The sequence below is a fragment of the Micromonospora reichwaldensis genome (genome assembly GCF_031845925.1).
Lineage (GTDB): Bacteria > Actinomycetota > Actinomycetes > Mycobacteriales > Micromonosporaceae > Micromonospora > Micromonospora reichwaldensis.
The window spans coordinates 1-100,855 of sequence record NZ_JAVRFL010000025.1 but is presented as its reverse complement, the minus strand read 5'-3'; the positions used below and the strand labels follow the sequence as shown (position 1 = coordinate 100,855).

Sequence of the window (100,855 nt, the reverse complement as noted above, 5' to 3'; positions counted from 1 at the left end):
GGCCCCGAGCGGCGCCCCACCCCGGACGGGTCGGGCGCCGCTCGTTGTCAGGCCGGGTCGGGTAGCCACCCGTCGAAGGGCGCCGGGGTCACCGGCTCGCCGTTGAGCAGCAGCCGGGCCGGCAGGTCCGCGCCGGCGACGCTGACGTGCGTCACCCGCAGCGGACCGTCGGTGTCCACGCGCAGGGTGTCGCCGTCGCGGGCCGCCTCGACGACCGTGTCGCCGTCGACGTCGTGCAGCACCGTACGGGCGTCGACCCCGCCCCAGCTCACCAGGGTCACGTCGCGGAACGGCCCGTCACCCACCGTGTCGCCCGGCGCGACCACCGGCACGAGCGCGCCGTGGCGGACGTAGAGCGGCAGCCGGTGCGGCGGCACGTGCACCCGCAGGTGCCGCCCGCCGGGGTGCCGCTCGCCGGTGGCGGCGTCGATCCAGTCGTCGCCCACCGGCAGGTAGACGTCGCGCCGCCCGGACGGGTCCGTGACGGGGGCGACGAGCAGGTCGGTGCCGAGGCGGTACTGCAGGTCCGTGGTCCAGGCGGTCGGGTCGTCGGGAGTGTCCACCAGCAGCGCGCGCATCATCGGCGTCCCGTCGGCGGCCGAGCGCACCGCCACCGACCACAGGTACGGCATCAACCGGTAGCGCAGCCGCAGGGCGGCCACCGCGTCGCGTTCGGTGTCGGCGGGGAAGTCCCACGGCAGCCGGCTGGTGGTGCCGTGCAGGCGGACCAGCGGCGACAACGCGCCGAACTGGGTCCAGCGCACGTACAGCTCGGGCGTCGGGGTGCCGTGGAAGCCGCCGGTGTCGTGGCTCCAGAACGGCACACCGGACAGCCCGTGCGACAGCCCGCCGCGCAGGGTGCTGGCCAGCCCCGGCCAGGTGGCGTTGACGTCGCCGCTCCACTGGACGCTGTGCCGCTGCCCGCCCAGGTACGACGAGCGGGCCCACACCGTGCGGTGCCCGGTCACCTCCTCGGTCACCTGCGCGACCACGTCGTTGAACAGCAGCGCGTACACGTTGTGCAGCTCGACGCCGGTCATCCCGTTGTGGGCGACGGCGTCGACGGGCACCCCCTCGGCGAAGTCGGTCTTGAACACCGCCACCCCCTGCTCCAGCAGGGGCCGCAGCAGCCCGGTGAACCACTCGACAGCCGCCGGGTTGGTGAGGTCCACGATGGCGCTCGCCGGGTGGCTGCCGTGCCAGACGTCGGCGACGTACGGGCTGCCGTCGGCGCGGCGCAGGAAGTAGCCGGCCCCGGCCGCCGCGGCGTAGAGCGGGCTGTCGGTCATCAGGTACGGGTTCATCCAGAGGCAGACCCGGAAGCCCTGCCCCGCGAGGGTCCGCAGCATCTGCGTCGGCTCGGGGAACGCCTCGGCGTCCCATTGCAGGTCCGACCAGCGGCCGGCGACCTGCCAGTAGCAGTCCAGGTGCAGCACGTCGCAGGGGATGCCCCGCTCGCGCAGCAGGCGGGCACGCTCGAGCACCCGCTCCTGGGAGTCGGGGAAGAAGCCGGAGGAGACCCAGGCGCCGAACGCCCACTTCGGCGGCAGGTAAGGCCGGCCGGTGAGCCGGTCGAAGCGGTCGAGCACCTCGGCCGGGGTCGGGCCGGCCAGCACGTAGTAGTCGAGCAGGTCGTCGGGGACGAGGAGCTGCACGCTGCTGTGGGTGGACTGGCAGACGTCGAACTGCACGGGCAGCCCGCTGTCGACCAGCACCCCGTAGCCCCGGTCGGAGAGGTAGAACGGCACGTTCTTGTGGGAGCGGTCCGACTCGCCGCCGAAGGCGTCGAAGTTCCACATCAGCGGCCGCTGGCCCCGCTTGTCCAGCGGGGTGAACTTCTCGCCGAAGCCGACGAAGCGTTCGTCGCCGGGCGCCACGAAGCTCTCGTGCCAGGCGACGGGCGCGCCGTCGACGGTGGAGCGGCCGAACGGCAGGGTGCGCCGCCGGCCGCTGATGTCGCGGGTGCCCGGGTCCTGCTCCAGCAGCAGCCGCCCGTCCGGGCCGAGGAAGCGCAGGTGCCACGGGTCCAGCCGGATCTCGGCGACCACGGCACCGGCGTCGACCCGGACGCGGGTGTCGTCGACGGTGACGGTGGCCGGGTGGGTGCCGGGGTGCACCAGCGACAGCGCCGGCGCGGAGCGGCTGCGGGCCTGCGGGTCGTCGGACAGGCGTACCCGGATCACCCCCTCGCCGGCGGCGTCGACGCGCACCACCATGCTCGCGCCGTCGGAGAGGGCGGCCTTGAACGTCACCCCGTGCGCGTCGGTCGCGACGACCTCGGCCCGACCGACGACGGCGGCCGCGTCCTCGCCGGGGCCGCGCACCGGCAGGTCGGGTGGGTCGGCCACGAAGGTCTCGTACGGGACCAACGGCGGTCGGTAGGGCATCGGCGTCTCCTCCAGGATGGTTCCGGCGGTTCCGTCAGTTTCTTTGCCTTCCCAACTAACTGTCAACGACAACCTGCGTCCGATCGGCGAAGCATCGGCGTTGACGGGCGCAAATCCCGTCAATATTTTGGATGCTCCCTCAACAAACTGGCGGTGGACGATGTGGGGTGACGGCTCGGGGCTGCGCTACGGCGGCGACTACAACCCCGAACAGTGGCCGGCCGAGGTGTGGCGCGAGGACGTCGCCCTCATGCGCCGCGCCCGGGTCAACCTGGTCACCGTCGGCGTGTTCGCCTGGTCGCGACTCGAACCGGAGCCCGGCCGGTACACCTTCGGCTGGCTGGACCAGGTGCTGGACCTGCTGCACGACAACGGCATCTCCGTCGCCCTGGCCACCCCGACCGCGTCGCCCCCGCCCTGGTTCTCGCTGGCCCACCCCGACGCCCTGCCGGTGACCGCCGACGGCGTACGACTGCACCACGGCAGCCGGGACACCTACTGCGCCGCCGCGCCCGCCTACCGGGCCGCCGCCCGGCGCATCGCCGCCGCCCTCGCCGACCGCTACGCCCACCACCCGGCCCTCGCGCTGTGGCACGTGCACAACGAGTACGGCACCACCTGCCACTGCCCGCACACCGCCCGGGCGTTCCGGCGCTGGCTGGCCGACCGGCACGGCGACCTCGACGCGCTCAACGCCGCCTGGGCCACCAGCTTCTGGAGTCAGCACTACACCGACTGGGCGCAGGTCGACACCCCGCGCGCCACGCAGTACCTGGCCAACCCGGGGCACCTGCTGGACTTCCGCCGCTTCTGGTCCGACACCCTGCTCGCCGCGTACGCCGAACAGCGCGACCTGCTGCGCGCGGCCAACCCGGCGGTCCCGGTCACCACCAACTTCGTCCTCGGCGACTGGGTGCCCGTCGACCACGCCCGCTGGGCCGCCGAGGTGGACCTGGTGGCGATCGACCACTACCCGGACGCCACCGACGGCGGCGCCGAGGAGCAGACCGCCCTCGCCGCCGACCTGGCCCGGGGCTGGGCACGGCACGGCGCCGGGCGGCGCACCGGCGACATCGGCCGCCCGGCACGGTGGCTACTGATGGAGAGCGCCCCCAACCAGATCCACAGCGGCGGGCGGATGCACGCCAAGGAACCCGGCCGGATGGCCCGGCACAGCCTCTCCCACGTCGCGCGCGGCTCACGGGGGGTGATGTTCTTCCAGTGGCGGGCCCCGGCCGGCGGGGCGGAACGCTTCCACTCCGCGCTGGTGCCGCACGCCGGCCCCGACGCCCGCGTGTTCCGGGAGGCCGTCGACCTCGGCGCGACGCTGGAGCGGATCTCGGAGGTCGACGACGGCACCGTCGACGCCGACGTCGCCATCGCCTGGGACGCCGCCAGCGGCTGGGCCCTGGGCCACCCGGGGATGCCGTCGCCGCTACTCAATCACCGCGACGAGGTGTCGGCGGCGCACCGGGCGCTGTGGCGCGCCGGCTTCGGCACCGACATCGTGCTGCCCGGCGACCGGCTCGACGGGTACCGGTTGCTGGTGCTGCCCGCCCTCTACCTGGCCTCCGACGCCACCGCCGACTGGGTGTGCGGGTACGTCCGCGGCGGCGGACACCTGCTGGTGACGTGGCTCAGCGGGGTCGCCGACGAGCACGCCCGCGTCCGGCTCGGCGGTCACCCCGGGGCGTTCCGCGACGTGCTGGGCGTACGGGTCGAGGAGTTCCATCCCCTCGCCGACGGCGAGACGGTGCCCCTGTCCGACGGCGGGACCGGTCGCCTCTGGGCCGAGACGGTACGCCTCGCCGGCGCGGAGCCGGTGGCCTCGTACGCGGGTGGCCCGCTCGCGGGGCTGCCGGCGGTCACCCGCCACCGCAACGACGCCGGCACGGCCTGGTACCTGTCCACCCGACCCGACGACGCCACCTACCGCCGACTGGTGACGCAGGCGGCGCGGGCAGCCGGCGCGACACCCGTCTGCCCGGCGGCGCCGGCCGGGGTCGAGGCGGTCCGCCGACGCGCCGCCGGGGCGAACTGGCTGTTCCTGCTCAACCACACCGACCGGCCGCAGCGGGTCCCGGCGGCCGGGGTCGACCTGCTCACCGGCGCGACGGCCGCCACGGAGGTGCACCTGCCCGCCGGGGGCACGGCCGTGCTCCGGGCGACCGGCACCGTCGTCCGCCCGGCGTAGCGCTCTGCCGGGGTGGGCTCGCTGGTCAGGGGTGGGTCTCGCGGTCAGGGCATGGCGACGGCGGCGCGGGACCGGTCGGCGGCGATCCGCACCGCCAGCCCCGCCAGCACCGTGCCCATCACGAGCCGCTGCACCCGCAGCCACAGCGGCCGGCGGGCGAAGAACCCGGCGAGCGCGCCGGCGCTGAGCACGATCAGCGCGTTCACCGTCAGCGCCACCGCGATCTGGGTCAGCCCCAGCAGCAGGCTCTGCGCCGCCACGTGGCCACGGGCCGGGTCGATGAACTGCGGCAGCAGCGACACGTAGAGGATCGCGATCTTGGGGTTCAGCAGGTTGGTGACCAGGCCCATGGTGAACAGCCGCCGGGCCGGGTCCGGCGGCAGCGGCGCCGGCGCGAACGGCGACTGCCCGCCCGGTCGCAGCGCCTGCCAGGCCAGCCACAGCAGGTACGCCGCGCCGGCCAGCTTGACCGCCGTGTACAGGGCGGGCACCAGCACGAACACCGTGGCGATGCCGGCGACCGCAGCGGCCAGGTAGATGCCGAACCCGGCGGCGACGCCCAGCAGCGACACCAGGCCCGCCCGTCGGCCCTGCGTCACCGACCGGGACACCAGATAGACCATGTTCGGCCCGGGGGTCAACACCATCCCCAGCGCCACCAGCGCGATGCCCACCAGTGCACCCGTACCGACCATGGTTCCCCCCGTTGCCGATGCTCGCGCTGACCCTACGCCGTACGCCGCCGCGCCACCGACCCGTGCCGCCGTGCCGCGCGCCCCCACGCTCGACACGGCGACCGGCACACTGGGCCGATGCTGCACGCCCCCGCCACCGCGACCCTGCCGGAGCTCCTGCTGCGTCCCTGGCGCGACGACGACGCCGACGCCCTGATCGCCGCGTACCGCGACCCGGTGCTGCTGCGCTGGACCCGGGCGCCGGTGACCACGACCGCCGAGGCGCGCCGGTTCCTGGCCGCGGCACGCCGGGACTGGGACGACGGCCACCGGTTCTGCTTCGCCGTGCTGGAGCCGCACCCGGTCGGCGAGAACCTGGTGGCGCAGGTGGTCCTCAAGAACGTCACCGAAGGCGGCGAGGACGCCGAGGTGGGCTACTGGACCGCCGCGCCCGCGCGGGGCAGGGGCGTCGCCCCGCACGCCCTGAGCGCGGTCACCGACTGGGCGTTCGCCCGGTTCGCCGGCCTGCGGCGGCTGGACCTGCTGCACCAGATCGACAACCCCGCGTCCTGCCGCGTCGCGGAGAAGGCCGGCTACTCCTTCCAGGAGGTGCTGCCGGCCCGCCCGCCGTTCCCCCGCGACGGCCACCGGCACGCCCGCTGGGCCCGGTCGGACCGGGAATGCCCGGCCGGGGCGGGGCGCTGACGTCTTCCGTCGGCCCCGACGCGGTGGCCGCGTTACCGTGGGGTCCGGGGGAGGTGGCGGCAGGTGGACAGCTGGGAAGCGACGGTCGAGGCGCGCATCCGCGCGGCGCAGGAGCAGGGGGAGTTCGACGACCTGCCGGGCATGGGCAAGCCGATCCCCGGTCGCGGCCAGCCGTACGACGAGTCGTGGTGGATCAAGAGCTTCCTGGAGCGGGAGAAGCTCCCCACCGACCTGCTGCTGCCGACGCCGCTGCAACTGCGCCGCCGCATCGAACAAGTGCCGGACGAGGTGCGGGACCTGCCGACCGAGGAGTCCGTGCGCGCGTTCGTCGCCGACCTCAACGCCCAGATCCTCTCCTGGCTGCGTACGCCCACCGGGCCCCGGGTCGCGGTGCGCCCGGTCAACGCCGACGAGGTGGTCCGCCGCTGGCGGGCCGAGCGGAAGACCATCACCGCCGCCGCGATCCCGGTCCCGCCCCCGGCGGCTGCGCCGCGCCGGCGGGGCTGGCGACCGCCCTGGCGCCGCCGGGTGGCGTAGCCCCGCTCAGTCCACCGCCGCCCGCCACGACCAGGACGTGCGCCGGGGGCGCCCGGGCAGTTCACCACGGCCGGTCAGCCACCGCAGCACCTGCGGCGCGGGCCCGGCGGGCGCGTCCGGAAAGAGCCGCCGCACCACGGCGGCGCTCAGTGCCTGCGGCGGCTGCCAGGACACCCCGAGGCCGCGGGCGATGTCGTCGGTGTGCAGCAGCGTCTCCGCCACCCCCATCGCCGCGAAGCCCGCCGGGTCGCAGGGCCCGTAGTGCCAGGCCCGCGCCCGCGGCGGGGCGGCGTCGACGGCCGCCCGCAGCAGGCCGCCGCAGGCGACGACGACCCGTAGCACCTCGGCCGGGCCGGCAGCGGGGGAGACGGCCAGGTCGAACGGCAGGTAGCCGTCGTCGGGTCGCCCGCTCACCTGGCCGGCGTACGCCAGCAGGTCGTGCGCGACGTGCGCGGCGGTGGTCCAGCAACTCCACTCCAGCCCGCCGGCCGGCACCGTCCAGTCCCGGCCGGTGTGCGGGCCGAAGACGGCGGTCATCTCGGTCACGGCGCGGTCCACGTCGACGCCGGTCAGCTCGGGCATGTCCCGACCGTGCCAGCGCACCACCGCTGCCGCAACCGGATGACGCTTGCCAGCCGTCGCCACCCGCACTACGGTCGGATCCGTGACTGCCGGGTCGGCCATGGGCCACGAGCGGACAGGGCACCCGGCCGTCAGGTGAGCCGGGGGCGGGCCCGTGGCCCGCCGTCCCCGCGATTGCCGGTGTCGACGCCACGTCCACCGCAGCGCGCTTCCCACCGTCCACGCCGGGTCGTCCGCCGGCGTATCCGCATCCTCGCCGCCACCGGTCGCCGGGCGGGCGATCCATCGTGGCCGCACATTCCTGCCCGAGCAGAGAGCAGAGCATTGCCCAACGACTTCAACCAGCAGATCATCGACGAGTTCCGCGCCAACCACGGCCGGGTCGGGGGTCCCTTCGAGGGGGCCCGGCTGATCCTGCTCACCACCACCGGGGCCCGTTCCGGCGCCCCGCACACCACCCCGGTCGGCTACCTGCCCGACACCGAACGCATCCTCGTCATCGCCTCGGCCGGTGGCGGCCCGAGACACCCGGACTGGTACCGCAACCTCCTCGCCGACCCGCTCGTCACCGTCGAGGACGGGGTCTTCACCTACCAGGCTCGCGCGGTCGTGCTGGCCGGCGCCGAACGCGACGAGATCTTCGCCCGGGCCGTGGAGGCCGACCCCGGTTGGGCCGCGTACCAGGCGAAGACGGCACGGGTGATCCCCGTGGTGGCGTTGCACCAGGTGGCGGGCGGGCCGCCGGAGGCGGCCTCCTGGGGCGCGGCGCTCAAACTCGTCCACGACGCGTTCCGCCGGGAACTGGCGCTGATCCGCGACGAGGTGGCCCGCTCGGGCCCGGGACTGGGCGCGCAGCTGCGGGTGAACTGCCTGACCTTCTGCCACGGCCTGCACCACCATCACCGCAACGAGGACGACGGCATGTTCGCCGGCCTGGAGGGGCAACGGCCGGACCTCGCCCCGGCGCTGGCCCGGCTGCGCGAGGAGCACGACCGCATCGCGGCCCTCGTCGCACGCCTCCAGCAGGTCGTCGGCGATCCCGACGCCGACCCCGATGAGGCCCGCCGGGAGGTCGAGCGTCTCAGCACCGAGCTGGAGGCCCATCTGACGTACGAGGAGGAGCAGCTCATCCCCGTTCTCGACGGCACCGGCTGACGGCAGGCGACTCCGCCCCGCGACCGGAGCCGGTCGCGGGGCGGAGTCCCCTCCGATCGTCGTGGGCCGCAAGCGTGCGACCAGAGTTGTGCCCGGATTTGAGGGTTCGCCGCCTACCGGCGGCCGGAAACCGGCGTAAGCCTCAAGAAGCACTTCAATGAAAAACTTGAGGCATGGACGTTGGGGACATGAAGCGGTACATCCGCGAGACCTTCGACGGGGTGAACGCACTGGAGGCGAACGGGGACACCTTCTACATCTACGACCCCGGCCGCGACCTGCCCGCCGAGCGACAGCTGCCGTTCGCGACGATCGTGACCGGCGACCACTACGACGACGCCTCCGACCTGGGCAGGCCGGGTGCGTGGCGGCTCAACGTCGGGCTGACCCGCTCGGCGTACGGGGCGCTGTTTGCGCAGGGACACGGGCCGGACGTCGACCACACGGTGCCGGACACCGTGCTGCCGCATCCGATCTACGCCCGGCAACACTGGGTGTGCGTCGTGAACCCCGGCGCGGCGAGCGTGGACGCGGTGCGGCAACTGCTGGCCGAGGCGTACGACTTCGCCGCCCGCAAGCACGCCAACCACCGGTCCCGGCGGGGCTCGTCCTGAGATTCGTGGCGGCCGGCGCGTCCCCCGCACCGGCCGTCACACCCCGGGGTTAGTTTCGGCAGGTCTGCCGTCGGGCAGGCTCGCCGAGACGAGGGGACACCGCGCGATGTCGCGTAACACGCAGACCGTCGAGACCTACCTGGACGGCTTCCGGAAGAACGACCACGCGCAGATTCTGTCCTGCCTCACCGACGACATCGAGTGGACGGTGTTCGGCGCCTTCCACCTCAGGGGCAAGGAGGCGTACGACGCCGCGATCGAGGGGCCGGGCTTCGTGCCGCCGCCCCGGCTGGAGATCGTACGCATGGTGGAGCAGGGCGACACCGTGATGGCGGAACTCGTCGGCTCGGTGCGGCGCGACACCGGCGAGGAGATGCGCATGTCGATGGCCGAGGTGTTCGTCATGCGCGACGGCAAGATCGCCGAGCGCCGCGCGTGGGTCATCGAGCTGAAGGAGAACGACCACCGCTGACGGGCGACGGGGTCAGCCGGGCTTGATCTGGCCGAGCACGCCAAGGATGGCCGCGTTCACCTCGGCCGCCATCAGCCTGCGGCAGCGCTCGTAGTCGTAGCCACCCGGATTCGTCTCCGTCGGGTGGACGATCCCGGAGATGCCCTCCATGTCTGCCGAGATCAGCACCGTGGGTTCCGTCGTCATCACCTCACCGTACCGACGCCGATCGGGCCGCAGGGGGCACCGCGAGCGCGCTGCGGTCAGCTCTGCTGGTAGTTCACCGCCGCGACGCCGCAGGGCGCGTGCAGGTGCAGGTAGTAGGCGCCCTCACCGAAGTCCACGTCGGCTCCGCCGACCAGGCCGAGATAGTCCATCGGCTGCTGGCAGGCGGGGCAGTCGACGTGTTCGGCGTCCTGGATCCAGTCGGGACGGCCGCCCAGGGTGGAGCCGCCCTCGTTCCACGCGCTGGCCTCGAACGGCGTGTCCCGGCGGGGGCCGACGGCCGGAAGCACGGCCGGCGGGTCCTCCGGCTCGGTGGTGACCGGCGCGTAGTCCGGGCGGCTGTTGCCCGCCCACCAGACGGCGTCGCCGTCGGGCGTGACCTGGCAGTACAGCGTCGTGTAGCAGGCGCAGAGGTGGCAGGTCACGATCCTCAGCCGGCCGGCCCAGCCGGTGTGGGCCAGAACCTCACCCACCTCGGCGGTGCCGGTGTCGAGGTCGGCGATGGTCCACAGCGGGGAGGCACACCACGGGCAGGTGGGGTCGCCGGCGGGCCGCGACACCTCGTTCATGACCAACCGGTACGCCGAAGGTGCGCACAGCTCCCGGCGGCTGCCGTCGGGGGCGACCGTCCAACCAGCGTCGCGGGCATAGGCCAGCGGTCCTACGTGCAGTTTGTCCGCGCCGGCCGGCGGCTGCTCCTGCCACCGCCGCAGGGCCTGCTCGGCGCGGGGGTCGGCGGTGTGCGCGAGGATCCGCAACAGATGGTTGAGCCGGAGAGGGGACTGGCCGGCGTCGACGTCGTCGATGATCCGGCGGACCACGTCTCCGGTCGCGCCGCGGTACAAGGTCGGCGGCCACAGTACGCCCGCGTCGAGCAGCTGACTCAGATGTCCGGTGAGGCGTGCCGGCTCGGCGGCGGCGATCTCGCTCAGTTCCTCGAGCGCGGCGTCGTCGCCGGCTCCGGCCGCCCGGACCAGTTCCTCGATCATGGGGAGCATGGTAGCCAGGGGGTACGTCAACTCACGGTTCAGCGGTTGTCGCCGCTGCCACCCAGCACGCCACGACCCTGGCGGCTGGCCAGCTTGGCCAGGTTGGCGGTCGCGATGTCGTCCAACGACAGATCGAGGTAGTCGGCGAGCACCGCCACGTACCAGAGGACGTCACCGAGTTCCTTGGCGATGTCGGCCCGGTCGATGCGCTCCTCGTCGCTGTCGAGGTCCCGGACCCACTTCTTGAACTTCTCGGCGATCTCACCGGACTCGCCGACCAGTCCGAGCACGAGGTGGAGCAGTTCGTTCCTCTTGTCACGCGGGGCGGCCGTACGGAGGGCCCCGCGCTGGTACTCGTCCAGGTTCATGGCGGACCAGTATGGACGATCCCCTCCCACCCACCCAGCCGGCTCTCCCGACGACCGCGCGAAGGCTGACCCGGCCCACCCGAGACGAGACGGGCACCCTCCTGACCGATTATTGGATTACCGGTAATGATAAACCCGTAAAGAGTCGTCGCGAAACGGGCAAACCGGTCGCACATCATAATGACTGTTATTGTGTAACGACGCTATGGAGTGTTGTTGTTACATGTCCAAGGTGCGCGGTGGATTCCCCTGACGCGGGTGGGCGCCCTGGACCGGTCCGTCGTCATCGACGTCGGGCTCGCGTTGCACCGTCGCGCGCCGCTCACCGGGCACGTGGAGCCGATCGAGGTCACGGGACCGCTGCGGCACTGACCGCGGCCGTGCCGAGGAAGCCGCCGGACTGCCGCGACCACAGCTCCGCGTAGAGCCCGCCGCGTGCCAGCAGCTCGGCGTGGGTGCCCTGCTCGGCGATGCGGCCGGCGTCGAGGACCACGATCCGGTCCATCCGGGCGATGGTGGAGAGCCGGTGGGCGATCGCGATCACCGTACGGCCGGTCATCACCTCGTTGAGCGTGTCGTGGATGGCGGCCTCCGCCTCGGAGTCGAGCGCGGACGTGGCCTCGTCCAGGACCAGGATCGGCGCGTTGCGGTAGAACGCGCGGGCCAGCGCGATCCGCTGCCGCTGGCCACCGGACAGGCGTACGCCCCGTTCGCCGACATGCGCGTCCAGGCCGGTGCGACCGTCCGCGTCGGTCAGCGCGGCGACGAACCGGTCGGCGGACGCCCGGCGTAGCGCTGCCTCGACCCGTGCGTCGTCGGCGTCGGGGCCGGCGATGTTCTCCCGGATCGAGCGGTGCAGCAGGGTGGCCTCCTGGGCGACCATGGCGATCTGGCCGCGCAGGCTCTCCTGCGTCACGTCCGTGATGTCGGTGCCGTCGATCATGATCGTGCCGGACTCCGCGTCGTGGAACCGCAGCAGCAGCCCGACCAGCGTGGACTTGCCCGCACCCGACCTGCCGACGATGCCGACGCGCTCACCGGCGGCGACGTCGAGGCTGAGCCGGTCGAGCCCGCCCCCGCCGCGGCCGTAGTGGTGGCTGACCTGCGCGAAGGTGATGGCCCCACCCCGTACCCGCAGCTGGGTCGCCCGGGGTTTGTCCGCGACCGCGAGCGGTTGCGCGACGGTCCGCAGGGCCCGCCGGAGCGCGCCGACGGACCCGAACAGCGACGACACGGCGTCCAGGAGCCACTCCGCCATCGCGGTGATCCGGAAGCTGAGCGCCAGCGCGGCTGCGACGAGACCCAGGGGCGCGGCATCGGTACGCCAGAGCACGATCCCGTATCCGACCAGTCCGACGAGCAGCGCGCTGCTGAGCGCCATCATGGCGCCGTTGATCGTCACCTCGACCCGCTGCAGGTCCAGGTGTGCGCGCCTGGACAGCGCGAACACCCGGCGGTCGTGCGCGATGCGGGTCTCCTGGCCGCCGAGCAACGCGAGCGTGTCGACGTTGCCGTACGAGTCGACGAGCAGGCCGGTCAGCGCGGACTCCGCGTCCTGCAGGCGTTCCGACGCGCGCCGGTAGCGCGGCACGATCCACCGCATGAGCAGCGCGTACGCCAGTATCCAGGCCCCCAGCGGGAGCAGCAGGCGCACGTCGATCGTGGACATCAGCCACACCGAGCCGGCGATGTAGACGATCACGAACACCAGCGTGTGCACGACCGAGTACGCGGCAGTGCTGGCGGCATCGCCGCCGTCGCGTACCAGGGTGGCGATGCGTCCGGCGAGGTCGTCGCGGAACCAGCCGACGGACTGCCGGGACACGTGCCGGTGTGCGCGCCAGCGGGCGAGGGGGCGGGCGTTGGCGCGGAACGCGATGTCGTCCAGCGCCTCGCCGACGAGGTGGATCAGCGGCCTGACCAGCAGCACGAACAGGGCGACGGTGAGCAACCCGGTGCCGTGGTCGGCCCAGAGCCGGTCCGGGTTCGCGGCGGCGAGCGTGTCGACGAGGCGTCCGGCGTACCCGATGAGCCACACCTCGATCGCGGCGGCCAGGACGGTGGTGGCGACGGCCGCCGTCACGACCGGTCGTAGCGGTCGCAACTCCTCCAGGAGGAACCGCCGGGCGCCGGCGGCCGGGATGCGGTCGTCGCCGGCCGGGAAGGGATCAACAGGGTTTTCGAACAGACCGAACACGAAGTGCCTTTCCGGCGGCGGAGACGGACAGGGAACCGGGGAAACCGCCGGACGTCCTCATGATCGATCTCCGCTTCGTGTCGGGTGGGTGTCCTCGCGAGGCTAGGCGACATCGCGGCGCGTCGCCTTCCATTTAGCGGCGGGGGCCGCCGAAGGGCCGCCCGGGTCAGGGCGCCTCGGTGCGGGTGCGGCGGGCGTAGGCGCGGGCCGCGCGGGCGCGATCGCCGCAGCGGACCGAGCACCAGTGCCGGCGGGCGTGGGTGCGCAGCAGGTAGCGGGTGCAGGGGGCGGAGCCGCAGGCGGCGAGGCGGTCGGCGTGGGGGCCGCTGAGCAGGTCGGCCGCGTCGGCCGCCAGGACCGCCATGGCGTGGTCGACGATCTGCGTGACGGGGTGCGCCGGCGCGCGGTACAGGCCGCGCGCCTCATCCCAGTGCAGCAGGTCGGCGGCGGGAGCCGTGGTCAGTGCGTCGTTCACCGCGCGCAGGGCGCCGACGGGGGCGGGTCGCGCGTCGATCCGGGAGGCGATCAGGGCTCGGATCTGTGCGCGCAGCGCACGCAACCGCTGCGCGCACACCTCCCGCAGCTCCGCCTCGGGCGGGGCGAGGTGGCGTTCGGCCAGCCACCGCGCTGCGGCCCCGGGGGTGCCGACGAGGTCGAGGGACTGGCCGCCGGGCAGCGTCGGGGCGCTGTTGGCAAAGTCCAGCGCGACGTGCCGCTCGGCTCCCGGCGCCGGGAGCAGAACGGCGGGGCCGGTGGCCTCGGTGGTCGCGGACTCCGTCACGGTTCTCATGGTACATCTTGCCTTTCTCCGTGAGAATCGATTACCGTTCCTCACGGCAAAGCCAATCCCCAACCGTGAGGAACAGTGGTGACCGACACCAGCACGACGACCGTCCCCGTCCGCGTCTTCGGCGGCCCGACCGCCCTCATCGAGTACGGCGGCCTCAGGTTCCTGACCGACCCGACCTTCGACGCCCCCGGCGACTACCCGCTGGGTCCCGGCATGGTCCTCACCAAGACGGCCCCCGCCACCGCCGGCGCGGCCGACCTCGGCCCCGTCGACGCGGTGTTGCTCTCCCACGACCAGCACCCCGACAACCTCGACCACGCCGGTCGGGCCCTGCTGGCCGACGTCGCCCTGACCGTCACGACCCCCAGCGGCGCGGATCGCCTCGGCGGCACCGCCCGGGGCCTGGCGCCGTGGGAGTCCGTCGAGCTGGAGCGCCCCGGCGGTGGCACCGTGACCGTGACGGGCGTGCCCGCCCGGCACGGCCCGGAGGGCTGCGAGCCGCTCACCGGCGAGGTCGTCGGGTTCGTCCTGACCGCCGCCGACCTGCCCACGGTCTACGTCAGCGGCGACAACGCCTCGCTGGACCTGGTGCGGCAGATCGCCGAGCGCTTCGGGCCGGTCGACACCGCCGTGCTGTTCGCCGGGGCCGTGCGTACCCCCATGTTCGACGGCGCGCTGCTGACCCTCGACGGCGCCCAGGCCGCCGAGGCCGCCCGCATCCTGGGCGCGCGGCGGGTCGTGCCGGTGCACGTGGACAGCTGGGCCCACTTCACCGAGGGGCGCGACGACGTGGTCGCCGCGTTCACCCGGGCCGACCTGGCCGACCGACTCCAGCTGAGCTGAGCGGGCCGCCCCCGGGGCAGGTCAGGTCCGCGCGCCGCCGAGTCCGAGCAGGACGGCGAGGCCCAGGGCGCTGCGCGGGGCGTACGGCACCCGCCACAGTCCACCGTGCGCGGCACCGTACGCCTCGTCCTGCCACGGATGCGGCAGCGCCGGAGCGCCCGTACGCAGGTGGTGCACCAGGAGCGCGGCCATCAGCGTGTTGCTGGTCGCCGGGTCGAACACCTCGATGCCGAAGCGGTGCGCACCGGCGTACGCGGCGGCCAGCGCCCGGTTGCGCAGCACCGAGCGGGTGCGGGTGGGCGGGGCGACGGTGAACGACACCGTCGCCCCGCCGTCGCGGGCCACCGTCGCCCGCCACCGTTGCAGGCGCTTCGCCAGCGCGTAGTTGGGGCCCTGCTGGGGGACGAGGCTGTCGTTGACGCCCGGGTCGACGCCCGGCGGGTAGTTGCGGTGCAGGAGCCTGCCGCCGGAGGCGACCCGCAACGACCGGCGGACGACGCCGCGCGCCGCGTAGCCGCGTTCGGCGTGGCGCACCGCGTCGCCGGGGACGGCGAAGACGTCGGTGGGGGTGGCCAGGAACGCGAGCGCCACGTCGTCGCGGCGGTCCTGCAACCGGAGGGTGAGCGCGTCGACCGCCGTGGCCACCCGGACGTTGGTCGCGCCGTCGGCGTAGACGTAGTTGCCCAGCACGAGCCGGCCGTCGACGCCGAGCAGCCAGTCGGCCACCTGCGGAAGGTTGTGCAGCAGGTCGGCGCCGGCCCGGGCGGCCAACGCGCCGTCGTCGGGGTCGGTGCCGGCGGGGACGGGCAGGTGCAGCCGGCCGCCACCACGGCGCGTCGTGTCCAGCAGGCGCCGCCAGATCTCCGGGCGCGGCAGGTCGACCGCGACGACGTCGCCGCCCCAGCGCAGCACGGACGGCAGCGGGCCCATCTCCGCGCCCGCGCCGAGTACCACGATGCGCTGGTCGCGCAGGTCGAGCCAGTCCGGGTTGGCCATGACGGCGCGTACGGCCTCGGCGCAGGAGGGCTCGACGACGCCGGCGGTCACCCACGCGTCGAGCCGGCGGCGCAGCTCGTCGCCGCGCAGCCGCCGGCCCCGGTACGGCAGGGAGAACTTGCGCTCGACCTCGCCGGTGCCGGCGACGGTGGCCGTGTGCAGCGGCTCGGCCCCGGTGGGCGCGTCGAACACCTCGCCGAGGCTGGTCTCGGTGCCGTCGGCGTGGACCACGGCCATCCGGCGGTGCAGCGAGGCGAGCCCGTCGCGGGCGATCGTCACCGCGGCCTCGCGGGAGAGCAGTCCGGCCTCGACGAGCCGCCGGAAGTGCCCGAGGTAACCGTGGCGCCAGTTGGTCTCGTGTTCCGCGGAGCGCGCGCCGACCGGATCGACGGCGCGCAGGGCGTCGGCGACGACCGCCCGCCCGAGCGTGGACGTACTGCGTCCCGCCCCGGTCTTCGGGAACACCACACCGGTCGGACCCTCCACGCGCAACCGCCCTTCCTCGCTCGCCGGCCAACGGTGTCACTCTGCCGCACCGGGGGCCGCCGCGCAGCGCCGGACCTGCGGAGCGGGCGCTCAGGCCGGGGTCGGCAGGTGCAGCCGGCCGTCGATCATCTCGGCGACCGCGTCGACACGGTGCAGGTGCTCCCGGTCGTGGGTGACCAGGACGGTGGCGGTGCCGCGCTGGCGGGTGAGGTCGGTGACCAGCTCGACGATCGCCGCGCCGCGCTCGTGGTCCAGCGCGCTGGTGGGTTCGTCGACCAGCAGCACCGCGGGATCGTTCATGAGGGCGCGGGCGATGTTGACCCGCTGGCGCTGCCCGCCGGAGAGCTGGTGCGGGCGACGGGCGGCCTGGCCGGTGAGCCCCACCGCCGCCAGCAGTTCGGCGGCGCGGGCGCGGCCGGCGCGGCGGGAACCGCCGGCGAGGTGGGCGATCACCTGCAACTGTTCGGCGGCGGTCAGCGAGGCGATGAGGTTGGGCTGCTGGAAGACGATTCCGATCTTCTCCCGCCGCAGCGCGGCCGTGCCCGCGCGGCCGAGCCCCGCGGTGTCGGTGCCGGCGACGAGCACCGTTCCCGAGTCGGGGGTGATCAGGGTGGCGGCCACCGCCAGCAGGCTCGACTTGCCGGAGCCGGAGGGGCCGATGACGGCGGTGGTGCTGCCCGCCGGCACGCACAGGCTGACCCGGTCGAGCGCGGTCAGCCGGGCGTCGCCGTCGGGGTAGGTCAGCGTGACGTCGGCGAGTGCGAGGCTCATCGGGCGCTCCCCAGGGCGATCAGCGGGTCGACGGAGGTGATGCGGCGGATGGACAGGGCACCGCCGGCCGCACCGAGCGCGATCGTCACGGCGGCCGGGAACAGCACCGATCCGGCGGTGAGCGCGAACGGCACCGTGCCGGCCGCCGCGGCGCCGAGCGCGACCGCGAGCGCGGTGCCGGCGGCGGTGCCGGCGAGCAGCAGCACCAGGGCCTGCCCGAGAGCGTCGCGCAGCAGGTGGCCGGTGGTGGCGCCGAGCGCCTTCAGCACGGCGACGTCGGGGGCGCGCTGGATGGTCCACACGGTGAAGAACGCGCCGACGACCAGGGCGGAGATCCCGAACAGCATCCCGCGCATCAGTTGCAGCGACCCGTTCTCGGCGGTGTAGGAGCCGATCGCGGACAGCGCCTGCGTGCGGGTGACCGTACGGGTGTGCAGGTGTCGGTCGGCGGCGGCCAGGTCGGCGTCGCGGGTGGTGCGCAGCGCCACGACCGTCGCGGTGTCGCCGTCGGCGCCGGGGGCCAGGGCCTGCCAGTCGTGCAGGTCGGTCCAGATCACCGGGGTGTGGCTGTGGGAGGCGTCGCCGGCCACCGCGTCGACGGTGAGGCGGTGTGTGCCGACGGACACGGTCTGTCCGGGCCGGGCGTGCAGCACGTCGGCCGCGCCCCGCGACAGCACGGCCCGTCCGGTGGCGGGGGTGGCGGGTGCCAGGCCCGAGCCGGGCGGGACGCCGAACACGGACAGCGCGGCGCTGCGCTCGCCCGCGTCGACGCGGGCGGTGGCGATTCCCAGCGGCGCGGCGGCGCTCACCCCCGGGATGTCCTGCCAGCGCAGCCACTGCTCGCGGCTGACGGTGGATTCGGTGAACGAGAGCTTCTGCCCGTCGGCCGGGGCGGAGAACACGAGGTGGTCGGCGGGCAGGTCGCTGATCGCCGAGGTGCTGCCGCGTCCCAGTCCGGCGGTCAGCCCGGACAGCAGGACCACCAGCAGCGTCATCAGCGTCACGACCGTTCCCATCAGGGCGAAGCGGCCCTTGGCGAACCGTAGATCTCTCCACGCGACGAACACGATCGCATCAGCCTTCCGGTAGGTGCCTGAAGCCGCGGTGGCGGCCCGGCACCAACCGTCGTCCGGATGGCGGCCGGTGCCATCGCGCCGCCGATCGGTTTCGGGGCGTCGCACTGCGTACGTCGGGATCAACCTTTTGGTTGATGGCGGCGGCCGTCGGCGTCCTAGCCTGGAGGCATCGTGAACGCGGAATCGCTCGCTCGTCCGCTGCGGGTGCTGCGCGTCTGCCTGCACCTGCTGGTCGGGCTCCTCCTCGCGGTGGCCGCCATGCGTGCCGTCACCGGGCCGGGCCCGCGGCGTGCCGCCGTGCTCGCCGCGGCCGTGGTGCTGGCCGTCGTCTACGCCGTCGGGGCGGCGCTGCCGCTGGTGCGCCGGCATCGACCTGCCGCGCTGGCCTGGCTGGCGGTGCTGACCGGCGGGTGGCTGGTGCTGCTGGCCCTGACCCCGGACGGGGTGTGGTTCGCGTTTCCGCTGTTCCTGCTGCATCTGCACCTGCTGCCCGTGCGCTGGGGGATCGTGGCGGTGGCGGCCACGACCGTGGCGGCGGTCGCCGGTGTGGCCGGCCACCAGGGGGCGCTCACGCCGGGCGCGGTGATCGGTCCCGCCATCGGCGCCGCGGTGTCGGTGGGCACGGTCCTCGGCTACCAGGCGCTGTACCGGGAGAGCGAGCGCCGCCGGCGGTTGATCGAGCAGCTGACCGCCACCCGCGCCGAACTGGCCGCCGCCGAGCACGCCGCCGGGGTCCTCGCCGAGCGGGAACGCCTGGCCCGCGAGATCCACGACACCCTCGCCCAGGGGTTGTCGAGCATCCAACTGCTGCTGCGTGCCGCCCAGCGTGGGTTCCCCGACCGGCTCGACGTGGCGGCGGGCCACGTCGAGCAGGCCCGCCGCACCGCGCAGGACAACCTCGTCGAGGCGCGCCGGTTCGTACGCGCCCTGACACCGCCGGGCCTCGACGGCGCTTCGCTGCCGGCGGCGCTGCGGCGGCTGTGCGACGCGACCGCCGCCGCGTCCGGGCTGACCGTACGCCTGCGGGTAGACGGGACGGCGGTGCGCCTGCCGACCCGCCACGAGGTGGCGCTGCTGCGGATCGCGCAGTCCGCGTTGGCCAACACCGTGCGCCATGCCGGGGCGAGGCGCGTCGACGTGACGCTGCGGTACGGCGCGCGCGACGTCGTCCTCGACGTGGTCGACGACGGGTGTGGCTTCGACGTGGGCGCGGCCGGCGACCGGCCGGACGGCGACGGCGGGTTCGGGCTGGCCGCCATGCGGGCCCGGGCCGAGGAGTTGGGCGGCAACCTGATCGTGGAGTCGGCGCCCGGGTGCGGCGCCCGGCTGGCCGTCGGCTTCGCGCGCCCGGGCACCGAGGAGGCGGGCGCGTGAGCGGTCCGATCCGCCTGTTGCTGGCCGACGACCATCCGGTCGTACGGGCCGGGCTGCGCGCCGTCCTGGCCACCGAGCCGGACTTCGAGGTGGTCGCCGAGGCCGCGACCGCGCAGCGGGCCGTCGCGCTCGCCGAGGGGGAGCGGGTCGACGTGGTGCTCATGGATCTGCGCTTCGGCGCGGGGATGGACGGCGCCGAGGCGACCGCCGCCATCACCGCCCGCCCCGGCGGTCCCGCCGTGCTGGTGCTGACCACCTACGACACCGATGCCGACATCCTCGCCGCCGTGGAGGCCGGTGCGATCGGTTACCTGCTCAAGGACGCCCCGCCCGAGGAACTCGCGGCGGCCGTGCGCGCCGCCGCCGCCGGCCGTTCCGCCCTCGCCCCGGCCGTCGCCCGTCGCCTCATGGGTCGGGTGCGTGCCCCGGGCACCGCGTTGAGCCGCCGCGAGACAGAGGTCCTGCAGCTCGTCGCCGACGGCCTGTCCAACCAGCAGATCAGCCGGCGGCTGCACCTGAGCCAGGCCACGGTCAAGACGCACCTGGTGCACGTCTACGGCAAGCTCGACGTCGACTCGCGTACCGCCGCCGTCGCCGTCGCCCGGGCCCGGGGGCTGATCCGTCGGTGACCGGGCCGCGCGGGCGGAATTGACGTGCGGTGCGCGTACGCCTGCTGGCAGGGTGGCCGGCATGACAGCGCAGGCTCTGGCGGGGGCACTCGCCGACGACGTACGGCGGCAGGTCTTCGCGGCGATCGTGCTGGGCGGCGCCGACGCCCCGGCAGTGGCCGACCGGACGGGCCTGTCGGCGCGGCAGGTGCTCACCGCGATCCGCCGGCTCGTCGACGCGGGCCTGGTGGCCGGCGGAGACGGTGACCTGCGGGTCGACGCCGAGCGGCTGCGGGAGGCGGCCCGTACGCCGGTGGCGCCCCGGCCGGCCGGCGACGCCACGGACCGCGTGCTGCGCACCTTCGTGCGCGACGACAGGCTGACCGGCCTGCCGGCGCAGCGCGGCCGGCGGCGGGTGGTGCTGGTGCACGTGGCGAAGTCCTTCGAGCCGGGGGTGCGCTATCCGGAGCGGGCGGTCGACGAGGTGTTGCGGCGCTGGTGCGAGGGCGGCGGCTCCGACCACGTGGCGCTGCGCCGGTACCTGGTCGACGAGCAGTTGCTGGCCCGGGAGCAGGGCGTCTACTGGCGCGTCGGCGACTGACCGCGGCGTCGGGCCCACCCTCGTCGCGGCCGGCGGATATCCCGTTGACCCGAGGGCGAGGATCGACGGGTGAGCGCGACAGACTGGACGACGGTGCCGGCCCGTCCCGACCGGCCCGAGGCGACGACCCTGCTCGAGGAGTACTTCGCGGAGATGATCCGCCGCTACCACGCTCGCCCGGTCCGGCCGGGTGAGGTCGCGGCGGCGATGGCCGAGGACCCGAGCGACGACCTGGCCGCACCCACCGGGATCCTCCTGCTCGCGTACCGCGACGCTCGTCCGGCCGGCTGCGCCGGGTTGCGGTACCGGCCGGGCTGGGCGGAGCTGACCCGGGTGTACGTACGCCCCGCGCACCGCGGCCACGGCGGCGGAGCGGCCCTGCTCGCCGCCGTGGCGCAGCGGGCCCGGGCAGCCGGCGCCGACCGGATCCGGCTGGACACCCGCAGCGACCTGGTGGAGGCCCGCGCCCTGTACGCCCGGCACGGCTACCGGGAGATCCCGGCGTACAACGACGGCCCCTACGCCCAGCACTGGTTCGAGAAGGTCCTGAGTTGACGACGCGGCCGGAACGCGCTAAATAAAGAACAGGAAGTTGAGTCCCATCGACTCAACTCAAGGACCTTCGGCCAGGAGAACCGAGGAGGCAGGCCATGTTGATGCGCACCGACCCGTTCCGTGAGATCGACCGGATCACCGAGCAGTTCTTCGGCACCGCCGCGCGCCCCGCGGTCATGCCCCTGGACGCCTACCGCGACGGCGACTGGTTCTACGCGGCGTTCGACCTGCCGGGCGTCGACCCGGACAGCATCGACTGCACCGTCGAGCGCAACGTGCTGACCGTGCGCGCCGAGCGCCGCCGGCCCGCCGGCGAGAACGTCGAGCTCGTCGCCGCCGAACGCCCGATGGGCACCTTCACCCGGCGGCTCTTCCTCGGCGACACCCTCGACACCGACAAGCTCGAGGCCGGCTACGACAACGGCGTGCTGACCCTGCGGATCCCCGTCGCGGAGCGGGCCAAGCCCCGCCGGGTCACCGTCACGGCCACCGCCAACGGCCGCAAGGAGATCAACGCCTGATCCCGGCGGGTGGGGGCGGGACGGCCGGTGCGCCGCCCGCCCCTCGCTCCTTCTCGCCACCGGCCGCCCCCGCCATCGCCACCGGGCGGCCCGGCACGATCGCGTAGGGCGCGCCTCCTCCCGTTCTCGACCCGAAGCTGAGAACCTTTTTCACATGCTCTCCCCGAACGCTCCGGCGCGGCCAAGCCGGCCCACCCCGCTGGCCCTGCCCGGGGGGCCCGTCGACTTCACCGAGGCGTGGCTGCGCAACCGGCGGCTGTCCGAGCACACCCGCGACGCGTACCGGCGGGACGTCGCCGGCTGGCTCGCGTGGTGCGTTGCCCGCGAACTGGACCCGTTGCAGGCGAACTTCCTGCACGTCAACGAGTACGGCCGGACCCTGGAGGCCACACTCGGCGCGCGCACCGGCAAGCCGCTGACCCCCGCCACCGTCGCCCGCCGGCTCTCCGCCCTGTCCAGCTGGTACGACTTCCTGGTCAAGCTGCGCGCGGTCGAGGCCAACCCGGTCGCCGGCGCCGACCGACCCCGCATCGACCGGGACCACTCCGCGACCGTCGGGCTCACCCCCGAGGAGGTCGACGCGCTGCTCGCCGCCGCCGAGGCCGACACCGGGCCGACCGCCGCCCGCAACCGGGCCGCGATCGCGTTGCTGGCCGACCTCGGCCTGCGCGTGGGGGAGCTGGTCTCACTCGACCTGGCCGACCTCGGCGCCGAACGGGGCCACCGCAGCGTGCGGTTCGTCGGCAAGGGCGGCAGGTCCCGCCGCCGCGCCCTGACCCCCGGCACCGCGTATGCCGTCGACGCGTACCTGGCCCAGCGGGCCGCCGCCCAGGGCGTGGCGGTGCACGAGCTGACCGGCCCGCTGCTGGTCACCGCCAGCGGGGCCAGGCTGGACCGGCACGCGATGTTCCGGCTGGTGCGCCGGCTGGCCCGCACGGCCGGCATCCCGGCCTGGGCGAGGCTGTCGCCGCACTCGTTGCGGCACGCGTTCGCCACGACCGCCCGCGCCGAGGGCGTGCCCCTGGAGGACGTGCAGGACGCGATGGGCCACGCCGATCCGCGCACCACCCGCCGCTACGACCGGGACCGGCACAACCTCGACCGCGATCCCGCGTACGCCATCTGGGCGGCCCGGGCCCGCCGCCGCGGCTGAGGTGCCGGTGGCCGGTGGATGCCGCGCGTGGGTGGCATCCACCGCCCGGTGCTCGCGGCCCGCAGGTCCGTGTGGAGCGGCCTACGGGTCCGTGTGGATCAGCGCCCGGCTCAGCGCCTCGATGCTCTGCTGGCCGCCGGCGACGATCAGGACGTCGCCGTGGGCGAGGACGTGCCCCAGCCCCGGTGCGGTGACCGTCCGCCCGTCGCGGACGACGGCGACGACGCTCACCCCGTGGATGCGCGCGACGGCCTCGGCCAGGGTCCGGCCGTCGTAGGGCGACGCGGCCGTCACCGGCAGTTCGACGACGCTGATCGCCTCCCGGTGGCGTTCCAGGTGCGTGACGTGGTCGATGGTGGCGATGGGGTGCAGCAGCTCGGCCACCTCCTGCGCCTCGGTCGGGCTCAGGGCCACGGACCGTTCCACCGTGTCCGGGTCGCCGGGGGCGTAGACGACGACGTCCCGCCGGCCGCCGCGATGGCAGACGACCCCGATCACCTGCCCTTCCCCGGTGTGCAGGGTGTAGCCGACCCCGATGCCGGGCAGCGGCATGCGTTCTATCTGCATCATTGCCTCCTGTCGTGTTGCACAGCGGACTGGTCTACGCCGCGAAGTAGCGCAGCCACACGTACACCCAGGCGATCACCGTGGTCATGATCGTGGTGACGATGCCGTACCGGGTGAACTGCCAGAAGCTGATCGGCTCCTTGGCGCGGGCGGCGATGCCCAGCACGACGATGTTGGCGCTGGCCGCCACGGCCGTGCCGTTCCCGCTCAGGTCGGCGCCCAGGGCGAAGGACCACCACAACGCCTGCCCGGTACCCGGGTCCGGGGCCCCCGCGACGAGGCCCTCCACGATCGGCGCCATGGTCGCCGCGTAGGGGATGTTGTCGAAGAACGCGCCGAGCACCGCCGAGCCGAAGACCAGGCCCGTCGCCGCCGCGAAGTAGTTGTCGCCGACGGCGTCGCTGGCCCGTTCGCCGATCCAGCTGATCACTCCGGTCTCGGTCAGGCCGGCGACCATCACGAACAGACCGGTGAAGAACACCAGCGTCGGCCATTCGACCTCGCCCAGATAGGCCGACTTGTCCGTCCCGGACACCAGGACCATCAGCCCGGCGCCGAGCAGCGCGACGACGGCCACGTCGATGTGGATCACCGTGTGGAGCGTGAACGCGAGGATCACCAGGCCGAGCACGACCAGGCAGCGGATCAGCAACCGCGGGTCGGTGATGGCGGCGCGGGCGTCCATGTCGCGTACCGCCTCGAACTGCTCGGGGCGGTGCACGAACGCCCGGCGGAACATGACCCGCGCCAGCACCAGGAACGCGAGGAACATCAGCACCGTGACCGGGGCCATGTGCCAGAGGAAGTCGTTGAAGCTCAGCCCCGCCCGGCTGCCGATGATGATGTTGGGTGGGTCGCCGATCAGGGTGGCCGCGCCGCCGATGTTGGCGGCGAGCACCTCGGCGATCAGGAACGGCGCGGCGGGCATGCCCAGCCGGCGGCAGACGGAGATGGTGATCGGGGCGACCAGCATGACCGTGGTGACGTTGTCCAGGACCGGCGAGGCGATACCGGTGATCGCGACGAGCAGCACCATCAGCCGGTACGGCCGCCCCTGCGAGCGCTGGGCGGCCCAGATCGCCATGAACTCGAACACGCCGGTCTGCTTGATCACCCCGACGATGATCATCATGCCGAGGAGCAGGAAGATGACGTCCCAGTCGATGCCAGCGTGGTGCGCGTAGAACACGTCCGAGCCGGGCACCAGCCCGAGCGCGGCCATCAGGCCCGCGGCGCCCAGCACCACCGCGACCCGGTTGATCTTCTCGGTGGCGATGAAGACGAAGGCGACCGTGAAGATGACGATCGCGGCGAGGGCGGGCCACGCGCTCACGGGCACCCGCCCGGCGGACCGTGCTCCACCCCGACGCGCCGCTGCGCGCAGGTGACCGTCTCAACTTCCGGTGGCGCGGGTGCGGTCACCATCGGATGACGGTTCACAGGGTCCTCCCGGGTTCGGCGCGGCGCGGCGGGGAACGCCCGCACGGGCGGCGACAGAGGGAGCCGCGCACGAGGGATCGGAGCCCGGAGCGGCTCCCGGCCCCGGGCTCGCGTTCATGGTCATCGGTCCGCTGCGGGTCGACATCGGGGCTGACACCCATTTGCCGCCGGCCCGGTGCCCGGCCCGTCGGCGGCCCGGCCGACCTGCGGCGATAATGGGTGCCGGCACGCATTTACAGCACGCGCCCCGGCCGACAGGCTGGCCATGACGAGAGTGATCACCGCCGCGGCGCGTGCCGGCCCGTCGCGTCACGAAGCGCGGACGAGCGCCGGAGTCGCAGGACGTCGGAACCGGAGCGGGAGGGGAGGTGCCGTCGTGTCGCTGTTCTGGCGGATCTTCCTGCTCAACGCCGCCGTGCTCGTCGCCGCCACGCTGCTGCTGCTCGGCCCGGTCACGGTGTCCACCCCCGTGCTGCTCACCGAGGCCCTCGTGCTGACCGTGGGCCTCGCCGCGATGCTGGTCGCCAACGCCGCGCTGCTGCGCGTCGGCCTCGCGCCGCTGCACCGGCTGACCCGGGCCATGACCACCATCGACCTGCTGCAGCCCGAGCCCCGCCCGGTCCCAGCCGGGCAGGCCGGCATCGCGGACCTGATCCGCGCCTTCAACGCCATGATCGACCGGCTGGAGGCGGAGCGGGCCACCAGCGCGGCCAGCGCCCTGTCCGCCCAGGAGGCCGAGCGCCGGCGCGTCGCCCAGGAACTGCACGACGAGGTCGGCCAGACCCTGACCGCGGTCCTGCTCGAACTCAAGCAGGTCGCCCGGCACGCGCCCGAGCCGGTCCGCGCCCAACTCGCCCAGGTGCAGGAGACCACCCGCGACAGCCTCGACGAGATCCGCCGCATCGCGCGCCGGCTGCGCCCCGGCGTACTGGAGGAGCTCGGCCTGACCAGCGCCCTCAAGGCGCTCGTCACGGAGGTCACCGGGCACACGGACCTGTCCGTGCGCCAGCACCTCGACGCCGACCTGCCCGCCCTCGACGGCGAGGCCGAGCTGGTGATCTACCGGGTGGCGCAGGAGGCCCTCACCAACACCGTCCGGCACGCGCGGGCCGCCACCGTCGAGCTGTCGCTGACCCGTCGACCGGGCCACGTGCAGCTGCGGATCCGCGACGACGGCCGGGGCATCGGCGACGCTGCCGAGGGCGCCGGCGTACGCGGCATGCGGGAGCGGGCCCTGCTCATCGGCGCCCAGCTCAGCGTGGGGCCCGGCCCGGGCGGCGGCACCGAGGTGCGGCTGCGGGTGCCCGTCGGCGACCGGGAGGGCCGGCCGTGACCACCCGCATCCTGCTCGCCGACGACCACGCCCTCGTCCGCCGTGGCGTGCGCCTCATCCTCGACAGCGAACCGGACCTGACCGTCGTGGCGGAGGCCGGCGACGGCGCGGAGGCCATCGCCCTGGCCCAGACCGAGCGCCCCGACCTGGCCATCCTCGACATCGCCATGCCGCGGCTGACCGGCCTCCAGGCGGCCCGGGAGCTGTCCCGGCAGCAGCCGGGCCTGCGCATCCTCATCCTGACCATGTACGACAACGAGCAGTACTTCTTCGAGGCCCTCAAGGTCGGCGCCAACGGCTACGTGCTCAAGTCCGTCGCCGACCGCGACCTGGTGGAGGCCTGCCGCGCCGCCGTACGTGACGAACCGTTCCTCTATCCCGGTGCCATCAACGCCCTCATCCGCACCTACCTGGAACGCAGCGCGCGGGGCGAGAGCGTGCCGGCCAGGGCCATCACCGAACGCGAGGAGGAGATCCTCAAGCTCGTCGCCGAGGGCCACTCCTCCAAGGAGATCGCCCGCCTGCTGTTCATCAGCGTCAAGACCGTCGAGCGGCACCGGGCCAACCTGCTGCAGAAGCTCGGCCTCCGCGACCGGCTGGAACTGACCCGCTACGCCATCCGGGCCGGGCTCATCGAGCCGTGACCGCGCGCGGCCCGGCCGGGCTCGGCGCCGGCGGCGACCGTGATCCGGCCGGCCGGTACGGGGGGCGACAGGGCCGACTTTCCTGCGGGCGGGCCCACCGGTTCTCTACGGTCGACGGGTGGGCGCTGAGCAGCCGTGGAGCCGGCCGGCCCGTCGGAGCCGCCCGGTGCGTACCGGGTTGGTGTTCGCGGGCGTGACCGTGCTGCTGTGCTGCATCGGGGTCGCCGGGCTGGGCGCCTGGAACGTGCAGGTGGTCACGCAGGCCAGCGGCCCGGTGCGGGAGACCGCGGACGGGTTCCTGCGGTCGGTGGCGGCGGGCGACACCGACGGCGCGTACGACCGGCTCTGCGCCGACGCGCGCAGCCGGTGGAGCCCGATCGGGTTCACGAGCTGGCTGCGCACCCCGCCGCTGGTCAACGGCTACGAGATCGTCGACGTGTCGGTGGCGACCCGGGGCGGCAGCCCACGCGGCACGGTGGCGGTGCGGCTGACCCGCGACAGCGGCCTCACCGAGGAGCGGAAGCTGTCGGTGGTGCGCGAGGACGGCGACTGGCGGGTGTGCGGCGACCCGTACTGACGCCTCAGCGGCGGGGGCCGAGCTCGCCCGCGCGGTAGTGCCGGCGGCAGAGCACCTGGTAGCGCACCTCGGCGCTGTCCACGGTGTCCCCGATGACCACCTGCAGGCCCTCGCGGACCACCCGGCCGTCGACGACCCGGGCGTTGAGCAGCCCTTCCCGGCCGCACCAGCAGAGCACCTCGACCTGGATGCGGGCCACCTCGTCGGCCAGTTCGAACAGCCGCTGCGCGGCCGGGAACAGGCACGAGCGGAAGTCGGTGGCCAGCCCGAACGCGTACACGTCGACGTCGTAGCTGTCGACCAGCTCCGCCATCTGCTCGATGTGCTCCAGGTTGTAGAACGACGCCTCGTCGCAGATCAGGTAGTCGACGCGGACGCCCTCGGCCCACGTGTCGCGTACCAGGGTCCGCAGGTCCAGCTCGTCGGTGACCTCGACGGCCTCGTGCGCCAGGCCGATGCGCGTGGTGACCTGCGGGCCGAGCGAGCGGTCGATGCGGGTGGTGACGAGGCCGCGGCGGCCCTGCCGGGAGTGGTTGTAGTTCATCTGCAACGCCATCGTGGACTTGCCGCAGTCCATCGGCCCCCAGAAGAACTTCAACGCCGCCGCGTGCAGCGGACGCCCGTCCACGCCCCGCGCCGCGGCGCACCCGGCGGGGGAGTCGTCGGGGCCCAGCGGTGGGCGCGCCAGGCAGGTCGGGGCGGTGGCGTGGACGGTCACGGTCGGGCAGCCTAGCCGATCGACGCCCGCTGATCCGGCCGGTGCGGACGGGCCCGCGTTCCTCAGAGCACCCGGGGCGGGGTGTTGCCGGCGGCGACGATCGCCCGGCGGATCGGCACGGCCAGCAGCAGCAGGAACCCGACGACGAAGAAGATCAGCAGGGAGACCAGGCCCACCCGGTAGGAGTTGGTGAGCTGGAACACGATGCCGAAGGCCAGCGGGCCGAGCCAGCTGGTGCCCTTGTCGCTGATCTCGTAGAAGCCGTAGTACTCGCCCTCCTTGCCGGCGGGGATGAGCTGGCTGAACAGCGACCGGCTCAGGGCCTGGCTGCCGCCGAGCACCAGGCCGATGGCGGCGCCGAGGATCATGAACGGCACCGGCGCCTCGGCGGGCAGCCGGAACGCGCCGAGGATCACCCCGGTCCACAGCACCAGGCTGATCAGCACGGTCTTCCAGGCGCCGATGCGCTTGGCGAGGGCGCCGAGCAGCAGCGCGCCGCCGAAGGCGAGGAACTGCACCAGCAGGATGGTGACGATCAGGGTGCTCTGCCCGAGCTTCAGCTCCTCGGTGCCGTACTGGCTGGCCAGGGCTATGACGGTCTGGATGCCGTCGTTGTAGACCAGGAAAGCCAGCAGGAAGAACAGCGTCAGCGGGTACGCCTTGATCTCGCGCAGGGTGCGGCCGAGCTGCCGGAACCCGTCGGTGACCGGGTTGCCGCCGGCCCGCGCGGCGGCCGTGGGGTGCTCGCGCAGCCAGCGCAGCGGGATCAGGGTGAACACCGCCCACCACACGCCGGCGGACACGATCGACCAGCGGGCCAGGTCGAGGGTGCGCTGGTGGTTGCCCTCCTCGCCGAGCAGGCTGACCGCGACGAGGTTGAGCGCCAGCAGCAGGCCGCCGCCCAGGTAGCCCAGCGCCCAGCCGCGGCTGGAGATGCCGTCGCGGTCGTCGGGGCCGCCGAGCTGCGGCAGGAACGAGTTGTAGACCACGACACCGGCGCCGAAGGCGATGTTGGCGACCATGAACAGCGCCCCGCCGAGCAGGTACCGGTCGCCGGTGACGAAGAGCATGCCGACGGTCGCGCCGGCGCCGATGAAGGCGGCGGCGGCGAGCAGCCGCTTCTTGTGCGCCGAGCGGTCGGCGATCGCCCCGACGATCGGCAGCGCGAACACGGTGAGGAACACCGACAACGACACCAGGTACGGGAAGTACGAGCCGGCGGCGACCTTGATGCCCAGCGGGTACACGTAGCCGCCGCAGGTGTCGGCGCCGAGTTCGCAGCCGGCGGCGAGTTTGGTGACGGTGGTCAGGAACGGGCCGAGGAAGACGGTGATGACGGTGGTGGAGAAGGCGGACATCGCCCAGTCGTAGAAGTACCAGCCGCTGCGTTCGCGGCGGGTGCTCGCCGGGGCGGGGGTGTCGTCCACGGCGGGGGTGACGGTCTCGGCCATCGGGGTCCTTCGAACGGTTCAGGCGGCCCAGTGGCCGCGGCTGTGATACACGTCGCGCAGCACGCCGACGTGATCGGTCATGATGCCATCCACTCCGAGGTCGAGTAACTCGTGCATCTCGGCAGGTTCGTCGATCGTCCAGACATGCACGTGCAGTCCGAGTCGGTGGGCGTGTCGCAGGAACCGGCGGTCCACCACGGGCACCCGCCCGTAGCGCACCGGCACCTGCGCGGCGACCACCGACGGGGGCAGCCGCAGCGCCCGCCCGGTCAGCGACGCCATCCGCAGCCGGGCCACCCCGCGCATGCCGAGGCTGCTGGCGACGCGTCCCTGCGTGAGGGCGCGCAGCCGGGCCAGTCGGGCGTCGCTGAACGAGGCCAGTAGCACCCGGTCGCCGGCCCCGACGCGCGCGACGGTGGCCACGGTCGGCTCGACGCCGCCGTCGGCCTTGACGTCGATGTTGAACCGCACCTGCGGCCAGGCGTCGAGGACCTCGTCGAGGCGGGGGACCACGGCGGCGCCGCCGACGCGTACCGAGGCCAGGTCGGTCCAGCGCAGGTCGGCGATGCGCCCCGGCTCGCCCGTGACCCGGGCCAGCGTGGCGTCGTGGAAGACCACCGCGACGCCGTCGGCGGTGCCGTGCACGTCGGTCTCGACGTACCGGTAGCCGAGCCCGATCGCCCGGGCGAACGCCGCGGCGGTGTTCTCGTCGCCCTCGGCGGCGCCGCCCCGGTGGGCGAAGGCCAGCGGTGCGGGGCCGTCGAGGTAGGCGTGGGTCACGCGGGGAGTATGCCCGGCCCCGTCGGCCGCCGGGTGGCCGCCCGGTTGCCACCGCGTCGACGCGCGGCTGGCGGATGTCGGACAGTGACGACGGTGTCGCGCTGCGGTGCGGTGAAGATGTCCGGGTGATGCCATGGACGCCTGCGCCCCGGTCGGGAGTGGCCGGGGAGCCGCCGGCGCCCGCGCCCGCGGTGGCGGCCCGGGCGTTGGACCCGCTGCCGGCCCGCATCGTGCTGCCGCCGCCGGAGCGCCCGCACCGGCGCGTCCCGCCGGAGGTCCGGCCGCTGCTCTGGCTGGTCCTGCTGGTCGGTAACCCGTGGGCCGCCCGGCTGATCATCGAGTGGCGCTACCGACTGCCGCGGGGCGACGGACCGGCGGGGCTGGTGGGGGCGCTGGGCGAGGCGATCCTGGCGGGGCTGGGCTGGCCGAGGTGGGACGTGCGGCCGCTGCGGGCCGACCATGTCGCCTGGTGGCTGGCGGAGAACGCCCGCACCGTGCTGTTCGTCGTGATCGCGGTGGCGTTGCTGCGTCGGCTGGCCACCCCGGCGCTCGCGCCGCGGCGTACGCACCGGGTGCTCGGGGTGATCGGCGCGAGCGTGACGGCGGCGGTGCTCGCGGCGGCGGGCGGCGTGACGATGCACGTCCTCACCGACAGCGGCATGCTGCGCGGCGCGGATCTGACCTCGACGGTGCGCGGCGCGATCTCCGGGGCGCTGTACTGCGGCTTCGTCGTGGGTGTCCTGCTGGCCTGGGCGGCGGTGCGCGGACCGGGGCCGCGCCGTGAGGGATTCCCGGCGACCCGGCACGGAGGTGGCTGACATGGTGGTACGGCAGCACAGCGGCCCGCGCGACGAGGCGCCGTCGGCACGCTCGCACCCGGACGCCGGCAGCGAGGCCACCCGCTACCTGTGCGCGGCCGCCCACACCGACGACGCGTTCACCGAGCGGGTGCTGGCCGAGGTGTTCGACGACGACCTGCGCGCGGTCGCCCCGTCGGTGGGCTTCGACCTGGGCACGGTGCTGCGGCACTGCCTGTCCGCCCGCCGGCGGCGTCGTCTGCGTGACGTCGGGCTGCTGGTCGCCGGTGGCCTGGCGGTACTGCTCGCCCCGCTGGCGACGGTGCTGGTCGGGGTCACGATGGCGGTGGGCAGCTCACTGGCCCCGCTGCGGCCCGGCCGCAACGGCCCGGTGGGCCCGTTGCTGTCGATGATCGCGATCGCGACGGTCTCGCTCGTGCTGGTCTTCCAGCTCGGCGCGGCCACGCCGGGCGACGACCCGGCGGGCCTGCCCGGTTGGTTCGTCGGCCGGCCGTGGCTGGCGTTGCCGGCCGGCCTGGTCGCCTACCTGGTGCTCGTGGGGCACCTGCTGGGCACCCGGCGGCTGCTGGTTACCCGGTTGCGCCGGGCCCGGTTCCGGCCCGGGCCGCCCGACGTGGCGTCGCTGCCGGCGCGTGACGCCGAGCGGCTGGCCGCCGTCGACCGCGCCCAGGGCGGCAACGTGACGGTCTACGGCGGCTACACCCCGTTCGTCGGGCACGGCACGCCGGTGGCGGGGTGGTCGTTCGCCCTGCCGATCCTGGCGGACGCCCACGGGCCGGCCGGGACCGCCCTCACGGGCGACGTGTCCGCCCCCGCGCCGTTCACCGTCGTGGAGCTCATCGACCACGTGCGGGCCCGGCTGGCGGCGATCCGGCTGGACCAGGCCGGCGATCCCAGCCCGGAGCGGCTCGCGGGGCTGCTGCTCGAGGACCGGGTGTTCGTCTGCGGCGACCGGCTCACCGGCGACGCGCGGCTGCTGCCGCACCGGGAGCGGATGCCGCGCCAGCGGTGGTCCGACGACGAGGTACGCGAGGTCGCCGGCCGCCCGCAGGGCGCGGCGCGGCACTACCTGTGCGCCCTGGTGCCGTCCTGGGGCGGGGAGGTCGTCGCCTCCACGTTCCTGCACTTCTCGACCGACGGCCAGGTGCTCTATCTGGAGTGCGCCCGCACCGTGCTGGAGCCGCCGCGGCAGGGGTACCACGACGTGGACCGGCTGACCGAGTGGCTGCCGGTGAGTCAGCTCGCGCAGGTGCTGGCCGCCGGCACCGAGCGGTTGCTGCCCACCGCGCTGGGTGCACCGCTGCGGCTGCTGCGGGACCTGGTGCGCGGCGCCGCGCGTGGGCGGCGTCAGGCGCGGCTGCGGCAACTGGCCCGCGAGGACCTGGGCTACGACTACGGTGCCCGGGTCGGCGTGCGGGAGGTCGCCTCCGGCGCCGAATACCACAACTACTTCCAGGTGCTCGACGCCGCCAAGCACCTGAAGGTCGTCGAGCGGCACGTGCTGGCCGCCATCATGGACTTCCTGGACGCCCGTGGGGTGGACACGGCCGAGTTCCGTAACCGGCAGACGACGATCCTCAACCAGGGTGTCATCCAGACCGGCGGCCTGAGTGTGGTCGGCAACCAGGCGGTGGGCCAGGGCGCCCGGGCCGAGCAGCAGGCCGAGGGGGCGCCGCCGCGCGGCCGTCGGCCGCGTGACGACTGAATAGAAGGGGAGGACGGGCATGCCCGAGGCGACCAACTACGGCATCCAGCAGTCCGGCGGGGTGAGCCAGGTGGGCAACCAGGCGGTGGGTTCGGGCGCGTACGCCAGCGGCGGCAGCCTGTGGGCGGCCGCGCCCCCCGGTGTCGACGCCACGGCGCTGGTCCGGCAGCTGCTCGAGGTGCTCGACCGGCACCGGGGCGAGCTGTCGGAGCCGGCCCGGGTGACGGCCGCGCAGTTGCGCGCGGAGCTGACCCGCCCGGACGCCGAACCGGGCCGGGTCACCGGGTTGTTGCAGCGGCTGGCGGTGGTGGCGGCTCCGGTGACGCCGGTCGCGACGGCGGTCGGCGAGCTGCTGCGGCTGGCGCAGGCGCTCTGACGGCGCGCACGGGCGGCGGCGGCCCGGCGGGTCAGCCGGGCGAGCGGTGCCGGCGGTGCGCGCGGCTGGTGTCGGTCGGGCGACCGGGGTCGACGTGGCGGGGGCGCTCCGGTTCGTCGGGGCGCAGCGGCACGAGGGCGTCGGTGATGGCGTCGATGATCCGGTCGGTGGCCTGCCGGGCGGCGCCGGGCGCGCCGTGGGCGAGGTCGGTCAGGTCGACGGGCTCGCCGAAGTGCACGCGCAGCACCGGGCGGCGCCACACCGCGCGGGCGACCCCGCGCAGCAGCCCCTTCGGGGCGCGGTAGGGCACCAACTCGTGGGAGCCCCACTGGGCGACCGGGATGACCGGCGCCCCGCAGGCCAGGGCGAGGCGGGCGGTGCCGGTCTTGCCGCGTTCGGGCCACAAGCCGGGGTCGAGGCCGATGCGGCCCTCGGGGTAGACCAGGATCACCGAGCCGCCGGAGACCGCCGCGGCGGCGTCGTCGAGGGCGCGGCCGACGGCGGCGGTGCCCCGGTCGACCCGCAGGTGCCCGGCGCGGCGCATCGCGGCGCCGATGACGGGGGTGCGGAACAGCCCGCCGGTGGCCATGATCCGGGGGGCGACGCCCCGGGTGCGGCAGGCGGCGGCGAGCACGACGGGGTCGCACGGGCTGATGTGGTTGGCGGCCAGGATCAGCGGGCCCCGGCGCAGCGCCTCGGGCACGTCGCCGCTGACCTCCAGGCGGGCCAGGAGCGCGACGACGACGCGGGCGAGCAGCTGCGCGGCACGCCAGATCAGCGGTGGCTGCCAGGTCGGGCGGGTGGTGTCCATCAGCGCGCATGGTCGCACGCGCGGGCCACCCCGCGTGGCGCGGGGCGCGGACAGTCGGGGCCGTCCGGCAGAGGGTGATCAGGGTCATTGGTCCCGGGTCGCTTCGGGACCCCCGCCCCTGCCGATTCTTCTACGACGAGCAGTAGTATTTACTACGTCTCGTAGTATGCACAGCCTGGGGGGTTACTGGTGGACGCGTTGGACGTCGCCCGCTGGCAGTTCGGTGTCACCACCGTCTACCACTTTCTCTTCGTGCCGCTGACCATCGGCCTGTCCGTGCTGGTGGCGATCCTCCAGACGATGTGGCACCGCACCGGCGACGAGAAGTACCTGAAGCTCACCAAGTTCTACGGCAAGCTCTTCCTGATCAACTTCGCGATGGGCGTGGTGACCGGCATCGTGCAGGAGTTCCAGTTCGGCATGAACTGGAGCGACTACTCCCGCTTCGTCGGCGACATCTTCGGCGCCCCCCTGGCGATCGAGGCCCTGGTCGCGTTCTTCCTGGAGTCGACCTTCATCGGCTTGTGGATCTTCGGCTGGGACCGCCTGCCCAAGCGGCTGCACCTGGCCGCCATCTGGGCCGCCGCGATCGGCAGCAACCTCAGCGCGTACTTCATCCTCGCGGCGAACTCGTTCATGCAGAACCCGGTCGGCTACCGGATCAACCCCGACACCGGCCGCGCCGAACTCACCGACTTCGTGGCCGTGCTGACCAACAAGGTCGCCATGATCACCTTCCCGCACACCATCGCCGGCGCGTTCCTGGTGGCCGGCTCCCTGCTGGTCGCCGTCGCCATGTGGCACCTCGTACGCAACCGCGACTCCGCCGACACCCCCGCCTACCGCTTCGCCGCGAAGTTCGGCTCCTGGGTCACCCTGGTCTCCGCCGCCGCCGTCGCCATCACCGGCGACATCCAAGGCAAGATCATGACCCAGGTGCAGCCGATGAAGATGGCCGCCGCCGAGGGCCTCTACACCACCGAGAGCCCCGCCTCGTTCTCCGTACTCACCGTCGGCAGCCTCGACGGCAGCCGCGAACTGTTCGCCCTCAAGATCCCGCACCTGCTGTCCTGGCTGGGCACCGGCGACCCCAACGGCACCGTGCAGGGCATCAACGACCTGCAGGCCCAGTACGCCGCCCAGTACGGCGCCGGCAGCTACACCCCGATCATCCCGGTCACCTACTGGAGCTTCCGCTTCATGATCGGCTTCGGGATGGCCGCCGCCGCCATCGCCCTGCTGGTGCTCTGGAGCCAACGCAAGGGCCGCACCCCCACCAGCAAGTGGCTGCTGCGCGCCGGCCTGGTCATGCCCCTGCTGCCCCTCGCCGCGAACTCCTTCGGCTGGATCTTCACCGAGATGGGCCGCCAGCCGTGGATCGTCTTCGGCGAGATGCTCACCCGCGACGGCGTCTCCCGCAGCGTCTCGCTCACCGAGGTGCTCACCTCCTTCACCGCCTTCACCCTCATCTACGCCACCCTCGCCGTCGTCGAGGTCAAGCTGCTGCTGCGCTACGCCAAGGCCGGCGTACCCGACCTGACCCCCGATCCCGAGATCGACGACACCCACGACGACGCCGAGCGCCCGCTCGCGTTCGCCTACTGATCACCGGAGACACACCGTGGAACTCACCACCATCTGGTTCCTGCTCGTCGCGGTCCTGTTCACCGGGTACTTCATCCTCGAGGGCTTCGACTTCGGCGTCGGCATGCTGCTGCCCGTACTCGGCCGCGACGACCGGGAACGCCGCGTTCTGATCAACACCATCGGCCCCGTCTGGGACGGCAACGAGGTCTGGCTCATCACCGCCGGCGGCGCCATGTTCGCCGCGTTCCCCGAGTGGTACGCCACCCTGTTCTCCGGCTTCTACCTGCCGCTGCTGCTGATCCTGCTCGCCCTGATCATCCGCGGCGTCGCCTTCGAGTACCGCCACAAGCGCCCCGAGGCGTCCTGGAAACGCCGCTGGGACACCGCCATCTTCGTCGGCTCGGTGGTGCCGGCGATCCTGTGGGGCGTGGCGTTCGCCAACATCCTGCGCGGCGTGCCGCTCGACGCCGACCACGAGTACGTCGGCGGCCTGCTCGACCTGCTCAACCCGTACGCCCTGCTCGGCGGCGCGACCACCGCGGCGCTGTTCCTCACCCACGGCGCCGTGTTCATCGCCCTGAAGACCGTCGGCGAGGTCCGCGAGCGCGCCGCCGCCCTCGCGGTACGCGTGGGCCTGGCCGCCGCCGTGCTCGCGGTGGCGTTCCTGACCTGGACGCTGAACATCCGCTCCAGCACCGCCGCCGTCGTCTTCGCCGTCGGCGCGGCCCTCGCCCTGCTCGGTGGTCTCGCCGCCGCCCGCGCCCGCCGGGAGGGCTGGGCGTTCACCGGCACCGCCGTGGCCATCGCGTTGGCCGTGGCGACGCTCTTCGCGGCGCTCTTCCCGAACGTGCTGCCCTCCACGCTCGACGCGGCGGGAACGCTGACCGCCACCAACGCCGCCTCCACCCCCTACACCCTGAAGATCATGACCTGGGTGGCGGTGGTGTTCACCCCCATCGTGCTGGCCTACCAGGGCTGGACGTACTGGGTGTTCCGCAAGCGCATCGGGGTGGCCCACATCCCGCGGCACTGACCCCCACGGCGGGTGGCGGTGAGGTCCCGCCGCCACCCGCGCCGGCCGCGGGGTCGACGCGATTCTCCTTCCGCGTCGTCACTCCTGCCGGAGCGTGATGTCGCCGAAGGCCGCCGCGAACGCCTTCGCGATCAGGTCGGGCAGATCGGTACGCCCGTCGTCCTCCGCCCACCGCACCAGCGCGGTGTGCATGGCGGCCAGGCAGGCGCTGGCCGCCGCCGTGGCGTGGAAGGCCGTCTCCGGATCGGCGGCCTCGTCCCCGAGGCCGTCGACGATGGCTTGTTGAAGCACGTAGTGGTTGTCCAGGTGTCGGGCGCGCAGGGCGGGCGTCGAGATCATCAGCCGCAGGCGGGCCAGCAGGAGCCGGTCGTCGCCGGCGGTCAGCGTCCGCGCCGAGTCGACGAGCGCGCCGCCGATGCGGCGCACCAGGGGCTGCCCGGCCGGCGTCGCGGCGATCCGTTCGGCGACCAGCGGACCGTTCTGGTCGACCAGCACGAGGTCCTCCTTCGTCGGGAAGTGCCGGTACACCGTCATCGCAGACACGCCCGCGGCCGCTGCGACGTCGTTCACGGTCGTGCCGTCGTACCCGCGCTCGACGAACAACCGCACCGCGTGCGCCTGGATCACGCGCTGCGTCTCGGCCCGTCGTTGCTCCCGCAGTGTCGAGTGTCGCTCCCTCATGTGGTAGACACTATCGCACTGGTAGTCACTAACAAGTTGGGAGTACCTAACATCATGGGTGATCTGGTCGGCAGGACAGCCCTGGTGACCGGCGCGTCGCGCGGCATAGGCCAGGCGATCGCGATCCGGCTGGCAGCGCGGGGAGCGGTCGTCATCGCGCACTTCGGCACGGACCGGGACGGCGCGACGGCGACGGTCGACCAGATCGTGCGCGATGGTGGAACGGCGTACGCCGTCGGCGCGGAACTGGGCGTGGACGCAGACGTCGAGACGCTGTTCGCGGGCGTCGAGGCCAGCCTGGCCGGGCGAGCACTCGACATCCTCGTCAACAACGCGGCGGCGCCACCCGCAGGCCCGCTCGGCGCCACGACACGAGCAGCCTTCGACCATCTGTTCGCGGTCAACGTACGGGCGCCGTACTTCATCATCGAGCGCGCGTTGCCCCTGCTTGCCGACGGCGGCCGGATCATCACGATCTCGTCCGCGGCGACCCGGATGGCCAACGCCACCCAGACGTCGTTCGCCATGACCAAGGGCGCGGTCGAGACGATGACCCTGACATTGGCCAACCAGCTCGGCGCCAGGGGAATCACGGTGAACGCGGTCGCGCCCGGCGCCACCCGGACCGCGACCAACGGGCCGGTCTTCGAGACACCGGGCCTGGCCGAGCTGATCACCGCGATGACGGCACTCGACCGGCTCGGCGAGCCCGGCGACGTCGCCGACGTGGTCGCGTTCCTCGCCTCCGACGCCGCACGCTGGGTCACCGGGCAGGTCATCGACGCCAGTGGCGGCCTGTTCCTGGGCCCGCGCCCCTGACCACCCCAAGGCGCCCGCCAGGCCGACCTCGCCCCGCGCACCGCCACCGGACGCGTCGGCAGGCTCGTCGACCAGCACACCCGCCCGCGCCGGCGGGGCGAGCGGCACCGCCACCCACCCCGCCGGCCGTCCGCGTCAGCGCGCCTCGCGCAGCTCCGCCAGACGCGCCTCGATCTCCGCCAGCTCCGCGCGCAGCTTCTCCGCCTGCTGCTCCGCCTCGGCCCGCTCGGCCGCCATGATCTGCTCCACCGCCTCATGCACGCCCGGCACGTCCACCAGCGCCACCATCCGCAGCGCCTCCGCCGGCTTCACCACGTACGGCTTCGCCAGCGACTTGCTGCCCTGCTGGGCCGCGACCGTCCACTCACCGTCGGCGTACGCCAACGTCACCGTCAGCCCCGCCGGCCCCTTCGGCTTCACGGCCTTCACCGCCTTACGCGCCGGGGCGGGCTTCGCCTCCACCGACTCCACCTTCGGCTCCTCCCGCCGCTGCTGCGGCACCCGGTCCAACACGAACTCCGGCTCCGCCGGCGCCGCCGGCTCGGGCTCCGGCGTCTCCGGCTGCGGCTCCGCCGCCTTACGCCCGGCGCCGCGCGGGGCCACCGCCACGTCAGCGGGGGAGAAGGGCAACTCGTCGCGACCGAACCGGACCACCACGAACTCGTCCGACACGGCCGGGTCGGTCAGCTCCACCACCTGACCCACCTGCCCGGCGATCTGACCCGCCGAGGCGGTGAACACCACCTTCGGCTTGCGGCCCGCCGCCAGCGCCTCCCGGATGCTCTGCACCTCGTCAGTGGACAAACCCTGGCCAGCGGCACCCATCAGCAACCTCTTCCCTCGTACACCTGTTCAGACGCCTGCCTTGATACCAGCCCACGCCGACAAGCGGAAGATCAACCCCCCCAGCGCCCGCAACGCCGCGTCCGCGTGGTCGTTCATGTTCAGCTCACTGTGGACCACCTCGACGATCCGCCGGTCGGTGCCGATCACGAACGTCATCCGCCGCGTGCTCAGCGCACCCAACGGCAGCCGCCGCCGCACCCCGAACAGGTCGGCGACCGTACCGTCGACGTCCGACAGCAGGGGATAGTCGAACCCGTGCCGGCGGGAGAACTCCGCCTGCTTCTCCACCGGATCCCGGCTGATGCCCACCCGCGTCGCGCCCACCGCCGCGAACTCCGCCGCCAGGTCCCGGAAGTGGCAGCTCTCCGCCGTGCACCCCCGCGTCAACGCCGCCGGATAGAAGAACAACACCACCGGACCCGTGGCCAGGAACTCCGACAGCCGCCGCGGCGTACCCGTCTCGTCGGGCAACTCGAAGTCCCGCACCACGTCACCGACACCCACACCCGCCACCGCGCACCTCCACGTCACCGTCCACCGACGCGCCCGAGCCTATGCGCCCACCCACCGGCCCGCCCCACGCCGCCCGCCGGTAGCGTCGGCCCCGCAGCCACGACAGGGGAGAGGCACATGCGACCGGTCACCGTCATCACCGGCGGCAGCCGCGGCATCGGCGCCGCCACCGCCCGCCGCCTCGCCCACGCCGGACACCACGTCGCCTTCAGCTACCGCCGCGACCGCGCCGCCGCCACCGCCGTGCTCGCCGACATCGAAGCCACCGGCGTACGCGGCCTCGCCGTACCCGCCGACACCCGCGACCCCGAGCAGGTCACCGCCCTGTTCGACGCCGCCGCCGACCTCGGCCCGATCACCGGCCTGGTCAACAACGCCGGCGTCACCAGCCCCATCGGCGCATTCGTCGACCTCGACCCGGCCGACCTGCGCCACGTCGTCGACGTCAACCTCATCGGCTACGTCCTCTGCGCCCAGCAGGCCGCCCGCCGCATGGACCGCGGCGCCGCCATCGTCAACGTCTCCTCCGTCGCCGCCACCCTCGGCAGCCCCGGCGAGTACGTCCACTACGCCGCCGTCAAGGCCGCCACCGACACCCTCACCACCGGCCTCGCCAAGGAACTCGCCCCCCGCGGCATCCGCGTCAACGCCGTCGCCCCCGGCATCATCCGCACCGACATCCACGCCCTCTCCGGCCAACCCGACCGCCCCGACCGGGCCGCCGCCCGCATCCCACTGGGCCGCCCCGGCGAACCCGACGAGGTCGCCGGCGCCATCGCCTGGCTGCTCGGCCCCGACGCCAGCTACACCACCGGCACCGTCCTGCGCGTCGCCGGCGGCCTCTGACCCCGTCCGCCGCACCCCGAACCGTCACCGTCCGTGCGACGATGCGCGCTGTGACCGGTGTCTTCGGCGACGTCGCCGACCTCTACGACGACGCACGTCCCGACTACCCGAGCGCCCTCGCCGACCTCATCCGCGACTACCACGGCGGCACCCCCGCCACGGTCACCGAGATCGGCGCCGGCACCGGCAAAGGCACCGCCGTGCTGCTGCGCCTCGGCACGCCCGTCACCTGCGTCGAACCCGACCCCCGCATGACCGCCCGACTCACCGCCACCTTCCCGCAGATCCACCCCGTCACCGACACCTTCGAGCGGTGGCAGCCACCCACCGGCGGCGTACCCCTGCTCGCCTGCGCGTTGGCCTGGCACTGGCTCGACCCGGCCACCCGCAACCCACGCGCCCACGACGCCCTCACCCCCGGCGGCACCCTCGCCGTCTTCGGCCACGAATACGGCTACGCCGACCCCGAGCACGCCCGCGCCGTCGACACCACGCTGCGCGGCGTCGACCCCACCGCCACCCGCCGCCGCACCGACTGGTTCCACCAGGACATCACCGACAGCGGCCTGTTCACCGACGTACGCGCCCACACCCTGCACCGCGACCTCACCCTGACCACCGACGGCTACCTGCGCCTGCTGCGGACCTTCGGCCCGTACCGGCAGCGCACCGCCGCGCAGCAGACCCGGGCGGCCACCGCGATGCGCACCCTCGTGGACGGCTTCGGCGGCAGCGTCGTGCTGCGCCTGCGCACCACCCTCGTCCTCGCCCGCCGCCCCCACCGACCCTGATGCCACCGACCGTCCCACCCGGCACCCCGACGGCGCATCCCGCTGGGTCACGCAACCCGCCGGCCGCGCCGGCATGCCGGGTTGCTGTCGGTGGGCTCCTCTACCGTCCGCCGACGTGAGCGCAACGCAGACGTACCGGTACCTCGGATCCTCCACCCTCGCACGCGGCGGCCTCGGCCTGCAGACCAGCGGCGGGCCCACACCCCACCCCCGGTTCTTCACCGGGTTCCTCACCACGCCCCAGGCGGCGGCCGTCGGCCTGCTCGCCGTCGCCGAGGTCGCCCGGACCCGCTACCACCGACCCGTCAGCCCCGCCAGCCTCGACCCGGTGGTCACCGGCAGCCGCGACCGGCTCCGGTTCGAATCCTTCTCCGGCTGCTGCGGCGTCTACGCCCGCCTCGACACCCTGCCCGCCGGCCTCGACGGCGACATCATCGAGCACGGCACCACCAACGTCGACGTCAACAACCCACTGCGCGAGGCACTGGCCCGCGTCGGCGGCCTCGACCCGCTGCACCTGTCCGTCGGCCCCGACGACCTGACCGTCTCCACCATGGACGGCCCGATCGTGGAGAAGAAGGTCCCTCTCCCGGCGCGCTGGCTGCGCGGCTTCGCCGAGGTGCAGATCCTCTCCGCCGCCTTCGAACCCCGCGCCGAGATCCCCGCCACCGAGGCGGCCACGTTCCTACGCCGACTACCCACCACCAACGACCGGTCGGTGCTCTGGGCGGTGCCGGCCGGCCGGTCCCTGCGACTGACCTCCCGACCCGTTCCCGGCGCCGTCTGCCTGGCCGGAGCGAGCCGACTGACCGCCCTACGCGGCATGCTGCGCTTCGCCGAGACCCTGCGCGTGTACGGACCCACCGTCGCCACCGGCTCGGCACCCGTACCGAGCACCTGGGAACTGGACACCGGCGCCCTGCGCCTCTCCCTCACCCTCTCACCCGAGCCGTACCGCGGATTCTCCGGCGAAGGCGCCGCCCTCACCGCCCTGGCCGGCGACGACGTCGTCGACGACGCCGACCTCGTCGCCGCCGTACTCTCCTGGGACCCCACCATCGACGTCGACCGGCTGGCCACCGACACCGCCATCGACCCGGCCCGCGTCCGCGCCGCGCTCGCCCAACTCGGCACCGCCGGCCGCGTCGGCTACGACGTCGCCGAAGCCGCGTACTTCCATCGGGTCATGCCCTACGACGCGGGCCGCGCCGAACGCGACAACCCGCGCCTGGTTGGCGCGCGGGCGCTGCGCGACGCCGGAGCCGTCCACCTCGACACCGCCACCACCGCCGCCGTCCACAGCGGCGACCAGGTCTACCGGGTCCGCCAACTGCCCGGCGGCGACCTCACCTGCACCTGCCCCTGGTGGGCCAAGCACCGCGGCCAACGGGGACCGTGCCGGCACGCGCTGGCCACCCGGATGTCGACCGCCGAGCGGGCGGAGGAGCGGGTGTGAGACACGCACAGCAGGCGTTCCTCAAGAGCACGGTACGACGGCAACGGGAACTGGCCGCCGGCGGCACCAGCGACCTGTTCGACCTCATCCAGAACAGCTCCGCCGGGCAGATCGTGGCGGCCCTGGCCGACCTGCCCGAACAGCGCCGCCGGGAGATCGGCGCCGACCTGACGACCTGGTTCAGGCAGCGCCACCGCACCACCTGGTGGACCGCCGGCTCCGGCACCGCCCTGGCAGTCGCCGTCGTCGGCTGCCTACCCACCGCCGCACAGGCCGCGACGATCCTCGCCCGCAACACGGTCAACCCCCACGGCGAACGCGCCGCCGCCCTGATGACCAAGGTCGCCGAGGACCGCGGCATCACCTGGCTCGGCGACCTCGCGCACCGGCTGGCCACGAAGGTCAACCAGCAGACCGGCATCGAACACTGGCGCTTCCTCACCGCGCTGCTACGGGCCACGGCAACGACACCACCGGCCAACGACCGGTTCGTCGAACTGTGGCTGAACTCGCTACAACTGCCGCAGCGGGGGCACGCCGGCCCACCGGCACCCCTGACCGCACGGCTCCGCGACGACCCGTTCCTCCACGCCATGCTGCCCCGCCTGTTCGAGATCGACGGCCTCGGCACCCGCATGACGTTCGACGAGGTCACCACGAACTGGCCCGAACGACGACGGCACATCCTGCCGACCGCCCTGGCCCGACTCGCCGCCGAAGGCACCATCGACCGGACGTTCCTGATCGACGCCTCCATCGGCCGGCTCCTGCGCGGCGACCGGGCGGCCGCCCTGCGCGCCTTCACCATCCTGCTCACCGAACTCCAACCCACCACCACCGAGGTCGCCACCCGCGCCACCGACTACCTCCGCCTGCTCACCGACGCACCGGCCCCGGCCGCCACCATCGCGCAGAAGGCCCTACGGGACCTGCCCGACCTCCAGATCGACACCATCCTCGACACCTCCCGCGACGTGCTGCTCCGACCGGACAAGGCACTCGTCAAAGCCCAGCTCACCTGGCTCGACCGCCTGGCCCGCCAACACCGCGACCGGGCGGCCCAGGTCGCCGAGGTCATCGCCGTCGCCGCCGAACACCCCGCCGTCGAGCTACGCGACCGCGCCAACACCCTGGCCACCCGCCACGGACACGACCCGACGGCGGGCGGCATCGGCCCAGCGAAGGCCCGGCCACGCGGCGACGACCTGCCCCCGCCCGCACCACCGGCGCCGGCACCCACCCTCATCACCGACGTCGACGAACTCGCCGAGGAGGTCGCCGCCCTGCTCGGCACCCAGTCGCAGGGCACACCGCTGGACCGCATCCTCGACGCGCTGGTCCGGCTCACCGCCACCGACGGCGCCCGGGTGCACGCCGCCCTCGCCCCCGTCGTCGAACGCTGCCACTGGTCCTGGGGCAACGCACGCGTCGACGACCCCCTCTCCCTGTGCGAGGTGGTCGTCGACGTCCTCACCACCGCCCCGACCACCGACCAGCAGGCCCGCCGCCGCAGCCGGTGGGACACACTGCTCACCGCGCTGCGCCGCACCGACCGGCAGACACCGCAGCCGGAACTGGTCACCACCGACCCCCGGGTGCCCGCACCGCACCGGCTGCTCCGCGCCCGCCTCGCCGAGATCGGCGCCCACCTCAACGAACCCGGACACCCCGGCCTGCTCGCCACCCCCACCCACGCCAACGGCGCCCTCGACCCACTCGCCCTGATCGAGCGCCTCGCGGCCCTCGGCGACCGCACAGCCTGGCACTGGGACCTCACCCAGGCCCTGCTGCGCCTGCCCGCCGACACCGACGAGACGGTCGCCGGCAAGGCGGCGGCGCTGGGCACCCCGGCGGGGGAGCGGCTCGCCGCCTGGCTCCGCGCCGGCGGACTGCCACCACCCGTCATGCGCGTCACCACCCTCACCCGGCGACCCCGCAGGAACGGCTACGACTGGGAGCACGACCAACTACCGCCGAAACGCATGGCGGTCGAGCTGCGCCCACCCGACGGCTACGACGACCGGTACGGACTGCTGACCGTCGACCCCGCACCGATCGGTGTCGAACACTCCGACTGGGCGAACCTGTGGCCGTCGATCCTGCCGGGGCACCGCGCAGTGGTCGCCGCGTACGCCCTGCCGATCGTGGCCGCCACCGCGGACATGGACCAACGCGGCGGCACGACCATGCTGCCGCTGCTCGCCGAGAGCACCGGCCCCGGCGGAGCGGCCCTCGACCTCGCCCTGTCCTACGGACTCGCGGCCCGCCACGGCACCGACCGGATCGCCGCCCTGGACGCCCTGCTCAACCTCGCCGCAGCCGGGCAGCTCGACCCCACCGCCACGGGCGGACACCTCGGCCGACTCGTCGCCGGGCAACTGGTGAAACTGTCCAGGGCACTCGAACCCCTACGCGACGCCGCCCAGGCCGGAGCACCGCTGACCGTGTGGCGACTGGTCGCCGCCGCACTGCCCCCGGTGCTCGCCGCGCCCCAGCCCCCGCGCGGCCTGCCGGACCTGCTGAGCCTAGCGGCCGAGACGGCCGGCACGACCGGCGTCCGCATCGAGGTGCCCGGCCTGGCCGACGTCGCCGGCCGGGGCGGATCGAGCCGCCTCGTCACCGAGGCCCGACGCCTACGCCGCGCGCTCGACACGGCCTGACCCGTCGCTCGCCCCAGCACCCCGGAAACCACCCGCCGCAGCCGCTCGGGGCGTACGGCGTGCCGTCGCGGCACCGCGACGGCACGCCGCCGGTCCTGCTGGGCAACCCCGGCGCCACGTGGCACGATCTTGCAGGTGACCAGCAGAGACGCCGCCGAACAGCACCTACGCGACCTCGCCCGGCTGCGCCGCGTCCGCGACCGCATCGACCACGAGTACGCCAAGCCGCTCGACGTCGAGGCGCTCGCCCGGGGCGCCAACATGTCGGCCGGGCACCTCAGCCGCCAGTTCCGGCAGGCGTACGGCGAGTCGCCGTACGCCTACCTCATGACCCGGCGCATCGAACGCGCCATGGCGCTGCTGCGCCGCGGCGACCTCAGCGTCACCGAAGTCTGCTTCGCCGTCGGCTGCTCCTCGCTGGGCACCTTCAGCACCCGCTTCACCGAACTGGTCGGCGTGCCGCCGAGCACCTACCGCGCCCGCACAGCTCACGCGCCGGCGGAGATGCCCGCGTGCATCGCGAAACAGGTGACCAGACCGATCAGGAATCGAGAAGCACGCGCCAGGCGGCCGCAACTAGCCTGACCGGCATGGACATCACCATTCACTACGCCTTCCTCCCGCACACCGACGCGGACGCCGCCCTGAGCTTCTACCGCGACACCCTCGGCTTCGAGGTCCGCAACGACGTCGGATACGACGGCATGCGCTGGCTCACCGTCGGCCCCGCCAACCAGCCCGGCACGTCCATCGTCCTGCACCCGCCGGCCGCCGAGCCCGGCATCACCGACGACGAACGCCGCACCATCCTCGAACTCATCGCCAAGGGCAGCTACGGCGCCATCACCCTGGCCACCGACGACCTCGACGGCCTCTTCGACCGGCTGCAGGCCAGCGGCGCCGACGTCGTCCAGGAGCCGACCGAGCAGCCGTACGGCGTGCGCGACTGCGCCTTCCGCGACCCCACGGGCAACCTCATCCGCATCAACGAGCTGCGCTGAGCCCTCCGGCGCACCCAGACACCACCCAGACAAACCTCGACGCGGGGGCCCCGCGCAGCAGATGGAGACACGATGAGCACCGCCACGGGGACGGACACCCAGGCACCCACCCACATCGCCGACAGCCACGACCTGATCCGCGTGCAGGGCGCCCGCGTGAACAACCTCAAGGACGTCAGCGTCGACATCCCGAAACGCCGCCTCACGGTCTTCACCGGCGTCTCCGGCTCGGGCAAGAGCTCACTGGTGTTCGGCACCATCGCCGCCGAGTCACAGCGGATGATCAACGAAACCTACAGCGCCTTCCTACAGGGCTTCATGCCGTCACTCACCCGACCGGAGGTCGACCTGCTGGAAGGGCTCACCACGGCGATCATCGTCGACCAGGAACGGATGGGCGCCAACCCCCGATCCACCGTCGGCACCGCCACCGACGCCAACGCCATGCTGCGCATCCTGTTCAGCCGCCTCGGCCAACCCCACATCGGCTCGCCCAACGCGTACTCCTTCAACATCCCCACCGTCCGGGCCAGCGGCGCGATCACCGTCGAACGCGGCACCAAGACCAAGGCCGAGAAGGCGACGTTCCACCGCCTCGGCGGCATGTGCCCCCGCTGCGAGGGCATGGGCACCGTCAACGACATCGACCTGACCGCCCTCTACGACGCCAGCAAGTCACTCAACGAGGGCGCCCTCACCATCCCCGGCTACAGCATGGACGGCTGGTACGGGCGCATCTTCCGCGGCTGCGGCTACTTCGACCCCGACAAGCCGATCAGCAAGTTCACCAAGAAGGAACTGCACGACCTGCTCCACCGCGAACCCACCAAGATCAAAATCGACGGCATCAACCTGACCTACGTCGGCATCATCCCGCAGATCCAGAAGTCCTTCCTCGCCAAGGACGTCGACGCCCTCCAACCCCACATCCGCGCCTTCGTCGAGCGCGCCGTGACCTTCCAGACCTGCCCGGACTGCGACGGAACCCGACTCAGCCCGGAAGCCCGCTCGTCGAAGATCAACGGCAAGAGCATCGCCGACGTCTGCGCCATGCAGATCAGCGACCTCGCCGAATGGGTACGCGACCTCGACGAACCCTCGGTGGCCCCCCTGCTCAAGGGCCTGCAACACCTCCTCGACTCGTTCACCCAGATCGGCCTGGGCTACCTCTCACTCGACCGCCCATCGGGCACCCTGTCCGGGGGAGAGGCACAACGCACCAAGATGATCCGCCACCTCGGCTCGTCCCTCACCGACGTCACCTACGTCTTCGACGAACCCACCATCGGCCTGCACCCACACGACATCGAACGGATGAACAACCTGCTGCTGCAACTGCGCGACAAGGGCAACACCGTCCTCGTCGTCGAACACAAACCCGAGACCATCACCATCGCCGACCACGTCGTCGACCTCGGCCCCGGCGCCGGCACCCACGGCGGCACGGTCTGCTTCGAAGGCACCGTGGAAGAACTGCGGGGCAGCGACACCGTCACCGGCCGCCACCTCGACGACCGGGCCGCCGTCAAGAAGACCGTACGCACGCCCACCGCCGCACTCGAGATCTGCGGCGCGACCGAACACAACCTGCGCGACGTCGACGTCGACATCCCGCTCGGCGTACTGTGCGTCATCACCGGCGTCGCCGGCTCCGGCAAGAGTTCACTGATCCACGGCTCCGTCGCCGGCCGCGAAGGCGTCGTCGTCATCGACCAGGGCGCCATCCGCGGCTCACGACGGAGCAACCCCGCGACGTACACCGGCCTGCTCGACCCGATCCGCAAGGCGTTCGCGAAGGCCAACGGCGTCAAGCCCGCACTGTTCAGCGCCAACTCCGAAGGCGCCTGCCCCACCTGCAACGGCGCCGGCGTCATCTACACCGACCTCGGTGTCATGGCGACCGTCGAGACCACCTGCGAGGAATGCGGCGGCAAACGGTTCCAGGCGGCCGTCCTGGAGTACACGCTCGGCGGCCGCAACATCGCCGAGGTGCTCGCCATGTCCGTGGCCGACGCCGAGGAGTTCTTCGGCACCGGCGACGCGCGCATCCCCGCCGCCCACGCCGTCCTGAACCGCCTCGCCGACGTCGGACTGGGCTACCTCAGCCTCGGCCAACCCCTCACCACGCTCTCCGGCGGCGAACGGCAGCGCCTCAAGCTCGCCACCCACATGGCCGAGAAGGGCGGCGTCTACGTCCTCGACGAACCGACCACCGGCCTGCACCTCGCCGACGTCGAACAACTGCTCGCCCTGCTCGACCGGCTCGTCGACTCCGGCAAGTCGGTCATCGTCATCGAGCACCACCAGGCGGTCATGGCACACGCCGACTGGATCATCGACCTCGGCCCCGGCGCCGGCCACGACGGCGGCCGGATCGTCTTCGAGGGCACCCCCGCCGACCTCGTCGCCAAGCGGTCCACCCTCACCGGCGAACACCTCGCCGCCTACGTCGGCGCCTGAGCAAGGCCGCCGGCGGGCACCGGTCCGGCGGGCGCTCCCGCGCTGCGCCGGGCCGGGCTCGCCAATCGCGCCGACTGCGAACGCTCCTCGCCTTCATGGCGGCGGGGGAGCAGCGCCCGGCGGGCCGGGATCCGGCCGCTCGGCATGCGTACGCTCGCGTCCATGCCGACCGCGATGATCGAGATGGACGACGGTGCACAGCTGCGCACCTGGACCACCGGCTCGCCGGAGCACGCCGACATCCCCTTGGTCTTCCTGCACGGGGGGCCGGGGCTGCCGGACTATCTCGGACCGGTCGCCGCCCTGGTCGAAGACCTGTGCCTGGTCCACCGCTACGACCAGCGAGGCACAGGCGGATCGGCCTGGGCGGGGGAGCACACGATCGCCCGCCACGTCCGGGACCTGGCGCTGTTGCTCGACGCGTGGGGACACGACCGGGCGGTCCTGGTGGGGCACTCGTTCGGAACCAACATGGCCGGCTACTTCACGCTGGCGCATCCCGAGCGCGTGGCGGGATCGATACAGATCGCCGGGCCCTTCCTGGACCCCTGGCGGGACGCCGACCGGGCGGCGCAGCGAGCACGACGCACCGACGAGCAGCAGGACAGGTTCGACGAACTCGAAGCGATCGCATCGCGCACCGACGCCGAAGAGATCGAGTACCTCACCCTGGCGTGGTTCACCGACCACGCCGACCGGGCTCGGGCATGGGACTGGGCGCTGGCATCGGCCCGCGCGCTGCGACCCGTCAACTACGCGATGAACAGCCAGCTCAACGCCGCGAAGAGGGCGGACCCGCTCGAATCGCACGTGGATGAGCTCCGCGAGCGCCTTCCCGCCGGCACCGTGATCATCGGTGGGGCAGACGACAGCCGTCCCGCCGAGGCCCTGCGACGACTGGGAGCACGCCTGGGGTGCGAGGTCGTCCTCATCCCGGACGCGGGACACCATCCCTGGCTGGAGGCGCCGGAACAGTTCAGCGCGGCGTTCCGCGCCGCGGTGACGAGAGCGTGCCTGACGAATCACCGGGACGCGGCGAAGGCGCGGCGCCATAGGCCTCGAAACCACAGGCAGGCCGACTGTGGTTAGTGATTCGATAATGTACATTATGTAAAGTAGACCGGATCGGGCCCTCCCTCGGCCCGGTCCGACGGCAGGTCGGCGAGGCGCCGCAGGTGCGCCTCCACCAGCGCGACCCGCGCCCGTACCGGCGCGGGCGGCACTGCGATCAGGCGGTGTCCGTGCGCCCGGTAGACCTCCTCGTGCACGCGGGCGAACGCCAGCGAATCGGCGTAGCCGATCCGGCGGGCGGCACTCGGTGTCACGAAGCCCAGCGGCTCTACCAGGAACACCTGCCGCTGGTAGGCGCCGTCGCGCAGCACCCGCCGCACCTCCTCGGTGAGCGCGCGCCCCGGCGGGCGCCCCAGATGCCGCGCGAGGGCCAACGTGCACAGCGGCGAGCGGTCGTGGACCTGCACCGACCCGTACGCCCCGGGCGCCTCGCGGCGCTCCCGCTGGAGCCGCGCGACGGCGTCGACGAAGCCTGCCTCCCGCCACGGTTCGGCGACGCCCCGCCCCTGCTGGGCAGCGATGACGTCGGTGGCCGCCTCGGCGACGACGTCCCACCCGCGTCGGTGCAGCGCGTCGGCGAGTGTCGTCTTGCCCGCCCCCGGCGCACCCGTCAGTACGTACCGCCGCATGCTCTCCCCCTCTCCCGCCGTTGCCGGCGAACCCGAAAATGCTGCATAATATCCCTTATGCATGACAAACAGGACGAATCGGTACAGCGGCTCATCGAGGAGTTCCTGACGGCCCGCGCGACCCGCAAGCCCTCCCCCCACACGCTGGAGGCGTACCGGCGGGACCTGCGCGCCGTCGCCGCGCTGGCGGCCGAGGAGAGCACCCCTCCCCTCCCCCTCGACGCGCTGCCCGTCGCCGCCCTCACCGCCCGCGTCATGCGCGCGGCATTCGCCCGGTTCGCCGCTCCCCGCGCGGCCGCGTCGGTGCACCGGGCGTGGTCCACCTGGAACAGCTTCTTCTCCTTCCTGGTCGCCGACGGGGTGGTCGCCGGCAACCCGATGCCGGCGGTCGGTCGTCCCCGGGCGCCTCTCCCCCAGCCCAAGCCGCTGCGCGGCGCGGACACCCCTGAGCAGTTGCTCGCCTCGGTGGCCCGGCAGGAGGGCCGGCAGCGCGACCCGTGGCCGGAGCGCGATCTGGCGGTGCTGGCGTTGGCGCTCTGCGCGGGGTTGCGGCTGTCGGAGCTGCTGGCGCTGCGGGTGGGGTCGTTGACGGGCCGTGCGGGCGAGCGGCGGGTCGACGTGGCCGGCAAGGGTGGGCGGCCGAGGGTGGTGCCGATCGAGCCGGAGCTGGACGGGGTGCTGGTGGGCTACCTGGACAGCCGGGTGCGGCGGTTCGGGTCGCGTACGGTGCGGCCGGACGCGGCGCTGTTGGTGGACCGTCAGGGTGAGCCGTTGCGCCGGGGCGGGCTGCAGTACCTGGTGGAGTCCTGCTACCGGCGGGCGGGCATCACCGACCGGGTGCCGCGGGGGGCGCGGTTGCACGCGTTGCGGCACACCTTCGCGACGCGGTTGGCGGAGGACGGGGCGAGCGCGGCGGAGATCATGCGGTTGCTGGGTCACGCGTCGTTGGCGTCGTCGCAGACGTACATCGAGGTGACGGCCGGACAACAGCGCGACGCGGTGCGGTCCAACCGTACCAATCGGGCGTTGGCGGGGTTGGTGGCGGCGGAGCGCGACGGGCGGTCGTGAGGCGGGGCCCGGCGGGTGTCGTCGCGTCCGGCGCTGCCGGGGTCTTACGACGGGCCCTGGGGTGGCCGGCGGTGGTCCGGGCGTCGAGGTCGTCGACGCCCGGTCCGGGGTGGTCAGGCGTTGCCGGTGGCGCGGCGGGCGGCGTCGAGGGCGTTGCGGAAGAGCATGGCGACGGTGGTGGGGCCGACGCCGCCGACGCGGGGGGTGATGGCGCCGGCGACGTCGGCGCAGGTTTCGGCGACGTCGGGCAGGAGGCGGCGGCCTTCGTAGCGGACGCCGCCGCCGATGACGACGGCGCCGGGGCGGACGTGTTCGGGTTGGATGATGCCGGGGACGCCGGCGGCGGCGATGAGGATGTCGGCGCGTCGGGTGTGGGTGGCCCAGTCGGGGACGCCGGTGTGCACGACGGTGACGGCGGCGTTGGCGGTGGGTCGTTTCTGGGTGAGCAGCAGGGCGAGGGGGCGGCCGAGGGTGGCGCCGCGGCCGAGGATGACGACGTCGCGGCCGGCGACGGGGATGTCGTGGAAGGCGAGCAGGGCTTCGATGCCGGCGGGTGTGCAGGGCAGGGGTCCGGGCAGGCCGAGGGCGAGGCGTCCCATGTTGAGGGGGTGCATGCCGTCGACGTCGAGGTCGGGGTCCATGGTCTGCAGGGCGCGGTCGTAGTCGAGGTGTGCGGGGATGGGGTGCTGGATGAGCAGGCCGTGCACGTCGGGTGCGGTGTTGAAGTCGGCGATGGCGTGGTGCAGGTCGGCCTGGGTGGCGGTGGCGGGCAGGTGTACGTGGGGTGAGGCGAAGCCGAGTTCGCTGGCCTGGCGTTGCTTGATGCGGATGTAGCCGGCGCTGGCGTCGTCGTCGCCGACGAGGATGGTGGCGAGGCCGGGGGTGGTGCCTGCGGCGCGTAGTGCGGTGACGCCGGCGGCGACGTCGGTGAGGATGTGGTCGGCGACGGGGGTGCCGGGCAGGAGTCGGGCGGTGGGCATGGTGCTCCTCTGGCGGCGGGGCCCAGGCGGTCGACCTCCGCGCGTGGAGCTCCCCGATGGTTTGGTGCCCATCCTCTGGCCGCCAGTCGCGTCTGGGGTCAGCTTGCCACAGGGGGTCGGGTGTGGTGTGTCCCGGTGGTGGTTGCGGCGTCGGCGTGCTGACTGTGGGTGTCCCGTTGGTCACTGGTTCGGGCTACCCTGTCGGCCTGTCGGTGTCGGGCGCTCGCCCGGGTGTCGTGAGTGGAGGCCGTGGTGCCGGTGCTGGTCGGCGGGGATGGTGTGGTGTCGGGTCCGCGGTTGGGGGTGGAGGAGGAGTTCCTGCTGGTGGATCCGGTGAGTCGGGGTGTGGTGCCGGGGGCGGGGGCGGTGGTGGATCGGGCGGTGGCGCGGTTGGGTTCGCGGGTGTCGGGTGAGATCACGACGTTGCATGTGGAGACCAGGACGGATCCGACGGCGTCGGTGCGGGGGTTGTTGGAGCAGTTGGTGCAGGCGCGGCGGGTGGTGGCGGAGTGCGCGGCGGTCGACGGGTTGCGGATCGTGGCGACCGGTACGCCGGTGTTGCCGGGTGCGACGTCGCCGCCGGTGACGCGGGGGCCGCGGCAGGATCGGGGTACGGCGACGTTCCGGGGGTTGCACGACGAGTTGGCGATCTGTGCGTTGCATGTGCACGTGGAGTTGCCGGATCGGGAGCGGGCGTTGCTGGTGAGTAATCATCTGCGGGCGTATCTGCCGTTGTTGATCGCGTTGACGGCGAATTCGCCGTACTGGGAGGGGCGGGATTCGGGTTATGCGGGTTGGCGGTCGATGATCTGGTCGCGGTGGCCGGTGGCGGGGCCGCCGCCGCGGTTCACGTCGGTGGCTCACTACGAGCGGGTGGTGGAGATGTTGTCGGCGGCGGGGGCGGTGGTGGATCCGGGGACGTTGTTCTGGGACATCCGGCCGTCGGTGACGTATCCGACGTTGGAGGTGCGGGTGTCGGACGTGCCGGTGTCGGCGTGGGAGTCGGCGTTGGTGGCGGCGTTGGTGCGGGCGTTGGTGGTGCGGGGGTTGGAGGCGGTGGACCGGGGTGATCACGGTCCGGAGTTGCCCGGGGAGTGGCTGCGGGCGGCGTACTGGCGGGCGGCGCGGGACGGGTTGGAGGGTGCGCTGCTGGAGGTCGGTACGGGCCGGTTGCGTCCGGCGCGGGAGGTGTTGGGTGAGGTGGTCGCCTGGTTGGCGCCGGTGTTGCGGGCGGGTGGGGACGAGGAGCTGGTGCGGGGGTGGTTGGGGCGGTTGCTGGCGGTGGGCAGTGGTGCGGTGCGGCAGCGGGAGGCGGCGGCTCGTCGGGGTCGGCTCACGGACGTGGTGGATTTCCTGGTCGCGGAGACGGCGGTGGACGCGCGGCAGCCGGCGTAGCCGCGTCGGACGGGGGTGCGCGGGCCCGGGTGCCGGCGTGGTGGCGGGTGCCTCTGCGGATCGCCGTGCGCGACCGGGCCTCCACCGGCGTGGTGGGGGTCAGCGGTCGCGGTGCAGTTCGCGGGTGAAGTAGTCGCGCAGGGGTGTGACGTGGCGGTCGGGGCGGCGCCATTCGGCGAGCAGGTCTTCGAGGAGGTGGAGTTCGTCGACGAGGGTGTCGCCGTGGTAGCGGCGGATGACGGGGTGGATGAAGGCGCTTTCGGCGGCGCGGTCGGGTTGGGGGTGGCGTTCGATGGCGAAGACGTCGCCGTAGTCGTCGCGGCCCCAGCGGAGGCTGACGGTGTAGTAGTGCGGGTGGTCGTGGAAGCGGGCGCGGACGTGGTCTTCGGGTAGGTCGGTGTAGTGGCGTAGCTGGCCGTGGGGGTCGACGACGAGGGCGTCGCAGAGGAATTCGAACTGGGTCCAGAGGGCGGAGCTCCAGTTGATCCGGTCGAGGACGAGGGTGGTGAGGGTGTCGGGGTCGGGGTCGACGAGGGTGTGTGGCAGGGGTACGCCGTCGTAGCGTTCGCGTAGCAGGGCGGTGAGGGTGCGCAGGTTGTAGCGGAATCCGTCGATGAAGGCGGAGGAGGCTTTCTTGAGGTCGCGGTCCTGGGCGAGGGTGCCGGCGAAGTAGAGGCCGTCGATGTTGGTGGACTGCCAGTCGCCGGTGGTGGTGGGCATGCGGCCGTTGGGGATCATGTCGGGTCGGCAGGTGGGGTCGAAGGGGCTGGTGTCCATGGTGAAGCCGGTGCAGCGCAGGACGGTTTCGTAGTCCATGACGGCGGTTTCGCCGTCGGCGTGGGTGTAGGTGAGGTGCACCTGGTAGCGGTTGTCGATGGGGCGGATCTCGTCGATGACGCAGTCGAGTACGGAGTGCAGGGTCTTGAACTGGTAGCTGTCGAGGACGGCGCCGTGGTGGCCGCGGACGTCTCCGGGGTGTTTGGTGTTCCAGGCCAGGCGTAGTGGGCGGGGGCTGGCGAGGTGGATCATGGCGGCGTGGCCGAGGATCGCGGAGGCGGTTTCGAACGCGGAGTTGCCCTTGCCGAGGATGAGGACGCGTTGGCCGGCGTAGTGGGCGGGGTCGGTGTGCATGTCCTCGTAGCCGGTGGCGTGTTCGATGCCGCGGATGTCGGGGATGTTGGGGCGGCCCCAGCCGGTGGCGACGATGAGGCAGTGGCAGTGCAGGACGCGGTCGGGGGTGTGGACGAGGAAGCCGTCGTCGAGGCGTTCGATCCGGTGGGCGGGGGTGTCGAAGCGTACGGCGAGCTGGTGGTAGCGCTGGAAGTCGGTGAGGTAGCGCACCATGTCGTCGGCGTGGGGGAAGTATTCGCTGCTGTACTTGGCGAAGGGCAGGTCGGCGGGTTCGTGTAGCAGGGAGTTCCAGTCCCAGCGCAGGCGGATCTCGGGGTCGGTGCTGGTGGTGTGGACCTTGTTGAGGGAGATGAGCCGGCGGTGGCGGGGGAAGTGGCGGAAGAATTCGGCGGGTGCGGGTGCGCGTTCGAGGGTGACGTAGTCGCAGCCGGCCTGTTGGAGGTAGTAGCTGAGTTGGATGCCGGCTGGTCCGGCTCCGATGATGACGTACCGGTGGTGTTCGGTGGTGGGGTCGTGGTGGCTCGTCGGGCCTGGGGTGGGTGCCGTCACGCCAGAGACCTTCGCCGATGTGGCGGGCTGGTGTCAACGCTGGGTGGGGTGACGGTGACGCGACTGCTGGTGAGGGGTGTCGTCTCCCCCGCCGGGTGTGCGGTCAGCCGAGGTCGACCAGGAGGGGGCGGTGGTCGGAGATGGTGGACAGGGGAGTGTGTACGGCGGTGACGGGTGGCAGCTGGTCGAGGCCGTGGCGGTCGGCGAGGATGTGGTCGAGTTGGACGCGGGGTTGCCCGGCGGGGTAGGTGGGGCGGCGGCCGAGGGGGTGCCAGCCGGTGAGGAGTCGGGCGGGGCCGGCGGGCAGGTTGAGGTCGCCGAGGAGGATGCGTGGGGCGGGCAGGGTGCGCAGGGCGCGGACGGTCTGGCGGAGTTGGTGGGCGTTCCAGCCGGGGACGAAGGACAGGTGGGTGGCGGCGACGGTGAGCCGTCCGTGTGGGGTGTCGAGGACGGCGGCGAGGACGACGCGGGGTTCGTCGCGCAGGAGGATGAGTCCGCCGCGGGGGCCGGGGACGTAGACGGGTGAGCGTACGGGGGCGGGGCGCAGTCGGGTGACCTGCCAGGTGTGGACGGGGTGGCGGGTGACGAGGCCGACGCCGTAGCAGGGTTCGCCGTGTCCGTCGTCGTCGTGGGTGAGGGGGCGGAACTGTTCGCCGGGGGTGCCGACGACGGCGGCGGCGAAGCGGTGTTCGCCGGCGTCGAGGGCGCGGGCGGCGATGGCGGTGAGGTCGAGTTTGCCGCTGCGGCTCTGGTCGCGGTCGACTTCCTGCAGGGCGAGGACGTCGGCGTCGAGGGCGGTGACGGCGGCGGTGAGCCGGTCGGGGTCGACGAGTCCGTCGGCGAGGGACCGGCCGTGCAGCAGGTTGAAGGTGGCCAGGCGCACGCTTGCACCCTACGTGGCCGTGGGAGGGTTGCCGGGTGTTGAAGGTGTTGTTGTGCTCGGTGCTGTTGTTCGTGGCGTTGTCGGCGGTGGGTGTGTGGCTGCGTCGGATGCGGGGTCGGTGACCTGGGGTTCTGGTGAGGCTGGCCACAGGCGGCGTCGTGGGGTGGGTGGTGGTGGGCAGAATGGCGGCCCGTGGATGTGGATCCCCTGTCGTTGACGACCCTGCTCGCCGCGGCCGCGATGGCCGGTTGGATCGACGCCGTGGTGGGCGGTGGTGGTCTGCTCCTGTTGCCGGTGTTGATGGTGGCGGCGCCGGGGATGCCGGTGGCGTCGGCGTTGGCCACGAACAAGTTGACGGCGATCGCGGGTACGACGACGGCGGCGGTGACGTACGCGCGGCGTACGAAGATCGACTGGGCGGTGGCGGGGCCGGCGGCGGGGTTGGCGATGTGTTGCGCCGGGGTGGGTGCGGCGTTGGCGGGGGCGGTGCCGGCGTCGGCGTACCGGCCGGTGGTGCTGGTGGTGCTGGTGTCGGTGGCGGCGTTCGTGGTGTTGCGTCCGCGGTTGGGGGTGGTGGCGCAGCCGCATCGGCGTACGCGGGTGCGGGTGGGTGTGGCGGTCGTGGTGGCCGGGGTGGGTATCGCCCTGTACGACGGGCTGGTGGGTCCGGGTACGGGGACGTTCCTGGTGGTGGCGTTCACGGCGCTGGTGGGGGCGGACTTCGTGCACGGCTCGGCGATGGCGAAGGTCGTGAACGTGGGCACGAACCTGGGGGCGTTGGCGGTGTTCGCGGCGACGGGGCACGTGTGGTGGTTGCTGGGGGCGGCGATGGCGGTGTGCAACATCGCGGGGGCGGCGTTGGGAGCGCGGATGGCGTTGCGGCGTGGCTCGGGTTTCGTGCGGGTGGTGTTGTTGGTGGTGGTGCTGGCGTTGGTCGGCAAGTTGGGCTTCGACCAGTGGGTGGCGGCCTGACGGGTCGCCACCCACTGCTCGTCGGTCCCCCGTTGGTGGCGGGGTCAGGCGTGTCGGACGACGTCGGTGTAGTCGAGGCGGGGCAGGCGGGGGAACCAGGCGTTTTCGCCGGGGCGGCCGATGTTGACCACGAGCAGGGTCTTCCAGGTGTTGTCGGCGAAGAACTCACGGTCGACGGCGGCGGCGTCGAAGCCGGCCATGGGGCCGGCGGCGAGGCCGGCGGCGCGGACGGCGAGCAGGAAGTAGCCGATCTGGAGGGTGGCGTTGAAGCGGGCCATGCGCTCGCGGGCCTCGGGCTTGCCGGCGAGGTCGTCGCGCATCTGGGGTCGGATGGGGAAGACCTGCGGGATGAACTCGTGGAAGTCGGTGTCGGCGGCGAGCACGGCGACCATGGGGGCGCTGGCGGTCTTGGCCTTGTTGCCGTCGCTCATGTGGGCGACCAGGCGGGTGCGGGCCTCGCCGGGGCGCACGTAGAGGATGCGCAGGGGCTGGGTGTTGGCGGCGGTGGGTGGGAACTTGGCGAGTTCGAAGATCGCCTGGAGGTGTTCGTCGGTGACCGGCTCGTCGGTGAAGGTGTTGGCGGTGCGGGCGTCGGTGAACAGCAGCGCCTGGGCCTCGGGGTCCAGGTTGATCAGGGGCGAGTGGACGTCGGTCATCGGGGTGTCTCCATCGAATCGGCTGACTTGCTTCGGTAACGGTAGCAGCTAGCTTTTTACTAGTCCCTTGTTCGGGGGATGTCCGCCGTATCCTGGGGTCATGACGGTCAGGCCACAGGTGGGCGACACGCCCCGCACGTGTGACGGGGGCGTCGCCCGGGCCTTCGCGTTTCTCGGCAAGCGGTGGAACGGCATGCTCCTGAGCACCCTCGCCGACGGGCCGGCCGGGTTCGCCGAGCTGGCCCGCGCCCTGCCCGGGATCAGCGAGTCGGTGCTCTCCGACCGGCTGGGCGAGCTCGTGCGGGTCGGGCTGGTCAGCCGCAGCGTCCGGCAGGGTCCCCCGGTGGGGGTGAGCTACGAGCTCACCGGGCCGGGCGCGGCGCTGCTGCCGGTGCTCGACGCGTTGGGCCGGTGGGCGCACGAGAACCTTCCCGCCGAGCCGGAGACGACCACGTCGCCGGGCTGCTGAGGACGCCCGGCGACCGGGCGGAGCACCCCGCGCCGGATGTGTGATCATCGGCGGATGCCGGTACGCGCCGAACACGACCGGACCGTCCTGGCCGCGCTGCTCGGGCGGGACCCGGTGCTGCACGCGTACCAGCTCGGTGACCTGGACGACTTCTTCTGGCCGTACACCTCCTGGTTCCGCCTCGACGAGGAGGTGGCGTTGCTCTACCACGGCGCGGACCCGCCCACGTTGCTGGCGTTCGCGGCCCCACCACGGGTGGAGCGGCTGGCGGCGCTGCTGCGCCAGCTGGCGCCGGTGCTGCCGGCCCGACTGTGGGCGCACCTGTCCCCCGGCCTGGAGCCGGCCCTGGCCGGGGTGTTCCGGATGGACGCGGCCGGCCCGCACCACCGGATGGCGTTGACCGACGCGGCGCGGTTGGACACGGTGGCCCCGGCGGGATCGGTGCTGGACGCCGGCGACCTACCGGCGCTGCGCCGGCTGTACGACGTGGCCTACCCGGGCAACTGGTTCGACCCGCGGATGCTCGACACCGGCCAGTACGTGGGCGTGCGCGACGGCGGTGAGCTGGTGGCGGTCGCCGGGGTGCACGTGTTCTCCCCCGCGTACCGGGTGGCGGCGCTGGGCAACGTGACCACCCATCCCCGGCTGCGCGGGCAGGGGCTGGCCGGTGCGGTGGTGGCCGCGCTCTGCCGGCGACTGCGTGAGCACGTCACGCACGTGACGCTCAACGTGAAGGCGGACAACGCGGCGGCGTTGCGGCTCTACGGACGGCTGGGCTTCACCCGGGTGGCCGACTACGGCGAGTACGCGCTGCGCGCCCACGACGGGTGAGCGCCCACGGTCGGCCGGCCGGGTGCGACGTCCCGGCCGGCGCGCCCCGCGGGCAGGGTCAGCCGCGGCGGCTGGGTGAGTCGAAGCGGCCGGCGCGGATCTCCCGCAGCGCCTTGCGGCGGGTGTCGCCGCGCAGGGTGTCGACGTAGAGGCGGCCCGCGAGGTGGTCGGTCTCGTGTTGCAGGGCCCGGGCGAGGAAGCCACTGCCGGAGATGGTCAGCGGCTCGCCGTGCTGGTCGAAGCCGTGGGCGGTGGCGTGCAGGGCGCGGGTGGTCGGGAAGTAGAGCCCCGGGATGGACAGGCAGCCCTCGTCGTCGTCCTGCAACTCCTCCGACAGCTCCAGCGTCGGGTTGACCAGGTGGCCGCGGTGGCCGTCGGCGTCGTAGACGAACACCTGGGCGTTGACGCCGATCTGGGGGGCGGCGACGCCGGCGCGGCCGGGGGCGCCGAGCAGGGTGTCCATCAGGTCGGTGACCAGGGCGCGCAGTTCGGCGTCGAAGCTGGTGACGGGCTCGCTGGGGGTGCGCAGCACGGGGTCACCGATGATCCTGATGGGGCGCATCGTCATGTCGGCCAGGTTATCGCTCGCCGGTCGTGGCGGTGGCGTCCGGGCGGGTGGCCACGAGGACCTCGATGCCGTCGAGGATGCGGGCCAGGCCGAACTCGAACGCGCCGTGGGGGTCGGCGGCGGCCTGGTACTCCTGGCCGGCGGCGGTGCCGACGCGGGCGGCGAGGGGGTAGCGGCGCGGGTCGAGGGCCTTCTCCAGGTAGGGGGCGTGGGCCTGCCACCACTGCTGCTCGGTCATGCCGGTGCGCGCGGCGGCCTGGGCGGCCTCCACGGCGCTGCGCACGGCGCCGTGGACGTAGCCGGAGACGAGGGTGACGACGGCGTCCATCTCCAGGTCGGTCAGGCCGATGCCGTCGACGGCGCGCAGTTCGTACTCGTAGCGGGCGATGACGTTGGGGCCCAGCGGGGGGCGGGTGGTGGCGACCTGCAGCAGCCAGGGGTGGCGCAGGTAGAGCGCCCAGGTCTCGCGGGCGACGTGGGTGAGCCGCTCCCGCCAGCCGCCGGGCACGTCGTCGGGGCGGGCGGTCTCGCCGTAGACGGTGTCGAGCATGACGTCGAGCAGTTCGCCCTTGCCGGGGACGTAGGTGTAGAGGGACATGGTGCCGACGCCGAGTCGTTCGGCGACGCGGCGCATGGACAGGGCGGCGAGGCCCTCGGCGTCGGCCACCTCGATGGCGGCGCGCACGATGCGGTCCACCGACAGGTCGGGCCGGCCCTTGCGGCTGGTGCGTTCGCGGGTACGCCAGAGCAGGGCGAGGCTGCGCGCGGGGTCGCCGGTGCCGCTGTACTCGGTCGTCATCCCGGCACTGTATCGTCCGCCGTACCGTATGGCGTACGGTACGGCGTACGGGTCGAGTGGGTGGAGGGCGCTGATGCACGACGACGAACCGGCCGTCGAGGCGGAGGGACTGCGCAAGCGCTACGGCGGCACGCAGGCCCTCGCCGGCCTCGACCTGACGGTGCCCGCCGGCACCGTGTGCGGCCTGCTCGGCCCCAACGGCGCGGGCAAGACCACGGCGGTACGGGTGCTGAGCACCCTGCTGCGGCCCGACGCCGGCGCGGCGCGGGTGGCCGGCGCCGACGTGCTGCGTCACCCCGAGCGGGTCCGTGCCCGCATCGGCCTGGTCGGCCAGCACGCCGCGCTCGACGAGGTGCTCAGCGGCCGGCAGAACCTGGTCCTGTTCGGCCGGCTGCACCACCTCGGCGGCGCGCGGGCCCGCGCCCGGGCCACCGACCTGCTCGCCCGCTTCGACCTCACCGACGCCGCCGACCGGCCGGTCGGCACGTACTCCGGCGGGATGCGCCGCCGCCTCGACCTCGCGGCGAGCCTGATCCTCGACCCGCCGGTGCTCTTCCTCGACGAGCCCACCACCGGCCTCGACCCGCGCGCCCGGGCGCAGGTGTGGGACGCGGTGCGCCGGCTCGTCGCCGGCGGCACCACCGTGCTGCTGACCACCCAGTACCTGGAGGAGGTCGACCAGCTCGCGCACACCGTCCGGGTCGTCGACGCCGGGCGGGTCATCGCCGACGGCACCCCGGAGCAGCTGAAGACCGCGCTCGGCGGCGACCGCGTCGACGTCGTGCTGACCCGCGCCGACGACCTGGACCGGGCGGTACGCGTCGTCGGCGCCGCCGTCGCCGCGGCCCCGCTCGTCGACGCGGCGGGCCTGCGCCTCAGCGTCGCCGTCACCGGGCGGGTGGCCGCGCTGGGCGCCGTGCTGCGGGCCCTCGACGACGCCGGCCTCACCGCCGCCGACGTCGCGGTGCGCCGCCCCACCCTCGACGAGGTGTTCCTGCGGCTCACCGACGACTCCCCCACCACCCACCCCGACGAGGACCGGGTGGGCGCGTGAGCACGACGGGGGTACGCCTTGCGCCGCAGCGCCTGCGCTGGGCCGTCGCCGACACCGTCACCCTCACCGGCCGGGCGCTGGCGCACTGGCGGCGCCAACCCGGGCAGTTCGTCGTCGGGCTGCTCTTCCCGGTGCTGATGGTGCTGATGTTCGGCTACCTGTTCGGCGGCGCGATGAGCGTGCCCGGCGGCGGCGACTACCGGGAGTTCCTGCTGCCCGGCATGTTCGCCATGACGATGCTCTTCGGCATCGAGTCGACGTACACGGCCGTGGCCACCGACACCGCGCGCGGCGTCACCGACCGGTTCCGGTCCCTGCCGATGACGCCCTCGGTGGTGCTCACCGGCCGGGCCGCCGCGGACCTGCTGCACTGCGCCGCCGCTCTGGCCGTCATGCTCGCCTGCGGGGTCGCCGTCGGCTGGCAGTGGCGGGCCGGGGCACCGGCGGCGCTGACCGCCGTCGGACTGCTCCTGCTGCTGCGCTTCGCCCTGATCTGGGTCGGCATCCACCTGGCGCTGGTGCTGCGCGCACCCGGGTCGGTGGTGGTGCTGCAGATCCTGGTCTGGCCGGTCGGATTCACCTCCAACGCGTTCGTCTCCCCCGACACCATGCCCGGCTGGCTCGCCGCCGTCGCCGGGTACAACCCGCTGTCGGCGACCGTCGCGGCCTGCCGGGAACTGTTCGGCAACCCCGGCTGGGGCGGCGAGTCGTTCGCCGCGCAGCACGCCGTCGCGCTCGCCGTGGCCTGGCCGCTGCTGCTGACGGCCGTGTTCGGGCCCCTGGCGGTACGCCGGTACCGCAGGCTCGGCCGGTGACGGGCACCCGAGCCGGTGGCGTCACAGCTGCTGGCCGGTCCTGGGGTCGTAGCTCACCTCCACCGCCACCACCTGGTCGGTGGGCAGCACCTCGATCCACTGGTCGAAGACCTCGTACGGGGCCGCCGGGCGGAAGCCGCCGTCGAGCGGGTCGAACCCGGTCTCGAAGACCTTCTCGGCCACGAGGGTGTTGGCGATCTGCGTGTTGTCCTTCTGCAACCTGAGCGCGAGGACGTTCAGGACCTGCCCGACCGTCTTGTTCCGGTACTCCTCGGGATCGCCCTCCTGGAACGGGTAGGTGAGCCCCAGCGCCGCCTGCCCCTCCACGTCGACCTGCTTGAGCCACTCCAGCGCCGCCTGTTCGCGCCCGGGTCGTACCGGCAGGACCGCCTTGGCCCACGCGGCGTTGAGGAACTCGTTGCGGCGCGCGTCGCCGTCGGCCTGGATCAACCAGCCCAGTGAGCTGCCCGAGGGCGCGGGCTGGGTCTGCTCGGTGATGAGGTAGTTGACCCGCCACTCGTCGGAGACCGTGCCGTCCGGATTCATCGCTTTCGTCCAGTCGGTGTGGGAGTACCAGGTGACCACGGTCCGGTCCGCGAGGACGCTCGGGTCCCGCACCGGGTACTTGCCGAGGCTGCTCTGGGTGGGCGGGGAAGGCACCGGCGCAGTGGTGGGCGGCGGGGTGACCTCGCGGGGCCGCCAGTAGTCCGGTGCCACGAAGTACAACATCTCGTCGACGTCGAAGATCTGCCGGAGCAGCTCCGAGCCCAGATACAGGTCCGCGAACAGGTCGAACGGCTTCAGCTTCTGGATCAGGCTCCCGTAGATCGCCTGCCGTTCCTCGGTGCGCAGGTCCTGCGACGGCCGTGGGCGCATGGCGCTGACCAGACCGAGGCGGTCCCGCACGGCCGAGGCGTACGCCGTGCGTTGCAGCTCCGCCACCTGGGCCTGGTAGGCCTTCAACTCCTCGTGGTACCGCTCGTGGGCGTCGTTGGTCTGCGGTGGGTCCCACGTGACGTCGAAGGTCAGGCTGATCGGGCTGAGGTCGCCCGAATGGAAGAACTTCGCGAAGACCGCGAACCCGGTCTGCTCCTGGTTGGTGGGGATCAGGTCGGGCACGAACGCGCGACCCAGGGCGACGGAGACGAGTCGCGCGTCCTTCAGCTTGTAGCCCCGCTCGGGCGGCGACGGAGTGAAGTCGATGCGGGCCACCGCGTGGATGGCGTTGTCGTGGTCGGTGATCCCCTCGGCGTCCGGGGCGGTGTGGTGCACGAATTCCATGTTCGCCTCCGGCGGGTCCTGGGTGGCCCGCACCTTGCGGATGGGGAACGTCCCGGTGAACGGGGTCGTCCTGGCCACGAGCGGCGGTGGCGGCTCCGGCTTCCGCAGGGCGGTGAGGTCCGGCGCCGCGACGAGGTGCACCAGATCCCCCGTCGGCCGGTGCCCGTCAGGACAAATTGCCGACATCGGGCGCGGAGCTGGCACGCGGGGCCTGCGGGTGGGTCGGCCGCCGTCGGTGTGGTGCGGCCGGCGGCGGGCCCGGGGAGGGCGGCAGGCCCGCGTCGGCGATGCGTTGGCGCAGCGGCCGTCGGCGCACCGCGGCGAGGACCTCGTGCAGCACGTCGGCCAGCGGGACCGTCAGTTCCGCGTCCAGTTCGCGTATCGCGGCGGTCGTCGCAGCCCACTCCGCCTCGATCAGTGGAAGCAGCTCGCGGGCCCGGTCGCTGAGGTGCACGATGCGCTGCCGGGCGTCCGCCCCCGCGGTCAGCTCGACCAGGCCGGCGCGGGCCATCTGCGCGACGGTCTGGCTGGCCGCCGAGTGGGTGACCCCGACCCGGCGGGCCAGGTCGCGGATGGGCAGCGGCCCGTCGGCGACCAGCACCCGCAGCGGTGGCGAGAACCGGGGCCGGTAGTCGGGCAGGCCCCGTTCGGCGTAGACCGTGGCGACGTCGCCGTCGAGCACGTCGAGCACGTGCCGAAGCAGCGTGCCCAGGGCCTTGCGTTCAGGTACGGCTGTCACTCCGCTAATGTAACAGCGCTGTTGTATCGATGATCACGAAGGGGACGACGATGGCGCAGCGGTACCCCCCGATCGAGCCGTACGCGCACGGGATGCTCGACGTCGGCGACGGGCAGCTCGTGCACTGGGAGACCTGCGGCAACCCGGACGGCAAGCCCGCCGTGGTGCTGCACGGCGGGCCCGGCTCCGGCTGCACGCCCGGCTGGCGGACCCTGTTCGACCCGGCCCGCTACCGGGTGGTCCTGTTCGACCAGCGGGGCTGCGGCCGCAGCACCCCGCACGCCGCCGACCCGGACGTGGACCTGTCCACCAACACCACCGACCACCTGATCGCAGACATCGAACTGCTGCGTGAACACCTCGGCGTGGACCGCTGGCTGGTGCTCGGCGCCTCCTGGGGCGCCTCCCTCGCCCTGGCATACGCGCAGCGGCACCCGCGACAGGTCAGCGAGCTGGTGCTGTTCAGCGTGACCGCCGGCACCCGACGGGAGATCGAGTGGCTCACCCGGGAGATGGGGCGGATCTTCCCGGCCGAGTGGGCGCGTTTCCGCGACGGCGTGCCGCCGGCCGAGCGCGACGGCGACCTGGCCGACGCGTACGCCCGGCTGCTGGCCGACCCGGACCCGGCGGTGCGCGAACGGGCGGCGCGGCAGTGGTGCGACTGGGAGGACACCCACGTCGCCACCGCCCCCGGTCACCGGCCCGACCCCCGCTACGACGACCCGGTGTTCCGGATGCTGCAGGCCCGGCTGGTCACCCACTACTGGCGCAACGGATGCTTCCTGCCGGAGGGGCAACTGCTGCGCGAGGCGGGGCGGCTGGCCGGCATCCCCGGCGTGCTGCTGCACGGCAGGCTCGACATCAGCAGCCCGCCGGAGGTGGCGTGGCAGCTGGCCCAGGCCTGGCCCGACGCCCGGCTGGAACTGCTGGAGACCGCCGGACACGGATCCGCCAACGGCATGGCGGAGCGGGTCGTGGCGGCGCTGGACGACTTCGCCGAGCGTCGCTGACGAAGCACCGCGCACCTGACGACGAGCCGCCACTGTCCGGACGCGAAGCGCCCAAGGCGCCGGCTACGGCACCATCCAGGACAGCAGGGGCGTCGCCTGCAGCCCGACCAGCACACACATCAGGGCGAGCAACAGCACGCTCGGGCCGAACATCCGCCGGAACAGGTCGCCCTCGCGGCCGGTGAGTCCGACCGCCGCGGCGGCGATCGTGAGGTTCTGCAGGCTGATCATCTTGCCGAGGGTGCCGCCGGAGGCGTTGGCCGCGGCCAGCAGGACCGGATCGAGGCCGGCCCACTGCGCCGCGGCCACCTGCAGCGCGCCGAACAGGGAGTTGGACGACGTGTCCGAGCCGGTCAGGGCGACGCCGAGCCAGCCGAGGACCGGCGCCAGCACGGCGAAGAGGCCACCCGCGCCGGCCATCCAGACGCCCAGCGTGGCGACCTGCCCGGAGGCGTTCATGGTGAACGACAGTGCCAGCAGCCCGACCACCGTCAGCACGGCCCACCGCAGCTCGAACAGGGTGCGCCCGTAGAGCCCGACGGCCTCGCGCGGCGGCACCCGCAGCAGCGCCACCGTGATCAGGCCGGCCACCAGCAGCAGCGATCCGGGGGCCGCGAGCCAGGCGAACCGGAACGTCGTCAGGGGTGACGGGTCACCGGAGGCGGTGACGACGTGCAGTCCGGGCCAGGAGAATGCGAGCGTGCCGGCCTCGAGCAGCCGCTTGACGGCCGGCACCTGGGAGACGGCGAAGACCGCCACGATCGTCGCGTACGGGGCGTACGCCCGCCAGCGCGAGCCTGCCGGCGCCGGCACGTCGGGCTCCGACGGCCCTGTGGCGTCAGGCTCCGACAATCCACCACCGGCGCGCTCCGGCAGCCCGCCGCCGACCGGCACGGCGACCGTCCGCCGCACCGCGCCACGGCGGACGACGAGCAGCAGGACGCCCGCCCCCGCGAACGCGGCGGTGATGTCGGCGAGGGCGGCCGTCAGCCAGTTCGCCGTGACGAACTGGGCCACCGCGAACGCGCCGCCGCACGCCAGCGCCGGACGCCACAGCTCGCGTACGCCCCGGCGGCCGTCGGCGACGACGAGCAGGACCAGCGGGACGACGACCGCGACCACCGGGACCTGCCGGCCGGCCATCATGCCCAGTTCCGTGGCGGGCAGCCCGGTCACGCCGGCGAGGGTGGTGATCGGCAGGCCGAGAGGTCCGAAGGCGGCCGGCACCGTGTTGCCGACCAGCGCCACGGCGGCCGCCCGCAGCGGGGTGAAGCCGAGGGCCAGCAGCATGACCGTGGTCACGGCGACCGGCGTGCCCTGCCCGGCCAGGGCCTCGAGCAGCGACCCGAAGCAGAACGCGATCACCAGGGCCTGCACGCGGCGGTCGTCGCTGATCCGGGCGAAGCCCTGCCGCAGCGTGTCGAAGTGCCCCGTGTGCACGGTCAGGCGGTGGATCCAGATCGCCGTACCGAACGTCCAGACGAGCGGGAAGAGGGCGAAGGTGGCGCCCTGACCGGCGGCCAGCAGCGTCTGCGGCAGCGGCATCCCCCACAGCCACCAGGCCAGCACGACCGCCACGCCCAGCGCGCCGAACGCCGCCACCCACGCCCGCGTACGCACGACTCCGAGCAGCACGAACAGGGTGAGCAGGGGCAGCGCGGCGCAGGCGGCGCTCAGCGCGAGCGACCCACCGACGGGTTGCAGGGGTTGCTGGTACATCGGGACCGCCTCGGCTGCGCACGCCCCTGGCCCGGGTGGCGTGGAGTACGGCCCATCTCACCGGACGCGGCTGGCGCGGCGCCTCTTCCAACGTGCGCAGCCCGGCGGCTGCGCACACCGGCTGGCCGGGGGCCGCGCCGCTCAGCCGCCGGCGAGCGCGGCGCGCACCGGGGCGGCCTTCGCGGCGGCCTCGGCGACCTCGGCGTCGGGGTCGCTGCCCCACGTGATGCCCCCGCCCGCCCACACGTGCACCCGCTCGGCGTCCACGGCGGCGGTGCGGATGGTCAGGCCCAGGTCGATGCGACCCGGGGCGACCCAGCCGAGCGCGCCCATGCTGGCACCCCGGCCGACCGGCTCCAGCGCGGCGACGTGGTCGAGGGCGGCGCGCTTCGGAGCGCCGGTGACGGAGCCGCCGGGGCAGACCGCGCGCAGCAGGTCCGCCAGGCCGAGCCCGTCGGCGACCGCCGCGGAGACCGTCGACTCCGCCTGCCACAGGTCGCACCACCGGCGTACGGCGAACAGTTCGTCGACGCGCACGCTGCCGGTGCGGGCGACGCGGGCCAGGTCGTTGCGCTCCAGGTCGACGATCATCACGTGCTCGGCGCGTTCCTTGGCGGAGGCGAGCAGCTCGGCGCGGCCGGCGGCGGTGGCCGGTCGGGTGCCCTTGATCGGCCTGGTGATCAAGCGTCCGTCGGTCAGCTCCACCAGGGTCTCGGGGCTGGCGCAGCCGATCGCCCAGCCCGCTCCGGCGAGGGTGCCGCCGTAGCGGGCGCCGGGCAGCGCGGCCAGCCGGCTCAGGGCCGGCAGGGGGTCGCCGGTGTAGCGGGCGGCGGCGTGGCCGACGACGTTGACCTGGTAGACGTCGCCGCGGCCGATCGCCGCGCGGACCGCGCTCACGGCGTCGGCGTGCTGGCGGGGCGTCCAGCTCTCCGCGAAGGTGCCGCGCCACCAGGGGGTGGCGGGGCTGGCGGCGTCTGCGCCGGGCGGCGTGCCCGGGCCGTGGCCGTAGACGACCACGGCGACCTCGGGCAGCCCGGTCACGGGGTTGGCGGCGCCGGCCGGCGCGCCGACCAGGGCGGCGCCGGCGGCCGCGGAGACGTAGAGAGCGGCCCCGCACGCCCCGGCCGGGTCGTGGCGGCTGGCGGGGCGGGCCAGGTCGTGCAGCGGCAGGCCGTGCGCGGCGAGGAACTCCTCGGCCCGCGCCGCCGGGTCTCCGCCGTCGGCGGGTCGCCACTGCCAGCGGGCCCGCTCGACGAGGGTACGGCGGCAGCCGGTCGGTGCTCCCGGCGCGCCGACCGTCAACCCTGGGAGCGTGTCCACGCCGTCCGGCCCATCCTGCCTCATCCGTTCAGTGGATTTCGGAAAAACGACGCGCATACCTGCTCGATGCCGGCCACTTTCGCTTGGTACTGTGCGTCACTGGTCATGTGAACCATGACACAGTGCCCCCACAGTCCGGAGATCCCGATGTGCCAGCACCAACCCACCTGCCCCTCCGCCGAAGCGACCGACCGGGACGCCGCCCGAGTCCTCGCCTGCTTCCCTGAGCAGGGCTGGAGCCTGCTCTGCAACGGTGTCATCGTCTTCGAGGACACCGGCGAGCTCCTCCCCGACGGCAGCAGCATCGCCCCCCACCGCGGCCCCGCCCGACACGCCCTCGTCGCCTGACCCCTGTCACGCTGCGTCACTCCTTTTACACTCGTCGATCTCAGCGGGTCCCCCGGCCGGAACCCAGGTCGACGCACCCGCCGGGGCGGCACCACGACCGCCCCGGCGTCACGCGACGTCAGTCCTCGAACGCCTCCGGCGCCGGGCAGGAACACACCAGGTTCCGGTCGCCGTACGCGCCGTCGACGCGCCGCACCGGCGGCCAGTACTTCCCGGCCCGCTCCACCCCGGCCGGGTACGCGCCCACCGACCGCGGGTACGGGTGCGGCCACTCGTCGCCCGACACCATCGCCGCAGTGTGCGGGGCGTTGGCGAGAGGGTTGTCGCCGGCCGGCCACTGCCCCGAGGCCACCCGGTCGATCTCCGCCCGGATGGCGATCATCGCGTCGCAGAACCGGTCCAGCTCGGCCAGGTCCTCGCTCTCGGTGGGCTCCACCATCAGCGTCCCCGCCACCGGGAACGACATCGTCGGCGCGTGGAACCCGTAGTCGATCAGCCGCTTCGCCACGTCGTCCACGCTCACCCCGGTCGCCTTCGTCACCGGCCGCAGGTCCAGGATGCACTCGTGCGCCACCAGGCCCTTGTTGCCCGCGTACAGCACCGGGAAGTGCCCGCGCAGCCGCGCCGCCACGTAGTTCGCCGCCAGCACCGCCACGCCGGTGGCCCGCACCAGCCCCGCCGCACCCATCATCCGCAGGTACGCCCACGGGATCGGCAGGATCCCCGCCGACCCGTACCGCGCCGCCGAGATCGCCGGCCGGCCGTCGACGTGCACGCCCAGCGGATCGCCCGGCAGGAACGGCGCCAGGTGCGCCCGCACCGCGACCGGCCCCACCCCGGGACCGCCGCCGCCGTGCGGAATGCAGAACGTCTTGTGCAGGTTCAGGTGCGACACGTCCGCCCCGAACTTCCCCGGCTTGGCGAACCCGACCAGCGCGTTGAGGTTCGCCCCGTCGACGTACACCTGACCGCCGGCGTCGTGGACCTTCGCGCACAGCGACGCGATGCCCGTCTCGTACACCCCGTGCGTCGACGGATACGTCACCATGATCGCCGCGAGGGCGTCCCGATGCTTGTCGATCTTCGCGTCGAGGTCCACCAGGTCGATGTTGCCGCCGTCGTCGCAGCCCACCACGACGACCCGCATGCCCGCCATCACGGCGCTGGCGGCGTTGGTGCCGTGCGCCGACGACGGGATCAGACACACGTCCCGGTGCCCCTCGCCCCGGTCTCGGTGGTAGGCCCGGATCGCCAGCAGGCCCGCCAGCTCACCCTGCGAACCGGCGTTGGGCTGCACGCTGACCGCGTCGTAGCCGGTCACCTCCGCCAGCCACCCCTCCAACTGGGAGATCATCTCCCGGTAGCCGGTGGTCTGCGCGTCCGGCGCCAACGGGTGGATGTGGGCGAAGTCCGGCCAGCTCACCGGCTCCATCTCGGTGGTGGCGTTGAGCTTCATCGTGCACGACCCGAGCGGGATCATCCCCCGGTCCAGGGCGTAGTCGAAGTCCGACAGCCGCCGCAGGTAGCGCAGCATCGCCGTCTCCGAGTGGTGGCTGCGGAACACCGCGTGGGTGAGGAAGTCCGACGTGCGGGCCAGCGCCGCCGGCAACGCGCCCTCGGCCGGCGCGTCCGCCACGGCCACCGGCCGCCCGGCCACGACGGCCCCGAACGCGTCGCACACCTTCCGCAGGTGCGCGGGGGTGGTCGTCTCGTCGCAGGACACCCCCACGTGGTCGGCGTCGACCAGCCGCAGGTTAACCCCCCGGGCCGCGGCGTCGGCGACCACCGCCTCGGCGCCGCCGGGCACGCGCACCAGGACGGTGTCGAAGAACGCCTCGTGCACCACCTCGACGCCGTCGACACCCCGCAGCGACGCCGCCAACCGCACCGCCATGTCATGGGTACGGCCGGCGATGCGCCGCAGCCCCTCCGGGCCGTGGTAGACGGCGTACATGCCGGCCATCACCGCCAGCAGCACCTGCGCGGTGCAGATGTTGCTGGTCGCCTTCTCCCGCCGGATGTGCTGCTCCCGGGTCTGCAACGCCAGCCGGTACGCCGGGTTGCCGTCGGCGTCACGCGACACCCCCACCAGCCGGCCCGGCAGCATCCGCTCCAGCCCCGCCCGCACCGCCAGGTAGCCGGCGTGCGGCCCGCCGAAGCCCATCGGCACGCCGAAACGCTGGGTGGTGCCGGCCGCGATGTCGGCGCCGATCTCCCCCGGCGCGCGCAGCAGCGTCAGGGCCAGCAGGTCCGCCGCCACGGTCACCAACGCCCCGACCGCGTGCGCCGCCTCGACCAGAGCCGCCTGGTCACGCACCGCCCCCGACGCCCCCGGGTACTGCAGGTGCAGCCCGAAGAACTCCGCCGGCAACTCGTCGCGCCCGGTGTCGACGATCCGCACGTCGATGCCGAGGGGCTCGGCCCGGCTGGTGATCACCGCGATGGTCTGCGGCAGGGTGTCGGCGTCGACCACGTACACCGGGCTCCTGCTCTTCGACGCGCGGCGCGCGAGCGTCATCGCCTCGGCCGCGGCGGTGGCCTCGTCGAGCATCGACGCGTTCGCGGTGGCCAGCCCCGTCAGGTCCGTGACCATGGTCTGGAAGTTCAGCAGCGCCTCCAGCCGCCCCTGGCTGATCTCCGGCTGATACGGCGTGTACGCCGTGTACCAGGCCGGGTCCTCCAGCACGTTGCGGCGGATGACCGCCGGGGTGTGCGTGCCGTGGTAGCCCAGACCGATCATCGACACGACCACCGTGTTGCGGGCCGCCAGGGCCCGCAACTCCGCGAGGGCGTCGTGTTCGCTGGCCGGCTCCGGCAGGTCCAGGGTGCCGTGCCAGCGGATCACCTCGGGAATCGCCGCGTCCATCAGCTCTTCGACCGAGCCGTAGCCGACGGCCTCCAGCATCCGGCGCTCGTCGTCCGGATCGGGGCCGATGTGACGGGCGGCGAACTGCTCTGTGGTCATGGGCGGCGCTCCCGGGGGCGAGGTCGACAGGTCGGCCTCCCCCTCTGTCGCGCCCGCGAGGCGCTCCACAGTGCCTGCCCACGAGGTCCTTTTGCCTGAGAGGTTCCGGGGAGGATTTGCCCCTTCGGCGCCGCCCGGGATGCTGCTGGGCGGTCTCTCCCACGTGGGTGCTGCCGGCATGGTCAACGCTACCAGCGCCGCACCGCCCACCGGAGGTCGTACCCCCACCGGCGACGACCGTCGATGACCGGCCGGCCCCACGGCCCCCGGCGGGCCGCTACCGGCCGACGCCCGCCAGCCCCACGGCGTCGCCGGCCGTCCGGTCGGCCAGCGCCGGCAGCAGCCGCCCCAGCGGCGCGTCGACGGTCAACACCGCATACCCGTCGCCCCGGGTCGGGCCCTGGTTGACGATCACCACCGGAATGCCCAGCTTCGCCGCGCGCACCACGAACCGGCGACCCGACATCACCGTCAACGACGAACCCAGCACCAGTAGCAGCCGCGCCCGCGCCACCAGCTCGAAACAGCGGGACACCCGGGCCGCCGGCACCGTCTCCCCGAAGAACACCACGTCCGGCTTCAGCATGCCGCCCCGGCAGAACGTGCAGTCGACCGTACGGAACCGGGCCACCTCGTCGTCGGCGAGATCCACGTCACCGTCCGGGTTGACCGCCGCGGCCCGCGCGTCGAAGCCCGGGTTCACCTCCCGCAGCCGCCGGTCCAACTCCTCCCGCGACGTCCGGTTGCCGCAGCCCAGGCACACCACCTCGTCGAGGCGGCCGTGCAGCTCCACCACCCGCGGGCTGCCCGCGGCGGTGTGCAGCCCGTCCACGTTCTGCGTGATGATCCCCTCGACCAGGCCGCCGGCCTGCAGCCGCGCCACCGCCCGGTGCCCCTCGTTCGGGGCCGCCCGCGCGATCACCCGCCACCCCAGGTGGCTGCGCGCCCAGTAGCGCCGCCGCGCCTGCGCGTCGCGCGTGAACACCTGGTACGTCATCGGGGTGTGCCGCCGCGCCGCGCCGCTGGGCCCCCGGTAGTCCGGGATGCCCGACTCGGTGGACAGGCCCGCCCCGCTCAACACCACGACACCACCGCCGGCCACCAGCCCGGCCAGCGCGTCGATTGTCTCCGTCACCCGTCCATGCTGCCTCAGGCGACCACCCCGCGGCGAACACCCGGACACCGCCGCCGCCCGCGGAGGAACTCGTGAAGATCACCGCCGGTGACCCGCACCGCCGCGCCGGGCCCGGGCCCCGCCGACCGGCCACGTCGTGGCGGGACGGCGGCTAGGTTGGCGGTATGCGCGTCGTCATCGCCGGAGGACACGGCAAGATCGCCCAGCTGACCCACCGCGAACTCGCCGGACGCGGCGACACCGCCGTCGGGCTGATCCGCAACCCCGACCACTCCGCCGCCCTGCGTGCCGCCGGCGCCCAGCCCGTCGTCGCCGACCTCGAACACGTCGGCGTCGACGAACTCGCCGCGCACCTCGAGGGCGCCGACGCCGTCATCTTCGCCGCCGGCGCCGGCCCCGGCAGCGGCGCCGCCCGCAAGGACACCGTCGACCGGGCGGGCGCCGTCCTGCTCGCCGACGCCGCCCGAGGCGCCGGCGTCCGCCGCTACCTGCTGCTGTCCTCGATGGGGGTGGAAGGCGAACCACCCACCGGCACCGACGAGGTGTTCGCGGCGTACCTGCGCGCCAAGAAGGCCGCCGAGGACGACCTGACCGACCGCGACCTCGACTGGACGATCCTGCGCCCCGGCCGCCTCACCGACGATGCGCCCACCGGGCGGATCACCCTCGCCCGACACGCCCCCTCGGGCGCCGTGACCCGCACCGACGTCGCCCGGGTCCTGGTCGCCCTGCTCCACCACCCGCACAGCGCCGGCGCGATCCTGGAACTCGTCGGCGGCAACACCCCCATCGCCGACGCCGTCGCCGCCGTCGACCGGCACTGACCCGCCTCCCGGCGGGCAGGCGACGCCGCTACTCGCCGAGCACGGCACGCAGCTGCGCGCCGACCGCCCCGGCCGCCTCCGCGTCGGACCGCAACTGCTCCGACTGCTCCGACAGGTACGCCTGCCACCGGCCCAGGTGCTGCTGCGCCGCCGCCACCGCCGCCACCAACGCCGCCTGCCGGCCCTCCAACTCCCGCACCTGCCGCAGCAGCCCCTGGTCCCCCGCCAGGCCGGCAACCTCCCCGGCCATCCCATGCGCCTCCGCGATGATCTCCTCGGCCTGCCGCCGCGCGTCGGCGATGATTTCCGCGCCCTCCGCGCTGGCCTCACTGATCGTCCGGTCCGCCTCGTCCTGGGCCCGCACCGCCAACTCGATCACCATCGGATCCGGGCCCTGCGGGGCGGTGCTGGGCAACGCGCCGTGGCGCAACATCTCCACCTGCCGCGCCAGCGCCTCGTTCTCCCGCCGCAGCCGCTCCACCTCACCACCCAGCAACGCCACCCGCTCGTCCGCCGACCGGGCCAGGCCGGCGACCTCGTCTGCCGACAGCCACCGGCTGCCCCGGAACCGGCGCGCCTCCAACGCGGCCACGGACCGGGTCAGCTCACCGTGCGGATCGGCGACCACCCGGTCACCGTGATCGATGCTCATCGCGCACCTGTCCAACTCAAGTCGCGTGGTGCGGCGGGAGCCGCACCGGTCCGAGTCGCATCGGACGGTACGCCGGCAGCCGCGCTCGCCAAGGGTGGGTAGAGGGAGTGATCGTAACTTTCGGTCAGGATCCGCTCCGGTGTCACCCCCACCGCGGCCAGGCTGCTGATCGTCTCCCGGGTCATCTCCGGGCTGCCGCACACGAGCACCTCGGCGTCACGCCACGGACCCAACCGCGCCGCGGTGTGACCGGCCGTACCGACCGCCCCCTGCCACTGCCAGCCCCTCTCGACCGTCGGCACGTACCGGAGCCACCCACCGATTTCACCGGATCGCGCCGCCAACTCCCGCAACGCCCGGTCGTCATACAGGTCGTCCGGCGTCTTACCGCCCACCACCAGCGTCGTCGGACGCCCCGGTCCCCGCTGCAACGCCTCCACCACCGCCCGCAACGGCGCCAGCCCCGTGCCCCCGGCCACCAGCAGCAGCGGCAGGTGCGGTGACCGGTCGTACGACGCCAACGCCTCCCCCACCGGCAACCCCAACAACAACTGGTCGCCCTCGCGCACCCTGCGCACCAGATGGGTGGAGAACCGTCCCGTGGCGCGGACGTGGAACTCGATCGTCCCGTCCGCACGCGGCGCGTTCGCCGGCGACAGATAGCGCCACGTCCGCAACTGCGGCACCTGCACCGGCAACGACTGCCCCGGCAGGTACTCGCACAGATAGTTCGGGCGGACCGTGAACACACACACGTCGGACCGCCGCCGCTGCACCCGCAGCACCTGCGCCTCCCAGTACGGTGGCGACGCCCGCACCGCCTCCGCCGCGCCGGTCAGCATCAACCGCGCCACCAACTCGTACGCCGCAGCCCACTCCGCACGCAGCGCCGGCGTCCACCGTGGCCCGAGGAACCGCTCCAACGTCAACAGCAACGCCTGCCCGACCTGGCTGTAGTGCCACTCCGCCATCGGCACCGGCCGGCCCTGCCGGTCCTCCCCCCGGAACCGGCGGTGGTCAGCCCCCAACCGCTGCGCGAACGACGTCACCACCCGCTCGTCGTCGATGTGGGTGATGACATGCCCCAACGCCGCGAGCAGCTTGTCCTGCTGATACTCCATGTTCGTCGGGAACATCATGCGAACCTCGGGCGCGATCACGAACAGCGTCGCGTAGAAGTGCTTCGCCGCCTCCGGACCGGCCACACAGAACTGGGCCCAACTCTGGCGTAACGCCGCGACATCCATGCCTCAGCCCTCCTGCCGGCGAGCGAGATCGTGACGCTGCCGCAGGGTCGGCTGCGACACGCCCGACGCCTCGTACGCACGGTCCCCCTGCCACAGGTTCGGGTTCGGGACCCTCTCGTCGTAGTAGCGGTGGTGTACGGCATGCAACGCCGCCCACCCCACACTGCCGTTGAGCCACGACCAGTCACCATGCACCGGCCGACCCGCCCGCTCCTCGAACTCGCAGAACCTCATGAACTGCTCCGACTCGGTGTGCGGATCCGACACCCGCACACCGGCCAGCCGGAACGAGTGCAACACCGCCTGGTTGATCACCAACACGGCGTGCTCGCGCCACAGATTGTCCTCGCGGGAGGTGTCCAACCCCAGCCCCCGGGCCACCGGCAGCAACTGGTCGTAGCGGTCCCGGTCACCCATGTTGCGGGTACCGATCTCGTCACTCAGGTAGTGGCCGTTGAAGGGGGCACAGCCGTAGTCCACCCCACCGATCCGCAAGCGCATGTTGCTGATCACCGGCAGGGCGTGCCAGCGCAGCCGCAGATCCTCGAACCACGGATACTCCGGATGCACCAGAGCGACCTCCCGGACGAGATCCCGGGACACCTCCACCACCGTCGGATCCTCATACGCCGTCTCGATCACCCACGGCAACAGGTCGAACCGACCCGGCACCGCCGGCGGACGCCACCCCAGACGCCGCGCCGCCTCGGTCATCGCCACCTGCGCCGGATCACCCCGCACCGACCCGTCGTCCGTTCGATGCCCGCAGTACCGGATCAGCTGGTCGTTCCAGATCCGCGCCCGCGGACCCACCCCCGGCCGGTCGGGCGGGAACACCGTCATCACCGACTGGATCCGCCCACCGTTGTCCGCCACCGCCAGGTGCTGCGCCAACTCCCGCGCGATGCCTGCCACCGTCGTCACCCCGCGCCGGTCCCGGACCTTCAGCCCGGCCCACCGGACCCGCCCCACACAACGCGCAGACTGCCGCCACGCGACCTTCGCCCCGTACGTCAACTCCTCCGTGGTGTGCCGGTAGGTGCCGGTCAGGGCGATCTCCTCCCGGACCTGCGCGATCCGCCCGATCACGCCCGGCAGCCGTCGCTCCGCGTGGTAAAGCTGCAAGAACTCGACCGCCTCCGCCGCGACGTCCTCCACCAGGGACTCCTGCGGCCGGGAGGCACGAGCCACCGGACAGCCCGACGCGTCGCCGTCCGCGGCACGCTCACCGGCATCGAAGACCATTGCGTCGACGTGATAGTCAGTCTGCACTCTCGTTCAAATCCGATCCTCGGGCAGGCGTCGCCATCGCCTTCTACGTGGTCCGTACGGGTTCGCCGACCGCCCCGGCACATCACCAGGGGTGATATGCACGCAGAAGATCGTGAACGCCGCACACAGGATTCACGGTGACGCAATGACTGTCAACAAGGCGACTCATGCCCAAGACGTCCACTGCGGACATTTGCCGCTGGAGATGCCAGATTGGACATCCCCGCAACGGCCTCTGATCCCCCGGGCGCCATCAAAGAGCCAACCCGGTCAGCCTCTGGAGATCAACCAGCCCGGCGCCGCGCCCGACGCGCCGCCAACTCGTCACCCACCGGCTCCGCCGCCACCTGCGGCTCCACCGACGTCGCCGGCTCAGACGGCAGGTGCGACAGGGACCCCTGGATCTCCTTGAACGCCCCACCGATCGCGATACCGAACACACCCTGGCCACCCTGCAACAGGTCGACCACCTCCTCCGGCGACCGGCACTCATACACGGTCGTGCCATCGGAGATCAACGTGATGCCCGCCAGGTCCGCCACCCCACGGGAACGCAGCGCCTCGATCGCCTTGCGGATGTTCTGCAACGACACCCCGGCGTCCAGCAGCCGCTTCACCACCTTCAGGACCACCAGGTCCCGGAACGAATACAACCGCTGCGTGCCCGAACCCGAAGCGTCACGCACACTCGGCACCACCAACCCGGTGCGGGCCCAGTAGTCCAACTGCCGGTAGCTGATCCCCACCGCATGGCAGGCCGTCACACCCCGGTAGCCCACGGCACCGTCACCCTCGGTCGCCCACCCCGGCGGCGCCACACCCGGCTCGTCCAGCTCCGTACCCGGATCGGGATCTCGCGGCTCGTGCATCCGGACAACCTCCCCGCCAGTGCGGTGACACGTCGCTTCCGGGACGTGCACCCCTCGACACGGCAACCCTATAGCCGCCTTCAGGAATTGCCCCGCAGAAGCCGCCGCGACACGCCGCGACACGCCGCGACACGACAACGAAGATCACCCACAGCACCGGGGCGTCACCGAACGTGACATCCCGAAGAAGACCGGACTCAGCCGGCGAAGTCCTCCGGACGCACCTGGTCCAGGAACTCGCGGAACTTCTCCACCTCGTCCTCCTGCTCGTCCGGGATCACGATCCCCGCCTCGCTGAGGACCTCCTCCGCACAACGAATCGGCGCACCGACCCGCAACGCCAGAGCGATGGAATCACTCGGCCGGGCCGACACCCGCACCCCGTCCCCGAGCAACAGATCGGCGTAGAAGACGTTCTCCTTCAACTCGGTGATCTCCACCGCCTGCAACGGCGCCTTCAACGCCGTCAACACGTCCCGCAGAAGATCGTGGGTCAGCGGCCGGGCCGGCTTGACCCCCTGCTGCTCGTAGGCGATCGCCGTCGCCTCGACCGCACCGATCCAGATCGGCAGATAGCGGTCCCCGTCGACCTCCCTGAGCAGGACGATCGGCTGGTTGCTGGGCAGCTCCACCCGAACTCCGACCACGCTCAGCTCGCGCACCGCCGCCTCCGTGTCGTTGTCACCTACGCCGCACCGCGCCCTTCCCTGCACGGTACACGGACCGCGACACGGCCGTCCCATGCGCTACCCGCACACGCCCGCGCCAGAAAGGGGTTACCCCGGCAAGCCTACGGCACGCTTCCCGGGGAAGATCTTTCCGCACGGCCCCCGCCGGATCACCGACCCAACGTCGACCGCAACCCCACCCGCACCAACGCCGCATGCAACTGCTGCGACAGCGCCACCAACTCCCGCGCCGTCTCCGCCGCCCGCGCCCGCGCCGCCGGATCACTCTGCCGCGCCAACGGCGTCAACAACTGCGCGAACAGACCAGCCTCCCGATCCGCCGCCGTACGGAACGCCCGCAGATGCCGCGGCTCCAACCCGTACGCCGCCAGACCCGCCACCGCCCGCGCGATGATCAACGCGTCGTCGTCGTACCAACCCGGCGGATCCGACACCACCACACCGAGGCGCTCCAACTCGCCCAGCGTCGACTCGTCGATCCCGCTGCGCGCCACCAGATCCAGCCGGCCGAGCCGCACCTGCGGCGACCCGACCGGCTCCTCCGGCACCCGCCCCGGAACCTCACCGTCCGGACCCACCGCCACCAACGTCGGCCGCTGCCGACCCGGCGACTCCCCGGACGCGTCCCACTGCGCCAACTGATCACGGATCACCCGCAACGGCAGATACTGGTCCCGTTGCGCGGTCAGCACGAACCGCAACCGCGCCACATCGTCCCAGCTGTACTTCCGGTAACCCGCCGCCGTCCGCTGCGGCTCCACCAGACCCTCGGCCTCGAGGAACCGCAACTTCGAGATGGTCACGTCCGGGAAATCGACCCGCAGCTGACCCAGCACCTCACCGATACTCATCAGCGGGCGCGCACGGGCCGCCTCGGGCGGCGTGGAGGCCGCAGGCTCGTTCACCCCCGGCCGGCCCCCTCCTCGGGACGCGGACCGGCGATGAACACCACCCGGAACTTGCCGATCTGCACCTCGTCACCATTGCTCAACGTGGCCGCCTCGACCCGCTCCCGGTTCACGTACGTGCCGTTCAGGCTCCCCACGTCCCGCACCGTGAACGTCCCACCGTCACGGTGGAACTCGGCGTGCCGCCGCGACACCGTCACGTCGTCGAGGAAGATGTCACTGTCCGGGTGACGGCCACTGGTCGTCACATCGTGATCCAGCAGGAACCGGGCACCCGCATTCGGACCCCGGCGAACCACCAGCAGCGCCATACCCGGCGGCAACGAACCGGACATCCGGCTCGGCACCACATCGGTGTCCGGCCCCTCCAGCACTTCGTCGAGCGAACCGAGATTGAGCGTCGAAGTGACGTCGAGTGGGGGGAACTCGTCGTCTGGGCGCGTCATGGGACCACCTCACGGATCTGTTCGGTCGGCGTCGGGTAATGGCGGGTCTGGCCGCCGGGCAGTGCAACACCCGGCGGCTGGCTCCCCGTGCCCGGAAAGGCAATTCCGCAACGCTGAACTATTGGTTCTCGGTCGACTGGGCGAGCCTAGCCAGCGCCGAAATGCAGGGCAACCGGACGCGCGGAACACCCGCCACGCCCGAAGGGGACGCACTCAGCTCTCGGTGAGCTCACGATACGCGTCCGCGGACAGCAGACCATCGACCGCCGCCGGATCGTCCGGGGTGATCTCCAACAACCAACCCGCACCGTACGGATCAGTGTTGATCACCTCAGGGGTGTCGCCGAGCGCCTCGTTGCGCGCCGCCACCGTACCGCCGAGCGGGGCATAGATCTCCGACACGCTCTTCGTCGACTCGATCTCACCCAACGACTCACCGGCCGCCACCACCACACCCGCATCAGGCAGCTGGACATACACGATGTCACCCAGGGCGTCCTGCGCGAAGTGCGTGATGCCGACCCGGACAGTGCCGCCGCCGTCACCCGCCACCCACTCGTGCTCGGCGGTATACCGCAGATCCTCAGGAATCACCAGACGCGTCCTTCATCCATCGGCGCACCGGAAACCCGGTGCGGGCCGCGCCGGTCAGGAGACCGGACGGGCGTGTTCCAGCTTGATCGGCGCGTGCAGCGCCGAAACCTCGGCAGCCTCACGATCCTCGACGATCAACTTACCGCCGTCACCCGTCACCGACGCCACCACCCCGCCGGGAATGTTCAAGGCCGTACGCATCGTCGCCGGATCACCGATCACCGTGATCGTGAACGGACCCGTCAACCGACGCCCGTCCACCACCAACGACCCGCCCTCCCCGTCCAGGAAGAACGTCGACGCGATGATCCGCACCGTCGCCCGGTCACCACCGGAGATCTGCATCGCCTCCGCGCCCGCGCCCCGCAGCTCCTGCACCGCGTCCAACACCCGCGACGCCGAGATCGGCTTCTCACCCGCCTCGAACCGCACCGACAACCCCGGCCCCGTCGCCGGCAACGTCCCCGCCAGGATCCCCAGCTCGTCGGCCCGCCGCGTCGCCTCCTCCAACGCCGCCTGCCGCCCCTGCTGACCCGAACGCAACTGCCGCTGACTCTCCTCCAGCGTCGCGATGTCCTGCCGCAGCCGAACCTCCCGCGAGTTCAGGTCGTACAGGATCCGCACCAGATCCTCCTGCCGCGTCACCGCCACCGTCGGATCCGTCGACGTCGACTTGAACTGCACCACCAGGGTGAACCCCAGCAACGCCAGCAGCGCCGCGATCATCACCCCGGCCGAACTCACCCGCCGCCGCGGCGTCCCGCCACCCCCGGCCGCCACCGCTGGCGCGGGTGGGCTGGCGCCGGCGCCGGCGGCGGCCCGGCCCAACTCCACCGTCGCGCCGTCGTCGGGCTCCACCACCGCCGGCTCCTGCACGGGCGGCTCCACCGGCGGCGCCGACCGCTCCGGCGCCAACGGGCTCAACTCGTCCGGATCCGGCGCGTCCGGCCGCGGATCGGGCGCCCCCGCCGGACCCGACGGCCGCCCCGGACCCGCCGGCTGCGGCCAACCCGTGCCCGTCTCGGTGTGCTCGTCGCTGCTCATCGCCACCAACCTACGCCCGGAACAGGTGCCGACGGATCGCCGCCACGTTCCCGAAGATGCGCACCCCGAGCACGACCACCACGCCGGTGGAGAGCTGACCGCCCACCCCCAACTGGTCACCCAGATACACGATCAGACCCGCCACCAGCACGTTCGAAATGAACGACACCACGAACTGCTTGTCGTCGAAGATCCGGTCGAGCTTCGCCCGCACCCCGCCGAACACCGCGTCCAACGCGGCCACCACCGCGATCGGCAGGTACGGCTGCAACGCCGTGGGAACCGTGGGGTCGAGCCACACACCGAGGACCACACCGGCGAGCAACGCCAGCACCGCGATCATCGACCACCTCCGGAGGGGCTGGGAGACGTCCTCGAACCGGTCGGCCCAGGACTGACGGAACGGTCGGCCCCCGACGGCGACGGCGTCGGGCTCACCGAGGGCTGCGCGTAGCGTAGCCGCGGGTCCGGAGCGGCCGGCAGGGTGAGGTCCTCCGCCTCACGCACCCCGAACGACAACCCGGTGTCCTCGGCCACCTTCCGCATCGTCAACGCGCTGCGGCTGTCCTCGTACCGGTCCCGCATCGACCCCGGACCGATCGCCGACACCTCGTACGGGCCCGTCACCGGCCGGAAGTCCACCAGGATCGCCTGCCCCGCCGAACGGATCGTCGACATCGCAGTCAACCGCTGACCGTTGATCGCGATCGCCTCAGCCCCCGCCGCCCACAGGTCGTTGGCCACACCCTGCAGATCGCTGTAGATCACCCGGGACGGCCCCACGTCCGCGCCCGTCACCGCGTCCTGGTTCTGCGGCGCGTCCGCCAGGCGCACCACCACGCCGTCACCGCGCACCCGCCCCAGGCCGGTGCCCGCCTCCAGGTTGTGCAACCGCGCCGCCTCCGAGCCGCCCAGCGCCGCCGCCCGCTGCCGCGCCACCTCCGCCCGCAGCGCGTCGGCCCGCACCGACAACCGGTCCGTCTCGGTCTCCCGCTGCTTGATCTGCTCGACCAGGCCGGACCGGGCCTGGCTGCGCCCCGGCTCGGCCTCCAGCGTCTGCCGGTACGCCACCGCGAACAGGAAACCCAGCAGCAGCGCCACCACCACGGTGACGGAACGCGCCGACCACCGCCGCCACCTCGGCGACGGCGTCTGCCGCTCCCGACGCCGGGCCGCCGCGTCGGCGTAGCCGGGATCCAGCGGATTGCGGAACAGCTCGGTGAGGAAGTCCGGGGCGTACACCCGGTCGCCGCGGCCCCGGCCGTCGCCCGGCGTGCCCGTCATGCCGGCGCTCCCCCGGCCCGAACCGCCCTGACCAGCCGGCCGGCCTGCACGACGTAGAGCGCGCCGGCCACCCAGTAGAGCACCAGACCCCACCAGGCCAGGCCCCAGCCGATCGCCCCGGCCACGGTCGCCGCACCCGGCACCGCCGCGGCGAGCAGCAGGACCGGGAAGGCGGCCAGCAGCAGGAAGGTCGCGGTCTTGCCCACGTAGTGCACCGGCGGCGGGCCGTACCCGTGCCGGCGCAGCACCGCCAGCGAACCGAGCAGGAGCAACTCCCGGGCCAGCAGCGCCGCGGTGAACTGCCAGGGCACCACGTCGCGGGCGGTGAACCCGAGCAGGGTGGCGAGGATGTAGAGCCGGTCGGCGAGCGGGTCGAGCAGCTCGCCCAGCCGGCTGACCTGGCGCATCCGGCGCGCGATCCAGCCGTCCACCCAGTCCGTGGTGCCGCCGATGGCCAGCACCACGACCGCGGCCACGTCGGCGTGCGCGACGAGCAGCAGGTAGAGGAAGAGCGGCACGCCGAGCAACCGGACGAAGCTGATGACGTTCGGCAGCGTGAGGATCCGGTCGCCCACGGCCGATCCGCTCGTGCCGGCGGTGGCCCCAGGGTGCTCTTCCCGAGCCGGCGGACGCGACACCGAACCTCCTCCGCGGCACGCTCCGCCGCCCGGCCGAGGACCGGCGGCGCGGAGAACGTGGGCGCTGTCGGGCCGGCTGCCGCCGGCGTCCCCTGCGGTCCCCCGTATACGGGACCTTCGCCTGACATCGGCCCGCGATCGTGACGATCACGGGCCGGCTGCGCTGCCACTATATCGGGCCCTCGGCGCCTCCTCCGGCCTCAGGCTTCCGGCCTCGTTGACGACGGTGTCGTCAAGTGTGCTGCGTCACCATCCGTAGCGCATCCTAGGACACTAGTGGAGCAGGTGGAGAAGACGCGGACAGGGAGAACGAGCCGTCAGGCGGTGCGGGCCTGGGAGTCCGCCGGCGACTCGGTCGGGGCGGCAGTGGCCGCGCGCTCGAAGGCCATCAACGCCAGCAGCAGCTCGTGCTGCGCCCGACCGGGCATCCGGTCCAGCACGGCCTGCACCGCCCGGTGCCGGCGCTCCTGCAGCTCGCGCAGCAGCGTCTCGGCGGCGGCCGTCGGCATCAGCCGCACCTCCCGCCGGTCGCGGGGATCGGGCACCCGGCGCAGCAGCCCGGTGGCCTCCAACCGGTCGCAGAGCCGGCTCGCCGAGGACGGCACCACGTCCAGCAACTCCGCCAGGCCGTTGACGTTGGTCTCCGGCCGGCCGCTGATCAGCGACAGCACCCGCAGCTGCGTCGGAGAGACGGCCATCTGGTGCCGGGGCACCGCCGAGTCGAGCACACCGACGAGCGCCTCGGCGGCGGCGTCGATCGCCGCGGCGAGATTCGGAGGTCGCTCCACCCGGTGTCCCCTGCGATCGTCCCGCTCGTGCCCTGCCGGTGCGACGACGGCTCTCACCCGTCGCCCCGCCCGGCGGAACCACGCCAGTCCAGGCAGACGACGACCGCGTCGTCGCGCAAATCGGCGTCCGCGTGCCAGGCGTGCAGTTCGCGCATCACCGTACCAACTGCTTCCGCCGGCGGTTGCAGCCGCGTGGACCGCATCGCCCGCGCCATCGTCCGCTCGCCGTACGCCCCGCGGTCACCGGGGTCGGCGGCCCACACCCCGTCGCTGACCACGAACAGCCGGTCACCCGGTTCCAGCGCGAACTCCTGGACGTCGTAGCGGGCCTCGGCGAACATGCCCAGCGGCAGCTGCTGCTCCAGGTCGATGGGCGTCACCGTGCCACCGCGCACCCGCAGCAGGTGCGGGGAGCCGGCGTCCACCGCCCGCACCCGCCCGGTGACGGTGTCCAGTTCGAGAAGCAGCGTGGCCACGTACCGGCGACCGCGGTGCTGGTAGAAGACGGTGTCGGAGGCCAACTCGGCCTGCTCGACGAGGCTGCCTCCGGAGCGCCGGGCGTTGCGCAGCGCGTTCACGGTGACGGCGGTCAGCAGCGACGCCGACAGCCCGATGCCGGCGCCGTTGAGCACCGTCACGGTGAGCCGGTCGTCGTCCACGGACCAGTCGAAGTGGTCCCCGCCGACCGTGTACGCCGGTTCCAGCTGGCCGGCGAGTTCGAACGCCGCGTGGCTCACGCCGCGTCCCGGCAGCAGTTCCCACTGCATCTCGGCGGCCATGCTGAGTCGCTCCCGCCGGCGGACCCGGCGGTACCGGTCGGTCTCCCGGTCCGCCGCGCGCAGCACGACGGCCAACTCACCGGCGATGTCCGCAGCCCGCTCGACGACGTCCGGGTCGGGCGGGCCGGGCAGCTCGACCAGGAGCACGCCCAGCCGCTCCCCCCACACCGACAGCGGCAGGTAGAGCCGGCACCGGCCCTCGTCGTCGGTGTCGGTCATCGGCTGCTGGCTGCTGTAGCAGCGCTGCGCCGCGTCGTGGCAGGCGAGGAAGCTGCCGCCGGAGAGGTCCGCGTCGAGCACCGGCCAGAGCCCGGTGATCCGGTAGTCGGCGATGAACACGTCCGTTCGCGAGGCGCCCAGGGCGGACCGGATGGCCCGGTCCGCCGCCTCCACCACCTGGTCGGGCGGGGCCGAACGAAGCGCACGCGAGACCTGGCCCGGTGCCTCCAACATGATCATCCTCCGGAAGCTTGCCGTAGGGCAAGCATCATACGGAGCCCTCTCCCCCGCCCTCCAAGCGGGCGGGCGCACGGCGGGTGCCAGCCGCCGTGCCCCCGCACACGGGTGGGGCACGGCGCGCGGCGCCCACGTCGCCTCGGCCGGCGGGTGCAGCCGCACGCACCGACCACGGCCAGGTTGCTGCGGCAGCGGGCGGCGATCGGTGTTCAGGCGACCGGTGTCCAGGCGGCGATCCGGGTGCCGCGGTGACGGCCGGTCAGGACGGTAGGCCGCACACGCGTACCTCGCCGTCCGAAGGCGTCAGCACGCCGGGGAGTGGACGGCGACCCCGCCGTGGAAGGCGTCGGGAACCTGCGCGGGCGGGCCGTCCGGCCGCCACCGGGCGATCGGGACGATGCCGTCCCCGGTGGGTGTCCAGCGGCCCAGCAGCGGCACGAATGCGGCCGGCGGGCGCATCCGGAACGCCGGGCCCATCATCGCGAGGGCCGCCGGAAAGCCGGCCAGTTCCTCCGTGTCGAAGTCGACGGCGAGCAGGCTGCCCGGCGCGGTGGCCTCGTAGAGCTCGTCGAGGGTGCGGGCAAGCGTCTCGTCGTCGAGGAACGCGGCCAGACCGAGGAAGACCACGCCGACCGGTCTCCTCCCCCACCCCGGCACGAACCGGTGCAGCTGGGCACGGTCGACCGTGCCGATGTCGGTGGCGTCGCCGTAGCCGTAGCCGGCCCGGTCGCTGCCGGCCAGCAGGCGCTGACCGAGCCGGATGGTGACCGGGTCGACGTCGGTGTAGAGGACGGTGGCGTCCGGGGCGGCCTCGTGCACGTTGCCCATGGTGGGCACCCCGGCGCCGAAGACGAGGAAGCTGTCGACCCCCCGCGCGGCCATCGCCCGGACCGCCCGGCCGAGAAACGCGCGCAACTCACGGAAGACCGGCTCGCACGGCCCGTACGCCTGCTCGAAGTCGCGGGCGGCCGCCACGTCGACCGGGAAGTGGTGCTCCCCGCCGAGCCAGAAATCGATCATCCGCGCGGTGCTCGGCTGGTCCGGCTCAACCATCGACGACGCTCCCTCCCCCGGTGGGCGTGGACAGCGTACCCACCGGTCGGCCTGCGCGGTATCGGCCCGCCGACGGGTTCCCGGCCGCGATACTGGCCGGGAAGCGGCGGGAGGTGGGGCGGTGAACTCGGCGAACGGCGCGGCGGTGGTCGTCGGCGCGGACGGCTCGGACTCGTCGCTGCGCGCCGTGCGGCTCGCCGCCGTCGAGGCGGCCCGCCGGCACCGGCCACTGCGGATCGTGCACGCCTTCATCTGGCCCCTGCTGCGCGTGCCGGTCGACGCCCCCGCCGCCGGCCCACCCGGCGCCGGCCTGCGGCACCAGGCGGAGCAGGTCGTCGCCGCCGCCACGGACGAGGCCGAGGCGACGGTGCCCGGGTTGCGGATCTCCGGCGAGATCATCGACGGCGAGGCCGCCGCGGTGCTGCTCGGCGAGTCGCCGGCCGCCGCGATGATCGTGCTCGGCGACCGGGGGCTCGGCGGCTTCTCCGCCCTGGTGGTGGGCTCCGTCGCGGTGCAGGTCGCCGCCTACGCCGACTGTCCCGTGCTGGTCGCCCGGGGCACCGACCACCCCGACGGGGCCGTCGTCGTCGGCGTGGACGGCTCCGAGACGGCCCGGCTCGCCGCGGAGTTCGCCATGGAGGAGGCGTCGGTGCGCGGCGCGGCGCTGGTCGCGTTGCACGCCTACCGGCATCCGACCTCCACCGGCCCCGGGGACATGCGACCACTGGTGTACGACGACGCCGAGCTGCGTTCCGAGGAGGAGCGGGTGGTCGCCGAGTCTCTGGCGGGGCTCACGGAGCGCTGGCCGGACGTGCCGGTCAGCCGGGAGACCACGCGGGGCCGCCCCACCACCGTGCTCGCCGAGGCGTCCCGGCGGGCCCAGCTGCTGGTGGTCGGCCGGCAGGGACGCGGCGAGCTGACCGGGCTGCTGCTGGGCTCGGTGAGCCAGTCGCTGCTGCACCACGCCGACTGCCCGGTCGCGGTGATCCGCGCACCGCGCTGAGCCGGCCGCCGTCCCCGGGCGCCGCGCCGGACCGGTCGCGGGGTTGGTCCCCGCGCAGGCGGGTAGACGAGCGCGGTACGCCAACGGCGACGACGACCGGAGGAGGCAGTGATGCCAGGACCACGGCCGGGCAGCAACGCGTACGACAAGCAGCGGGCGCGCATCCGGAACGCGATCGACGATTCGGGACGACGGGTGCCGGACGACAAGGCCAACGACGTGGCCAACCGGATCCTGCAGTCCGACCGGGGACAGCGGGGGGTCGTCCGCGGCGAGCGGGTCTACGGCCCGAAGGGCGAGCGCGAACCGGGCGACCCAAGGTGAGGGTCATGAGCCTGGCCGACGGGGCGATCGCCGGCGCGGTCGGCAGCGCCGCCCTGAACATGGTCAGCTACCTCGACATGGTGCTGAGGGCGCGGCCGGCGAGCAGCACCCCGGAGGAGAGCGCCGGGCGGGTGGCCCAGGTGGCACACGTCGACCTGGGGCCCGAGGACCGGGCGGCCAACCGCCGCTCGGGCCTCGGGCCCCTGCTCGGCTACGGGATCGGCGTAGCGGCTGGCATCGGGTACGCCCTGCTCGCCCGGGGCCGCCGGATGCCGCTGCCACTCGCCGCCGCGGTGCTCGGCGGCACCGTCATGACGATGTCCGACGGGTCGATGACCGTGCTGGGCGTGACCGATCCGCGCACGTGGCGACGGTCGGACTGGCTGGCCGACATCGTGCCGCACCTCGCGTACGGCGTGGCGGCCGCAGCCACCTGGAACCGGCTGCGGCCGCCCGTCGCGGGCCGGAGCTGCTAGCCCCGGGCGCTCTCGTCGTCGGCGACCGGCTCCGTGGCCGGGCCGTACGGCGACACCTGCCCCCGGGGCACCGGGCGACCCTCGTCGCCGTGCGACGAGCCGCGGTTGCGCGGGTGCCCCGCGGGGTTGGGGCCCTTGCTGTCCTGGCTGGTGGCGCCCTTGTTGTTGCGGCGGAACTCCTCCTGCTGCGGATTCACCACGGGTTTCTCCTTCCGGGGTCCGGCCGTGTCCGACGTCGGTTACCCGTCCGCCCCGGCGGCATACCCGCCGGGGCGGACGGCCGCAGGGGTGGCCGGGCGCAGGGCGGGTACACCCCGAGGATGGGCGACGACCGGAGGGTGACGCGGGTCCTGCTGGAGCGGCGGGGCCGCACGTACGCCGAGGAGGCGGGCATCACGCTCGCCGACCGGCCCGCCCCGCTCTACCAGCTGCTGGTGCTCGCCACGCTGCTGAGCACCCGGATCCGGGCCCGGGTGGCCGTGGCGGCCGCCCGCGAACTCTTCGCCGCCGGCTACCGGACCCCGCAGGCGATGGAGGCGGCGAGCTGGCAGGACCGGGTCGACGCGCTGGGCCGGGGCCACTACCGCCGCTACGACGAGCGGACCTCGACGATGCTCGGCACCGGCGCCCGGTTGTGCCTGGACCGCTGGCGGGGCGACCTGCGCCGGCTGCACCGCGACGGCGGCGGTGAACCGGCCGGGCTGCGCCGGCTGCTGACCGAGTTCCCCGGCATCGGCCCCACCGGCGCCGACATCTTCCTGCGCGAGGCGCAGGTGGCCTGGACCGACCTGCGCCCGTACGCCGACCAGCGGGCCCTGGCCGGCGCGAAACGCCTCGGCCTGCCCGGCTCGGCGGACCGGCTGGCCGGGCTGGTCGACCCGGGCGACTTCGGCCGGCTCGCCTCGGCGCTGGTCCGGGTGGCCCTCGGCGAGGAGTCCGCCGGGGAGGTCACCCGCGCCGCCGCCGCGTGAGCGGGCTACTTGGCCGTCTTGTCGCCCGGCTTCGTCAGGTGCCACACCAGCAGCGCCGCCAGCAGCGCGAGCACGACGAGGCCGCCGGAGACGCCCCGGCCGTCCTCCTCGCTGCGGCCGGTGGTGCCGAAGTAGATCACCGCGAGCCCGGCCAGCACGGTGACGAACGTCCGCATCCCTCGGTCCTTCACGTACCGGACGGTACGTCCCAATCCGCGTCGTTCGTGGCGGTTCCCGCCGCCGTCACCCGACCGGGTCGGGGCCGGCGGAGAAGCCGCGCAGCCGGACCCGGCGGATCGTGCGGCCGGCCACCTCCACCACCTCGACGGTCAGCCCCGGCAGGTGCACGGTCTCCCCCGGTCCGGTCGGCAGGTGCCCCAGCCCGGCCAGTACCAGCCCGGCCACCGTCGTGTACTCCCGCGACGGCCGGAAGTGCAGGCGGACACCGACGTCGGCCAGGTCGTGCAGCGGGAAGTCGCCGGGCATCAGCAGCGAGCCGTCCGGTTCCCGGGTCACCCCGGTCACGTCCCGGTCGGTCTCGTCGTACAGCTCCCCGACGACCTCCGCCAGCAGGTCCTCCATGGTGATCATGCCGTCGACCCCGCCGTGCTCGTCGACGACCAGGGCGAGCTGCTGGTGGCACAGCCGCAGCTCGCGCAGCGCGTCGGCGACGGGCAGGGTGCCGGGCAGCAGCAGCGGCGGACGGGCCCGGTCGGCGACCGTCGCCACGTCCGCTCCGACGAGTTCGCGGATGTGCACCACGCCCCGCACCGCGTCGAGCCCACCCGGCCCCACGACCGGGGCGCGGGAGCGGCCGGCGGCGGCGAGCCGGCGCAGCCCGTCGGCCGCGGGCATCGTCTCGGGCAGCACCGTCACGTCCAGCCGGGGCACCAGGATGTCCCGCAGCGTCCGGCCGGCGATGTCGAACGCGCCGGTGAGGATCTCGCGCTGCTGTGCGGACAGGCCCCGCTGGCTGACCAGGATCTCCCGCAGCTCGTCCTCGCTCATCTCCGTACGGCTGGCGCGCGGGTCCCCGCCGGCGAGCCGCACCACCACGTCGGTGGCCTTGCTGAGCAGCCAGACCGCCGGCCGGGACAGCCGGGCCAGCAGGTCCAGCGGCCCGGCGCTGACCAGTCCCCAGCGTTCCGCGCGCTGCATCGCCAGCCGCTTGGGGGCCAGTTCGCCGACGACCAGGGTGACGAACGTCAGCAGCACGGTGACCAGGACGACCGCCGCCCCGCGCGCGGCCCCGCCGAGGAAGCCCAGCGGCCCGACCAGCGGCTCGGCCAGGGACACCGCGGCGGCGGCGGAGGCGAGGAACCCGGCGAGGGTGATGCCGAGCTGGATGGTCGCCAGGTACCGGTTGGGGTCGCGGACCAGCCGGGCCAGCCGCTCCCCGGACCGGCTGCGCCGGCCCAACTGCCGCACCTGCCCCTCGCGCAGCGTCACCAGCGCCATCTCGCTGCCCGACAGGGCCGCGTTGATGAGCACCAGCACCGCCACGAGCGCGAGCTGACCGAGCTGCGCCCCCATGTCAGTCGACCTCCAGGTCGTCGAGGGAGATCTTGTGCGTCATCAGCCACCGGGCCAGCGCCGACATCCCGAACAGCCACAGCGGCGCGGACTCGGTGGTGCCGTTGGTGGCGAAGATCGCGAAACGCAGGTCCGGCGCCCGGTACGCCTCGATCCGCCACTTGTGCTGCCGGTCCCGCCAGACCGCGGAAGGGTCCATGGCGTCACGCTAGGCGACCGCCGACACCGCCGGGGCGGCTTCAGGACCGGGCCGTCACCACGACCCGGGCGTCGTCGGGCAGCCGGCGGGTGGCGCCGCGACGGTCCAGCAGCTCCAGCAGCGGCACCGCGACCCGGCGGGTGGTGTCCAACGCCCGCCGCGCGGCGCTGAGCGTGAACGGCTGGGGCAGCCCGGCCAGCACCCGCACGGCGTCGTCGGCCGCGCCGGGCAGCAGCACCACGTTCTCGGCGAGGCGCAGCAGCGCCCCCGCGCGTACGGCCGCGCCGATCTCCCGGGGGCCCAGCCCCAGGTCGGCGAGGTGCTCGGCCTCGGGGGCGCGGAACGGGCGGTCGGCGTACTCGGCGCGGACCCGGGCCACCGCCCGGGCCACCGGTTCCGGCAGCGCGTCGACCGCCGACGCGGTGACCCGACCGGCGCGCAGCCGCAGCGGCGGCCGGACCAGCGCCTCGACCAGCGCCCGCTCGGGCAGGTCGAGGCGCTGGCGCAGCAGCTCGACCGGCGCGCCCGCCTCCAGCGGATGTTCCCGCGAGTGCCGGGCGACCTCCTCGACCAGCCGGGCGCCGAGGCCCCGCCAGTGCTCCGGGTCGGCCAGCCAGTCGCCGGCGACCGGCCGGCCGGCGACCTCGACGCCCATGCGGATCAGGTCGGCGGCCCGGGCCAGCCGCCGCCGGCGCAGCTCGCCGGCCAGCTCGGGGCGGCCGTCCACCGTCGCCAGCACCGCCGCGCGGGCGACCGCCGCGCCCCGACGGGTCAGCGGCGGCGGCGCCACGTCCAGCACGGTCACCCCGCCCGCGACGTGGTGCCGACCCGGGTCGCGCAGCAGCGCCCGGTCCCCGACCAGCAGCGGCAACGGCCGGGCCAGCCGCAGCCGGGCCGTGTCCGGGCCGAGCGGCCGGACCCGGGCCGGCACCGCCGCCGCGCCGATGTGCAGGGTCAGGGTGGCCGGCAGCTCCCCGGTCGGGTCGCCGGCCAGCCGCACGTCCAGCAGGTCCGTGCGGTGGAACCGGCCGGGGGTGAGCAGCGCGTCGCCGCGCCCCAGCCGGTCCCGGGGCGTGCCGCGCAGGTTCACCGCCACCCGGGCGACCGGGCCGACCTCGGGCCGGGCCACGCCGAGGGAGTGCAGGCCGCGTACCCGCACCGCCTCCGCGCTGCCGGCCAGCTCCAGCTCGTCGCCCACCCGCAGCCGACCTGCGCCGAGCGTGCCGGTCACCACCGTGCCGGCGCCGCGGACGGTGAAGGCGCGGTCCACCCACAGCCGCACCGGGGCGTCGGCACGCGGGGCGGGCAGCCGGGCGGCGAGCCGGTCCAGCGCCGCGCGCAGCTGCGGCAGGCCGGCGCCGGTCGCCGCGCTCACCGCCACCGCGTCGACCGCGCCGAGGGACGTGGCGGCCAGCTCCGCCCGGGCGCGGGCCGTCGCCGGCCCCGGATCCGCCAGGTCCGCGCGGGTCACCACCAGCAGGCCGTACGACACCCCGAGCGCGTCCAGTGCCGCCAGGTGCTCGGCCGACTGCGGCATCCAGCCCTCGTCGGCGGCGACGACGACCAGCGCGGCGGGCACCGGGCCGACGCCGGCGAGCATGTTCGGCACGAACCGCTCGTGCCCCGGCACGTCGACGAACGCCACCGTCGCGCCCGAGGGCAGCGTGCTCCAGGCGAAGCCGAGGTCGATGGTCATGCCCCGGCGGCGTTCCTCGGCCCACCGGTCGGGTTCCATCCCGGTCAGGGCCCGGACCAGTGTCGACTTGCCGTGGTCGACGTGCCCGGCGGTGGCCACCACGAACACGCCTCAGTCCTCCCCGGGCACGCGCAGCACGGCGGCGCGCAGCGCCGCGTCGGCGTCGGCGGGCACGCAGCGCAGGTCCAGCAGCAGCCGCCCGCGTACCACCCGGCCCAGCACCGGCGGGTCGCCGACGCGCAGTGGCTGCGCGTACCGCTCGGGCAGGGCGAGCGCCCACGAGGGCAGCTCGACGCCGGGGGCGCCACCGCCGCCGACGACCGCCCCGGCGGGCACCACCTGCGCCTCGCACCCGTCGGCGGCGAGCGCGGCGCACAGCCGCTCGGTGCGCGCCCGCAGCGCGCCCGGGTCGGCGTGCAGCGCGGCCCGGGTGGGGGTGGCCGGATCGGCGAGGGTGGCGGCGAGCGCGGCGAGGGTCAGCTTGTCCACCCGCAACGCCCGGGCGAGGGGGTGCCGGCGCAGCCGCTCGACCAGGTCGGCGGCACCGAGCAGCAGCCCGGCCTGCGGGCCGCCGAGCAGCTTGTCGCCGCTGGCGGTGACCAGCGCCGCCCCGGCCCGCAGGGTGCTGGCGGCGTCCGGCTCGGCGGGCAGCAACGGGTCGGGCGCGAGCAGCCCGGAGCCGATGTCGGCGACCACGGGGACGCCGAGGGTGGCCAGCGCGCGTACGGGCACGGCGGAGGTGAAGCCGGTGACCTGGAAGTTCGACGGGTGCACCTTGAGCACGAAGCCGGTCCGGGGACCGATCGCGGCGGCGTAGTCGTCGAGTGTGGTGCGGTTGGTGGTGCCGACCTCGCGCAGCCGGGCGCCGGTGCTCTCCAGCAGGTCGGGCAGGCGGAACCCGTCGCCGATCTCCACCAGCTCGCCCCGGCTGACGACGATCTCGGCGTCGGCGGCCAGCGCGGTCGCGGCGAGCACCAGCGCGGCGGCGCCGTTGTTGACCACGTGCACCGCGCCCGCGTCCGGCACCGCGGCCGCGAGGGCGTCGAGGGCGTCGCGTCCGCGCCGGGCCCGCCGCCCGGTGCGCAGGTCCAACTCGACGTCGGTGTGCCCGGTGGCGGCGGCGACCGCCGCGACGGCGGCGGGCGACAGCGCGGCGCGACCCAGGTTGGTGTGCAGCACCACACCGGTGGCGTTGAGCACCGCCCGGGGCGCCGGCGCCGGCAGGGCGGCCAGCGCGGCGTCGCGTACCGCCTCGGGGGTGATCTCGCCCCGGCGGGCGCGCTCCTGGGCGCGGTGGACGGCGGCCTTGACCCGCTCCCGACCCAGGGTGCCCGCCGCGGCGGCCAGCCGGGGGTCGGCGAGCACCGCGTCGGTGCGCGGCACCCGCCGGCGCGGATCGGCCGCGACGTCCCCCATGATCCCCACTTCCGCAGCATGGCGGAGACGGACGGGAATCGAACCCGCCTGGCCCGGATCCCGGACCACACCGGTTTTGAAGACCGGGAGGGGCACCAGCCGCCTGAACGCCTCCACGCAGCAGTGAACCACAGGCCCGGTGGACGTGTGCGGGGAGGCGTCAGCCCTCGGCGGCGCGCCGCCGCTCGAGGCGCTCCCGCTGCGGCAGCACCGTGTACTTCGGATCCTTCGCCGAGGCCACGCCGCCCTCGAAGATGCCGAACCGGGTCGCCACCGAGGCGCCCAGCAGCGCCACCCCGGACAGCGCGGAGAGCGTGCGGCTGCGCCGACCCAGCAACGCGCCAGCCACCCCCGCGGCGGTCAGGGCCCGCCCCACGCGCAGCAGGCGACCGGGCCGGCCGGTGCGGTAGGGCTCGCTGAGCAGCCCGAGCCGGGTCTCCACCCGGTGCGCGCCGTACAGCTCCAGGGCCGCGCCCGCCACCGCCATCCGCCGGGCGGGACCGGTCTGCGCGCAGGGCGCGGCGATCAGCCCCACTCCCGCGCCGCTGGCCAGGGCGCTGCCCGCGAAGATGACCGGCAGTTCCGGGTACGCCTCGTGCCACGACGGCACGGCCGTGTCGGCCAGCAGCACCCCCGTGTACGTCGCCAGCGCCGGCGCGGTCGCCGCGGCGGCCAGCCCGGCGGCGTGCCCCACCGGCGGCAGCACCCGGCGGGCGAGGCCGGGCAGCCCCCGCTCGGGCAGCCAGGCCGCGCCCTCGGCGACCGCCGCGAGCCCGGCGGCCGGGCCGAAGGCGCCGAGGATCCAGGTGCCCACGGACATGGGCGAGGTGGGCTTGGCCACCCGCAGCATGTGGTGGAACCGGGCGGGCCGCCCCAGGTCCTTGATCAGGAAGACGGTGCTGGCGGTGACCGCCGCCAGCGAGGCGACCCGGCCGGCGCGGCGCAGCGCGGGGCGCCCGGTGAGCTGCCCGCCCGCCGCGAGCAGCGACGAGCCGGCGGCCAGCCCGCCGGTGAACAGGTACGCGGCGATGTCCCACTTCCAGACCGGCGCCTTGAGGATCGGCCGGCCGTAGTAGGAGGTGAACTCGGCCTCCGGGACCCTCAGCTCCTCGCCGCCGCGCCGCCTGCGCCCACCGCGCTCCGGACTCATGAGGAACCTCCCACGAACGCGGCCACGGCCGCCGCCGCCATCGCCAGCGCGGCCAGGCCGGCGCGCCTCCACATCTTCGGCAGGTCCCGTGTGGTGACCACCGGGTCCGGGGGCAGCCCGTACACCTCGGGCTCGTCGAGCAGCAGGAAGAACGCGCCGTCGCCGCCGACCCCGTCGCCGGGGTCGTGCCCGTAGAGCCGCGCCTCGGGCACGCCCCGCTCGTGCAGCGTCGCCACCCGGACCGCGGCCCGCTCCCGTAGCTCGTCGAGGGGGCCGTACTGGATGGACTCGGTCGGGCACGCCTGCGCGCAGGCCGGAGTACTGCCCGCGCCGATCCGGTCGTAGCACAGCGTGCACTTCCACGCGCGGCCGTCGCCCTTGCGCTGGTCGATGACGCCGTAGGGGCAGGCGGAGATGCAGTAGCCGCAGCCGTTGCAGATGTCCTCCTGCACCACCACCGTGCCGAACTCGGTGCGGAACAGCGAGCCGGTGGGGCAGACGTCGAGGCAGGCCGCGTGGGTGCAGTGCTTGCACACGTCGGACATCATCAGCCAGCGGAAGTCGGTGCGCCCCTCCGCGCCCCCGGCGCGCCCCGGCGGCTGTGCCCCGGGCATCCCCAGGAACTCCGGCCCGCCGGTCCGGCCGGCCGTGCTCGTGCCGGCGGGGCCCGTGCCCGCGCCGGCGCCGGTCCCCGGGCCGGCCCCGGTGCCGGCGGCCATCCGCGCGGCCGCGTCCGCCGCGCCCGGCGGCACCCCCGGCTCGGTGCCGGTCGGGTTGCCGACGCCGGCGGCCACGGCCGCCGACGAGGCGCTGACCGAGCCGCCCGTCGGCGTGCCGGCGAACGGCGGGCTGCGGTGCCCCGCCGGGCGGGGCTGCTCGACGAACGCGACGTGCCGCCACGAGTTCGCGGTCAGCGCGCCGGTGTTGTCGTACGACATGCCGAGCAGGTCCAGCCCCGAGCCGGGGACGTCGTTCCACTCCTTGCACGCCACCTCGCACGCCTTGCAGCCGATGCAGACGCTCGTGTCGGTGAAGAAGCCCATCCGGGGCGGGGCGTCGGTCCAGCCGGCCTCCGGAGCCGGGTCCAGCGGCCCGGACAGGCTGTGCGGGTCAGGAAGCATCGGTGCCCTCCCCGGCGCCGTCGGCGGGCTCCGGCGGGGCGAGCGCCCCCGGGGTGAGCGTCGGGGCCGGCTGCCCGGGGACGATGCCCGCCCGCCGCTGGTAGTCGGCCACCAGGTCCAGCAGGGCCGGGCCGGTGGGCCGCCGACCGGGCCGTACGTCACAGGTACCGATCTTGCTCTCCTGGATCAGCACGTTCGGGTCGAGGGTGATCCCGAACAGGTCGTTGGCCGAGTCGCCCGTCACCAGGCCCTCGAACCCGAAGTGGTACGGCAGCCACACCTGGTGGATCACCCGACCGTCCACGCGCAGCGGGCTGAGCCGGTCGGTGACCAGCACCTTCGCCTCGATGACCGCCCGCCCGCTGACCAGGTGCGCCCAGCCCAGGTGCGCCAGGCCCACCTCCGCGGCCAACTCCGGGGACACCTCGACGAACATCTCCGGTTGCAGCTCCGCCAGGGGCCGCACCGTACGGCTCATCCCGCCCGCCGTGTGGTGCTCGGTGAGCCGGCTGACCGTGAACACGTACGGGAAGACCTGACTGTGCTCCTGCGGCGGGCTCGGGTTCACCGAGTTCACCGGGTGCGCGTACACCTTGCGGGTGGGGTTGGCCTGCTGCCGGTAGAACGGGTTGCGCACCGGCGACTCGGCCGGCTCGTAGTGCGTCGGCAGCGGCCCGTCCAGCACGCCGCTGGGCGCGTACAGCCAGCCCTTGCCGTCGCCCTGCATGACGAACGGGTCGTCGCCGGCGATGCCCTCCGGGCCGGACGCGCCCGCCGGCGGCCGGTACGTCGGCGGCTTGGTCCGCTCGAAGTCCGGCACGTCGTAGCCGGTCCACTCCCCGGCGTCCGGGTCCCACCAGACGTAGCGCTTGCGCTCGCTCCACGGTCGGCCCTGCGGGTCCGCCGAGGCCCGGTTGTAGAGGGTGCGCCGGTTCGCCGGCCACGCCCAGCCCCACTCGGCGGCCACCCAGTCCTGCTCGTGGCGGGACCTGCGCCGGGCCGCCTGGTTGACGCCGTCGGCGTACACCCCGGAGTAGATCCAGCAGCCCACGGCGGTGGAACCGTCGTCACGGGCCTCGGCGAAGGCGGACAGCGGGCGGCCGGTCGCCACCTCGTACCCGTTGATCTCGCGCAGCACCGCCTCGGCGCTCGGCTCGGCGTGCGGACCGTGCGTGGGATAGTCCCAGGCCAGGTCGAGCAGCGCCCGGTCGCGCGGCAGGTCGGAGCCGGCCAGCTTCTCCCGCAGCCGGCGCCCGAGGTGGTAGAAGAACCACAACTCGGAGCGGGCGTCGCCCGGCGGTTCGACGGCCTTCTCCCGCCACTGCAGCAGCCGCTGGGTCTGGGTGAAGGTGCCCTCCTTCTCCACGTGCGAGGCGGCCGGCAGGAAGAACACCTCCGTCCTGCACTGCTCCGGCACGATCTCGCCGGTGGCGACCTCGGGGCTGTTCCGCCAGAACGTGGCGCTCTCGATCATGAAGAGGTCGCGGACCACCAGCCAGTCGAGGTTGGCCATGCCGAGGCGCTGCGCCCGGCCGTGCGCCGAGCCGACCGCCGGATTCTGGCCGAGCAGGAAGTAGCCCCGCACCTTCCCGTCGATCATGTTCAGCACCTGCTGGTACGTCCCGTGGTCGCCGGTCATCCGGGGCAGGTACCCGTAGCAGAAGTCGTTCTCCGGCGTCGCCGCGTCCCCCCAGTACGCCTTGAGCAGGCTCGCCGCGTAGGCGCGGGCGTTGCCCCAGAAGCCCTTCTGGCCCGGGTGGCGGATGCTGTCCACCCACTCGTCGAAGGTGGGGTGGTCGGCGTGGTGCGGCATCGGCAGGTAGCCGGGGAGCAGGTTGAACAGCGTCGGGATGTCGGTGGAGCCCTGGATGCTGGCGTGCCCGCGCAGGGCCAGGATGCCCCCGCCGGGGCGGCCCATGTTGCCCAGCAACAGCTGGATGATCGCGCCGGTACGGATGTACTGCACGCCGACGCTGTGCTGCGTCCACCCCACCGAGTAGATCAGCACGCCGGTGCGCTCCCGGCCCGAGTTGGCCGTCCACGCCTGCGCCAGCTCCAGGAACTTCTCCCGGGGGATGCCGCAGACCCGCTCCACCATCTCCGGGGTGTAGCGGGCGAAGTGCCGCCTGAGGATCTGGTAGACGCAGCGGGGGTGCTGCAACGTCTCGTCCCGCTCCACCTGCCCGCCCACGTCGGCGCCGTGCGACTCGTGGCGCAGCCCGGCGGCGGTGTCCCGCTCCTTCGCGGTGTGCCCGCTGCCGGAGTCGGACTCGTGGCCCGCGTACTGCCAGGAGTCCTGGACGTAGCTGCCCGTCTCCGGGTCGAAGCCGGAGAAGAAACCGTCGCCGTCCTCGGTGTCGACGAAGCGCTCGCTGACGATCGTCGCGGCGTTGGTGTAGGCCAGCACGTACTCCCGGAAGTCCAGCTCGTTCTCCAGGATGTGGCGCACCACGCCACCGAGCAGCGCGATGTCGGAGCCCGCGCGGATCGGCAGGTACGTGTCGGCCACCGCGCTGGTGCGGGTGAACCGCGGATCGACGTGGAACACCTTGGCGCCGCGCCGCTTGGCCTCCATCACCCACTGGAAGCCCACCGGATGGGCCTCGGCCATGTTCGAGCCCTGGATGACGATGACGTCAGCGTTGGCGACGTCCTGCTGGAAGTCCGTCGCGCCACCGCGACCGAAGCTGGCCCCCAGACCGGGGACGGTGGCGGAGTGTCAAATGCGCGCCTGGTTCTCGATCTGGAGCGCCCCCATCGCCGTGAAAAGCTTCTTGATGAGGTAGTTCTCCTCGTTGTCCAGCGTCGCCCCACCCAGGCTGGAGATGCCCAGCGTGCGGTTGAGCGGCCGGCCCTGCGCGTCGACGTCCTCCCAGGTCTCCGCCCGCGCGGCGAGGATCCGATCGGCGATCATGTCGAGCGCGACGTCGAGCTCCAGATCCTCCCACTCGGTGGCGTAGGGCCGCCGGTAGCGGACCTTCGTCTGCCGCAGAGGGCTGGTGACGAGGCTCTTGCTGGCCGACCCCTTCGGGCACAGCCGGCCCCGCGAGATCGGGCTGTCCGGGTCGCCCTCGATCTGGGTGACCGCGCCGTCCTTGACGAACACACGCTGGCCGCAGCCGACCGCGCAGTAGGGACAGACCGACCGCGCCACGCTGTCGGCGGTCTCCGTGCGGGCGGTCAGCTCCGCCGAGCGGCCCGACTGCGCCGCGGCGCCCCGGCCCAGCGGATCGGTGCCGGTGAGCTGCCGGTATACCGGCCAGCCCTGGATGAAGGTCCGCAGGCCCACGCGCGACACCCCTCCCGGCCGTCCGACACCGCCAACATGAACATAGGCCAGGCCGCCCGGGACCGCGACCCGTGCCGCCGGATCACCACCCCGACGGTCACCGCCCGCTTCCCGCGGCGTCGCCATGGCCGTACGCGACCGGCTCGGGGCTGCCACTGCCCGCGGGCTCGCCGGCCGGGAGCCGCTTGCGGTACGCGGACGGCGGGCGGGACGTCGCACGTGGTACCCGGCCGGCGCGGGCGGCGGGCGGGTACCACGCACGCGGTACCCGGCCGGCGCGGGCGGCGGGCGGGACGTCGCACGCGGTACCCGGCCGGCGCGGGCGGCGGGCGGGACGTCGCACGCGGTACCCGCCGGCGCGGGCGGCGGGCGGGACGTCGCACGCGGTACCCGGCCGACGCGGGCGGCGGGCGGCGGGCGGCGGGCGGCGGGCGGCGGGCGGCGGGCGGCGCGATGCTGGCTTCGGGGCATGGCCGCTCGCGACCCGGTGTCCGGGCGGTGGTCGGCTCGATTTCGACCGCACCGATGTTCGCGCAGTGATCGGCTTCGGCTGCGGGGCGGCGAAGACAGCGCCGCCCCCGGGCCCGGAGGCTCGGGGGCGGCGCCGGTGTCGGTGTGCAGGTCGCCTCTCGGCGAGTGGCGCGACGCGGCTCCAGCCGGACGGTATTCCGCGAAGGCAATTTAGGTGAGGCCCGGGGACACTGAACACACCGACACCTCATTCAACCAGCCGACGGCCTGCGATGTTCCACCGGCGCGGGATGTGCCGCTGGCCGGCACCCCGTGTTCGGGTGCCGGCCAGCGATCCCCCTTGTGGTGGAAAGTCTGTGTCAGCTGTTCCAGTGCTCGGCCACCAGGTCGGCGGCCTGCTGCTCCCACTGGGCGTAGTGGTCGGGGTAGGCCGACACCTGCACGGTCTGGGCGGCCTTGGTCAGGGGCATGTCCTGCCATCCGTCGACCTGCTTGAGGCCCTTGAGGAACG

Annotated in this window: 101 protein-coding genes, 1 tRNA gene and 1 riboswitch; of the genes, 44 read left to right on the top strand and 58 right to left on the bottom strand. The window is 73.6% G+C overall.

Annotated features, from left to right (window positions below; genetic code table 11):
- Positions 1-47: 47 nt before the first annotated feature.
- Positions 48-2,387: a TIM-barrel domain-containing protein gene (locus tag RM555_RS20980; RefSeq protein WP_311413337.1), complete on the bottom strand. Its 2,340-nt coding sequence runs from the start codon at positions 2,385-2,387 to the stop codon at positions 48-50.
- A gap of 160 nt (positions 2,388-2,547) precedes the next feature.
- Between RM555_RS20980 and RM555_RS20975 the strand changes: the two genes are divergently transcribed.
- The gene (locus RM555_RS20975; RefSeq protein WP_311413336.1) at positions 2,548-4,581 is read left to right on the top strand and encodes a beta-galactosidase; all 2,034 of its coding nucleotides are present in this window, start codon (positions 2,548-2,550) and stop codon (positions 4,579-4,581) included.
- A gap of 44 nt (positions 4,582-4,625) precedes the next feature.
- Here RM555_RS20975 and RM555_RS20970 read toward each other — a convergent pair whose 3' ends face one another.
- Entirely contained in the window at positions 4,626-5,276 is a 651-nt protein-coding gene (locus tag RM555_RS20970) for a LysE family translocator (RefSeq protein WP_151453162.1), read from the bottom strand.
- 117 nt (positions 5,277-5,393) lie between these two features.
- Here RM555_RS20970 and RM555_RS20965 point away from each other — a divergent pair, with 117 nt between their 5' ends.
- On the top strand, positions 5,394-5,960 hold the full coding sequence (locus RM555_RS20965; protein WP_311413335.1) for a GNAT family N-acetyltransferase: 567 nt from the start codon (positions 5,394-5,396) through the stop codon (positions 5,958-5,960).
- Between the two features lie 63 nt (positions 5,961-6,023).
- Entirely contained in the window at positions 6,024-6,497 is a 474-nt protein-coding gene (locus RM555_RS20960; RefSeq protein WP_311413334.1) for a DnaJ family domain-containing protein, read from the top strand.
- Positions 6,498-6,503: 6 nt separating this feature from the next.
- On the opposite strand, the gene RM555_RS20955 is transcribed toward RM555_RS20960, so the two are convergent.
- Complete coding sequence (locus RM555_RS20955) at positions 6,504-7,079, bottom strand: maleylpyruvate isomerase N-terminal domain-containing protein (RefSeq protein ID WP_311413333.1); 576 nt, start codon at positions 7,077-7,079, stop codon at positions 6,504-6,506.
- A gap of 324 nt (positions 7,080-7,403) precedes the next feature.
- On the opposite strand from RM555_RS20955, the gene RM555_RS20950 reads away from it, so the two are divergent.
- The 3 genes from RM555_RS20950 to RM555_RS20940 all read left to right on the top strand — a co-directional run bounded on the left by RM555_RS20950 (position 7,404) and on the right by RM555_RS20940 (position 9,320).
- The gene (locus RM555_RS20950; protein ID WP_311413332.1) at positions 7,404-8,234 is read left to right on the top strand and encodes a nitroreductase/quinone reductase family protein; all 831 of its coding nucleotides are present in this window, start codon (positions 7,404-7,406) and stop codon (positions 8,232-8,234) included.
- A 173-nt stretch (positions 8,235-8,407) separates the two neighbouring features.
- The gene (locus RM555_RS20945) at positions 8,408-8,848 is read left to right on the top strand and encodes a DUF6194 family protein (protein ID WP_311413331.1); all 441 of its coding nucleotides are present in this window, start codon (positions 8,408-8,410) and stop codon (positions 8,846-8,848) included.
- 106 nt (positions 8,849-8,954) lie between these two features.
- Entirely contained in the window at positions 8,955-9,320 is a 366-nt protein-coding gene (locus RM555_RS20940; RefSeq protein WP_311413330.1) for a nuclear transport factor 2 family protein, read from the top strand.
- 12 nt (positions 9,321-9,332) lie between these two features.
- Here RM555_RS20940 and RM555_RS20935 read toward each other — a convergent pair whose 3' ends face one another.
- From RM555_RS20935 to RM555_RS20915, 5 genes are all read right to left on the bottom strand, one after another.
- Positions 9,333-9,506, bottom strand: coding sequence for a M55 family metallopeptidase (locus RM555_RS20935; protein WP_311413329.1), 174 nt, complete (start codon positions 9,504-9,506; stop codon positions 9,333-9,335).
- 56 nt (positions 9,507-9,562) lie between these two features.
- The gene (locus RM555_RS20930; RefSeq protein ID WP_311413328.1) at positions 9,563-10,513 is read right to left on the bottom strand and encodes a hypothetical protein; all 951 of its coding nucleotides are present in this window, start codon (positions 10,511-10,513) and stop codon (positions 9,563-9,565) included.
- 38 nt (positions 10,514-10,551) lie between these two features.
- A complete protein-coding gene (locus tag RM555_RS20925) occupies positions 10,552-10,881 on the bottom strand; it encodes a nucleoside triphosphate pyrophosphohydrolase family protein (RefSeq protein WP_311413327.1) in 330 nt (109 codons plus the stop codon).
- A 349-nt stretch (positions 10,882-11,230) separates the two neighbouring features.
- Positions 11,231-13,078, bottom strand: a complete 1,848-nt coding sequence (locus tag RM555_RS20920) for an ABC transporter ATP-binding protein (protein WP_311413326.1) — start codon at positions 13,076-13,078, stop codon at positions 11,231-11,233.
- Between the two features lie 166 nt (positions 13,079-13,244).
- Positions 13,245-13,868 (bottom strand): ABATE domain-containing protein, encoded by a 624-nt coding sequence (locus RM555_RS20915; RefSeq protein ID WP_311413325.1) that lies wholly within the window; start codon positions 13,866-13,868, stop codon positions 13,245-13,247.
- Positions 13,869-13,943: 75 nt separating this feature from the next.
- Here RM555_RS20915 and RM555_RS20910 point away from each other — a divergent pair, with 75 nt between their 5' ends.
- A complete protein-coding gene (locus RM555_RS20910; RefSeq protein ID WP_396888818.1) occupies positions 13,944-14,711 on the top strand; it encodes an MBL fold metallo-hydrolase in 768 nt (255 codons plus the stop codon).
- Positions 14,712-14,732: 21 nt separating this feature from the next.
- Here the strand turns inward: RM555_RS20910 and RM555_RS20905 are convergent, their stop codons facing one another.
- From RM555_RS20905 to RM555_RS20895, 3 genes are all read right to left on the bottom strand, one after another.
- A complete protein-coding gene (locus RM555_RS20905; RefSeq protein ID WP_311413323.1) occupies positions 14,733-16,193 on the bottom strand; it encodes a hypothetical protein in 1,461 nt (486 codons plus the stop codon).
- A gap of 90 nt (positions 16,194-16,283) precedes the next feature.
- Positions 16,284-16,964 (bottom strand): ABC transporter ATP-binding protein, encoded by a 681-nt coding sequence (locus RM555_RS20900; RefSeq protein ID WP_311413322.1) that lies wholly within the window; start codon positions 16,962-16,964, stop codon positions 16,284-16,286.
- Complete coding sequence (locus RM555_RS20895) at positions 16,961-17,959, bottom strand: ABC transporter permease (protein WP_311413338.1); 999 nt, start codon at positions 17,957-17,959, stop codon at positions 16,961-16,963. Before RM555_RS20895 ends, RM555_RS20900 begins: the two co-directional genes overlap by 4 nt.
- Before the next feature lie 252 nt (positions 17,960-18,211).
- Here RM555_RS20895 and RM555_RS20890 point away from each other — a divergent pair, with 252 nt between their 5' ends.
- The 6 genes from RM555_RS20890 (at position 18,212) to RM555_RS20865 (ending at position 22,852) form a co-directional block, all read left to right on the top strand.
- Entirely contained in the window at positions 18,212-19,414 is a 1,203-nt protein-coding gene (locus RM555_RS20890; RefSeq protein ID WP_311413321.1) for a sensor histidine kinase, read from the top strand.
- Positions 19,411-20,043, top strand: a complete 633-nt coding sequence (locus RM555_RS20885; RefSeq protein WP_151453187.1) for a response regulator transcription factor — start codon at positions 19,411-19,413, stop codon at positions 20,041-20,043. The genes RM555_RS20890 and RM555_RS20885 overlap by 4 nt, the downstream gene beginning before the upstream one ends.
- Before the next feature lie 61 nt (positions 20,044-20,104).
- Positions 20,105-20,623 carry a DUF2087 domain-containing protein gene (locus RM555_RS20880; RefSeq protein WP_311413320.1) on the top strand — a complete coding sequence of 173 codons (519 nt, stop codon included), beginning with the start codon at positions 20,105-20,107 and terminating at the stop codon, positions 20,621-20,623.
- A 69-nt stretch (positions 20,624-20,692) separates the two neighbouring features.
- A complete protein-coding gene (locus tag RM555_RS20875; RefSeq protein ID WP_311413319.1) occupies positions 20,693-21,178 on the top strand; it encodes a GNAT family N-acetyltransferase in 486 nt (161 codons plus the stop codon).
- A 95-nt stretch (positions 21,179-21,273) separates the two neighbouring features.
- Positions 21,274-21,699 (top strand): Hsp20/alpha crystallin family protein, encoded by a 426-nt coding sequence (locus tag RM555_RS20870; RefSeq protein WP_311413318.1) that lies wholly within the window; start codon positions 21,274-21,276, stop codon positions 21,697-21,699.
- A gap of 154 nt (positions 21,700-21,853) precedes the next feature.
- Positions 21,854-22,852, top strand: coding sequence for a tyrosine-type recombinase/integrase (locus RM555_RS20865; RefSeq protein ID WP_311413317.1), 999 nt, complete (start codon positions 21,854-21,856; stop codon positions 22,850-22,852).
- Between the two features lie 81 nt (positions 22,853-22,933).
- On the opposite strand, the gene RM555_RS20860 is transcribed toward RM555_RS20865, so the two are convergent.
- Both RM555_RS20860 and RM555_RS20855 read right to left on the bottom strand, forming a co-directional pair.
- A complete protein-coding gene (locus tag RM555_RS20860) occupies positions 22,934-23,419 on the bottom strand; it encodes a cation:proton antiporter regulatory subunit (protein ID WP_311413316.1) in 486 nt (161 codons plus the stop codon).
- 34 nt (positions 23,420-23,453) lie between these two features.
- Complete coding sequence (locus tag RM555_RS20855) at positions 23,454-24,752, bottom strand: ArsB/NhaD family transporter (protein ID WP_311413315.1); 1,299 nt, start codon at positions 24,750-24,752, stop codon at positions 23,454-23,456.
- A 483-nt stretch (positions 24,753-25,235) separates the two neighbouring features.
- On the opposite strand from RM555_RS20855, the gene RM555_RS20850 reads away from it, so the two are divergent.
- The 3 genes from RM555_RS20850 (at position 25,236) to RM555_RS20840 (ending at position 27,413) form a co-directional block, all read left to right on the top strand.
- The gene (locus RM555_RS20850; RefSeq protein WP_311413314.1) at positions 25,236-26,192 is read left to right on the top strand and encodes a HAMP domain-containing sensor histidine kinase; all 957 of its coding nucleotides are present in this window, start codon (positions 25,236-25,238) and stop codon (positions 26,190-26,192) included.
- Positions 26,189-26,836 (top strand): response regulator, encoded by a 648-nt coding sequence (locus tag RM555_RS20845; protein WP_132237626.1) that lies wholly within the window; start codon positions 26,189-26,191, stop codon positions 26,834-26,836. The genes RM555_RS20850 and RM555_RS20845 overlap by 4 nt, the downstream gene beginning before the upstream one ends.
- A gap of 118 nt (positions 26,837-26,954) precedes the next feature.
- Positions 26,955-27,413: an Rv0361 family membrane protein gene (locus RM555_RS20840; protein WP_132237628.1), complete on the top strand. Its 459-nt coding sequence runs from the start codon at positions 26,955-26,957 to the stop codon at positions 27,411-27,413.
- Positions 27,414-27,417: 4 nt separating this feature from the next.
- On the opposite strand, the gene RM555_RS20835 is transcribed toward RM555_RS20840, so the two are convergent.
- The 3 genes from RM555_RS20835 to RM555_RS20825 form a co-directional block, all read right to left on the bottom strand.
- The gene (locus tag RM555_RS20835) at positions 27,418-28,131 is read right to left on the bottom strand and encodes a thymidine kinase (protein WP_311413313.1); all 714 of its coding nucleotides are present in this window, start codon (positions 28,129-28,131) and stop codon (positions 27,418-27,420) included.
- Positions 28,132-28,193: 62 nt separating this feature from the next.
- Positions 28,194-29,582, bottom strand: coding sequence for an MFS transporter (locus RM555_RS20830; RefSeq protein WP_311413312.1), 1,389 nt, complete (start codon positions 29,580-29,582; stop codon positions 28,194-28,196).
- Between the two features lie 18 nt (positions 29,583-29,600).
- Positions 29,601-30,362 (bottom strand): glycerophosphodiester phosphodiesterase, encoded by a 762-nt coding sequence (locus RM555_RS20825; protein ID WP_311413311.1) that lies wholly within the window; start codon positions 30,360-30,362, stop codon positions 29,601-29,603.
- A gap of 128 nt (positions 30,363-30,490) precedes the next feature.
- Here RM555_RS20825 and RM555_RS20820 point away from each other — a divergent pair, with 128 nt between their 5' ends.
- Genes RM555_RS20820 through RM555_RS20810 form a run of 3 tightly spaced genes read left to right on the top strand, consistent with a single transcriptional unit; the run spans position 30,491 to position 33,261 of the window.
- Complete coding sequence (locus RM555_RS20820; RefSeq protein WP_311413310.1) at positions 30,491-31,180, top strand: hypothetical protein; 690 nt, start codon at positions 30,491-30,493, stop codon at positions 31,178-31,180.
- A gap of 1 nt (position 31,181) precedes the next feature.
- Complete coding sequence (locus RM555_RS20815; RefSeq protein ID WP_311413309.1) at positions 31,182-32,885, top strand: hypothetical protein; 1,704 nt, start codon at positions 31,182-31,184, stop codon at positions 32,883-32,885.
- Between the two features lie 19 nt (positions 32,886-32,904).
- The gene (locus RM555_RS20810) at positions 32,905-33,261 is read left to right on the top strand and encodes a hypothetical protein (protein WP_311413308.1); all 357 of its coding nucleotides are present in this window, start codon (positions 32,905-32,907) and stop codon (positions 33,259-33,261) included.
- A 31-nt stretch (positions 33,262-33,292) separates the two neighbouring features.
- On the opposite strand, the gene RM555_RS20805 is transcribed toward RM555_RS20810, so the two are convergent.
- Positions 33,293-34,072 carry a lysophospholipid acyltransferase family protein gene (locus RM555_RS20805; protein ID WP_311413307.1) on the bottom strand — a complete coding sequence of 260 codons (780 nt, stop codon included), beginning with the start codon at positions 34,070-34,072 and terminating at the stop codon, positions 33,293-33,295.
- A gap of 189 nt (positions 34,073-34,261) precedes the next feature.
- On the opposite strand from RM555_RS20805, the gene RM555_RS20800 reads away from it, so the two are divergent.
- Both RM555_RS20800 and cydB read left to right on the top strand, forming a co-directional pair.
- On the top strand, positions 34,262-35,677 hold the full coding sequence (locus RM555_RS20800; RefSeq protein WP_311413306.1) for a cytochrome ubiquinol oxidase subunit I: 1,416 nt from the start codon (positions 34,262-34,264) through the stop codon (positions 35,675-35,677).
- 16 nt (positions 35,678-35,693) lie between these two features.
- Positions 35,694-36,692, top strand: a complete 999-nt coding sequence (gene cydB / locus RM555_RS20795; RefSeq protein WP_311413305.1) for a cytochrome d ubiquinol oxidase subunit II — start codon at positions 35,694-35,696, stop codon at positions 36,690-36,692.
- Between the two features lie 78 nt (positions 36,693-36,770).
- On the opposite strand, the gene RM555_RS20790 is transcribed toward cydB, so the two are convergent.
- Positions 36,771-37,373, bottom strand: a complete 603-nt coding sequence (locus RM555_RS20790) for a TetR/AcrR family transcriptional regulator (protein WP_311413304.1) — start codon at positions 37,371-37,373, stop codon at positions 36,771-36,773.
- Positions 37,374-37,427: 54 nt separating this feature from the next.
- On the opposite strand from RM555_RS20790, the gene RM555_RS20785 reads away from it, so the two are divergent.
- Positions 37,428-38,192 carry an SDR family oxidoreductase gene (locus RM555_RS20785; RefSeq protein WP_311413303.1) on the top strand — a complete coding sequence of 255 codons (765 nt, stop codon included), beginning with the start codon at positions 37,428-37,430 and terminating at the stop codon, positions 38,190-38,192.
- Between the two features lie 135 nt (positions 38,193-38,327).
- Here RM555_RS20785 and RM555_RS20780 read toward each other — a convergent pair whose 3' ends face one another.
- A complete protein-coding gene (locus RM555_RS20780) occupies positions 38,328-39,017 on the bottom strand; it encodes a hypothetical protein (RefSeq protein ID WP_311413302.1) in 690 nt (229 codons plus the stop codon).
- 27 nt (positions 39,018-39,044) lie between these two features.
- The gene (locus RM555_RS20775) at positions 39,045-39,551 is read right to left on the bottom strand and encodes a peroxiredoxin (RefSeq protein WP_311413301.1); all 507 of its coding nucleotides are present in this window, start codon (positions 39,549-39,551) and stop codon (positions 39,045-39,047) included.
- Between the two features lie 117 nt (positions 39,552-39,668).
- Here RM555_RS20775 and RM555_RS20770 point away from each other — a divergent pair, with 117 nt between their 5' ends.
- The 8 genes from RM555_RS20770 (at position 39,669) to RM555_RS20735 (ending at position 49,854) form a co-directional block, all read left to right on the top strand.
- Positions 39,669-40,397, top strand: a complete 729-nt coding sequence (locus RM555_RS20770; protein WP_311413300.1) for an SDR family oxidoreductase — start codon at positions 39,669-39,671, stop codon at positions 40,395-40,397.
- Positions 40,398-40,447: 50 nt separating this feature from the next.
- Positions 40,448-41,188 carry a class I SAM-dependent methyltransferase gene (locus tag RM555_RS20765; RefSeq protein ID WP_311413299.1) on the top strand — a complete coding sequence of 247 codons (741 nt, stop codon included), beginning with the start codon at positions 40,448-40,450 and terminating at the stop codon, positions 41,186-41,188.
- 115 nt (positions 41,189-41,303) lie between these two features.
- Positions 41,304-42,644 (top strand): SWIM zinc finger family protein, encoded by a 1,341-nt coding sequence (locus RM555_RS20760; protein ID WP_311413298.1) that lies wholly within the window; start codon positions 41,304-41,306, stop codon positions 42,642-42,644.
- Positions 42,641-45,304, top strand: a complete 2,664-nt coding sequence (locus RM555_RS20755) for a DUF6493 family protein (RefSeq protein WP_311413297.1) — start codon at positions 42,641-42,643, stop codon at positions 45,302-45,304. Before RM555_RS20760 ends, RM555_RS20755 begins: the two co-directional genes overlap by 4 nt.
- 135 nt (positions 45,305-45,439) lie before the next feature.
- On the top strand, positions 45,440-45,889 hold the full coding sequence (locus RM555_RS20750; RefSeq protein ID WP_311413296.1) for a helix-turn-helix transcriptional regulator: 450 nt from the start codon (positions 45,440-45,442) through the stop codon (positions 45,887-45,889).
- A 5-nt stretch (positions 45,890-45,894) separates the two neighbouring features.
- A complete protein-coding gene (locus RM555_RS20745; protein WP_311413295.1) occupies positions 45,895-46,305 on the top strand; it encodes a VOC family protein in 411 nt (136 codons plus the stop codon).
- A gap of 72 nt (positions 46,306-46,377) precedes the next feature.
- Positions 46,378-48,765: an excinuclease ABC subunit UvrA gene (locus tag RM555_RS20740; protein ID WP_311413294.1), complete on the top strand. Its 2,388-nt coding sequence runs from the start codon at positions 46,378-46,380 to the stop codon at positions 48,763-48,765.
- A 162-nt stretch (positions 48,766-48,927) separates the two neighbouring features.
- Positions 48,928-49,854 carry an alpha/beta fold hydrolase gene (locus RM555_RS20735; protein ID WP_311413293.1) on the top strand — a complete coding sequence of 309 codons (927 nt, stop codon included), beginning with the start codon at positions 48,928-48,930 and terminating at the stop codon, positions 49,852-49,854.
- Positions 49,855-49,871: 17 nt separating this feature from the next.
- Here RM555_RS20735 and RM555_RS20730 read toward each other — a convergent pair whose 3' ends face one another.
- Positions 49,872-50,465: an AAA family ATPase gene (locus RM555_RS20730; RefSeq protein ID WP_311413292.1), complete on the bottom strand. Its 594-nt coding sequence runs from the start codon at positions 50,463-50,465 to the stop codon at positions 49,872-49,874.
- Between the two features lie 57 nt (positions 50,466-50,522).
- Between RM555_RS20730 and RM555_RS20725 the strand changes: the two genes are divergently transcribed.
- Positions 50,523-51,533, top strand: coding sequence for a tyrosine-type recombinase/integrase (locus tag RM555_RS20725; protein WP_311413291.1), 1,011 nt, complete (start codon positions 50,523-50,525; stop codon positions 51,531-51,533).
- A gap of 113 nt (positions 51,534-51,646) precedes the next feature.
- On the opposite strand, the gene RM555_RS20720 is transcribed toward RM555_RS20725, so the two are convergent.
- Complete coding sequence (locus RM555_RS20720; RefSeq protein WP_311413290.1) at positions 51,647-52,513, bottom strand: bifunctional 5,10-methylenetetrahydrofolate dehydrogenase/5,10-methenyltetrahydrofolate cyclohydrolase; 867 nt, start codon at positions 52,511-52,513, stop codon at positions 51,647-51,649.
- A 240-nt stretch (positions 52,514-52,753) separates the two neighbouring features.
- Here RM555_RS20720 and RM555_RS20715 point away from each other — a divergent pair, with 240 nt between their 5' ends.
- A complete protein-coding gene (locus RM555_RS20715; protein ID WP_311413289.1) occupies positions 52,754-53,908 on the top strand; it encodes a carboxylate-amine ligase in 1,155 nt (384 codons plus the stop codon).
- A 99-nt stretch (positions 53,909-54,007) separates the two neighbouring features.
- On the opposite strand, the gene RM555_RS20710 is transcribed toward RM555_RS20715, so the two are convergent.
- Positions 54,008-55,588, bottom strand: coding sequence for an NAD(P)-binding domain-containing protein (locus RM555_RS20710; protein ID WP_311413288.1), 1,581 nt, complete (start codon positions 55,586-55,588; stop codon positions 54,008-54,010).
- Between the two features lie 103 nt (positions 55,589-55,691).
- A complete protein-coding gene (locus RM555_RS20705) occupies positions 55,692-56,471 on the bottom strand; it encodes an endonuclease/exonuclease/phosphatase family protein (RefSeq protein WP_311413287.1) in 780 nt (259 codons plus the stop codon).
- A 198-nt stretch (positions 56,472-56,669) separates the two neighbouring features.
- Here RM555_RS20705 and RM555_RS20700 point away from each other — a divergent pair, with 198 nt between their 5' ends.
- Positions 56,670-57,443 carry a sulfite exporter TauE/SafE family protein gene (locus RM555_RS20700; protein ID WP_396888819.1) on the top strand — a complete coding sequence of 258 codons (774 nt, stop codon included), beginning with the start codon at positions 56,670-56,672 and terminating at the stop codon, positions 57,441-57,443.
- Between the two features lie 44 nt (positions 57,444-57,487).
- On the opposite strand, the gene RM555_RS20695 is transcribed toward RM555_RS20700, so the two are convergent.
- Positions 57,488-58,099, bottom strand: a complete 612-nt coding sequence (locus RM555_RS20695) for a malonic semialdehyde reductase (RefSeq protein WP_311413285.1) — start codon at positions 58,097-58,099, stop codon at positions 57,488-57,490.
- Positions 58,100-58,199: 100 nt separating this feature from the next.
- Here RM555_RS20695 and RM555_RS20690 point away from each other — a divergent pair, with 100 nt between their 5' ends.
- Entirely contained in the window at positions 58,200-58,568 is a 369-nt protein-coding gene (locus tag RM555_RS20690; protein WP_311413284.1) for a winged helix-turn-helix transcriptional regulator, read from the top strand.
- Positions 58,569-58,622: 54 nt separating this feature from the next.
- A complete protein-coding gene (locus RM555_RS20685) occupies positions 58,623-59,399 on the top strand; it encodes a GNAT family N-acetyltransferase (protein ID WP_311413283.1) in 777 nt (258 codons plus the stop codon).
- Between the two features lie 58 nt (positions 59,400-59,457).
- On the opposite strand, the gene def is transcribed toward RM555_RS20685, so the two are convergent.
- Positions 59,458-59,967 carry a peptide deformylase gene (def, locus tag RM555_RS20680; protein WP_311413282.1) on the bottom strand — a complete coding sequence of 170 codons (510 nt, stop codon included), beginning with the start codon at positions 59,965-59,967 and terminating at the stop codon, positions 59,458-59,460.
- A gap of 10 nt (positions 59,968-59,977) precedes the next feature.
- Positions 59,978-60,766, bottom strand: coding sequence for a TetR/AcrR family transcriptional regulator (locus tag RM555_RS20675; protein ID WP_311413281.1), 789 nt, complete (start codon positions 60,764-60,766; stop codon positions 59,978-59,980).
- 73 nt (positions 60,767-60,839) lie between these two features.
- On the opposite strand from RM555_RS20675, the gene RM555_RS20670 reads away from it, so the two are divergent.
- Together RM555_RS20670 and RM555_RS20665 are read left to right on the top strand one after the other, a co-directional pair.
- The gene (locus RM555_RS20670) at positions 60,840-61,820 is read left to right on the top strand and encodes an ATP-binding cassette domain-containing protein (protein WP_311413280.1); all 981 of its coding nucleotides are present in this window, start codon (positions 60,840-60,842) and stop codon (positions 61,818-61,820) included.
- A complete protein-coding gene (locus RM555_RS20665) occupies positions 61,817-62,635 on the top strand; it encodes an ABC transporter permease (protein ID WP_311413279.1) in 819 nt (272 codons plus the stop codon). The genes RM555_RS20670 and RM555_RS20665 overlap by 4 nt, the downstream gene beginning before the upstream one ends.
- 21 nt (positions 62,636-62,656) lie before the next feature.
- Here RM555_RS20665 and RM555_RS20660 read toward each other — a convergent pair whose 3' ends face one another.
- Both RM555_RS20660 and RM555_RS20655 read right to left on the bottom strand, forming a co-directional pair.
- Positions 62,657-64,057 (bottom strand): hypothetical protein, encoded by a 1,401-nt coding sequence (locus RM555_RS20660; protein ID WP_311413278.1) that lies wholly within the window; start codon positions 64,055-64,057, stop codon positions 62,657-62,659.
- Positions 64,058-64,082: 25 nt separating this feature from the next.
- Positions 64,083-64,655 carry a MarR family winged helix-turn-helix transcriptional regulator gene (locus tag RM555_RS20655; protein WP_311413277.1) on the bottom strand — a complete coding sequence of 191 codons (573 nt, stop codon included), beginning with the start codon at positions 64,653-64,655 and terminating at the stop codon, positions 64,083-64,085.
- Between the two features lie 50 nt (positions 64,656-64,705).
- On the opposite strand from RM555_RS20655, the gene pip reads away from it, so the two are divergent.
- Complete coding sequence (gene pip, locus RM555_RS20650) at positions 64,706-65,665, top strand: prolyl aminopeptidase (RefSeq protein ID WP_311413276.1); 960 nt, start codon at positions 64,706-64,708, stop codon at positions 65,663-65,665.
- Positions 65,666-65,728: 63 nt separating this feature from the next.
- Here the strand turns inward: pip and RM555_RS20645 are convergent, their stop codons facing one another.
- Both RM555_RS20645 and RM555_RS20640 read right to left on the bottom strand, forming a co-directional pair.
- On the bottom strand, positions 65,729-67,384 hold the full coding sequence (locus RM555_RS20645; RefSeq protein ID WP_311413275.1) for an L-lactate permease: 1,656 nt from the start codon (positions 67,382-67,384) through the stop codon (positions 65,729-65,731).
- A gap of 141 nt (positions 67,385-67,525) precedes the next feature.
- Complete coding sequence (locus RM555_RS20640) at positions 67,526-68,728, bottom strand: chorismate-binding protein (RefSeq protein WP_311413274.1); 1,203 nt, start codon at positions 68,726-68,728, stop codon at positions 67,526-67,528.
- Positions 68,729-68,851: 123 nt separating this feature from the next.
- Between RM555_RS20640 and RM555_RS20635 the strand changes: the two genes are divergently transcribed.
- Entirely contained in the window at positions 68,852-69,052 is a 201-nt protein-coding gene (locus tag RM555_RS20635; RefSeq protein WP_151456036.1) for a DUF5999 family protein, read from the top strand.
- A 118-nt stretch (positions 69,053-69,170) separates the two neighbouring features.
- Here the strand turns inward: RM555_RS20635 and gcvP are convergent, their stop codons facing one another.
- Together gcvP and RM555_RS20625 are read right to left on the bottom strand one after the other, a co-directional pair.
- Positions 69,171-72,017, bottom strand: a complete 2,847-nt coding sequence (gene gcvP, locus RM555_RS20630; RefSeq protein WP_311413273.1) for an aminomethyl-transferring glycine dehydrogenase — start codon at positions 72,015-72,017, stop codon at positions 69,171-69,173.
- 73 nt (positions 72,018-72,090) lie between these two features.
- A riboswitch (glycine riboswitch) is annotated at positions 72,091-72,189 on the bottom strand.
- 105 nt (positions 72,190-72,294) lie between these two features.
- Positions 72,295-73,152: an NAD-dependent protein deacetylase gene (locus RM555_RS20625; protein WP_311413272.1), complete on the bottom strand. Its 858-nt coding sequence runs from the start codon at positions 73,150-73,152 to the stop codon at positions 72,295-72,297.
- A 164-nt stretch (positions 73,153-73,316) separates the two neighbouring features.
- On the opposite strand from RM555_RS20625, the gene RM555_RS20620 reads away from it, so the two are divergent.
- Positions 73,317-73,976: an SDR family oxidoreductase gene (locus tag RM555_RS20620; RefSeq protein WP_311413271.1), complete on the top strand. Its 660-nt coding sequence runs from the start codon at positions 73,317-73,319 to the stop codon at positions 73,974-73,976.
- A gap of 28 nt (positions 73,977-74,004) precedes the next feature.
- On the opposite strand, the gene RM555_RS20615 is transcribed toward RM555_RS20620, so the two are convergent.
- The 15 genes from RM555_RS20615 to RM555_RS20545 form a co-directional block, all read right to left on the bottom strand.
- Positions 74,005-74,628, bottom strand: coding sequence for a DivIVA domain-containing protein (locus RM555_RS20615; protein ID WP_311413270.1), 624 nt, complete (start codon positions 74,626-74,628; stop codon positions 74,005-74,007).
- Positions 74,625-75,875 carry a globin domain-containing protein gene (locus RM555_RS20610; protein ID WP_311413269.1) on the bottom strand — a complete coding sequence of 417 codons (1,251 nt, stop codon included), beginning with the start codon at positions 75,873-75,875 and terminating at the stop codon, positions 74,625-74,627. Before RM555_RS20610 ends, RM555_RS20615 begins: the two co-directional genes overlap by 4 nt.
- A gap of 3 nt (positions 75,876-75,878) precedes the next feature.
- Positions 75,879-77,033, bottom strand: a complete 1,155-nt coding sequence (locus RM555_RS20605; protein ID WP_396888817.1) for a nitric oxide synthase oxygenase — start codon at positions 77,031-77,033, stop codon at positions 75,879-75,881.
- 398 nt (positions 77,034-77,431) lie between these two features.
- Positions 77,432-78,016: a MerR family transcriptional regulator gene (locus RM555_RS20600; RefSeq protein WP_151454620.1), complete on the bottom strand. Its 585-nt coding sequence runs from the start codon at positions 78,014-78,016 to the stop codon at positions 77,432-77,434.
- Between the two features lie 197 nt (positions 78,017-78,213).
- Positions 78,214-78,678, bottom strand: a complete 465-nt coding sequence (locus tag RM555_RS20595; protein ID WP_311413267.1) for a bifunctional nuclease family protein — start codon at positions 78,676-78,678, stop codon at positions 78,214-78,216.
- 176 nt (positions 78,679-78,854) lie between these two features.
- The gene (gene ftsR, locus RM555_RS20590; RefSeq protein WP_192581391.1) at positions 78,855-79,556 is read right to left on the bottom strand and encodes a transcriptional regulator FtsR; all 702 of its coding nucleotides are present in this window, start codon (positions 79,554-79,556) and stop codon (positions 78,855-78,857) included.
- A 50-nt stretch (positions 79,557-79,606) separates the two neighbouring features.
- Positions 79,607-80,059, bottom strand: coding sequence for an oxoglutarate dehydrogenase inhibitor Odhl (gene odhI, locus RM555_RS20585; RefSeq protein WP_089000305.1), 453 nt, complete (start codon positions 80,057-80,059; stop codon positions 79,607-79,609).
- Positions 80,060-80,272: 213 nt separating this feature from the next.
- The gene (gcvH, locus tag RM555_RS20580) at positions 80,273-80,653 is read right to left on the bottom strand and encodes a glycine cleavage system protein GcvH (protein ID WP_311413266.1); all 381 of its coding nucleotides are present in this window, start codon (positions 80,651-80,653) and stop codon (positions 80,273-80,275) included.
- Between the two features lie 54 nt (positions 80,654-80,707).
- Positions 80,708-81,697, bottom strand: coding sequence for a DUF881 domain-containing protein (locus RM555_RS20575; RefSeq protein WP_311413265.1), 990 nt, complete (start codon positions 81,695-81,697; stop codon positions 80,708-80,710).
- A gap of 10 nt (positions 81,698-81,707) precedes the next feature.
- A complete protein-coding gene (locus RM555_RS20570; protein ID WP_089000302.1) occupies positions 81,708-82,040 on the bottom strand; it encodes a small basic family protein in 333 nt (110 codons plus the stop codon).
- Positions 82,037-82,981 carry a DUF881 domain-containing protein gene (locus tag RM555_RS20565; RefSeq protein ID WP_311413264.1) on the bottom strand — a complete coding sequence of 315 codons (945 nt, stop codon included), beginning with the start codon at positions 82,979-82,981 and terminating at the stop codon, positions 82,037-82,039. The genes RM555_RS20570 and RM555_RS20565 overlap by 4 nt, the downstream gene beginning before the upstream one ends.
- Complete coding sequence (locus RM555_RS20560) at positions 82,978-83,619, bottom strand: CDP-alcohol phosphatidyltransferase family protein (RefSeq protein WP_396888816.1); 642 nt, start codon at positions 83,617-83,619, stop codon at positions 82,978-82,980. Before RM555_RS20560 ends, RM555_RS20565 begins: the two co-directional genes overlap by 4 nt.
- Positions 83,620-83,936: 317 nt before the next feature.
- Entirely contained in the window at positions 83,937-84,407 is a 471-nt protein-coding gene (locus tag RM555_RS20555) for a MarR family transcriptional regulator (protein ID WP_311413262.1), read from the bottom strand.
- 53 nt (positions 84,408-84,460) lie between these two features.
- Positions 84,461-85,639: a PP2C family protein-serine/threonine phosphatase gene (locus RM555_RS20550; RefSeq protein ID WP_311413261.1), complete on the bottom strand. Its 1,179-nt coding sequence runs from the start codon at positions 85,637-85,639 to the stop codon at positions 84,461-84,463.
- A gap of 306 nt (positions 85,640-85,945) precedes the next feature.
- Positions 85,946-86,695 (bottom strand): SAM-dependent methyltransferase, encoded by a 750-nt coding sequence (locus tag RM555_RS20545; RefSeq protein ID WP_311413260.1) that lies wholly within the window; start codon positions 86,693-86,695, stop codon positions 85,946-85,948.
- A gap of 121 nt (positions 86,696-86,816) precedes the next feature.
- On the opposite strand from RM555_RS20545, the gene RM555_RS20540 reads away from it, so the two are divergent.
- From RM555_RS20540 to RM555_RS20530, 3 genes are all read left to right on the top strand, one after another.
- Positions 86,817-87,698 carry a universal stress protein gene (locus RM555_RS20540; RefSeq protein WP_311413259.1) on the top strand — a complete coding sequence of 294 codons (882 nt, stop codon included), beginning with the start codon at positions 86,817-86,819 and terminating at the stop codon, positions 87,696-87,698.
- 111 nt (positions 87,699-87,809) lie between these two features.
- On the top strand, positions 87,810-88,022 hold the full coding sequence (locus tag RM555_RS20535) for a phosphatidylethanolamine-binding protein (protein ID WP_132237733.1): 213 nt from the start codon (positions 87,810-87,812) through the stop codon (positions 88,020-88,022).
- Entirely contained in the window at positions 88,019-88,498 is a 480-nt protein-coding gene (locus RM555_RS20530) for a hypothetical protein (protein ID WP_311413258.1), read from the top strand. Before RM555_RS20535 ends, RM555_RS20530 begins: the two co-directional genes overlap by 4 nt.
- Here the strand turns inward: RM555_RS20530 and RM555_RS20525 are convergent.
- Positions 88,495-88,698, bottom strand: a complete 204-nt coding sequence (locus RM555_RS20525) for a hypothetical protein (protein ID WP_132237737.1) — start codon at positions 88,696-88,698, stop codon at positions 88,495-88,497. The two genes, RM555_RS20530 and RM555_RS20525, sit on opposite strands and share 4 nt — an antisense overlap.
- Before the next feature lie 120 nt (positions 88,699-88,818).
- Between RM555_RS20525 and RM555_RS20520 the strand changes: the two genes are divergently transcribed.
- A complete protein-coding gene (locus RM555_RS20520) occupies positions 88,819-89,469 on the top strand; it encodes a hypothetical protein (protein ID WP_311413257.1) in 651 nt (216 codons plus the stop codon).
- A gap of 5 nt (positions 89,470-89,474) precedes the next feature.
- Here the strand turns inward: RM555_RS20520 and RM555_RS20515 are convergent, their stop codons facing one another.
- The 9 genes from RM555_RS20515 to fdh form a co-directional block, all read right to left on the bottom strand.
- Positions 89,475-89,660 (bottom strand): hypothetical protein, encoded by a 186-nt coding sequence (locus RM555_RS20515; protein ID WP_148710079.1) that lies wholly within the window; start codon positions 89,658-89,660, stop codon positions 89,475-89,477.
- 52 nt (positions 89,661-89,712) lie between these two features.
- Positions 89,713-91,002 (bottom strand): hemolysin family protein, encoded by a 1,290-nt coding sequence (locus tag RM555_RS20510; RefSeq protein WP_311413256.1) that lies wholly within the window; start codon positions 91,000-91,002, stop codon positions 89,713-89,715.
- Position 91,003: 1 nt separating this feature from the next.
- Positions 91,004-91,201: a hypothetical protein gene (locus RM555_RS20505; protein ID WP_089000292.1), complete on the bottom strand. Its 198-nt coding sequence runs from the start codon at positions 91,199-91,201 to the stop codon at positions 91,004-91,006.
- A gap of 40 nt (positions 91,202-91,241) precedes the next feature.
- Positions 91,242-93,005, bottom strand: a complete 1,764-nt coding sequence (selB, locus tag RM555_RS20500; RefSeq protein ID WP_311413255.1) for a selenocysteine-specific translation elongation factor — start codon at positions 93,003-93,005, stop codon at positions 91,242-91,244.
- Positions 93,006-93,008: 3 nt separating this feature from the next.
- Positions 93,009-94,313, bottom strand: a complete 1,305-nt coding sequence (gene selA / locus RM555_RS20495) for an L-seryl-tRNA(Sec) selenium transferase (RefSeq protein ID WP_311413254.1) — start codon at positions 94,311-94,313, stop codon at positions 93,009-93,011.
- Between the two features lie 19 nt (positions 94,314-94,332).
- A tRNA-Sec gene (locus tag RM555_RS20490) sits at positions 94,333-94,428 on the bottom strand.
- Positions 94,429-94,473: 45 nt separating this feature from the next.
- Positions 94,474-95,463 (bottom strand): NrfD/PsrC family molybdoenzyme membrane anchor subunit, encoded by a 990-nt coding sequence (nrfD, locus tag RM555_RS20485; protein WP_311413253.1) that lies wholly within the window; start codon positions 95,461-95,463, stop codon positions 94,474-94,476.
- The gene (locus RM555_RS20480; RefSeq protein WP_311413252.1) at positions 95,460-96,584 is read right to left on the bottom strand and encodes a 4Fe-4S dicluster domain-containing protein; all 1,125 of its coding nucleotides are present in this window, start codon (positions 96,582-96,584) and stop codon (positions 95,460-95,462) included. The genes nrfD and RM555_RS20480 overlap by 4 nt, the downstream gene beginning before the upstream one ends.
- Positions 96,574-99,873, bottom strand: a complete 3,300-nt coding sequence (gene fdh / locus RM555_RS20475; RefSeq protein ID WP_311413251.1) for a formate dehydrogenase — start codon at positions 99,871-99,873, stop codon at positions 96,574-96,576. Before fdh ends, RM555_RS20480 begins: the two co-directional genes overlap by 11 nt.
- Between the last annotated feature and the right edge of the window lie 982 nt (positions 99,874-100,855).

Coding starts and splice junctions, on each gene's coding strand:
- RM555_RS20640 (WP_311413274.1), bottom strand. CDS start 68,728: ATGAGGCAGGATGGGCCGGACGGCGTGGACACGCTCCCAGGGTTGACG.
- nrfD (WP_311413253.1), bottom strand. CDS start 95,463: ATGAGTCCGGAGCGCGGTGGGCGCAGGCGGCGCGGCGGCGAGGAGCTG.
- RM555_RS20815 (WP_311413309.1), top strand. CDS start 31,182: ATGGTGGTACGGCAGCACAGCGGCCCGCGCGACGAGGCGCCGTCGGCA.
- selA (WP_311413254.1), bottom strand. CDS start 94,313: ATGGGGGACGTCGCGGCCGATCCGCGCCGGCGGGTGCCGCGCACCGAC.
- RM555_RS20635 (WP_151456036.1), top strand. CDS start 68,852: ATGTGCCAGCACCAACCCACCTGCCCCTCCGCCGAAGCGACCGACCGG.
- RM555_RS20600 (WP_151454620.1), bottom strand. CDS start 78,016: ATGCACGAGCCGCGAGATCCCGATCCGGGTACGGAGCTGGACGAGCCG.
- RM555_RS20780 (WP_311413302.1), bottom strand. CDS start 39,017: ATGGGTGCCGCTGGCCAGGGTTTGTCCACTGACGAGGTGCAGAGCATC.
- RM555_RS20785 (WP_311413303.1), top strand. CDS start 37,428: ATGGGTGATCTGGTCGGCAGGACAGCCCTGGTGACCGGCGCGTCGCGC.
- RM555_RS20670 (WP_311413280.1), top strand. CDS start 60,840: ATGCACGACGACGAACCGGCCGTCGAGGCGGAGGGACTGCGCAAGCGC.
- RM555_RS20870 (WP_311413318.1), top strand. CDS start 21,274: ATGTTGATGCGCACCGACCCGTTCCGTGAGATCGACCGGATCACCGAG.
- RM555_RS20565 (WP_311413264.1), bottom strand. CDS start 82,981: ATGACGGGCACGCCGGGCGACGGCCGGGGCCGCGGCGACCGGGTGTAC.
- RM555_RS20945 (WP_311413331.1), top strand. CDS start 8,408: ATGGACGTTGGGGACATGAAGCGGTACATCCGCGAGACCTTCGACGGG.
- RM555_RS20690 (WP_311413284.1), top strand. CDS start 58,200: ATGACGGTCAGGCCACAGGTGGGCGACACGCCCCGCACGTGTGACGGG.
- RM555_RS20860 (WP_311413316.1), bottom strand. CDS start 23,419: ATGCAGATAGAACGCATGCCGCTGCCCGGCATCGGGGTCGGCTACACC.
- RM555_RS20820 (WP_311413310.1), top strand. CDS start 30,491: ATGCCATGGACGCCTGCGCCCCGGTCGGGAGTGGCCGGGGAGCCGCCG.
- RM555_RS20740 (WP_311413294.1), top strand. CDS start 46,378: ATGAGCACCGCCACGGGGACGGACACCCAGGCACCCACCCACATCGCC.
- RM555_RS20735 (WP_311413293.1), top strand. CDS start 48,928: ATGCCGACCGCGATGATCGAGATGGACGACGGTGCACAGCTGCGCACC.
- RM555_RS20770 (WP_311413300.1), top strand. CDS start 39,669: ATGCGACCGGTCACCGTCATCACCGGCGGCAGCCGCGGCATCGGCGCC.
- RM555_RS20720 (WP_311413290.1), bottom strand. CDS start 52,513: ATGCCCACCGCCCGACTCCTGCCCGGCACCCCCGTCGCCGACCACATC.
- RM555_RS20830 (WP_311413312.1), bottom strand. CDS start 29,582: ATGGCCGAGACCGTCACCCCCGCCGTGGACGACACCCCCGCCCCGGCG.
- RM555_RS20550 (WP_311413261.1), bottom strand. CDS start 85,639: ATGTTGGAGGCACCGGGCCAGGTCTCGCGTGCGCTTCGTTCGGCCCCG.
- RM555_RS20935 (WP_311413329.1), bottom strand. CDS start 9,506: ATGACGACGGAACCCACGGTGCTGATCTCGGCAGACATGGAGGGCATC.
- ftsR (WP_192581391.1), bottom strand. CDS start 79,556: ATGAGTATCGGTGAGGTGCTGGGTCAGCTGCGGGTCGATTTCCCGGAC.
- RM555_RS20900 (WP_311413322.1), bottom strand. CDS start 16,964: ATGAGCCTCGCACTCGCCGACGTCACGCTGACCTACCCCGACGGCGAC.
- RM555_RS20480 (WP_311413252.1), bottom strand. CDS start 96,584: ATGCTTCCTGACCCGCACAGCCTGTCCGGGCCGCTGGACCCGGCTCCG.
- RM555_RS20915 (WP_311413325.1), bottom strand. CDS start 13,868: ATGAGAACCGTGACGGAGTCCGCGACCACCGAGGCCACCGGCCCCGCC.
- RM555_RS20685 (WP_311413283.1), top strand. CDS start 58,623: ATGCCGGTACGCGCCGAACACGACCGGACCGTCCTGGCCGCGCTGCTC.
- RM555_RS20645 (WP_311413275.1), bottom strand. CDS start 67,384: ATGTACCAGCAACCCCTGCAACCCGTCGGTGGGTCGCTCGCGCTGAGC.
- pip (WP_311413276.1), top strand. CDS start 64,706: ATGGCGCAGCGGTACCCCCCGATCGAGCCGTACGCGCACGGGATGCTC.
- RM555_RS20980 (WP_311413337.1), bottom strand. CDS start 2,387: ATGCCCTACCGACCGCCGTTGGTCCCGTACGAGACCTTCGTGGCCGAC.
- RM555_RS20510 (WP_311413256.1), bottom strand. CDS start 91,002: ATGGGGGCGCAGCTCGGTCAGCTCGCGCTCGTGGCGGTGCTGGTGCTC.
- RM555_RS20745 (WP_311413295.1), top strand. CDS start 45,895: ATGGACATCACCATTCACTACGCCTTCCTCCCGCACACCGACGCGGAC.
- RM555_RS20675 (WP_311413281.1), bottom strand. CDS start 60,766: ATGACGACCGAGTACAGCGGCACCGGCGACCCCGCGCGCAGCCTCGCC.
- RM555_RS20610 (WP_311413269.1), bottom strand. CDS start 75,875: ATGGATGTCGCGGCGTTACGCCAGAGTTGGGCCCAGTTCTGTGTGGCC.
- RM555_RS20895 (WP_311413338.1), bottom strand. CDS start 17,959: ATGACGCTGCTGGTGGTCCTGCTGTCCGGGCTGACCGCCGGACTGGGA.
- RM555_RS20620 (WP_311413271.1), top strand. CDS start 73,317: ATGCGCGTCGTCATCGCCGGAGGACACGGCAAGATCGCCCAGCTGACC.
- RM555_RS20695 (WP_311413285.1), bottom strand. CDS start 58,099: ATGACCGACGTCCACTCGCCCCTGATCAACCTGGACCCCGAGGCCCAG.
- RM555_RS20965 (WP_311413335.1), top strand. CDS start 5,394: ATGCTGCACGCCCCCGCCACCGCGACCCTGCCGGAGCTCCTGCTGCGT.
- odhI (WP_089000305.1), bottom strand. CDS start 80,059: ATGACGCGCCCAGACGACGAGTTCCCCCCACTCGACGTCACTTCGACG.
- RM555_RS20810 (WP_311413308.1), top strand. CDS start 32,905: ATGCCCGAGGCGACCAACTACGGCATCCAGCAGTCCGGCGGGGTGAGC.
- RM555_RS20725 (WP_311413291.1), top strand. CDS start 50,523: ATGCATGACAAACAGGACGAATCGGTACAGCGGCTCATCGAGGAGTTC.
- RM555_RS20975 (WP_311413336.1), top strand. CDS start 2,548: ATGTGGGGTGACGGCTCGGGGCTGCGCTACGGCGGCGACTACAACCCC.
- RM555_RS20730 (WP_311413292.1), bottom strand. CDS start 50,465: ATGCGGCGGTACGTACTGACGGGTGCGCCGGGGGCGGGCAAGACGACA.
- RM555_RS20865 (WP_311413317.1), top strand. CDS start 21,854: ATGCTCTCCCCGAACGCTCCGGCGCGGCCAAGCCGGCCCACCCCGCTG.
- RM555_RS20575 (WP_311413265.1), bottom strand. CDS start 81,697: ATGAGCAGCGACGAGCACACCGAGACGGGCACGGGTTGGCCGCAGCCG.
- RM555_RS20970 (WP_151453162.1), bottom strand. CDS start 5,276: ATGGTCGGTACGGGTGCACTGGTGGGCATCGCGCTGGTGGCGCTGGGG.
- RM555_RS20790 (WP_311413304.1), bottom strand. CDS start 37,373: ATGAGGGAGCGACACTCGACACTGCGGGAGCAACGACGGGCCGAGACG.
- def (WP_311413282.1), bottom strand. CDS start 59,967: ATGACGATGCGCCCCATCAGGATCATCGGTGACCCCGTGCTGCGCACC.
- RM555_RS20930 (WP_311413328.1), bottom strand. CDS start 10,513: ATGATCGAGGAACTGGTCCGGGCGGCCGGAGCCGGCGACGACGCCGCG.
- RM555_RS20615 (WP_311413270.1), bottom strand. CDS start 74,628: ATGAGCATCGATCACGGTGACCGGGTGGTCGCCGATCCGCACGGTGAG.
- RM555_RS20520 (WP_311413257.1), top strand. CDS start 88,819: ATGGGCGACGACCGGAGGGTGACGCGGGTCCTGCTGGAGCGGCGGGGC.
- RM555_RS20880 (WP_311413320.1), top strand. CDS start 20,105: ATGACAGCGCAGGCTCTGGCGGGGGCACTCGCCGACGACGTACGGCGG.
- RM555_RS20925 (WP_311413327.1), bottom strand. CDS start 10,881: ATGAACCTGGACGAGTACCAGCGCGGGGCCCTCCGTACGGCCGCCCCG.
- RM555_RS20955 (WP_311413333.1), bottom strand. CDS start 7,079: ATGCCCGAGCTGACCGGCGTCGACGTGGACCGCGCCGTGACCGAGATG.
- RM555_RS20570 (WP_089000302.1), bottom strand. CDS start 82,040: ATGATCGCGGTGCTGGCGTTGCTCGCCGGTGTGGTCCTCGGTGTGTGG.
- RM555_RS20545 (WP_311413260.1), bottom strand. CDS start 86,695: ATGGTTGAGCCGGACCAGCCGAGCACCGCGCGGATGATCGATTTCTGG.
- RM555_RS20505 (WP_089000292.1), bottom strand. CDS start 91,201: ATGGACCCTTCCGCGGTCTGGCGGGACCGGCAGCACAAGTGGCGGATC.
- RM555_RS20535 (WP_132237733.1), top strand. CDS start 87,810: ATGCCAGGACCACGGCCGGGCAGCAACGCGTACGACAAGCAGCGGGCG.
- gcvP (WP_311413273.1), bottom strand. CDS start 72,017: ATGACCACAGAGCAGTTCGCCGCCCGTCACATCGGCCCCGATCCGGAC.
- RM555_RS20805 (WP_311413307.1), bottom strand. CDS start 34,072: ATGGACACCACCCGCCCGACCTGGCAGCCACCGCTGATCTGGCGTGCC.
- RM555_RS20940 (WP_311413330.1), top strand. CDS start 8,955: ATGTCGCGTAACACGCAGACCGTCGAGACCTACCTGGACGGCTTCCGG.